107 protein-coding genes (2 of these 107 running past the window's edge) are annotated in these 115,343 nt (G+C 50.4%); 86 read left to right on the top strand and 21 right to left on the bottom strand.

Going from position 1 to position 115,343, the window contains the following annotated elements:
- The 9 genes from ACX1C1_RS03915 to ACX1C1_RS03875 all read left to right on the top strand — a co-directional run.
- Positions 1–295 carry the end of a baseplate J/gp47 family protein gene (locus ACX1C1_RS03915; protein ID WP_458955857.1) on the top strand. The gene continues 785 nt to the left of window position 1, outside the view, so 295 of the gene's 1,080 nt are visible here — the last part of the coding sequence; the start codon falls outside the window, past its left edge; the stop codon is at positions 293–295.
- 1 nt (position 296) lies between these two features.
- The gene (locus ACX1C1_RS03910; protein WP_458955856.1) at positions 297–1,892 is read left to right on the top strand and encodes a DUF4795 domain-containing protein; all 1,596 of its coding nucleotides are present in this window, start codon (positions 297–299) and stop codon (positions 1,890–1,892) included.
- A 1-nt stretch (position 1,893) separates the two neighbouring features.
- Positions 1,894–2,508, top strand: a complete 615-nt coding sequence (locus tag ACX1C1_RS03905; RefSeq protein WP_458955855.1) for a putative phage tail protein — start codon at positions 1,894–1,896, stop codon at positions 2,506–2,508.
- Position 2,509: 1 nt separating this feature from the next.
- Positions 2,510–3,442 (top strand): hypothetical protein, encoded by a 933-nt coding sequence (locus tag ACX1C1_RS03900; protein WP_458955854.1) that lies wholly within the window; start codon positions 2,510–2,512, stop codon positions 3,440–3,442.
- 9 nt (positions 3,443–3,451) lie between these two features.
- Positions 3,452–4,333, top strand: coding sequence for an NHL repeat-containing protein (locus ACX1C1_RS03895; RefSeq protein WP_458955853.1), 882 nt, complete (start codon positions 3,452–3,454; stop codon positions 4,331–4,333).
- A 61-nt stretch (positions 4,334–4,394) separates the two neighbouring features.
- Positions 4,395–5,333, top strand: a complete 939-nt coding sequence (locus tag ACX1C1_RS03890) for a hypothetical protein (protein WP_458955852.1) — start codon at positions 4,395–4,397, stop codon at positions 5,331–5,333.
- A gap of 55 nt (positions 5,334–5,388) precedes the next feature.
- On the top strand, positions 5,389–5,721 hold the full coding sequence (locus ACX1C1_RS03885) for a hypothetical protein (protein ID WP_458955851.1): 333 nt from the start codon (positions 5,389–5,391) through the stop codon (positions 5,719–5,721).
- A gap of 18 nt (positions 5,722–5,739) precedes the next feature.
- Positions 5,740–5,943: a holin gene (locus tag ACX1C1_RS03880; protein ID WP_458955850.1), complete on the top strand. Its 204-nt coding sequence runs from the start codon at positions 5,740–5,742 to the stop codon at positions 5,941–5,943.
- Positions 5,930–7,432 carry an N-acetylmuramoyl-L-alanine amidase gene (locus ACX1C1_RS03875; RefSeq protein ID WP_458955849.1) on the top strand — a complete coding sequence of 501 codons (1,503 nt, stop codon included), beginning with the start codon at positions 5,930–5,932 and terminating at the stop codon, positions 7,430–7,432. The genes ACX1C1_RS03880 and ACX1C1_RS03875 overlap by 14 nt, the downstream gene beginning before the upstream one ends.
- A 45-nt stretch (positions 7,433–7,477) precedes the next feature.
- Here the strand turns inward: ACX1C1_RS03875 and ACX1C1_RS03870 are convergent, their stop codons facing one another.
- Positions 7,478–7,870: a type II toxin-antitoxin system HicB family antitoxin gene (locus ACX1C1_RS03870; protein WP_458955848.1), complete on the bottom strand. Its 393-nt coding sequence runs from the start codon at positions 7,868–7,870 to the stop codon at positions 7,478–7,480.
- Between the two features lie 52 nt (positions 7,871–7,922).
- Complete coding sequence (locus ACX1C1_RS03865; RefSeq protein WP_458957590.1) at positions 7,923–8,117, bottom strand: type II toxin-antitoxin system HicA family toxin; 195 nt, start codon at positions 8,115–8,117, stop codon at positions 7,923–7,925.
- A gap of 127 nt (positions 8,118–8,244) precedes the next feature.
- On the opposite strand from ACX1C1_RS03865, the gene ACX1C1_RS03860 reads away from it, so the two are divergent.
- The 4 genes from ACX1C1_RS03860 to ACX1C1_RS03845 all read left to right on the top strand — a co-directional run bounded on the left by ACX1C1_RS03860 (position 8,245) and on the right by ACX1C1_RS03845 (position 14,939).
- The gene (locus ACX1C1_RS03860; RefSeq protein WP_458955847.1) at positions 8,245–8,499 is read left to right on the top strand and encodes a hypothetical protein; all 255 of its coding nucleotides are present in this window, start codon (positions 8,245–8,247) and stop codon (positions 8,497–8,499) included.
- Between the two features lie 368 nt (positions 8,500–8,867).
- A complete protein-coding gene (locus ACX1C1_RS03855) occupies positions 8,868–10,163 on the top strand; it encodes a hypothetical protein (RefSeq protein ID WP_458955846.1) in 1,296 nt (431 codons plus the stop codon).
- A 645-nt stretch (positions 10,164–10,808) separates the two neighbouring features.
- On the top strand, positions 10,809–13,613 hold the full coding sequence (gene ppc / locus ACX1C1_RS03850) for a phosphoenolpyruvate carboxylase (protein ID WP_458955845.1): 2,805 nt from the start codon (positions 10,809–10,811) through the stop codon (positions 13,611–13,613).
- Positions 13,614–13,853: 240 nt separating this feature from the next.
- Positions 13,854–14,939, top strand: a complete 1,086-nt coding sequence (locus tag ACX1C1_RS03845) for a S1C family serine protease (protein WP_458955844.1) — start codon at positions 13,854–13,856, stop codon at positions 14,937–14,939.
- 78 nt (positions 14,940–15,017) lie between these two features.
- On the opposite strand, the gene ACX1C1_RS03840 is transcribed toward ACX1C1_RS03845, so the two are convergent.
- Entirely contained in the window at positions 15,018–16,061 is a 1,044-nt protein-coding gene (locus tag ACX1C1_RS03840; protein WP_458955843.1) for a 2,3-butanediol dehydrogenase, read from the bottom strand.
- Positions 16,062–16,183: 122 nt separating this feature from the next.
- Between ACX1C1_RS03840 and ACX1C1_RS03835 the strand changes: the two genes are divergently transcribed.
- The 8 genes from ACX1C1_RS03835 to ACX1C1_RS03800 all read left to right on the top strand — a co-directional run bounded on the left by ACX1C1_RS03835 (position 16,184) and on the right by ACX1C1_RS03800 (position 26,015).
- Positions 16,184–17,092, top strand: a complete 909-nt coding sequence (locus ACX1C1_RS03835; protein WP_458955842.1) for a LysR family transcriptional regulator — start codon at positions 16,184–16,186, stop codon at positions 17,090–17,092.
- Positions 17,093–17,222: 130 nt separating this feature from the next.
- Entirely contained in the window at positions 17,223–17,834 is a 612-nt protein-coding gene (gene sigW / locus ACX1C1_RS03830; protein WP_458957589.1) for an RNA polymerase sigma factor SigW, read from the top strand.
- A gap of 136 nt (positions 17,835–17,970) precedes the next feature.
- Complete coding sequence (locus tag ACX1C1_RS03825) at positions 17,971–18,630, top strand: zf-HC2 domain-containing protein (protein ID WP_458955841.1); 660 nt, start codon at positions 17,971–17,973, stop codon at positions 18,628–18,630.
- A 128-nt stretch (positions 18,631–18,758) separates the two neighbouring features.
- Positions 18,759–19,595 (top strand): diadenylate cyclase CdaA, encoded by an 837-nt coding sequence (gene cdaA / locus ACX1C1_RS03820; protein WP_458955840.1) that lies wholly within the window; start codon positions 18,759–18,761, stop codon positions 19,593–19,595.
- A 3-nt stretch (positions 19,596–19,598) separates the two neighbouring features.
- Positions 19,599–21,059 carry a CdaR family protein gene (locus tag ACX1C1_RS03815; protein ID WP_458955839.1) on the top strand — a complete coding sequence of 487 codons (1,461 nt, stop codon included), beginning with the start codon at positions 19,599–19,601 and terminating at the stop codon, positions 21,057–21,059.
- A 63-nt stretch (positions 21,060–21,122) separates the two neighbouring features.
- The gene (glmM, locus tag ACX1C1_RS03810; protein WP_458955838.1) at positions 21,123–22,466 is read left to right on the top strand and encodes a phosphoglucosamine mutase; all 1,344 of its coding nucleotides are present in this window, start codon (positions 21,123–21,125) and stop codon (positions 22,464–22,466) included.
- 932 nt (positions 22,467–23,398) lie between these two features.
- Entirely contained in the window at positions 23,399–25,231 is a 1,833-nt protein-coding gene (gene glmS / locus ACX1C1_RS03805) for a glutamine--fructose-6-phosphate transaminase (isomerizing) (RefSeq protein ID WP_458955837.1), read from the top strand.
- 331 nt (positions 25,232–25,562) lie between these two features.
- Positions 25,563–26,015: a hypothetical protein gene (locus tag ACX1C1_RS03800; RefSeq protein WP_458955836.1), complete on the top strand. Its 453-nt coding sequence runs from the start codon at positions 25,563–25,565 to the stop codon at positions 26,013–26,015.
- A 391-nt stretch (positions 26,016–26,406) separates the two neighbouring features.
- Here ACX1C1_RS03800 and ACX1C1_RS03795 read toward each other — a convergent pair whose 3' ends face one another.
- Genes ACX1C1_RS03795 through ACX1C1_RS03785 form a run of 3 tightly spaced genes read right to left on the bottom strand, consistent with a single transcriptional unit; the run spans position 26,407 to position 28,113 of the window.
- The gene (locus tag ACX1C1_RS03795) at positions 26,407–27,405 is read right to left on the bottom strand and encodes an NAD(P)-dependent alcohol dehydrogenase (RefSeq protein WP_458955835.1); all 999 of its coding nucleotides are present in this window, start codon (positions 27,403–27,405) and stop codon (positions 26,407–26,409) included.
- A complete protein-coding gene (locus ACX1C1_RS03790) occupies positions 27,402–27,650 on the bottom strand; it encodes a helix-turn-helix transcriptional regulator (protein WP_458955834.1) in 249 nt (82 codons plus the stop codon). The genes ACX1C1_RS03795 and ACX1C1_RS03790 overlap by 4 nt, the downstream gene beginning before the upstream one ends.
- The gene (locus ACX1C1_RS03785; protein ID WP_458955833.1) at positions 27,643–28,113 is read right to left on the bottom strand and encodes a hypothetical protein; all 471 of its coding nucleotides are present in this window, start codon (positions 28,111–28,113) and stop codon (positions 27,643–27,645) included. Before ACX1C1_RS03785 ends, ACX1C1_RS03790 begins: the two co-directional genes overlap by 8 nt.
- A 263-nt stretch (positions 28,114–28,376) precedes the next feature.
- Between ACX1C1_RS03785 and ACX1C1_RS03780 the strand changes: the two genes are divergently transcribed.
- The 4 genes from ACX1C1_RS03780 to ACX1C1_RS03765 all read left to right on the top strand — a co-directional run bounded on the left by ACX1C1_RS03780 (position 28,377) and on the right by ACX1C1_RS03765 (position 30,407).
- Positions 28,377–28,829: an RrF2 family transcriptional regulator gene (locus tag ACX1C1_RS03780; RefSeq protein ID WP_458955832.1), complete on the top strand. Its 453-nt coding sequence runs from the start codon at positions 28,377–28,379 to the stop codon at positions 28,827–28,829.
- A 59-nt stretch (positions 28,830–28,888) separates the two neighbouring features.
- The gene (locus tag ACX1C1_RS03775; protein ID WP_458955831.1) at positions 28,889–29,536 is read left to right on the top strand and encodes an NAD(P)H-binding protein; all 648 of its coding nucleotides are present in this window, start codon (positions 28,889–28,891) and stop codon (positions 29,534–29,536) included.
- Positions 29,537–29,548: 12 nt separating this feature from the next.
- Positions 29,549–29,923, top strand: a complete 375-nt coding sequence (locus ACX1C1_RS03770) for a DoxX family protein (RefSeq protein ID WP_458955830.1) — start codon at positions 29,549–29,551, stop codon at positions 29,921–29,923.
- 160 nt (positions 29,924–30,083) lie between these two features.
- Entirely contained in the window at positions 30,084–30,407 is a 324-nt protein-coding gene (locus tag ACX1C1_RS03765; RefSeq protein ID WP_458955829.1) for an ArsR/SmtB family transcription factor, read from the top strand.
- Between the two features lie 3 nt (positions 30,408–30,410).
- On the opposite strand, the gene ACX1C1_RS03760 is transcribed toward ACX1C1_RS03765, so the two are convergent.
- A complete protein-coding gene (locus tag ACX1C1_RS03760; protein WP_458955828.1) occupies positions 30,411–31,139 on the bottom strand; it encodes a response regulator transcription factor in 729 nt (242 codons plus the stop codon).
- 188 nt (positions 31,140–31,327) lie between these two features.
- On the opposite strand from ACX1C1_RS03760, the gene ACX1C1_RS03755 reads away from it, so the two are divergent.
- From ACX1C1_RS03755 to ACX1C1_RS03670, 18 genes are all read left to right on the top strand, one after another.
- Positions 31,328–32,320, top strand: coding sequence for a PstS family phosphate ABC transporter substrate-binding protein (locus ACX1C1_RS03755; RefSeq protein WP_458955827.1), 993 nt, complete (start codon positions 31,328–31,330; stop codon positions 32,318–32,320).
- Between the two features lie 168 nt (positions 32,321–32,488).
- Positions 32,489–33,406 carry a phosphate ABC transporter permease subunit PstC gene (pstC, locus tag ACX1C1_RS03750; protein ID WP_458957588.1) on the top strand — a complete coding sequence of 306 codons (918 nt, stop codon included), beginning with the start codon at positions 32,489–32,491 and terminating at the stop codon, positions 33,404–33,406.
- A 2-nt stretch (positions 33,407–33,408) separates the two neighbouring features.
- Positions 33,409–34,296 (top strand): phosphate ABC transporter permease PstA, encoded by an 888-nt coding sequence (pstA, locus tag ACX1C1_RS03745; protein ID WP_458955826.1) that lies wholly within the window; start codon positions 33,409–33,411, stop codon positions 34,294–34,296.
- A gap of 12 nt (positions 34,297–34,308) precedes the next feature.
- Positions 34,309–35,064 carry a phosphate ABC transporter ATP-binding protein PstB gene (pstB, locus tag ACX1C1_RS03740; protein ID WP_458955825.1) on the top strand — a complete coding sequence of 252 codons (756 nt, stop codon included), beginning with the start codon at positions 34,309–34,311 and terminating at the stop codon, positions 35,062–35,064.
- A gap of 12 nt (positions 35,065–35,076) precedes the next feature.
- The gene (locus tag ACX1C1_RS03735) at positions 35,077–35,775 is read left to right on the top strand and encodes a response regulator transcription factor (RefSeq protein WP_458955824.1); all 699 of its coding nucleotides are present in this window, start codon (positions 35,077–35,079) and stop codon (positions 35,773–35,775) included.
- A 105-nt stretch (positions 35,776–35,880) separates the two neighbouring features.
- A complete protein-coding gene (locus ACX1C1_RS03730) occupies positions 35,881–36,183 on the top strand; it encodes an ArsR/SmtB family transcription factor (protein WP_458957587.1) in 303 nt (100 codons plus the stop codon).
- An 18-nt stretch (positions 36,184–36,201) separates the two neighbouring features.
- On the top strand, positions 36,202–37,599 hold the full coding sequence (locus tag ACX1C1_RS03725) for an arsenic transporter (protein ID WP_458955823.1): 1,398 nt from the start codon (positions 36,202–36,204) through the stop codon (positions 37,597–37,599).
- A 34-nt stretch (positions 37,600–37,633) separates the two neighbouring features.
- Positions 37,634–38,059 carry an arsenate reductase (thioredoxin) gene (arsC, locus tag ACX1C1_RS03720; RefSeq protein WP_458955822.1) on the top strand — a complete coding sequence of 142 codons (426 nt, stop codon included), beginning with the start codon at positions 37,634–37,636 and terminating at the stop codon, positions 38,057–38,059.
- Between the two features lie 65 nt (positions 38,060–38,124).
- Positions 38,125–38,583: an ArsI/CadI family heavy metal resistance metalloenzyme gene (locus ACX1C1_RS03715; RefSeq protein ID WP_458957586.1), complete on the top strand. Its 459-nt coding sequence runs from the start codon at positions 38,125–38,127 to the stop codon at positions 38,581–38,583.
- A 15-nt stretch (positions 38,584–38,598) separates the two neighbouring features.
- The gene (locus ACX1C1_RS03710; protein WP_458955821.1) at positions 38,599–39,030 is read left to right on the top strand and encodes a protein-tyrosine phosphatase family protein; all 432 of its coding nucleotides are present in this window, start codon (positions 38,599–38,601) and stop codon (positions 39,028–39,030) included.
- 102 nt (positions 39,031–39,132) lie between these two features.
- Entirely contained in the window at positions 39,133–39,573 is a 441-nt protein-coding gene (locus ACX1C1_RS03705; RefSeq protein WP_458955820.1) for a MarR family winged helix-turn-helix transcriptional regulator, read from the top strand.
- A gap of 144 nt (positions 39,574–39,717) precedes the next feature.
- Entirely contained in the window at positions 39,718–40,770 is a 1,053-nt protein-coding gene (locus ACX1C1_RS03700; protein WP_458955819.1) for a flavin-containing monooxygenase, read from the top strand.
- Positions 40,771–40,895: 125 nt separating this feature from the next.
- Positions 40,896–41,240 (top strand): ArsR/SmtB family transcription factor, encoded by a 345-nt coding sequence (locus ACX1C1_RS03695; protein ID WP_458957585.1) that lies wholly within the window; start codon positions 40,896–40,898, stop codon positions 41,238–41,240.
- An 88-nt stretch (positions 41,241–41,328) separates the two neighbouring features.
- Positions 41,329–42,759, top strand: coding sequence for an NAD(P)-binding domain-containing protein (locus ACX1C1_RS03690; protein WP_458955818.1), 1,431 nt, complete (start codon positions 41,329–41,331; stop codon positions 42,757–42,759).
- Positions 42,760–42,792: 33 nt separating this feature from the next.
- Positions 42,793–43,233, top strand: a complete 441-nt coding sequence (locus tag ACX1C1_RS03685) for a DeoR/GlpR family DNA-binding transcription regulator (RefSeq protein ID WP_458957584.1) — start codon at positions 42,793–42,795, stop codon at positions 43,231–43,233.
- A 271-nt stretch (positions 43,234–43,504) separates the two neighbouring features.
- Positions 43,505–44,866 carry an ethanolamine ammonia-lyase subunit EutB gene (locus ACX1C1_RS03680; protein ID WP_458955817.1) on the top strand — a complete coding sequence of 454 codons (1,362 nt, stop codon included), beginning with the start codon at positions 43,505–43,507 and terminating at the stop codon, positions 44,864–44,866.
- 41 nt (positions 44,867–44,907) lie between these two features.
- Positions 44,908–45,630 carry an ethanolamine ammonia-lyase subunit EutC gene (gene eutC / locus ACX1C1_RS03675; RefSeq protein ID WP_458955816.1) on the top strand — a complete coding sequence of 241 codons (723 nt, stop codon included), beginning with the start codon at positions 44,908–44,910 and terminating at the stop codon, positions 45,628–45,630.
- 173 nt (positions 45,631–45,803) lie between these two features.
- Positions 45,804–46,457, top strand: a complete 654-nt coding sequence (locus tag ACX1C1_RS03670) for a hypothetical protein (protein ID WP_458955815.1) — start codon at positions 45,804–45,806, stop codon at positions 46,455–46,457.
- Between the two features lie 114 nt (positions 46,458–46,571).
- Here ACX1C1_RS03670 and ACX1C1_RS03665 read toward each other — a convergent pair whose 3' ends face one another.
- The 4 genes from ACX1C1_RS03665 to ACX1C1_RS03650 all read right to left on the bottom strand — a co-directional run bounded on the left by ACX1C1_RS03665 (position 46,572) and on the right by ACX1C1_RS03650 (position 51,237).
- Positions 46,572–47,630, bottom strand: coding sequence for a Gfo/Idh/MocA family protein (locus tag ACX1C1_RS03665; protein ID WP_458955814.1), 1,059 nt, complete (start codon positions 47,628–47,630; stop codon positions 46,572–46,574).
- Positions 47,631–47,653: 23 nt separating this feature from the next.
- Positions 47,654–49,267, bottom strand: coding sequence for an extracellular solute-binding protein (locus tag ACX1C1_RS03660; protein WP_458957583.1), 1,614 nt, complete (start codon positions 49,265–49,267; stop codon positions 47,654–47,656).
- Positions 49,268–49,375: 108 nt separating this feature from the next.
- On the bottom strand, positions 49,376–50,287 hold the full coding sequence (locus tag ACX1C1_RS03655; protein WP_458955813.1) for a carbohydrate ABC transporter permease: 912 nt from the start codon (positions 50,285–50,287) through the stop codon (positions 49,376–49,378).
- 20 nt (positions 50,288–50,307) lie between these two features.
- The gene (locus ACX1C1_RS03650; RefSeq protein ID WP_458955812.1) at positions 50,308–51,237 is read right to left on the bottom strand and encodes an ABC transporter permease; all 930 of its coding nucleotides are present in this window, start codon (positions 51,235–51,237) and stop codon (positions 50,308–50,310) included.
- Positions 51,238–51,582: 345 nt separating this feature from the next.
- Between ACX1C1_RS03650 and ACX1C1_RS03645 the strand changes: the two genes are divergently transcribed.
- The 5 genes from ACX1C1_RS03645 (at position 51,583) to ACX1C1_RS03625 (ending at position 57,572) form a co-directional block, all read left to right on the top strand.
- On the top strand, positions 51,583–53,358 hold the full coding sequence (locus ACX1C1_RS03645) for a sensor histidine kinase (protein ID WP_458955811.1): 1,776 nt from the start codon (positions 51,583–51,585) through the stop codon (positions 53,356–53,358).
- Entirely contained in the window at positions 53,336–54,943 is a 1,608-nt protein-coding gene (locus ACX1C1_RS03640) for a response regulator transcription factor (protein ID WP_458955810.1), read from the top strand. Before ACX1C1_RS03645 ends, ACX1C1_RS03640 begins: the two co-directional genes overlap by 23 nt.
- 164 nt (positions 54,944–55,107) lie before the next feature.
- On the top strand, positions 55,108–55,779 hold the full coding sequence (locus ACX1C1_RS03635) for a FadR/GntR family transcriptional regulator (RefSeq protein WP_458955809.1): 672 nt from the start codon (positions 55,108–55,110) through the stop codon (positions 55,777–55,779).
- Between the two features lie 5 nt (positions 55,780–55,784).
- On the top strand, positions 55,785–56,933 hold the full coding sequence (gene dgoD, locus ACX1C1_RS03630) for a galactonate dehydratase (RefSeq protein ID WP_458955808.1): 1,149 nt from the start codon (positions 55,785–55,787) through the stop codon (positions 56,931–56,933).
- 174 nt (positions 56,934–57,107) lie between these two features.
- Positions 57,108–57,572: an HIT family protein gene (locus ACX1C1_RS03625; RefSeq protein ID WP_458955807.1), complete on the top strand. Its 465-nt coding sequence runs from the start codon at positions 57,108–57,110 to the stop codon at positions 57,570–57,572.
- Positions 57,573–57,742: 170 nt separating this feature from the next.
- Here ACX1C1_RS03625 and ACX1C1_RS03620 read toward each other — a convergent pair whose 3' ends face one another.
- The 3 genes from ACX1C1_RS03620 to ACX1C1_RS03610 form a co-directional block, all read right to left on the bottom strand.
- On the bottom strand, positions 57,743–59,554 hold the full coding sequence (locus tag ACX1C1_RS03620) for an FAD-dependent oxidoreductase (protein WP_458955806.1): 1,812 nt from the start codon (positions 59,552–59,554) through the stop codon (positions 57,743–57,745).
- A 110-nt stretch (positions 59,555–59,664) separates the two neighbouring features.
- A complete protein-coding gene (locus tag ACX1C1_RS03615) occupies positions 59,665–60,543 on the bottom strand; it encodes a carbohydrate ABC transporter permease (protein ID WP_458955805.1) in 879 nt (292 codons plus the stop codon).
- A 26-nt stretch (positions 60,544–60,569) separates the two neighbouring features.
- On the bottom strand, positions 60,570–61,514 hold the full coding sequence (locus ACX1C1_RS03610) for an ABC transporter permease (protein WP_458955804.1): 945 nt from the start codon (positions 61,512–61,514) through the stop codon (positions 60,570–60,572).
- 166 nt (positions 61,515–61,680) lie between these two features.
- Between ACX1C1_RS03610 and ACX1C1_RS03605 the strand changes: the two genes are divergently transcribed.
- The 8 genes from ACX1C1_RS03605 (at position 61,681) to ACX1C1_RS03570 (ending at position 74,704) form a co-directional block, all read left to right on the top strand.
- Positions 61,681–63,453, top strand: a complete 1,773-nt coding sequence (locus ACX1C1_RS03605; RefSeq protein WP_458955803.1) for a sensor histidine kinase — start codon at positions 61,681–61,683, stop codon at positions 63,451–63,453.
- Positions 63,428–65,038, top strand: a complete 1,611-nt coding sequence (locus tag ACX1C1_RS03600) for a response regulator transcription factor (RefSeq protein ID WP_458955802.1) — start codon at positions 63,428–63,430, stop codon at positions 65,036–65,038. The genes ACX1C1_RS03605 and ACX1C1_RS03600 overlap by 26 nt, the downstream gene beginning before the upstream one ends.
- Positions 65,039–65,170: 132 nt before the next feature.
- Entirely contained in the window at positions 65,171–66,895 is a 1,725-nt protein-coding gene (locus tag ACX1C1_RS03595) for a type 2 periplasmic-binding domain-containing protein (RefSeq protein ID WP_458955801.1), read from the top strand.
- 60 nt (positions 66,896–66,955) lie between these two features.
- Entirely contained in the window at positions 66,956–68,050 is a 1,095-nt protein-coding gene (locus ACX1C1_RS03590) for a hypothetical protein (RefSeq protein WP_458955800.1), read from the top strand.
- A gap of 70 nt (positions 68,051–68,120) precedes the next feature.
- Complete coding sequence (locus ACX1C1_RS03585; RefSeq protein ID WP_458955799.1) at positions 68,121–72,479, top strand: discoidin domain-containing protein; 4,359 nt, start codon at positions 68,121–68,123, stop codon at positions 72,477–72,479.
- A gap of 21 nt (positions 72,480–72,500) precedes the next feature.
- A complete protein-coding gene (locus tag ACX1C1_RS03580) occupies positions 72,501–73,535 on the top strand; it encodes an S-layer homology domain-containing protein (protein WP_458955798.1) in 1,035 nt (344 codons plus the stop codon).
- Between the two features lie 116 nt (positions 73,536–73,651).
- Complete coding sequence (locus ACX1C1_RS03575; RefSeq protein ID WP_458955797.1) at positions 73,652–74,032, top strand: VOC family protein; 381 nt, start codon at positions 73,652–73,654, stop codon at positions 74,030–74,032.
- A 12-nt stretch (positions 74,033–74,044) separates the two neighbouring features.
- Positions 74,045–74,704, top strand: a complete 660-nt coding sequence (locus tag ACX1C1_RS03570; protein ID WP_458955796.1) for an AlkZ-related protein — start codon at positions 74,045–74,047, stop codon at positions 74,702–74,704.
- A gap of 99 nt (positions 74,705–74,803) precedes the next feature.
- Here ACX1C1_RS03570 and ACX1C1_RS03565 read toward each other — a convergent pair whose 3' ends face one another.
- The 3 genes from ACX1C1_RS03565 to ACX1C1_RS03555 form a co-directional block, all read right to left on the bottom strand.
- Positions 74,804–75,298, bottom strand: a complete 495-nt coding sequence (locus ACX1C1_RS03565; protein ID WP_458955795.1) for a GNAT family N-acetyltransferase — start codon at positions 75,296–75,298, stop codon at positions 74,804–74,806.
- Positions 75,295–75,564, bottom strand: coding sequence for a hypothetical protein (locus ACX1C1_RS03560; protein ID WP_458955794.1), 270 nt, complete (start codon positions 75,562–75,564; stop codon positions 75,295–75,297). Before ACX1C1_RS03560 ends, ACX1C1_RS03565 begins: the two co-directional genes overlap by 4 nt.
- Positions 75,565–75,742: 178 nt before the next feature.
- Positions 75,743–76,558, bottom strand: a complete 816-nt coding sequence (locus tag ACX1C1_RS03555; RefSeq protein WP_458955793.1) for a helix-turn-helix domain-containing protein — start codon at positions 76,556–76,558, stop codon at positions 75,743–75,745.
- Positions 76,559–76,735: 177 nt separating this feature from the next.
- On the opposite strand from ACX1C1_RS03555, the gene ACX1C1_RS03550 reads away from it, so the two are divergent.
- A complete protein-coding gene (locus ACX1C1_RS03550; RefSeq protein WP_458955792.1) occupies positions 76,736–77,563 on the top strand; it encodes a phytanoyl-CoA dioxygenase family protein in 828 nt (275 codons plus the stop codon).
- A gap of 4 nt (positions 77,564–77,567) precedes the next feature.
- On the opposite strand, the gene ACX1C1_RS03545 is transcribed toward ACX1C1_RS03550, so the two are convergent.
- Positions 77,568–78,320 carry a helix-turn-helix domain-containing protein gene (locus ACX1C1_RS03545; RefSeq protein ID WP_458955791.1) on the bottom strand — a complete coding sequence of 251 codons (753 nt, stop codon included), beginning with the start codon at positions 78,318–78,320 and terminating at the stop codon, positions 77,568–77,570.
- Between the two features lie 128 nt (positions 78,321–78,448).
- Here ACX1C1_RS03545 and ACX1C1_RS03540 point away from each other — a divergent pair, with 128 nt between their 5' ends.
- The 14 genes from ACX1C1_RS03540 (at position 78,449) to ACX1C1_RS03475 (ending at position 98,903) form a co-directional block, all read left to right on the top strand.
- Entirely contained in the window at positions 78,449–79,378 is a 930-nt protein-coding gene (locus tag ACX1C1_RS03540; protein ID WP_458955790.1) for a nucleoside hydrolase, read from the top strand.
- A gap of 212 nt (positions 79,379–79,590) precedes the next feature.
- Entirely contained in the window at positions 79,591–80,403 is an 813-nt protein-coding gene (phnX, locus tag ACX1C1_RS03535) for a phosphonoacetaldehyde hydrolase (protein ID WP_458955789.1), read from the top strand.
- The gene (locus ACX1C1_RS03530; RefSeq protein ID WP_458955788.1) at positions 80,400–81,539 is read left to right on the top strand and encodes a phosphonoacetaldehyde reductase; all 1,140 of its coding nucleotides are present in this window, start codon (positions 80,400–80,402) and stop codon (positions 81,537–81,539) included. Before phnX ends, ACX1C1_RS03530 begins: the two co-directional genes overlap by 4 nt.
- Positions 81,540–81,583: 44 nt before the next feature.
- Entirely contained in the window at positions 81,584–82,642 is a 1,059-nt protein-coding gene (locus tag ACX1C1_RS03525; protein ID WP_458955787.1) for a PhnD/SsuA/transferrin family substrate-binding protein, read from the top strand.
- A gap of 64 nt (positions 82,643–82,706) precedes the next feature.
- Positions 82,707–83,495 (top strand): phosphonate ABC transporter ATP-binding protein, encoded by a 789-nt coding sequence (gene phnC, locus ACX1C1_RS03520; protein WP_458955786.1) that lies wholly within the window; start codon positions 82,707–82,709, stop codon positions 83,493–83,495.
- Complete coding sequence (locus tag ACX1C1_RS03515; RefSeq protein ID WP_458955785.1) at positions 83,485–84,270, top strand: PhnE/PtxC family ABC transporter permease; 786 nt, start codon at positions 83,485–83,487, stop codon at positions 84,268–84,270. The genes phnC and ACX1C1_RS03515 overlap by 11 nt, the downstream gene beginning before the upstream one ends.
- A gap of 1 nt (position 84,271) precedes the next feature.
- Positions 84,272–85,087, top strand: a complete 816-nt coding sequence (locus tag ACX1C1_RS03510; protein WP_458955784.1) for a PhnE/PtxC family ABC transporter permease — start codon at positions 84,272–84,274, stop codon at positions 85,085–85,087.
- A gap of 149 nt (positions 85,088–85,236) precedes the next feature.
- Positions 85,237–86,031 carry a DeoR/GlpR family DNA-binding transcription regulator gene (locus ACX1C1_RS03505; RefSeq protein WP_458955783.1) on the top strand — a complete coding sequence of 265 codons (795 nt, stop codon included), beginning with the start codon at positions 85,237–85,239 and terminating at the stop codon, positions 86,029–86,031.
- A gap of 371 nt (positions 86,032–86,402) precedes the next feature.
- Positions 86,403–89,357 carry a LamG-like jellyroll fold domain-containing protein gene (locus tag ACX1C1_RS03500; RefSeq protein ID WP_458955782.1) on the top strand — a complete coding sequence of 985 codons (2,955 nt, stop codon included), beginning with the start codon at positions 86,403–86,405 and terminating at the stop codon, positions 89,355–89,357.
- Positions 89,358–89,494: 137 nt separating this feature from the next.
- The gene (locus ACX1C1_RS03495) at positions 89,495–91,027 is read left to right on the top strand and encodes an S-layer homology domain-containing protein (protein WP_458955781.1); all 1,533 of its coding nucleotides are present in this window, start codon (positions 89,495–89,497) and stop codon (positions 91,025–91,027) included.
- Positions 91,028–91,080: 53 nt separating this feature from the next.
- Positions 91,081–92,802 carry a methyl-accepting chemotaxis protein gene (locus ACX1C1_RS03490; protein ID WP_458955780.1) on the top strand — a complete coding sequence of 574 codons (1,722 nt, stop codon included), beginning with the start codon at positions 91,081–91,083 and terminating at the stop codon, positions 92,800–92,802.
- A gap of 25 nt (positions 92,803–92,827) precedes the next feature.
- On the top strand, positions 92,828–93,952 hold the full coding sequence (gene phnW, locus ACX1C1_RS03485; protein ID WP_458955779.1) for a 2-aminoethylphosphonate--pyruvate transaminase: 1,125 nt from the start codon (positions 92,828–92,830) through the stop codon (positions 93,950–93,952).
- A 172-nt stretch (positions 93,953–94,124) separates the two neighbouring features.
- Complete coding sequence (locus ACX1C1_RS03480; protein ID WP_458955778.1) at positions 94,125–96,722, top strand: GH116 family glycosyl-hydrolase; 2,598 nt, start codon at positions 94,125–94,127, stop codon at positions 96,720–96,722.
- Positions 96,723–96,776: 54 nt separating this feature from the next.
- Positions 96,777–98,903, top strand: a complete 2,127-nt coding sequence (locus tag ACX1C1_RS03475; protein ID WP_458955777.1) for a GMC family oxidoreductase — start codon at positions 96,777–96,779, stop codon at positions 98,901–98,903.
- A 120-nt stretch (positions 98,904–99,023) separates the two neighbouring features.
- Here the strand turns inward: ACX1C1_RS03475 and ACX1C1_RS03470 are convergent, their stop codons facing one another.
- The gene (locus ACX1C1_RS03470; RefSeq protein ID WP_458955776.1) at positions 99,024–99,554 is read right to left on the bottom strand and encodes a hypothetical protein; all 531 of its coding nucleotides are present in this window, start codon (positions 99,552–99,554) and stop codon (positions 99,024–99,026) included.
- 153 nt (positions 99,555–99,707) lie between these two features.
- Here ACX1C1_RS03470 and ACX1C1_RS03465 point away from each other — a divergent pair, with 153 nt between their 5' ends.
- The 9 genes from ACX1C1_RS03465 (at position 99,708) to ACX1C1_RS03425 (ending at position 105,904) form a co-directional block, all read left to right on the top strand.
- Positions 99,708–101,015, top strand: a complete 1,308-nt coding sequence (locus ACX1C1_RS03465) for a phytoene desaturase family protein (protein ID WP_458955775.1) — start codon at positions 99,708–99,710, stop codon at positions 101,013–101,015.
- The gene (gene sigJ, locus ACX1C1_RS03460) at positions 100,993–101,868 is read left to right on the top strand and encodes an RNA polymerase sigma factor SigJ (RefSeq protein WP_458955774.1); all 876 of its coding nucleotides are present in this window, start codon (positions 100,993–100,995) and stop codon (positions 101,866–101,868) included. Before ACX1C1_RS03465 ends, sigJ begins: the two co-directional genes overlap by 23 nt.
- 32 nt (positions 101,869–101,900) lie before the next feature.
- Positions 101,901–103,046, top strand: coding sequence for a winged helix DNA-binding domain-containing protein (locus ACX1C1_RS03455; protein ID WP_458955773.1), 1,146 nt, complete (start codon positions 101,901–101,903; stop codon positions 103,044–103,046).
- Between the two features lie 235 nt (positions 103,047–103,281).
- Positions 103,282–103,515, top strand: coding sequence for an ABC transporter substrate-binding protein (locus ACX1C1_RS03450; protein ID WP_458957582.1), 234 nt, complete (start codon positions 103,282–103,284; stop codon positions 103,513–103,515).
- A gap of 87 nt (positions 103,516–103,602) precedes the next feature.
- Positions 103,603–103,896, top strand: a complete 294-nt coding sequence (locus ACX1C1_RS03445) for a hypothetical protein (protein ID WP_458955772.1) — start codon at positions 103,603–103,605, stop codon at positions 103,894–103,896.
- Between the two features lie 168 nt (positions 103,897–104,064).
- Positions 104,065–104,355, top strand: coding sequence for a hypothetical protein (locus ACX1C1_RS03440; protein ID WP_458955771.1), 291 nt, complete (start codon positions 104,065–104,067; stop codon positions 104,353–104,355).
- A gap of 198 nt (positions 104,356–104,553) precedes the next feature.
- Positions 104,554–104,832 (top strand): ArsR/SmtB family transcription factor, encoded by a 279-nt coding sequence (locus ACX1C1_RS03435; protein WP_458955770.1) that lies wholly within the window; start codon positions 104,554–104,556, stop codon positions 104,830–104,832.
- A gap of 66 nt (positions 104,833–104,898) precedes the next feature.
- On the top strand, positions 104,899–105,282 hold the full coding sequence (locus ACX1C1_RS03430; protein ID WP_458955769.1) for a VOC family protein: 384 nt from the start codon (positions 104,899–104,901) through the stop codon (positions 105,280–105,282).
- Positions 105,283–105,460: 178 nt separating this feature from the next.
- Positions 105,461–105,904 (top strand): cell wall hydrolase, encoded by a 444-nt coding sequence (locus ACX1C1_RS03425; protein WP_458955768.1) that lies wholly within the window; start codon positions 105,461–105,463, stop codon positions 105,902–105,904.
- A 282-nt stretch (positions 105,905–106,186) separates the two neighbouring features.
- On the opposite strand, the gene ACX1C1_RS03420 is transcribed toward ACX1C1_RS03425, so the two are convergent.
- Both ACX1C1_RS03420 and ACX1C1_RS03415 read right to left on the bottom strand, forming a co-directional pair.
- Positions 106,187–106,957: a nucleotidyltransferase gene (locus ACX1C1_RS03420; RefSeq protein WP_458955767.1), complete on the bottom strand. Its 771-nt coding sequence runs from the start codon at positions 106,955–106,957 to the stop codon at positions 106,187–106,189.
- A gap of 376 nt (positions 106,958–107,333) precedes the next feature.
- Entirely contained in the window at positions 107,334–107,558 is a 225-nt protein-coding gene (locus tag ACX1C1_RS03415; RefSeq protein WP_458955766.1) for a hypothetical protein, read from the bottom strand.
- Between the two features lie 229 nt (positions 107,559–107,787).
- On the opposite strand from ACX1C1_RS03415, the gene ACX1C1_RS03410 reads away from it, so the two are divergent.
- The 6 genes from ACX1C1_RS03410 to ACX1C1_RS03385 form a co-directional block, all read left to right on the top strand.
- Positions 107,788–108,537 (top strand): sensor domain-containing protein, encoded by a 750-nt coding sequence (locus tag ACX1C1_RS03410; RefSeq protein ID WP_458955765.1) that lies wholly within the window; start codon positions 107,788–107,790, stop codon positions 108,535–108,537.
- Positions 108,538–108,868: 331 nt separating this feature from the next.
- Entirely contained in the window at positions 108,869–109,852 is a 984-nt protein-coding gene (locus ACX1C1_RS03405; RefSeq protein WP_458955764.1) for an ABC transporter permease, read from the top strand.
- Positions 109,846–110,724: a carbohydrate ABC transporter permease gene (locus ACX1C1_RS03400; RefSeq protein WP_458955762.1), complete on the top strand. Its 879-nt coding sequence runs from the start codon at positions 109,846–109,848 to the stop codon at positions 110,722–110,724. The genes ACX1C1_RS03405 and ACX1C1_RS03400 overlap by 7 nt, the downstream gene beginning before the upstream one ends.
- A gap of 61 nt (positions 110,725–110,785) precedes the next feature.
- Positions 110,786–112,375 (top strand): extracellular solute-binding protein, encoded by a 1,590-nt coding sequence (locus ACX1C1_RS03395; RefSeq protein ID WP_458955761.1) that lies wholly within the window; start codon positions 110,786–110,788, stop codon positions 112,373–112,375.
- Between the two features lie 74 nt (positions 112,376–112,449).
- The gene (locus ACX1C1_RS03390) at positions 112,450–113,340 is read left to right on the top strand and encodes a glycoside hydrolase family protein (RefSeq protein ID WP_458955760.1); all 891 of its coding nucleotides are present in this window, start codon (positions 112,450–112,452) and stop codon (positions 113,338–113,340) included.
- Positions 113,341–113,382: 42 nt separating this feature from the next.
- A protein-coding gene (locus ACX1C1_RS03385) for an S-layer homology domain-containing protein (protein ID WP_458955759.1) crosses the window boundary here: on the top strand, positions 113,383–115,343 show its 5' portion. Its footprint extends 2,467 nt past the window's final position; 1,961 of the gene's 4,428 nt are visible here — the first part of the coding sequence; the start codon lies at positions 113,383–113,385; its stop codon lies off the right edge, out of view.

Below are 115,343 nucleotides of genomic sequence, written 5' to 3'. Positions count from 1 at the left end.
CGTGACGGTTCAAGCCGCATCGGCGGTAGAAATCGACGTCGTGGCGACCGTCGTGTTATCTCCGGGCACCTATCTGCAGGAGGTCACGGAAGAATTCGAATCTATCCTTGACGATTACCTAAAGGAGAACGCGCTGATAGCGGAATACGTCAGTATCGCCAGAATCGGCACGCTGCTGCTGGGGGTGAAAGGGGTGCTCGATTACAACGATATGACGCTGAACGGCAGCACATCGAACCTCGCGCTAGAGCCGGACGAAATGGCGGTCGCGGGGTCGTTGACACTGGAGGTATAAGATGGCCTATCCACAAGAGATTGACCAATTCGTTGATAAGTTGAACAAGAAGCCAAGCGGCATCTACGCGATTGAAGAGGCGGTAAGCCTGACGGCAGGAAAATATGAGGGATGGCTCGGGCACGACAATATCGTTCGGTCATCAATCAAGGTATTCACCGGTTCGCAGCTCACCGGCCGCGAGGCGACCAACTGGAACCTCTCTAGCTCCACGGATACGCCATGGAAGCTGTTTATTCGAATCTTCGACGCCGAGCCGATGCTTTATATCACCTATGAGTCGCCGGGAGATATGGTCGAGGCCGAGGATATCAATCGCGTACAGTCGGCAATCACGGCGACGCAAACCGAAGTCGAACGCAACAAAGAAGCTACCGATGCTGACCGCGAACAAATTGAACAGCTGAAAGTCGGTAAAGCGGATGTCGCCTATGTGGACACGCAGCTCCTCGCCAAAGCAGACAAGGCAAGCACCTACACGAAAGCTGAAACCGACAACCGTATTCAAGCCATCGTGTTGGCCGCGCCCCAGGCGCTGGACACGTTGCAGGAGATCGCGGCGGCGCTGGACAACGATCCGGACTTTGCCGAAACGATCACGACCCAGCTTGCCGGGAAAGTGGACAAAGAAGCAGGCAAAAGCCTGACGACGAACGATTACACGACGGCCGAGAAAACTAAGCTCGCAGGCATTGCGGCGGGCGCGAATGCCTATGTCCATCCTTCGGGTGACGGGAATCAGCATATCCCGGCCACGGGAACGAGTAATAGCGGCAGAGTGTTGAAAGCTGGGGCTACTGCGGGATCGGCTGCATGGGGCACAGTGAATGCCTCCGAGATCCAGGAAGATGCAAGTCACCGGTTTGTAACGGATGCGAACATGTCAGCTTGGAATGCGAAAGCCGAAACGACGTCGGCCACGTCCGCAAGCGCTGGATTGATGTCAGCAACCGACAAGGCTAAGCTTGACGGCATCGCAGGCGGCGCGAATGCTTATGTCCATCCTTCCGGTGACGGAAATCAGCATGTACCAGCGACCGGGACGGCGAACAATGGCAGAGTGCTGAAGGCCGGGGCATCGACGGGTTCGGCCGCCTGGTCTACGTTAACCTCTGCCGATGTTGGCCTTGGCAACGTGGAGAACTACAGCGTTGCCACGCAAGTGGAAGCCGAGGCGGGAACCGCCTCCAATAAGCTGATGACGCCGCAGCGGACGGCCCAAGCGATTGTTAGTCGCCTGGAGAGCATCGGCTGCGGGGATATGTTGAAATCGGTCTATGATCCGGACGATGATGGAAAAGTCACGGCTGCGGCGTCTGCCGATAGCGTCCCATGGTCCGGCGTGAGTGGCAAGCCCACAAGCTTCACGCCTGCGGCGCACCCGCATAGCGGCACAGATATTACGTCCGGCACCGTCCCGGCCGCTCGACTACCTGCCGCCAGCGCTGTGGCTGCTGGCATATCGCAGCTCAACAGCGCGACGAATAGCACGAGCACGACGCAAGCGGCCACGCCTGCGGCCGTGAAAGCTGCTTATGATCTCGCAGCGGGCAAGTTGTCTCCCGGCGTCACCTGGGGGCAGCTGAAGGGGGTATAGCATGTACGGTCAAAATTCGTTTGGCACCTCCGATTTCGGAACCGATACAGTCGGACATGACGGCGGCGAATCCAATAAACTGGATTTAAGCAAGTATCTGCCAGACTGGATGCGGTTCGGCAAAAACGTACTGAAACTCGTAGATATTTTTGCAAATCAGATAGGCGCGACCGGCGCATACATCGTCGATACGCGGAAGCAACGGGCCATTGACTCAGCGACTTGGGGGCTTATCGATTGGGAGAGAGATTTGGGGCTGCCGAGCGATAGCGCATTAGGCGACGATCGGCGGCGGGAGATCATAAAAGCCAAGTTGCTGGGAGCTGGAACGACAACGAAGCAAATGATTGTTCAGACTGCGGCGGCCTTCTCCGGAGGCGATGTGGAGGTCGTCGAACATTCGGCAGAAAACCGGTTCGAAGTCGTCTTTATCGGTGTGAAAGGCATTCCGCCGAACATGGCCGCTTTTATTCGGATGCTGGAGGATATCAAGCCCGCGCACTTGGCCTATAGCTTCCGTTATACGTACACCGTTTGGGGGGATTTGTTGCATATGACATGGGGCGAAGCAATGTCCAAAACATGGGGCGAACTACGCGTTTACGAGGAGGAATAACGTGCTTACAACACCGAATTTTGGGATGAAGAAGCCGGAATACACCGATGTCACAGACATCAACGACTTTAACGACAATTTTGATATTCTGGATGCTGCTGTTGGTGGCAAGGTGGACAAGGTAACCGGAAAGCAGCTGTCGACCGAGGACTACACGGCAGCAGAAAAATCCAAACTTGCCGGGATCGCGGCTGGAGCGCAGCCCAACGCCGTAACCAGTGTCGCAGGTAGGACTGGGGCGGTTGTTTTGGCGGCAGGAGATATAGCATCGGGCACGTTCGCAGCTGCAAGACTCCCAGCGGCAACAACCTCTGCACAAGGGGCTTTATCCCCAACAGATAAGACGCTGATAGATGGAGCGACGGCGAATGCCGCGGCTAACACTTTGGTCAGAAGAGACGCCAATGGGCGATATAAAGCTGGGGCGCCTTCGGCAAGCGACGATGTAGCTCGTAAGGCTGAGACGGATGCTTTAGCAACAACATTGTCCAGTATTTTGAATCCCGCCAGGGCCGAATACAGAAGCAATCTTGACAAGGCATGCCCAACATTTGAATGGACATCACCAGACTGGAATATGCAGACATACGACACGGATATTTTTCTTGATCCCGTGGATCGGACTAAAATTAATATTAATACATCGGGCCTTTACTTAATTAACGCATTGGTCACGATAGAGGAGAATGAGAACGGCCAACGTAACATTCAGGTGGTCAAGAATGCAGACAATGAGGCAATCGGGTATTTGACAGGTCATGGATCGGCGAACGCGACACGTCTTAATATTACTACTACCGCCTTTTTGAACGCAGGAGAGTATATTAGAATCAGAGTGTACCAAGATGACTTTCCGAATACCTTGAATATACTTGGGACGTCTTCAACAGGACCGGGTTCGAAATTCTCAATTGTTAAGCTATGCCCACCTTGAAGGGATGAAGTGTATGGGGCAAGGCTATACGCTCCTACGCAAATCACAAAGCTCAACGGTAAATATTTCATTGTAGACTGCTGGCATCATCGTGTGATTTGGTCAGAAGATATTTCACAGCCGATTAATGAATGGAAAACTGTTGATTTCGAATTTGCCGGTCCACATTCCATCGCAACTGACGGCGATCTGTATGTAGTCGACAATGCCGGATACGACGAGGTAATCGTGCTGGGCTCGAATTTGAAGTTTCGCCAGCGCTTTTCTTTCATCGGGATTCAAGAGCGTCCCCATAAAACGCTCTATGACGCCACAACGCAAGCATTCTATGTTATAGCGTCTCCATATGTCCTGTGCTTCAAAAAATCCGGTGGAGTTTTAGTTTTGGATTATCAGAAGCATATTCCCTGGATTGATTGGACGTATGTGAGAGCCATTTCCATTATTGATGGACTGATGTATTTTGTGTCCGGCCCAGGTAAGATAGTTGTGGCCAATTATGCCAATGAATCTTTCGCCATCGTGAATGAGTACCCTGTCCCGAATGAGTTGCAAGGAATGAATGACATCTACAAAGTTGGCAGTTACTTCTATCTCACCTCTACACAAAACAATCTAGGTGTTATCGCGCCCAAAATCGTTCGTATACAGAATCTGTTCAATCTTGCGAGTAGTAACTATGAAGACATATACAGCACAATTGGATTTACAGAACGTCCTTATTACATCAGCGTTTTTGATGGCAGGGTTTATATTACTGAAATTGGAGAGAACAACGGAATATTTTCTTTCCCAGTCTCGGACACATCATTGTTAAATGTTACTCATGACTTCAGTTTTTCAGGGATTACAACAGCTGATAGCGAACGAAAAAAGATGTTTCCGACGTAATGTGCCAGTGGTGCTCATCATGAATTTGGTATATAATTGGTAGATTGGAAGGGGGGGGATTTTGTCGGGGATTGCTAGGTGTTCTGGTCTTGTATTTGTAATTCTCTTATTGTTGTTAAACAGCAAGAGTTCAGACAATTTTTCGAATAGATTATACACACCAACATATATAACAAAGATAAATAGCACATATTTTATTGTCGATTGTTGGAATCATAGAATTATTTACAGTTCCGATTTAAATAAGGGCATACAGGAATGGAATACTCTTGACGATGACATTATCGAACCGCATTCTATAGCCAGTGACGGCGAATTATATCTTGCTGAAAATACAGGAGGTAGTCAACTTTTTGTTTATAAAGAGGACTCCACTGGCTTTGTGAGAACACAGGTAATTGAAAATGTTAATGGTAGGCCACATAAGACGGTCTATGATAATGCGACAGAAAAGTTTTACGTTCTTACTGCTGAGTCACAAGACATGTATATTTTGTCTAATGTCAATGGAGAGATGATATTGGATGAAGTGGTGGACTTGGAGTTTTTACAAGGAGGTTATACACGATCGTTCTCCATTATCGACAATAAAATGTACTTTGTCAGTGGCCCTCATAAAGTGATTGTAGCCGACTTTATTGATGGTAATATTTCGGTTGATACACAGTACGATGTTCCAGAGGAATATTGGGCAATGAATGGTATACACAAAATCGACGAGTATTTCTATATCTCGATTTATCCCGAAAATCTCATTCGTGTTAAAAATCTTAGTATGTTCGAAGAGGCTGAAAACGTTTACAACGAATTAACCCTCAAGGGCACCCCCTATTACTTTTCATCTTTTGATGGGCGTTTTTTTCTGACAGAGATCGATAGTAGCTCGGGGATAAAGGCGTTTAATGTTGAAAACGGGTCGATCGTTAATGTTGAAACAATTAACGATTCGGGTCCGCCGGATAAAGCTGTTATGTCCCGAAAAAGCGGGAAAATATCATGAAAAATTTTACGAGGCTCCGCATACGCGGGGCCTATTTTATTGGGGAGGGTGACTGATGACGCAGGAGCAGACGATTAACGACATTGCTATAAAGGTCGGGCGCCTCGAAGTCATGCAAGATGCAAGCACTAAAGCTATGGGGGATTTGGCTTCGAGTGTGAATAAGTTAGTGGACAAATTGGATAGGTCAGACGATGTTGCAAAGGATGCAGACCAGCGTTCGCGGTCAGCTCATAAACGTGTCGATGACTTGTCGGCAGAAATCAGATCAGAAATCAAGGAATTGAAAGATGATCGCAAGTGGCTATGGAGAACTGCTACGGCAGCTTTGGTAACCGGCGTGATTGGCGGGGCTGTAGCGATTATATGGCAAGTGATAAGCAAATAAATCGAGAGGGTGATTGCAATGACAAAGACATGGATGAAAGCTGCAACCGTAAGAGGGGTTAAAACAGCAGCGCAAACGGCAATTGCATCAATTGGAGCAACAACAGTATTTAGCCAGGTGGATTGGCGCATTGTCGGAGGTACGGTACTGCTCGCTACTATTACAAGCTTTTTGACGTCACTAGCAGGACTACCAGAGGTTACGTACGATGATCGCTCATAATCGTATCCGGATCGCATCCGGAAAAGTAGAAGAGGGGCCGCTGTCGTATCCACGTAGCGGCCCCAATAGTAAGGGCGAAGGATGGACGGACATTCGTGTCGTAGACGTGCCCGCCGCCACTGTCTTGCGCACGGAGCTGGTCACGGCTATGGGGAAAACGACGAGCCAGATCCTCGCGGATCTTGTTAAGCAGCACGGAGGAGACTGGATTTGCTTCAATGCAAGCTATTTCGCGGCGGATGGCCGGTTGCTCGGTCTGACGCACCGTAACGGAAAGGCGATCTTTCCAGACGTTGATGGAAAAACGGAGCAGCGGCCGCACCTATACCGCAAATCTGGTCGATTTGGGATTGGTCGTCAAAATAGTGCTGCTGGACTTGAATGGGCTGTTTGCGAGGTTCCGACACTCTCAGCAGGCGGTAAAGCTATCGATCCGCCTCGCGCTGCTGAGATGACACCGTCCGACGTTACCGGCACTAACCCACGTATGATTGCCGGGATCAAGGTAGACGGCACACTCGGGCTGATGATTGTCGACGGCCGTGGAACTTATGACAAAGGGCTGACGAGCAAAGAGGCGGGAATCGCGGCCGTACATTATAGCTATCCGGAGTCAGTCAACCTGGACGGCGGCGGAAGTGCGACGTTAGCGACCAACAACCGCCGATTGCTGGACTTGCTCGAAATTGACAAGGCCAACAAAAAGCGGTCTTATCACGTCGCCGACATGTCGGAGAACTACGTCGAACGTGTAACGCATCACGCGATTGCTATCCAGTTTGATCCGGACAAGCTCCTGCCGACATACATCGTAGATCATATCCCAACTAGCACGCCGAACAACCGCCGTCCCGGCCATAAGTTAACGCCGACGACGATCACGATACACAATACGGCGAACCCAACCAGTACAGCGCGCGGCGAGCGGAATTGGCTGATAAACCTAGATAACAATGTGACTGCGTCATATCATCTCGTTTTGGACGACAAGGAGACAATTGAGGTGTTGCCGCTCAACGAGTCGGCTTGGCACGCGGGCGACGGCAGCGGTGCAGCTAGTGGCAACAGGACGTCTATCGGGATCGAGATTTGCGAGAGCGGAGATTATGCCCGTACATTTTCCCGCGCGGTTGAGCTCGTGGCGAAGATGCTGAAGGAGCGCGGATGGGGTGTTGAACGCCTGCGCCGCCATTTTGATTGGAGCGGCAAGATTTGCCCGCGCCTCATGTACGACGGCGGCAGTTGGGCGGGGTGGAATATGTTTAAGGCTCGCGTCGCGGCCAAGCTGGTTCCGCAAGAGCCGGAGCAACCTACAAAACCAATCGACGATAAAACGGGCCATTGGGCAGAAGCTGCAATTCGTGAGGCAATTGATGACGGCGCGTTTGCTGGTTTCCCTGATGGATCGTTTCGTCCAGACGAGCCTTTGACGCGAGCGCAGTATGCTGTGATACGGTCACGCGAAAAACGGCAAGAGCAAAACAGATAGATTAATAAAAGCCCGCTATCCGATATTTCGGACGGCGGGCTTTTTTTATTTGGATTCTATTTCTGACAACTCATCGCGAAGTGCTTTTTGCAGAACTTGAGAGAAGTTAAGACCGGCAGCTTCGGCAGCCACATTTAAATCATGCGGGATAGTTAAGGTTTTCTTGTCGTATTTAATCTTCTGGTTTACCTGGCACATGACGACAATTGTTTTCTGATTATCTGCAAGCGATATCGTGTTTAAATCCGTAGCTTCGGGAATATCTTCGCTATCCTCTAATCGACTTTCAATTGTGAGTAATAGGACCTCGTTAGCCCTTCGCATTGCCTGCTCAATCGTATCTGCCTGTGACAAAGCTTCCTCTAGATCCGGAAACGTAATTTCAATGCACTGAGATGTAAAGGTCAACACGGCAGGAAACATGTAATCTTTTTTCAAATCAGAAAACCTCCGTTCAATTTATTTTATGTAAGTCGAGGAAGGGAAGGGGCTAGAATTTCAGCCCCGACTTCTTCTCGATATCCTTTAGGATATGTAGTGCGACATCCTTCACTGGGTGCGTTATCGTCACCTTAGCTTTTATGGTGGGGTGTTTGTATTGCCAGTGATCGCCCACCGTCTTCACCCAGTACCATCCATTCTCCCTTAAGATTTTAACGACTTCCCTTGAAGAATAGCTTCTCAGTTCCCCTCACCTCCTAATAATATTATAACACGTATTGATACGTGTTACAACATATAATACGAGGAAAGTTGATCGGATTTAAAAACATATGTTCTGTTTTGTGATAAAATCATCTTGAGGTGAAAACATGATATCTGACGATGCACGCAAAGTCCTTGCGGTCGCATATAACATGTACCGAGATCAATGGGCCAACTATACCCGCGATATGTCGGTGATCTGCAAAAGGGCTGGTCGGACTGAGCTTGTTGTACGCGCCGCGTTTAACGAGTTGGTGAAGACTGGTTACCTGGAGCACAAAGATGGGCTAACGTTGGTTATTTGGGCTTCTCCGCTACAACGTGAGGGGTACCGTAGGGAGCTTATTAAAAGAGATTATTAAAGCCCGCCGACCAGTGATGGTAAGCGGGCTTTGTCTCCTTTTAATAGTAGGTAAATCTTTAATGATCATTTGACAACAGTTGTCATATTCGGGCGACAGAAAAGAAAATCCCAAACGATTGGGAAAAAGAAGTGTTATACGTGTATAAAATGTGTATATAATTTCTGGTTTCTGTAGGATTGTATAGAATTCTTAGGACGACTCAGGGGCAACTAAAAAACCTCCTATCCCAGTCATATCAAGGGATCAGAGGTTTTTGTTAAGTGTAATTTAGGATTCTGTAGGATTGTTATGGCGTCCCAGGAGGGAATCAAATATTATTAAACTATAACATAATTTTTTCAAAGTTTAGGGGGCAGAATATCAAAATGGAGCAAGATATAAGTTTTAAAAGGTTTATTGATACATTTCTACATAATATCGAAGCATTAAGAGAATTTACTGTTCGTGCAGATGTTGGGATATCTACTTTTGAGCCAACTCCCGATTTAAGACTTAGCGAACTTGGTGCACATTCTTATCAGGTAATTAAAGATGTTCAGAGAAATGGAATAGCTGCATCTATTGAAAAGTATCAGGATGAACAAATTGAAGAAAAGGTAGATATCTTTAAGCAGTTTCTGGTAACAGAATTTGGCCTTGAATTGGCCGATAATGGCGATATTGTTGATAATAATGACAAATATGAGAAAATAAAAAGTATTTTGAATGGAATGAAAAGTATAGACAGAAAGCTAACGCAAAAATTGATTTTGAACCAGAGTTCATTAATTAATTTAGTAGTTTTTTTTGAGCTACTTATTGCAAATATCATAAAATACAGGTTGTTCAAGTACCCTGATGCAGCAAATTTAAAAGACAAGACATTGACAATTGATGAGATAAGAAGGTTGGGAAATTTCGAAAATGCAGAAGCTTATTTAATTGAGAATGAAGTAGAGGGGATTATAAGACAGAAGCATCAAGAATGGTTTGCATATTTCAAAAAAAATCTTAAGACAGTTAATTTTGACTTTATGACTAGATTTGAAGCTGAACTAAATGAAATAATTCAGAGGAGAAATTTGTTTGTTCATAATGAGGGAATCATCAACAATATTTACTTGTCAAATGTTAACAGCGCTTTGACGAATGGACTGAAAAAAGGCAAGTACTTAAAAATGAATAATAGTTACTTGAATCAAAGTATAAATGTAATAGAACATATAGGTTTACTAATATCTTTAGAGTTGTGGAGAGCGATGGAGAAAAAGTCTGAAGTGAGATGGGATTTCTGTAGTGGTTACGGATATGAGTTGTTAATGGAAGGAAGATGGGAGTTAGCAAATGATGTTTATAAATTTTTCTGTGATGAGAAAGAGAGCGGAAGCGAGAACAAGTCAATCGCTTTAATTAATTATTGGTTGACAATGAAGAAGCTAGGCAAATATTCTGAAATCAAATCCACTGCAGAACGAGCAGATTTTTCTGATAAAAGGGATAGATATCAATTATCCTATTATTCTATAATTGAGGATCGTAATAATTTCTATCATGTATTGCATAATCTCACTATTTCTAGAGATGTGAGGAAGGTAGAACTTCTAGAATGGCCGGTTCTTTACATATTTAGAGATGAGCCAGAGTTTCAGGATTTTGTTGCTAAATACGATGATGGTTTCTAAACAGTTACTTGGGGCAGATTTGGGGCATGTTTACATTTGAATATGATACTGACAGATAGTTAGGGATAGACCAAAATGCTGTTTCTTCATATTAAATATGGTTTTGAGCAGGGTGGATAAGATGTGAATGAGGCTATCCTCAGCCTTCCAAGCTAATAGCGTGGGTTCGATTCCCATCACCCGCTCCAGTATCTTAACCGACAACCTTCTGCGATGCAGAAGGTTTTTTTTGTGTTTCTAAAACGAAGTCCAGCTTTAGTCGGACTACGGCTCGATGATGCATGAACTATTGTGTGCGTAGCAAATATTACCTATGTCACCGTGGGCCGACCGGAGCGAGTATATAGACGATCGGAGGGCTAACTCGTGCAGGGGCGTGAAGTAACGCTTGTCGTTCAGCTCGTTAAAGAGACGCATTAAAGTGAAAAAGCAGCCGGAAATCCGCTTGCCATGCGGAGTTTCGGCTTGTTGGCATGGATTGATTGCTGCACGGGGCTTCAATGGCGTTGTGATTTGTAGTATGATAGTAGGAGTGATTACGCCATTAACTGAGAGTAACCTTACGATATTGGATTAGGCATGTGCGTGAAGAAGAGCGGATGCTTTCAAAGTGAGTTTGCTACACAGATTTGTAGGAGGAACGGTATGTCGGAACAATCTGTAACATCTACGTCGGCTAGTCGGACAAGCACGAACAACTTGCTCAGACGTGACGTGCGCTTCTTGGGTAACATTCTCGGCGAAGTGCTTGTGCACCAAGGCGGCCGCGAGCTGCTGGACATCGTTGAGCAAATTCGGGAGCAGAGCAAAGCGCTTCGCGCGGATTTCGTGCCGGAGCTGTTCGATCAATTTAAGACCCGAGTGTCGTCGCTTAACCCCGAGATTCGCCATCAGGTCATTCGCGCGTTTGCGATCTACTTCCAGCTCGTCAATATCGCGGAGCAGAATCACCGTATTAGACGTAAACGCGATTATGAAGTGTCTGCCGGCGAAGCCGTGCAACGCGGCTCCATCGAGAGCGCGATTCAGGATTTGAAAGAACGTAACATCGCGATTGAGGACGTACAGGACATCTTAAGCGGTATTTCCCTTGAGCTCGTGATGACGGCGCATCCAACGGAGGCGACTCGCAGAGCGGTACTGGATATCCACAAACGGATTGCCGAAGATGTGATGCAGCTCGACAATCCTACGCTTACGTTCCGCGAGCGCGAGAAGCTGAAGGAAAAGCTGATGAACGAAGTGCTGATCCTTTGGCAGACAGACGAGCTGCGTGACCGCAAGCCTACGGTTATCGACGAGGTTCGCAACGGCTTGTACTACTTCGACGAAACATTGTTCGAGGTGCTGCCAAGCGTTTACGAAGAGCTTGAGCGCTGCCTGACCAAATATTATCCGGAGGAGCACTGGCATGTGCCGGCTTACCTTCGTTTCGGTTCTTGGATCGGCGGCGACCGCGACGGCAACCCGTCCGTCAAAGCAAAGATAACCTGGGAGACGCTTCAGATGCATCGCCAGCTGGCGATCCGCAAGTACGAAGAGAAGCTCATCGGGCTTATGGACTTGTTAAGCTTCAGCACCAATCTGGTCACGGTATCGGATGAGCTGTTGGAGTCGATTCGCAAGGACCGCGAGCATGTGGAGCTCAAGAACGTGGATCTGTGGCGCAATATGAAGGAGCCGTACCGCGTCAAGCTTGGCTTCATGTTAGAGAAGCTTGCTAATACGCGTGACGAAGCGCTTAAAGGCACGCTCATGCGCTACAATCGTCCGGAGGAGCTGCGCGAGGATCTGCTCGTGATCGACCGCAGTCTGCGCAACCACTTCGCGGACTATGTAGCGGATACGGATCTGGCTACGCTGCTGCGTCAAGTAGAGCTGTTCGGCTTCCATCTGATGGCGCTGGATGTACGTCAGCACAGCCAAGAGCATGAGAACGCGATGTCCGAGGTATTGGCCAAGATGCATATCGCTTCGGATTACGCTTCGCTCTCCGAAGCCGAGAAGACGGAGCTCTTGCACAAGCTGCTTAACGATCCGCGTCCGTTGACGTCGGGTCATCTCGATTATTCGGAGTCGACGCGCGAATGTCTGGATGTCTACCATACGATCTACCGCGCTCAGCAAGAGTTCGGCGAGGGTTGTATTTCGAGCTATCTGATCAGTATGACGGAAGCGGCCAGCGATATGCTGGAAGTAATGGTCTTCGCGAAGGAAGTCGGTTTGTTCCGCAAGGAAGCCGACGGAACAGTGTGTTGCACATTACAATCCGTGCCGCTCTTCGAGACGATCGACGATCTTCACGCTGCTCCATCCATCATGAAGGAACTGTTCGAGATGCCGGTATACCGCAAAGCGGTAGAAGCTAGAGGCAATCTGCATGAGATCATGCTCGGTTACTCCGATAGCAACAAGGACGGCGGGGTCGTGACGGCGAACTGGGAGCTGCGCGTTGCGCTCAAAGATATTACAGCAGCAGGCAAAGCTTACGACGTGAAGCTGAAGTTCTTCCACGGCCGTGGAGGCGCACTTGGCCGCGGCGGCATGCCGCTTAACCGTAGTATCCTGGCGCAACCGCCTCATACCGTTGGCGGCGGCATCAAGATTACGGAGCAAGGCGAAGTGCTGTCATCGCGTTATTCGATGAAAGGTATCGCATACCGCAGCCTGGAGCAGGCGACTTGGGCTCTTGTGACGGCTGCACGTTTGGCGAAATACCCTCAGCAGGAATCGGCAGCGGAAGCTGAATGGGATACAATCGCCCGTTCTATCTCCGAAACCGCGTTGAATAAATATCAAGATCTGATCTTCCGCGATCCAGACTTCTTGACGTTCTTCAAGGAGTCGACGCCGCTTCCGGAAGTTGGAGAGCTTAATATCGGCTCCCGTCCATCTAAGCGTAAGAATAGCGACCGCTTTGAGGATCTGCGTGCGATCCCTTGGGTATTCGCTTGGACGCAAAGCCGCTACCTGCTGCCTGCATGGTATGCTGCTGGTACCGCGCTCCAAACGTATACCGGCGGAGATGCAGCTAAACTCGCGACGCTCAAGACGATGTACGAAGGATTCCCGTTCTTCCGCTCGTTGATCGACAACCTGCAGATGGCGCTTGCCAAGGCGGATCTTGTCATTGCCAAGGAATATGCAGGCATGATCAAGGACGACACCATTCGCGATCGTATCTTCACGCAGATCGAAGAAGAGTACAACTTGACTTCATCGTTGATTCTTCAGATTACGGGCCAAGACGAGATTCTCGACAATGTTCCGGTCATCCAAGAATCGATTCGACTGCGCAACCCTTACGTCGATCCGCTTAGCTACATGCAAGTGCAGCTGCTGTCGGAGCTTCGTGACCTGCGTACCAACGAAGAAGACGATCCGGAGCTGCTCCGTGAAGTCTTACTTACAATCAATGGCATTGCCGCGGGCCTTCGCAATACGGGCTAATACCCGGGGCGCATGTCTTGCTCATACGCAACACAACTACAGCCAATGGCGACAACATGTCGTTATTGGCTGTTTCTGTTGTCTAAGCGATCTTCTACCGAATGAAAGATATGAAAAATGATTTGATTTTAGGAAGCATTTAGGCTCAGTTAAGATTGATTTAAGGAACAACCCCCATGATAGAGTTATCAGATGAAACACAAACATAACAAGATAATCTGGCATGGGAGGATAATAGATATGAGAGAAACGCATGTAGATTCGACGGAGAGAGCAGATGTGGAATCCGAGACAGCAGGTGCGGTGATGAGCCGCACGGCTCCGAAGTTCGAAGCTTATTATAATGAAATCAAGCAATCCAAAAGTGCGAAAAAGAGAACCAAGATGAATCCAGCATTGCCGATGGTAGCCGCCTTTATGGCGGGAGCGATCCTGATTGGAGGGCTTGCGTATACGGCGGATACAAAAGATATGTTCACAGGTGGATTATTAGGCGGCCAAGCAAACACGGAGCAAGTTGATAACAGCTATGCTGGACAAGATTCGGGATTGTCGACGGCATCCTTCAACACAAGTGATGATATTGCTTCTGTGTACGAGAAGGCGAGCCCGGCGGTAGTGAAAATTGAAAACTATACGGAAGTACAGTCGCGCTCCAATATGATGGACGATCCGATGTTCCGGCAATTCTTCGGTGGCGGGATGTCTGGCAGAGGCGGCGGTTCGGGGCAGCAAGAGCAGTCCACGCCGAACACGAACGAAAGCAGCGAGCTTCAATTGTCGGGCTCGGGCACAGGTTTCTTCTTCGAAGAGGATGGTTACATCCTGACGAACGAACATGTGATTTCGGGTGCAAAGGAAGTAAAGGTGACGGTAGAGGGTTATGATGAACCGTTGGTTGCGCAGGTGCTGGGTTCGAGCTACGAGCTGGATCTTGCGGTACTGAAAGTGGAAAATCCTAATGGAGAAAGTTTCCCTGCTTTGGAGCTGGGAGATTCGGATGCAACAGATGTAGGCGACTGGGTGCTGGCCATCGGCAATCCTTACGGCTTTGACCATACCTTGACGACTGGGGTGCTGAGCGCCAAAGAACGCCCGATTACGATTGCAGATGAGCAAGGGGATCATGTGTATGAACATTTGCTGCAAACGGACGCTTCGATTAATCCAGGCAATTCTGGAGGACCGCTGCTGAATGAGCAAGGTCAGGTCATCGGCATCAATACGGCTGTCAACTCAGAGGCGCAAGGAATTGGTTTCGCGATACCGACAACTACGATTATGGAGGTACTCGAAGGGCTGAAGACGAATCGTTCATCCTTATAACACAATAAAATAAAACAGAGAAGCAACGGAACGTAATGACGATCCGTTGCTTCTTCTGTTTCCATATACAAATCGGAATTATGCTTGCGTGTTCACCAAGATTTTCGCTTGGGTTTTGTCGGTCATAAGCGCCTTAAAGCCTTCCTCGATGATATCGTCCAACACGATCTGCTTCGTCATGACGGGCTTAATGTCCATCTTGCCCCCCGCGATAAGCGCAATGACCTCTGGAAACACATTGCGATAGCCAAGTGTGGAGGTGAGATTGGCTTCTTTGCCTGTAAGCTGGAGCACGTCGATCTCGATAGGGCGATTGATGATGGAGATGATGACAACCTCGCCTTTCTTGCGGATTGCTGCTAGTGCATTGTTCACTGTTGCCGCTGCGCCTGCTGCTTCGAAAGCGACGGCAACTCCGCCAGTAGCTGCAAGAATCGTTTGAACCGCATTCTCCTCTGCCGCGTTAATAATGGTAGTTGCGCCAACCTCGGCTGCTTTGGCAAGCCGTTCTGGCGATACGTCGACTGCGATGATTTGTGCGGCACCGGCAGCTTTGGCGGAAATAATCGTCAATAATCCGATCGGGCCCACACCAAATACGGCGACATCGTCTCCAACCTTCATCTTGCTTTGTTTCACAGCATGGAAAGCGACAGCAGTTGGTTCAATCATCGCGCCTACTTCGAGCGAAACGGATTCTGGAAGCTTGTGCACCATAAAATCGTTGACCAGTATATATTCGGCGAATGCGCCTTCTCCGTTAAGTCCCAAGAATCCGAAGCTGTCACAAATGTTATAGTTGCCGAGCTTGCAAGAATGACATTTGCCGCAGCGGATGGATGGCTCAACGGCTACGCGTTCTCCTATCTCGATGTTGGTTACGCCTTCGCCAACTTCTTCGACGATTCCGGAGAACTCGTGGCCGAGTGCCAGAGGCGCCATTTGGCCCGTTACGGGATGAGGAACATCTACTTGTACGTTGTAGCCGTGATAAGCATGCAGGTCACTGCCGCAGATCCCAGCCCATGCTACTTTTATTTTGACCATACCGGGTTTCACAGACGGAACTTCACACTCTTCGATTCGGATATCTTCTTTGCCGTACCATACAGCAGCTTTCATGCTAAATCGCTCCTTTGTATCAGAGGAATGTTTAATATTGACCTTAAGAAGTGTAACAAAGGCGGTTGGATAAGTATAATAGATGTTAATTATATTAATATAAGTACGTCTAATGGGTGGTGTTGACGATTAACCTGGAGCAGCTGCAGCATCTTGTCGAAACGGCGCGCCATCAGTCCTTGTCACAAGCTGCTGTTACCTTACATATTTCTCAATCTGGCCTTAGTCAATCCATCGCATCCCTGGAGAAAGATTTGGGAGTTACATTATTTACGCGTTCGCGAATGGGGGCTATATTGACGCCTGAGGGGCGTACGATGGTGCACAAGGCCATGCAAATACTAACTCTCATGCAGGAAATGAAGGATGAGGCCAAGCTACAGGCGGAGCTTCTCAGTGGGAACATCTCGATAGCAAGCTTCCCTGGTACGGTACATGCGTTTATTCGGATCTCTGCCCAATTAAAGAGCGAATACCAGAATATTTTCATTAACATCCGTGAAGCAAGCTCCATGCAAATGATTAAGGAATTAGAGGACGGTCATATTGATGCCGCATTCGTCGTCATGACGGAGGAGCTGCTGGAGGAGCATGGTGTTCTAGTATTTAATCCCGTACGTACGGGCAGAATCGTGGTTTGTGTCGGGAAGGACACGCCTATGGCTCAACAAAATAGCATAACGCCCGAACAGTTGAAGGAAACTCCGCTCGTTCTATACGATGATGATCTCGTGCATTGGTTTGTACGCGACTTCGAACGGAAATACGGTGCGCTAGAAGTGTTGTTTACGACAAATAACAGCTTCTCGATTGCAATGGCCTTAAGCGAAGGTCACGGGATTACCGTTGGGCATGATCTATCGTTCTACGACCTGCCTCGTTTCCTCGGAGAAGATTTCGTGCCTGTGGAGCTTAAGGGGGTAGATACGGAGCCTGTCCAATTCGGCTGGCTGACCAGGAATAGAGTGCAGCCGCCGCTGCTTAAGGAGTTTATGGTTCGCTTCGAGAAGGAAATGAGCAATCGTTTTTGACGACATATTATAGAAGATTTGTTTCCGGTCACTCTTGCTTTTTTGGTTCCAGTCGATTACCATTTTTGAGAGAGTGTTGATTGTAGCGATGATGAGGCAGCAGCGTGCGGCCTCAATCCATTGGATACAAATGGCGGATGATCTGCCGGATTGGAAGTCTGGAGGAATAGACAAGGTGAATGTGCTGGAGAACCAGCTTGCAAGGTTGGCGCTCAAAGGCGACCAGCAAGCTTTCGAAGAGCTTGTGGACCTATATCAGGATAAGCTCTTCCATATGGCGTACCGGATGCTCAGTAACCGTCAAGAGGCGGAGGATGTCGTCCAGGAGACGTTCCTACGCGTGTACAAAAATTTGGACCGATTCGACGAATCGCTTAAGTTTTCGACCTGGATCTATCGTATTGCAACGAACTTGTGCATCGACCGCTTGCGCAAGCGCAAGCCTACATATTCTCTTGATGCAGAATCCAGCGAATATGAGGGACTCGACGGGTATTCCATGATTCCCGGCGACAACCGGACACCGGAGTCAGAGTTGATTCTGTCGGATACGCAGCGCATTATCCATCAGGCGATGGAAACACTGCCGCCCAAATACAAGTCCGTAATGATGTTAAGGTATATTCAGGATTTATCCCTGCAGGAAGTGGGGGATATTCTGGGCATGCCGGTGACGACGATCAAGACTCGGGTCCATCGTGGACGTGAGTTTCTTCGCAAGAAGCTTGAACATCGTTTATGAGGCGAGACAGTGGTGTTTTTTTGTACATTTGGTACGTCGAACTTTTCATTAAAAATTTTTTTGAAACATCCCTTGGTGCTGGAACGTATCCTATACCGAGAATATGCACATCAGCAAGTAGAAAGGAATGGCTGCTATGGAATGCAAAGTCGCCATCGTCAAGATTCACGATTATCTAGACGGCGAGCTGCCGCGGGAAGAGAAGGGCGCACTGCATGCGCATATGAGCGGTTGCCTGGATTGTCGCACTCGCTTCGAACAACTGGAGAAGACCGACGCTGCGGCATTCCTGGCCATGGAAGGGGCGGCTCCTTCCGTAACGGGGTATGATGCGACGGCATCTATGGCGCTTAAGAATCGCATCATGACATCATTACCCAAGGGCAAGGCGAAGGAACGGAACCGATTCGTGAGACTGATCTACCGTTATCCCGGTCTTACAGCGGCTGCATTGTTCCTCGTTGTGATGTTCGGCAGTATGTTCGCGAGCTGGGAACAGGATGCTAAGCTCATCGTATCTGGCGAGGATCTGCAAAGCGTCGTCATCAACGGCAATACCGTCATCGTTCCGGAAGGCGTTGCTTTAACCGGCAATCTCACCGTCGAGAACGGTACGCTGGAAGTACAAGGCTCAATAGACGGAGATGTCACCGTTATAGACGGCTCCATGGTATTGGCTTCAACCGGTCACATCGCCGGGCATAGCCGCACGATCGACCAAGCGCTCGATTGGTTCTGGTACAGAGTCATATCGACATTTAACAATACCGTCAACAGCACTGGAGCTACTCCTTAATTACGGCTTCCCTCCCGGAGGGAAGCTTTTTTTCTAAATTTAGAGGAATTCGTAATGCAAAACTAGAAAACCATACAGTTGAAGTGCGATAATACAGATATACGCATGCAGCAGTCAGGGGTGATCGCTTGAATTACTTTACGGATTCGACTTGGCAGGATTGGCTCAAGGATCTGATCGACGTTGGGATCGTGAGTTTCATTATATATAAATTGATATTGCTCGTACGCGGAACTCGTGCCGTGCAGTTGCTCAAGGGCATATTTGTCCTCATCGCAATATGGGCAGTCAGCACATGGCTGAATTTGTATACGCTCAAATGGATGATGAATCAGATGTTCACGCTTGGTATCGTGACGATCATCATACTATTCCAGCCGGAGCTGCGCCGTGCGCTTGAACAGCTCGGAAGAGGCAACCTGTTCTCGCGCTCCAACAGCCCGGAGAAGGCCGCGCTTAGCGAACAGATCGATGAAGTGATCCGTTCCGTACAGCATATGGCGAAGCGCAAGATTGGAGCGCTGATTGTATTTGAGCGGCAGACCGGTCTTAGCGAGATGGTGGAGTCGGGTATCGCGATGGAGTCGCGAATTACTTCGGAGCTGCTTATCAATATTTTTACGCCGAATACGCCGCTTCATGACGGAGCTGTCATCATAAGGGGCAATGTAATCAGCGCAGCGGCATGTTATTTGCCGTTGTCTGAGAACCCTTTTATCAGCAAGGAACTCGGGACGCGCCACCGTGCTGCAATTGGTGTTTCGGAGGTCAGCGACGCACTGGCCGTCGTCGTGTCGGAGGAGACAGGACAAGTGTCCTTGTCCCTTAACGGTATGATCGTAAGAGATATTAACGAAGAATCGTTGATCTCCAAGCTGTTTGAGGAGTTAAGTCCCAAGACGAACAGCCGGAGCAAGGATAACGGCATCGCCAAATCCTCGTTCTGGAAGCGGAAGGGGGAGTAAACGATGGACAAATGGTTAAGCCACCCGACAGCGCTGAAGATCATTTCCGTCCTTCTGGGTCTCATTCTGTTCGCCATGGTTCATGTAGATCCGGAGACGAATTCGCAGACGGCTACAACAAGCGTCGATACCAAGGTGATTGAAGCCGCTACGATTATTCCGACAGGGCTTGATCAATCCAGATATGTGATGACCGCGATGGAACCAACCGTAACGAGGCTCGTTGTCGAGGGAAGCATTAGCAAGCTGTTCGCGGCGTCGATTGACGATTATGTCGTGAACGTCGATCTGACGAACGCGACTCCGGGTACGCAAGAGCTGCCTTTGACGGTCAAGCTGCCTAGAGGCATCAAGGAAGTAGCATTGTCGCCTCGTGCCGTTACGGTTCAAATCGAAGAGATCGTTACCAAGTCCTTTGACGTCCAAGTCGTCACGCAAGGAGAGCCCGCGCAAGGATATATCATGGGGACGCCTGAGATTAAGATGGATGATGGCGCGGCTGTCGAGGTGACGCTGCCTAAGGACGATATGGAGAGGGTTGGCGTAGTAGCCGTAACGCTCGATGTTACAGGCGCGGATAAACTTGTCTCGAACAAAAAAGCAAAGGTCGTCGTATACGATACCGAAGGGGTCGAAATTACAGGCGCATTCGTAACACCGAGCACGGTGCATGCCGAAGTGCCGGTCACGCTGCCTTATAAGCAGGTACCGCTTCAGATTCGATACAGCGGCACGTTAGACGCTAATTTAAGCTTGGTCTCTGTGACCCCTGCGACAGATACTATTACCGTCTTCGCAGAACAGGACAAGCTGGATGCGATTCAGCTCTACGATGGAGTCGTCCTTGATCTCGCTAAGGTCAAGGAATCCGGCAAAATCAAAGTCAAGGCTGGACCCATCGATGGCATACAGTCGGTGTCTCCGGGCGAGGTCGAATTGGATGTTGTCGTAGAGAAAAAAACTACGCGTACGATCGATAATCTGAAGATATCGATTGTCGGGACCCCAGCCAAAATGACAGCAGCGCTGCGTACTCCGGAGGGCGGCAAAATGAGTCTGCAGCTCTCTGGTGCAGAAGGGGTGCTAGCGGCTGTGAAGGAGTCGGATATCGTCATTACGGCGAATATCGAAGGACTGGATCCCGGCTTACATACCGTCACGTTGGAGCTAGATCTGCCTCCGTATGTGGAGGCTGTACTCAGCTCGGATCAACCGCTGACGGCAACCGTTGAAATCATAGAAGAATTAGCTCCCCCAGTCAGTGGCGGTGGAGAAGATCTAGAAGTTGGCGGCACGCCTACCGACCCGCCGGACAACACTGAAGGAGAGAGCGGGAACAGCGGCAACGGCAATAGCACGGCCGACAACGAGGCAACAAACGCGGGAACCGCCCCAAGTACGGAACCCCGGAGGCTCGTTTTCAATGGAAACGGAGAATGGGGATCGCAGTTTGTAACCGCCTAGACGCATCTTGCGTATTCGTAACAAGAAAAGAACACTAACCGTACTTAAAGGAGAACTTCGAATATGGGGAAATATTTCGGAACCGACGGCGTTCGCGGCGTCGCAAACAAAGAATTAACGCCTGAGCTGGCTTACAAGATTGGTCGCTGCGGCGGTTATGTATTGACCAGAACAGCAACTGAACAACCAAAAGTTGTGATTGGTCTGGATACAAGAATTTCGGGCCCCATGCTGGAATCGGCCCTGATCGCCGGTCTATTGTCAATTGGAGCAAGTGTTGTAAGACTGGGCGTCGTGTCTACGCCTGCAGTCGCATACTTAACGAAGGAGCTTGGCGCCGATGCCGGCGTGATGATTTCCGCTTCGCATAATCCGGTGGAAGATAACGGCATTAAGTTTTTTGCGGGGGACGGCTTCAAGCTATCCGACGAGACAGAACTGGAGATCGAAGCGCTGATCGATGCCGAGCAAGATGAGCTGCCTCGTCCTGTAGGCGGCAACATTGGCACATTGTCCGTTGAGGAAGATGCGAAGAAGAAGTACCTCGATTATCTCAAGACGACAATCCGCGGCGGCTTCGGCGGGCTCAAGATCGTGCTGGATTGCGCCAACGGCTCCGCTTACGAGCTGGCTCCAGCCGTATTCCGCGAGCTTGGAGCAGATATTACGACAGTCGGTGCAGAGCCGGACGGTCGCAACATTAATGCAGGCGTCGGATCGACGCATCCGGAATATTTGCGCGAGAAGGTGCTCGAGCTAGGTGCAGATCTGGGTCTCAGCTTCGACGGCGATGCCGATAGACTAATCGCGATCGATGACAAGGGCGAAGAGGTCGATGGCGACTTCATTCTCTGCATCATCGGCGATCGTATGAAGCAGGAGGGCAAGCTGGCGCATGACACGGTCGTAACGACAGTGATGGCGAATATTGGTTTCTTTAAGGGTGCAGAGAAGATTGGTCTTAAGACGGCGCAGACTGCTGTTGGAGACCGTTACGTGATGGAGGAGATGCGCAAGGGCGGATATAATCTCGGCGGCGAGCAATCTGGTCATGTTATCTTCCTGGATTACATCACAACAGGCGACGGTATTCTCACTGCATTGCAACTGGTGGATACGCTCGCGGCATCCGGTAAGAAGCTGAGCGAACTGAAGGGTCTAATGCGCAAGTATCCGCAGAAGCTCGTTAACGTTCGTGTCGCAGACAAGAGCTTGTACAATGGCAATGAAGCCATTCTGGCAGCCGTCAAGCAGGTCGAAGACGAGCTAGGCGATAACGGCCGCGTATTGGTTCGTCCATCCGGTACGGAATCGCTGATTCGTGTCATGGCGGAAGGGCCGGATAAGGAGCAGGTCGAGGCGTATGTCGACCAAATCGCTAATGTGGTTAAACGTGAACTAGGCTAAATAATCCAAGCCAGGAGATGTGCAATCGCTTAAAGAAGGCAGCCCCGATTTTGATTGTGTTTTGGGGGCTGTCTTTTCTTAAATTCTAAGAATTTATAAGTTTCGCACCTTATCTGGACTTAGAATTCTCGGAATGAAACGCGCCCCGCCGCCAAAGGACGGCGTAGCCGTTTCACCTTGGTGCGATTGGACAAACTGGGTAAGCTCAGTTAGGCAGGGATAAGCACTACTTGCATATATTAGAGATAAGTAGCGTGAAATTGGGACAGATGGCTTAATGGAGCAGGATTTTGTTGAAAACGGTTTGTATACATTTTCAGAAAATGGTTGCGCGGGGAAGACAAAATGAATATGATAGGACATAGGCTTGGAACGCGCCGCGCCGCCTAATGGAAGGCGATAGCCGTTTCACCTTGATTCAAGAAGGAAAGAGAGGGTTGAGGTTACAACGTATCAAAAGCGCCAGAGCTTGCGTGATGAAGGATTCGGGCAGAGCCGCTTAGACAGGGCATGGGGCGAATCCCCATACGGGAAGCTGACGAGGTGAAGGTGTTCGAAATTTCGGCGGGGACCTTCCGGTATATTGCGGCCAACCGAAAGCCGATACGCAAAACGATTGGGCGACCAATCCGACAAACGTACGGCGGGCTGCTTTTAGAATGTTATTCATTCGCTCCCGAATGTCCTAGGATGCCACCTGCGGGGATGGCATAGGCAATGGGGTTGGTTTTGTCGCACTTATTTTATACAACCATACTAGTCGTTTCGAACTTATGCAGGTGCATGACCGGGGATTCTCCTTGGCATGGCGACCTTTGTTCGAATATGTAATGTAGAGACAATCAAAGACAACTTCATAAATTTGCCTGTGCCGCGCATGGGGAAATCCGTCTGGACGGGGGAAATATACCGTTAACGGAGGTTTATTAACTATGTGTGGAATTGTAGGATATATTGGTAATCGTGACTCGCAGGAGATATTGATCGAAGGACTTAAGAAGCTCGAATACAGGGGTTATGACTCGGCAGGTATCGCGGTTTTCACGGATAAAGGGCTGGAGATCAAGAAATCCAAAGGGCGTCTCGCGATCCTGGAGGATAAGCTGAAAGGCGATCCGCTGGAAGGTTCGGTTGGCATCGGACATACTCGCTGGGCGACACATGGCAAACCATCTGATGTCAATTCGCATCCACATACCGACAATTCCTTGAAATTCTCGGTTGTGCACAACGGGATTGTCGAAAACTATTTGGATCTGAAGGATGAGCTTTCGGCCAAAGGCCACGTATTCGTGTCGGAGACGGATACAGAGGTCATCTCGCATCTTGTCGCTGACGAATACGACGGCAACATTGTCGAAGCCGTCCAACGCGCGGTTACGCGGATGCGCGGCGCGTTCGCGTTAGGCGTATTAACGGAATACGAGCCAGAGCGACTGGTTGCGGTACGTTTTGCCAGCCCGCTTGTTATCGGTGTCGGCGAAGGTGAGAATTTCATCGGATCGGATATACCGGCAATCCTTGAGCATACGCGTAATGTGTATATTCTAAACGACGGCGAGATGGCTGTTCTGACACGCGATGGTGTCGAACTGATGACGACAGATGGAGAAAGTATTTCCAAGGAAATATTTCATGTCGATTGGGATTTGGTTACCGCGGAGAAAGCGGGATTCGATCACTTTATGCTGAAAGAAATTTACGAGCAGCCGAAGGCCTATCGCGACACGATGCTTGGCAGAATCGCAGATGACGGTAAGTCCGTCAATCTTAAGGAATTGTCGATGTCGGATGAATATATCCGCGCTATCCGCAAGGTGCACATCGTCGCATGCGGAACGGCTTACCACGCTGGTCTTGTCGGCAAATCGGTAATCGAGTCGCTCGCGCGCATCCCGGTAGAGAATGATGTCGCGTCAGAGTATCGTTACCGCTCGCCGATCATTACGCCAGACACGCTCGTTATCGTCGTGAGCCAGTCCGGTGAAACGGCTGACACGCTTGCTGCGCTTCGTGAAGCCCAAAGAAACGGCGCTCGCGTGTTGGCAATCACGAACGTTGTCGGAAGCTCCGTCGCACGCGAAGCTAACGACGTTATTACAACATGGGCGGGACCTGAGATCGCGGTCGCGTCGACCAAGGCGTATACGTCCCAGCTAATTGCCTTCTACCTGCTCGGACTGCATCTGGCGCGCGTGGTTGGTTCGCAAGAGCAGGCAACAATCGAAGAGATTATCACAGGCTTGCAAGCACTGCCTGAGCAAGTGGAGAGCATCCTTGAGCAAGCGCCGGTGCTCAAGCAAGTCGCCGAATCCATGGCGCATCATAAGAGCCTGTTCTTCATCGGCCGCGGTGTCGACTACGCTGTTGCCCAAGAAGGCTCGCTTAAGCTGAAGGAAATTTCGTATATTCACTCCGAGGCGTATGCGGCTGGCGAATTGAAGCATGGAACGCTCGCGCTCATTGAGGATGGCGTGCCGGTAATCGCGCTCGTCACACAAGAGGCGCTCTACGAGAAGACGCTGAGCAACATCAAGGAAGTGAAGGCGCGCGGCGCTCACGTATTGGCGGTTGCCAATAGCGGCTTCGAGGGCGAGGTCGCCAAGTCCGTCGACGAAATCTTCGCAATTCCGAAGACGCTGCCGATCTTGTCTCCAGCGCTTGCGGTCGTGCCGCTGCAACTGCTGTCGTATTACGCATCGCTCGCGCTAGGCCATGATGTTGATAAGCCAAGAAACTTGGCGAAGAGCGTGACGGTGGAGTAGGAGAGGTTGGATGGGGTTGATGTTTGTAGCTTTATAATAAAGATGGAAACTAATGAATAGAGTTGGAAACAAACAAATAAATAAATATGGAAACTGTTATAATAGCCTGCCGGGCAAACCGGCAGGCTATTTTTCGGTGCGCCCAGTATGGCATCATTTCTAGTGTGAAAGTCCCGTTGTCAGAAGAAAATAAGTGTTAGACTCAGAAAGTATTAGACTGCGCCCCTTAATTGAGATAATGGGAGTTTAGTTCCAGAAATTACCTCGTTTATCGATATAACTTTTCCTCTCATAAAGACGTCTACTTATACAGTCAGAGGGGGGTAAAGAGATGAAAAAATGGTTTTTTATAGTTTTGGCGGTCACGGTCGTCATTGTCGGCACATTTGCCTTCTTTAAAAATGGTGGTGAGGACAGAATCACTGCGGAACGCGAAATTCCGACACCTAAAGTAACGGTCGGCGGAAAAGAAATCTCGACAGTCTTGGGTTCGAGCGTGACCGATGCGATTTACGACACGGCGGGAGCCATTGATCTCGTGAAGAAACAAGAGCCGACCGCAGTCGTTCCAGGAGAGGAAATATCGGTCGCTTTCGACGTCGAACCTGGAACTTTGGTGCTACAAAGGCTCGACGCCGAAGGAAACTTGGTCTCGGAGGATAACCTGAAATTATTTAAACAAGTTCTCGTGCCGTCCGAAAAGGGAGTTTATATATACAACTTGAACGCTTGGTGGAAGCCAATCGGAAGCGCCGATTATTCATTTATAATTAAAGTGAACTAATGCAAGTGGCTGTTACACTATTGGAGAACGATAGCTCAACAGTAACTGGGAGCAAGCCTTGAGAAGGTGAGTGTTTATCGATACGGTGGCGAAGTGGAGTCTCTTCAGAATGAATTGAGTTTGACTCATCGAAGTGATAGACTGGAGATGCTTTCCGATATTACCTTCAATCATGAATCGCTTAGCGCGAACAATTATTGGAGGATTAGTAGTCATTATCATTTGTTTATCCGCTTATATATTTAAGCTTCAAAACGATATTAATTTAATTGAGGATTTTTTGAAGGTAAATACGCAAGAATTTAAAAAATTTATGGAACAATAAATAATCTACTAGAATTTTGTATTGAATTCATAACATTAAGTTGTAATCCCTATATTTCACGTCACTTTACGATAACCATAATAATTCGATATTTTCGCATACACTGATTACCACATTACCGCGTTTGCGACCTGTGTCTACGTAACGATGTGCTTCAGACATCTCCTCCAGAGGCCACGTTCGGTCAATGAGCACTTTGTATGTTCCGGCTACAGTCAAACCCGCAATCGTTTGTAGGTCCTCCGCATTTTCCGTGACGACTTTGGCGATTGTCTTGCGGCTGTCTGTCAGATTCGTCCACGCCATCTTCGCAAAATCGGGCAAGCCCCCGGCAATTTGGATGAACCGCCCGTTTTCCTTGAGAACCAATTTGCAGTCTGTGAAGCCGTAACACCCGATTGTCTCCATCACAACATCGTATCGGAGTGCACTGTGTCTGAAATCCTCTATCGTATAATCCACCACATGTTCTGCACCAAGTGATTTCACAAGCTCCACATTGGCCGTACTGCACACCCCTGTCACCTCTGCACCCATGCTTCTCGCCAACTGCACAGCCGCATTGCCAACACTGCCTGACGCACCGATGATCAGCACCTTTTCTCCCGCCGTCACCTTGCCTTGTCTAAGGAAATGCAAGGCGGTCCCCCCGCCGAACGGGATTGCAGCTGCTTCTTCGAAGGAAATCGCATCTGGCTTCAAGGCAATCGGTCCGGACGCCTTGATCGTCTTGTATTCGGCATAACATCTCATGCCAGCGCCATGAATGCCGAACACAGCGTCACCAATCTTGAAGGTGGTCACCTCACGCCCCACTTGCTCAATCACTCCTGCAAACTCAACGCCCAGAATCGGATTTCGCGGTGTACGAAATCCGAACACGAGCGGGGCAAGGATACCGAAACCGGTCGGCATCCTCTTGGCGCGAATCCTCACGTCTGCGGAAGTGACGGTCGTGGCATGGATGCGAACAAGCACTTCGTCATCCATGGGGATCGGTTTGGTGACCTCTTGCAGATGCAGCACTTCGGGTGATCCGAATCTTTCATAAACGACTGCTTTCATCGTGTTTTCCTCCTTGTATCGTCGTCTGTTCCCGTGAACTCGCAGACGAACACATCCTCAAGCTTCTCGCCGAACGCATGGGCAATCCGGAACGCAAGCTCCAGCGAGGGGAAGTACTTGCCGTTCTCTACAGCGACAATGGTCTGTCTCGTAACACCCGTTCTCCTCGCCAGCTCGAGCTGTGTCATCTCGTGATGGTGAAAACGCAATCGGCGTATATGGTTCGTAATCGCGATGTTATCCATTTCGGATCCCTCTTCTGTACAGTATTAATTTCCACAACCCCTCAACCATTGCCCCTGCAAGAAAGGACAGGAACACAATATTCAACATGACAGCAGACGGCATATCCAGGACGAGAGTAACGAGAGCTATGATAAATCCTGCATTGACCACAATAAACCCGTTTTTTGTTGCAATCAGCATAATTCGTCTGTCCATCTCGTCTAATACATCCGTCGAATCGTCTTCTTCTTTCCGTCCTTGTATCATAATCGCGTTCAGAATGCGAAGCGCAATCAGGATGATGATGTACACGACGATGCCGATTCCAATGAACACCAGTATAACACCCGCCCACCAGGCGAGGTTGGACTCCAGATCAGCCCCTCGCTCCCGGACCTGGGCATAACCGTATAGGACATAAGCAATAAGAATAATCAGGCTTGCGAGTAATGAGGCAGCTGTCTTTTTCTCCTGATCAAACATGGGGATCATCTCCGTTTCTTGTGTTAAATTTTTCATACATAGAGTATGATATTTTTAACCATGTGTAAAGTATTTTATACAAATTAGGACGTAGTTAACAGTTTTGGTCTAGGACTTTATTTTCTCATCCTTGGCTGCCGCCGTTTCAATTAAGGCGTAAAAATAAAAATAAACGGGTCCGCCCCCCTTGCATATCGTGTGAAATAGAGCTTATAATGTGCTTACTGAAGTTGCAATTGATTATGGATTGGAGGGCTAAAATAATGAGTACCGCGTCACGTGGCGTTCACATTGGTCCCCCTCGATTTAAAATAGCCGTTCACTCTGTTGTATGGTTAGCCAAAAGCGGCAGCATGCTTAGCAGTGCGATGATAGCGAGTCAGGTCGATTCACACGCAACCTTTATGCGAAGAGTGATGCAGTCATTAAACAATGCTGGGATCGTTGAATCAAAAGGCGGGCGGGAAGGCGGATATTTCTTAAAGAAATCTGCTATTGAGATTACGTTAGGCGACATCTACGAAGCGATTAGCATCGTTCCCCCTGAAGCAAATGTTGATGTGGATTGTGGCGAAGCGGGCCAACAGTTAGATGTTGAGCTTGAAAAGATTCTCCATGAAGCCGAGTTACAGACCATCGAGTATCTGCGAAATTACACGATTGCTCAGGTTATGGATCGTGTTCAGTACTTCAAAGAAGATGAAGTTGCAGAATGATATGCAACTTTTTATTGCAATAAATTGTGCTTATTGTAAGCACATAAAAGGGAGGCCCAATGAATATAACTTTATTCGGTGCAAGTGGAGCGATTGGCAAGATCGTATTGGAACATGCGCTAAGAGAAAAATCAATTAGAGTAAATGCATTCGTTAGAAGAGTGGATACTCTTAAAGTATCACATCCAAATTTGAAGATTTTTGTTGGAGAGCTAACTAATCAGGTTCTTGTTCAACAAGCCATTGAGCAATCCGATGTTGTCATTAGTACGCTGGGACCGGCGTTAGACACTTCGCGCAGAAGAAAAGGTACGCCAATAGCAGATGGGCATGAGACCATTATTTATGCCATGCAAGAGCTCAATAAAAAAAGATTCATCACGTTGGCGACGCCCACTGTAAAGTCGGATGCAGATAAATCACAGTTTAGTACCGTTATCCCTGGGATTATGGCAAAGCTTCTTTTTCCTAATGGCTATTTCGAAATGAAAAAAGTCGAGAAGCTCGTGAAGGAATCCAGCTTGGATTGGACAGTCGTCCGAATTATTAATCCGAACGTCAAGCAAAGGAACCAAGAGTATGATTTTTCGTTTGGCGATAAACCCGCAAAAATGGGCGTATCACGCGAAAATGTAGGCAAGTTCATGTTTCAGGTGGCAAAGGAAAATTTATATAGTCACAAAATGCCAATTATTTTCAATCGATAAGGAGAGGTAAAGATGACAGTTTTTTCGATTATTTTGCAAAGCTTGTTAGTACTCATGTTTTTAATGGCAGGTATGGGAAAGATCTCGGGTTCCAACATGCATGTGGAAGGTTTTAAAAAATGGGGCTACCCTCAATGGTTCCGTATTGTTACAGGATTGGTTGAACTTGCTGGTGCGGCCGTATTAATCGTTGGTTACTGGGAAGCAAGCTGGGCAGCTCTTGGCGCGATAATACTCGGCATTACAAGCATCGGTGGGATCTTGACGCACATGCGTGTTAAAGACTCCTTCAAGGATACCTTTATGATTCTGTTGCTTGCGATTATCAGCATTGTCTTGTTTGCCATTAACGCATCCGATCTTTCGGATTTCCCAGGGTTCAACTAATAGGGAGCGAGGGGGCTTATTTGGAATGGTCAGCTCAGGACAGCGCTCCACGACGCGCCAATCGCGCCTCGACCATTTCAGTCGCCTCGGAGTTAGATTTTTTTGCATTGTTATATTATAATTTAATTATATATGAATGTAATGATGCGGAGGTTAGACGATGCATACTTTAGATAACATGGCAGACACATTTAAACTTCTGTCGGACAAAACAAGGCTGGCCATTATGGGGTTGTTGAACGAAAGAGACCTTTGTGTTTGCAACATTGTTGATATATTACAAATGTCTCAGCCAGGAGTAAGTCAACACTTACGAAAGATGAAAGCAGGCGGGCTTTTGAATGAATACCGAAAAGGCAAATGGATTTATTACTCCCTGAATATAGACGACAAACCCTACGTTAAAAATGTATTGGCAAGTGTTCCTTCTCAAGCGGATAAGATCGAGTGGCTGGATAAACAGCTTGCAATGGAATGTGATTAAGGTCTAACCGATGCATGGTGGTGACATGCACCAGTTGGTGCATGTTAGCCGATAACCGCTTCCCCGAATAGACTCAAGCTGTATCTCCGTTTGAAACGATGCAAGCCGCCTGCGCAATGCACTGATATGAACATCCACTGTTCGGAGCCCACCTTTGTATGCCCCCCCCCACACCGTACGCAATAACTCCTCTCGACTGATGGCAACACTTGGATGTTTGGCCAGAGTGATAAGCAACTCAAACTCCTTTCGTCGGAGTGGGATTTTGGTTCCTTTTATTTCCACGATAAATGGGGTAGAGGTGAGGATCATTTGATTGCCATGGAGAAGCTTCAAGTGATTTCGTTTTTGGTTGTAACTGGAGGATCTTCGTAAGATGGTTGAGATTCGTGCTCGAAACTCCTGCATGCCGAACGGCTTCAATATATAGTCATCCGCCCCGGCTTCCAGACTTTCCACAATGTCATTTTCCCGATTAGAAGAAGCTAATACCATTACAGGTGTCCGGATGTTCAGGTAACGTATGCAGTTGAGGAAGGAAATTCCAGCGTTTTTCCCCGCCATATCCATGCCCACAATTAGCAGCTCAAAGGTTATCCATTTTAATATTTTGTTAGCCTCATCGAAGGTAGTCGCAATGTACAGGTCGTAGGTTTTTTCCTTGTGCAGGAGTGATTCAATTAATGACGTTACAGCAGGATCATCCTCAATCAAAAGCACCTTTACGAGCATGTGGACACCTACCTTCCAAAAACTATTTCATATCATCATATAACCATGTTATTATATGTATTGCAAGATGATTTTGATGCAGAAGAAAAAGTTTACATAGCGAAAACAAACCACTAACACTCTCCTAATACTAAAATCTTACGATCATATCGCAACATAATTATATGATGATATGGGGAGTGGGAAACGTGTTTAAAAGAGCATTAATGGTGGGTATGCTGGCAGTTGTCGTTGCAATGGTGGCAGCCTGCGGTCAATCTAACAACATGACGGGGAACAACAACGCTACAACAGGGCAACAGTCTACTGCTGCTGTTAGTGAAACAGCAAAAACCAATGAGGCGCTAAGCGGTCAAATTGAGATTGATGGCTCCAGTACGGTATTTCCGTTGATGGAAGCAGTTGCGGAAGAATTCAGCAAAGAAAATAAAGATGTACGAGTACCGGTAGGTGTTTCTGGAACAGGCGGCGGATTTAAGCGCTTCTGTGCAGGCGAGACAGATATCAGCAATGCTTCCAGACCGATCAAGGCTGAAGAAGCTGAATTGTGTAAAGCTGCAGGTGTTGAATATATTGAATTGAAAGCGACTTACGATGGTTTAGCGGTAATTATTAATCCGCAGAACACTTGGGTAGATCAATTTACCCTTGAAGAGCTAAACGCGATTTTCATGCCGGAGAGCACCGTTGTGAACTGGTCTGATGTTCGTGCAGATTGGCCAAAGGAGAAAATCGAAATTTTCTCCCCGGGCGCTGATTCGGGTACGTTTGACTATTTCACTGAAGTGATCAATGGAAAGGCGCAATTAAGCCGAAATGACAATCAAGTATCTTTCAGCGAGGATGACAATGTGCTCGTTCAAGGTATAGCCGGAAGCAAGAATGGTATCGGGTATTTCGGATTGGCTTATTACGAGGAGAACAAGGATAAGGTGAAGGATGTTGCGATTGTCAACAAAGAAGGAGTTGCAGTGCTGCCTTCACAAGAGACGGTCATGAATCAGAGCTACAATCCGCTTGGTAGACCACTATTTATCTACGTGAAAAAGAGCTCTTATGAACGCCCGGAGGTAGCGGCTTTTACGAAGTATTTTATGGACAATACGAACGAGCTTTCGGCAGAGGTGGGCTACATCCCATTGCCGGAAGACATGCTTGCGGAAGAAAAGGCGAAATTATAGACGTCAAGGCAGGTTGTGCAAACTCAAATGTCTTTGGCTCGCGCCGGATGGCCCCCACATGATGGGGGCCTTTCAATCGATTGAATTCTATTTCATCCAAGTGATATGAAGGAGCGTAGAAATTTGAATACTGAACCATACGATCATAGTCCGCAAGGAAATATATCTATGGATACATCTCCTTTCCGAAACTATCGTAAGCATCCTGCAAACTGGCTCATGCCGAAGCTGTTACTACTATGTGCTTTGGTTTCCATATTAACGACTGTTGGTATTGTGTATACCTTATTGTCAGAAACCATTCGTTTCTTCAGTACGGTTTCCATAGTGGAATTTTTCACTTCAACCAAGTGGGCGCCCTTGATCGAACCGAAAGCATACGGTGTGCTTCCGCTTCTTGGCGGCACATTAATGATCACAATTATTGCTTGCCTGGTCGCCATGCCCATTGGTTTGGCCAGCGCGATATACCTTAGCGAATATGCGCCGAATCGGGTTCGGAAAATAGTAAAGCCCATTCTTGAAGTGTTAGCCGGTGTACCGACGATCGTTTACGGCTACTTTGCATTGAGCTTCGTGACCCCAATGATTCAATGGGTTTTCCGAGCGTTTTTTGGGCATGATGTTTCCATTTTCAATGCTTTAAGTGCCGGTATTGTTGTTGGCATTATGATTATCCCAATGATTGCTTCATTAAGTGAAGATGCTATGCTTTCTGTTCCAAGATCATTGAGAGACGGGGCATACGCGCTAGGAGCAACCCGGCTTGAGGTTGCACTGAAAATTATCGTTCCTGCGGCTTTGTCCGGGATTGTGTCCTCCTTTGTATTAGCGTTCTCCAGAGCGATAGGTGAGACGATGATTGTAACGGTTGCTGCAGGATCAACACCGAAACTAACCGGAAATCCTTTGGAAAGCATCCAAACGATGACTGCATATATCGTACAAGTTAGTTTAGGCGACACCCCGCACGGCTCTATTGAATATGGATCGATATTCGCTGTTGGACTTACATTGTTTGGGATCACGCTTATCCTAAACTTGCTTGCGCAGTATGTAGCGCGGCGTTTCAGGGAGGAGTATTAGAGATGGTGTTTGAGGATGACAACCGAGCATTTAATCGGGCTAGAAGACGAACGGACCTTTATCTGCATCTTGTGTTTATTGGCTGTACGTCTATTGGCATCTTATGCTTAACCGCATTAATCGTTGATTTGTTGGTGGATGGATTAGGTGCGATAGCACCGCATTTTTTTACGAGCTACCCCTCGAGAAGACCTGCTGAAGCCGGCATTTTATCAGCCCTTGTAGGAACAGGGTATATGGTAGCTATTATGGCGCCGGTATCCTTAATAATTGGTGTAGGTGCCGCGATATACCTGGAAGAGTATGCACCCAAAAATCGGATAACCAGGATGGTTCAGGTGAACATCAGCACCTTGGCGGGAGTGCCTTCCATTGTATATGGCATGCTCGGGCTAACTTTATTTGTAAGGGCTGGAGGATTTGAAGTATTGGCAATGGGGCGAAGTATTTTGGCCGGAGCGCTGACTATGTCCCTATTGGTATTACCGATTATTATCGTATCTGCGCAAGAAGCGATTCGTGCTGTTCCCCGTTCAAGGCGTGATGCTTCATACGCTTTGGGTGCCAACAAATGGCAGACTGTCCAGAAAGCAGTATTGCCTTCGGCGATCCCAGGCATCTTAACAGGAGTCATTCTGGCATTGTCTAGAGCAATTGGTGAAACGGCGCCATTAATCATGATTGGAGCCTTAACGTTTGTAGCCTTCTTACCAGATAATCCTATGGATCAATTCACAGTCATGCCAATTCAAATTTACAATTGGGTATCCAGACCGCAAGTAGAATTTCACGAGTTAGCTGCTGCTGGAATCCTGGTATTAATGGTGTTACTCGTTCTTATGAATCTGTCTGCAGTGCTTATCCGCAACAAATACCAGAAGAAAAGTTAACGGAGGAAACACATGAAACGAATGGTTGAAGTCGAAAAGTTGGATCTATATTATAGTGAAGTGCATGCATTAAAGCAGGTAAGCCTGGCTGTTAAGGAACGATCGATTACGGCATTCATAGGTCCGTCTGGCTGCGGTAAATCGACCCTGCTTCGAACGTTTAATCGGATGAATGACATGACACCTGGCGTGAAAATTAGTGGTTCTGTGTCGATATCAGGTGTAGATATTTATTCCGGACTGGTAGACGTAGAGACTCTTCGAAAAAAAGTCGGCATGGTATTCCAGCAACCAAATCCTTTTCCTAAAAGCATTTACGATAACATCACATACGGACCTAAAATTCATGGTATACGCAAAAAAAGTGAATTGGATGATATCGTAGAGAAAAGCTTACGGGGTGCCGCCCTATGGGAGGAAGTAAAGGACTCGTTGAAACGCTCCGCATTCTCACTCTCCGGAGGACAGCAGCAACGTTTATGTATTGCTAGGGCATTAGCGGTTAATCCCGATATTTTGCTTATGGATGAAGCAACGTCGGCTCTCGATCCGATCTCCACATTAAAGATTGAAGAGTTGGTACAGGAGCTTAAGCAGCAATATACCATTATTATGGTTACTCATAACATGCATCAAGCAGCCAGAGTTTCGGATGACACTGCATTTTTCCTGAACGGTGAAATTGTTGAGTTCGATGAAACCAAAGAGTTATTCTCTAGCCCGCATGATGCCAGGACAGAGGATTATATCTCTGGGCGTTATGGTTAGGTGAGTTAGAAGATGTCCTATCGCATTCTTCTGTTTCATGAAGATCCTACACTGGCTAATGTTCTCAGCTATCAGCTGAAGAAATCGGGACATACCGTGCAATGGTCATCCGAAACGGAGACATTGCATGCATGGGCTGAGGACAAATCTTTCGACATGGTCATTGTTGATGTTGATCAACATGGTGTGACGAAATCGAAGGCAGTTTCTCTGTTGATGACATTAAAGAAGGATACACCTATCATCATCCTTACAGATCGTCACGAAGACTCCGACATTGCCCTTGGCTTCATTCTAGGTGCCCAAGATGTCATTAGAAAGCCATTCGGATACGGTGAGTTAGTCTCTCGAATACACGCAATCATGAGGCGTGTGCATGAGAATACGCTTCTACAGATTACGACGAGGTCGCAAGAAAAAGCATATCAATTTGGTTTCTTTAAGCTATATCCTCAGCGGTTAGAGTTGTATTTTCATGAACACGTAATCAAGTTAAAGCAATCGGAATATAAGCTCATACATCATTTTATGTCGTTTCCTGAACAAGTCATTACGAAACAATCACTAAGTGAAGTACTGTACGGTGAGGTCAAAGTGAACTCGGGCGTTGTTCAAGTAATTGCTTCAGTTCGTAAAAAGCTCCGGATTGCAGCAACACATGTTCAGATCGAGACCATTCGAAATGATGGATATCGGCTTTCCCTAAAGTAAATGTCTTATTCATATAATCCTTTACTTATATAATTATATGTGTATAATAAAAAATGAGTTAGACATACAACCAGGATAGGAGGGAATGGAATCGTGCATACGTACATGGAATTAGCCGATGATATGAAATTACTGTCTGATAAGACGCGTCTCATGATATTGGCGATATTGAATGAAAAGGAAATGTGTGTATGTGATATCGTATCCGTACTTGAAACTACTCAACCCAACGTAAGTCAGCATTTGCGCAAACTTAAGGCTGGTAATCTAGTTAGCGAAAAACGTAAAGGCCAATGGATATACTATTCCATTAGCAGCGATAATAAGCCGTATGTACGAGACATCTTAAATACGCTTCCTTCAATGAAACATAAAGTCATGGAATTACAAAGTAGCGACAGTTGTTAGGATAGGCAGGGAGGAATTATGGTAGTTATTGCATCGGTTTTATTCATTGTGACCTTAGTTTTCGTGATTTGGCAACCGAAAGGTCTAAATATCGGTTGGTCAGCATCAGCAGGAGCCATACTTGCCTTGATAAGTGGAGTTGTCACATTCTCTGATGTCTGGGATGTCACACAAATCGTATGGAATGCAACATTGGCATTTGTAGCGATCATACTGATTTCATTAATTTTGGATGAGATCGGATTTTTTGAATGGTCAGCCCTTCATATGGCGCGGTTCGCTGGAGGGAATGGGCGCCTAATGTATGTGTATGTTATTCTTTTAGGCGCAGCTGTTGCTGCATTCTTTGCTAATGACGGCGCGGCACTCATTTTGACTCCAATCGTTCTCGCCATGGTGCGAGCATTAAAATTTGATGACCGGTTAATCCTGCCCTATATTATGGCCAGTGGATTCATCTCGGACACCGCTTCACTTCCACTCATTGTGAGTAATCTTGTAAACATTGTATCGGCGGACTTTTTCTCTATTTCATTTGTCGAGTATGCAAGCCGTATGATTGTCCCAACGTTGTTCTCGATTATGGCAAGTTTGCTCGTCTTGTACTTTTATTTCCGCAAGAATATCCCGACGAGCTATGATCTGAAGCAATTGAAGGAACCGAAAGAGGCCATTAAAGATCTCCGTTTATTCAAGATTTCATGGATTGTTTTGGCTATCCTGTTAGTCGCTTATTTGATGAGTGAATTCATTCAGGTTCCGGTTTCCGTCATTGCGGGAGCAGCGGCAATTATTTTCTTGTTCTTGGCAAGACGAAGTCAAGCCATTCAGACATGGAAGCTGGTTAAAGGGGCTCCTTGGGCCGTTGTCGTATTTTCGATCGGGATGTATGTCGTCGTGTATGGACTACGTAATGTTGGATTAACCGACGAGCTCGGGAAGGTATTCCAGTGGGTAAGTGAACAAGGATTGTTTATCTCCACCGTAGGTACCGGATTTATTGCGGCTATTCTTTCATCCATTATGAACAACATGCCGACCGTTATGATTGATGCCTTGGCGATCAAAGAAACGGCTACTACAGGCATCATTAGAGAATCATTAATTTATGCCAATGTCATTGGTTCCGATCTGGGTCCCAAAATAACGCCGATTGGTTCATTAGCAACTCTGCTGTGGCTGCACGTATTAGCCCAAAAAGGAGTTAAAATCGGTTGGGGGTACTACTTTAAGGTTGGCATTATATTAACAATCCCAACGTTGCTTATTACGTTAATTGGATTGTATCTATGGCTGCTCGTGATTGACTCCGTTTCAATAAACATCTGGATCATCATAGCCGTAATTGCAGTAATAGCAGGAGTTGCATTATTTATCTTTAACAAGCTTCAGTCCAGAAAACAAAGCAAACACTAAGAAGTTAATTAATATTAGAGGAGCAGTGATACCAATGGAAAAAAAACCACTTGTTTATTTCTTATGTACCGGGAACTCTTGCCGCAGCCAGATTGCTGACGGATTTCTAAAAGCTCTTGGCGGTGATAAATACGAAGTGAAAAGCGCGGGTCTTGAAGCGCACGGTTTGAATCCCAGAGCGATTGCTACGATGCAAGAAGCGGGTATTGATATAACAAACCACACATCCGATGTAATTGATCCAGAGATCCTTAACCGGGCTGATTATGTTATCACACTTTGCGGACATGCAGATGAACATTGTCCGGTTATTATGAATAAAAATGTCGTCAAATGGCATTGGGGATTTGATGATCCGGCCAAAGCAACGGGTACGGAAGAAGAAATAACAGAAAAATTCCGTGAAGTTCGAGATTCCATCAAGAGTAGAATTGTCGAGTTCGTAGAAACAGGAAAATAACACTGAGACGGACGCACTTTCATCCATGAATGTGCGTTTTCCTTTGAAAGGAAGTTAAAATGGCTATTCGTAGAATGCATGTTGCACTGAACTGTTCTGACCTCAAAACGTCGATTGTATTTTATCAGAGTTTTTTTGGAGTAGAACCTACGAAGGTTAAAGACAACTATGCGAAGTTTGAACTTGATGAACCTGCTCTGCATTTTTCATTGAATGTGCGGCCTTTTGAAAAAACAGGCGTTCTTAATCACCTCGGATTTCAGGTAGCTAGTACCGAGGATGTGTTAGCAATGGGTGAGCGTCTCCGCCAGTCGAATCTTCTTACAATTGATGAAATGAATACGACTTGCTGTTATGCTGTTCAGGATAAGGTTTGGGTTTATGATCCAGACGGGAACGCCTGGGAAATTTTCTGTACGAAAGAAGATTCCGAATTTGAGTCCGCGGGGGAAGCAAGGGATCTCTCGCTTTGTTGCGCGCCTCCATCGCCAATTGCTGTAGAATTTAAGACATTTAAACGATAAAGGGAGATTGATTATATGCAAAAGAATTATCATAATCTCATTGAGGATAAAATCTTTTTTGGCGGCGCCGCAGATGTTGAAGATATGTTCGTCAATGAGGGGATCGAGGTCGTCGTTGACTTGCGTGGAGAAGCAACCGAATGCGCATATCCAAATAAGAACTTAGAATGGATCCAAGTTCCCCTAGGAGACAATGCAGAGGAACCGCAAGATCAACTTTTTAAGCAGGCTGTTAGCCATGTAGTAAAAGCATACAATGAGGGTAGAAAAGTTGGTTTTCATTGTGGCGGCGGAAGCGGCCGAACAGGGGCTGTAGCTGTCGGGACACTTATTGAGCTCGGGAAAAGCTCTACCATTGATGAAGCGGAGAAACTTGCCAGATCAATTCGATCTAAAATCAACGTAAAACCTATTCAACGTGAAGCTCTCGAAAAGTTATATGGTTAATTGTAATGATGCAGACGAGTCGTATGAACGTCTGCTTTCTCTTTTTAATTTAATTTGCAAAATGCAAATAAATAGTGTATAAATGACTAAGAGGTGAACGCTATGGAATATAGCCCAAGAGATTTATTACAGCTAACGTCTCGTAGTTTTGGACTTCTTAATAAGAATTGTTGCAGCATAGGAAACTTTGACTTGTCAATAATTCAAAGCCATATCTTATACGAGATTAATCGTCAACACCAGCCATCCATTCAAGAGATTGCAGATAATCTAGGGATGGATATTACGACCTTTAGTCGTCAAATTCAATCAATGGTTAAAAAGAAACTTGTGATTAAAACACCTTCTCCTGAAGATCGAAGAGTATATATACTGTCTTTAACTACTGAAGGTAAGTTTGTTGCAACTACAATCGATCAAATGATGAATGATTACTTAAATGAAGTATTCTCTTTTATGAATGATTTCGAAAAGGAGACCGTATTACGCTCTTTGAAATTATTGAATGACAGTATGAAGAAATCAACAATGTGTTGCACTTAAGCAAGGTAATAATAAAATTGCTTTGCTAAAACTGAAAGTTGCATTTTGCAAATATAAATGATCAATCCCAAACCTATTTTGATTAGATAAATTCAATATTTGCAAAATGCAAATAAATTTGAACGGGAAAGGATAGGAATATCTATGCATATTTACGATTCGATTGTGATCGGCGGGGGACAGGCTGGACTGGTGGCAGGATACCATCTAAAGAGAAAGGGTCTTTCATTTCTTATTTTAGAATCAGAGCCCAAAGCCCTGGGTTCTTGGCCAAAGTATTACGACAGTCTAAAATTATTTTCTCCTGCTCGATTCTCATCGCTGCCTGGGTTGAAATTCCGTAGCACAACATATCCAAAGAGGGATGAGGTCATAGATTATTTAAAACAATATCAACAACACTTTCATTTACCGGTTCAAACTAACGAAAACATCATTAGCGTTATGCGAGAAAATGGCATATTCACTCTTTATTCTACAATAGGCAGTACTTTTAGAACAAAGACAATTATTAATGCGACAGGTAACTTTCATCGCCCTTATACTCCAGAGATTAGTGGTCATGAATCGTTTTTAGGGAACTGTTTACATTCTTCGGAATATCGGAATCCCGATTCTTTTAAGAATCAGCGGATCATCGTTGTTGGCCGTGGGAATTCTGCTGTTCAAATCGCAGTTGAACTATCTGAGGTCAGCACCGTAAGTTTGGCTGTACTTAAACCCGTACAATTTACAAAGCAAAAAGTCGGAGGAGTGGATGTGCATTTTTGGTTGCGTATGATAGGGCTGGATACGTTTCCTTTTTGGAGATTTGGACTTAATGCGCCAAATCCATCGGCTGTCATGGATTTAGATCAGTATAAAATGAAGCTGGATGCCGGTAATCCTGCTCAGAAAAAGATGTTTACTTCTTTTTATTCTGATGGCGTTATTTGGCCGGATGGGGCGAGGGAAAAGATAGACAGCATTATCTTTGCAACAGGATATAAGCCTAATATGCCTCATTTTCAAGCGTTAGGCGCTACCCATGCTGGTGGAGATGCCATTCATCAAGCAGGAGTCAGTGAAGTGGTTCCAGGCCTGTTTTTTGTAGGATTATATGGTCAACGATCCTTTGCTTCTGCAACAATGCGCGGTGTAGGGCCTGATGCTAAATATGTCGTTAACAAACTTGTGAAGTACTTAAAGAAGAAGTAAAATCATTAAATCAAAATAAATTGATTTATTGTTGACTTTGCGGAAGAAAGTTGATATCATGGGACCGTAAATCAAGAAATGTTGATTAAACATAAGCTGACAGGGATTGGAGGAAGGCGACCTTGATTAAAGAACTTCAGGTACTGGGACAAAATGAAGCGAAAGTGGATTTCGCAAAGTATGAAGCGAAATTTAAGGCACTTGCTGATCAGAAAAGGCTTCAGATTATGTATGAGCTCACGCAACGAGGAAATACATGCGTATGTGATCTGACAGAAATCGTCGATATGCCCCAATCCAAATTATCATACCATTTGAAGATATTACTGGATGCTGGATTACTGCGTCGAGAAACAAAAGGGACTTGGAGCTATTACGAGTTGAACACAACGGAAGTAAATAATCTGCTGTCTCCGGAGCTTTGTTGTATTTTTCGTATGAATGAGGTGAAATCAAACGATTGCTGTTAAGCGATTGTATGGATTTTAAATCAAAAAAAATTGATTATACAAAGTCTCTTGATAACAACTACTAAATAACCATTTGGAGGTCATACCCATGAGTCAATGTTGTTCAAGTCCAAGTCCAATTCAGTTATCGATGAAGGCTTCAAAGCATGCTGCAACTTCAGTAAAACATGATCTACCTGTTGCAATTATAGGTGGAGGTCCCGTCGGATTAGCTGCTGCCGCTCACCTTGTCTCTAAAGGAGAGTCCTTTATTCTCTTCGAGGCAGCTTCAAACATAGCAGGAAATGTTAACCAGTGGGAGCATGTACGCGTGTTTTCCCCATGGCAATTTAATATGGATAAGGCGGCTAAACAGCTGCTGGAAGCTTCAGAATGGAAGGTCCCTGATGAACAGGCATTCCCAACGGGAAGAGAGCTTATCGATGAGTATTTAGCTCCATTGTCTCAGCTTCCAGTCATTAAGCCATTTGTCCATTACAACGCTAAAGTTATTGCGGTAACTCGCAAAGGCTTAAGTAAAGTAAAAACTGCGGGACGCGATGATTTGCCATTCGTTCTTCATGTTCAACAAGACAATAGAACTTACAAATATGAGGCTAAAGCCGTTATTGATGCTTCCGGAACTTGGTCTAGTCCTAACCCTGCTATGTCTGATGGGGTATGGACTATAGAGGAGCAGTCCGTGAATAGCCAGATTTCATATGGAATTCCGGATGTGCTTGGTAAGAACAAAACAAGATTTGCAGGAAAGCATGTCCTTGTAGTTGGCAGCGGTCACTCAGCCATTAATGCCTTGCTTGACCTTGAACGTCTTCAAGAGCAAGCTCCACAAACCTCCATTTCCTGGGTCATTCGAAAAACAAATGTGGCAGATGTTTATGGCGGTCAGGTAAGTGATGCACTTCGCGAACGCGGTGTTCTTGGAGTTCGATTGCAACAGCTGGTCGAGTCAGGAAAACTCTCCGTACACTCATCATACCTAATTGATCAATTTGAGCATGATGGAGCCCGCATTAATGTAGTGGGGTCTGTGAACGGCGAGAGGGTGAGGATCGATGGAATAGATGAAATTATCAGTAACACGGGATCGCGTCCGGACTTGTCTTTTCTTAGGGAAGTGCGGATCGATATTGATTCCGATATCGAGAGCGTAGGTGCACTCGCTCCGCTGATTGATCCCAACGTTCATAGCTGCGGAAACGTAAGGCCTCATGGTGAAAAAGAATTGCGTCAACCAGAAAAGAATTTCTATATTGTTGGCTCAAAGAGCTATGGCCGCGCACCTACCTTTTTAATGGCAACCGGATATGAGCAAGTCAGATCCATCGTGGCGGCGATTACAGGAGACTGGGAAGCAGCTGAAAATGTGGAGTTAGATCTTCCAGAGACTGGCGTATGTAGTGTTAATAAATCAGTACAATTTAGTAATGGTCTTTCAGAAGTTCGGCCGGATGATAATCAAACTGATGGTAGCTGTTCGACAACACCTAATGCAAGTAAAACTTCATGTTGCGGATAATGCTTTCTAGAAGGCCAAAAGGAGGTAGCCGATATTCGCCGGTGTCGAGACTGGCGGTTATTACGGCTATCTCTTTGCTGGGCGATTCCATGCTTTATATCACTCTTCCTATCCATTGGAGGAGAGATGAACGCTTCCCAGAAGACAGCGGGAGGAGCGCTCGCCGAGCAGATGCTCAGCCAGCTTAAAGTAGATAAGGCTTTTATTTCGCCGGACGGCATATCCATCGTTGATGGCGTGACGGATTACGACGTGCAGGAAGCGAACATTTCACGGCTTATAATGAAACGAGCCGATGAAGTTATTTTGTTGGCGGACCATTCCAAATTCGGCATAGTAACGTTTTCCCGTATTTGTAGTTTGGAAGATGTGTCACTCGTTATAACAGATAGGCAATGCCCGGAAGATTGGAAACAGCTGCTAGGCGATCAAGATGTTCAATTACTACTCGCGGAGGAGGATGAATTCCAATGATCGTCGATTCCCATTTCCATCTAGAAGAAGGTCCGTATTCGATCGATTGGCCACGGCGTACCCATTACGCTTAGCTCCGATTCGCATTTCCCCGACGACATCGGCATGATGCTGGATCAAGCCGCAGCACTTGCGCTCAGAACAGGCTATGAGGAAGTCGTGTACTTCGAAGGGCGGGAACGAAGGTACTTGAGGCTGGAGGATTAGACATCCATGACAGCGAATCAGACATTCGATCCGTCCATATAAATCATGGAGAGGGGGAGAGACTTTGAAGCTGACAGCAGCCGTGCGTGGGAGAAGTTATCAATTCCGTGACCTTAAGGAGGTCATGGCTAAGGCGAATGAGGAGAAGTCGGGAGATAGCTTAGCAGGACTGTCCGCGGAGGATGCTACCGAGCGGGTTGCCGCCAAAATGGTTCTATCGGAGCTCCGATTATGTGATATTCGCGAGTCGCCATTGCTCCCTGGAGAGATAGACGAAGTGTCACGCATCATTGAATCCGACCTTAATGAAGAGATGTATGCACAGATTAAGAATTGGACCGTAGCTGAATTAAGGGAGCAGCTGCTGCGAATGGATGGCGGCAGCAATTCTCTTGTTTGTGTGGGCCAAGGGCTGACAAGTGAAATGATCGCCGCTTGCGCCAAGCTGATGAGCAACCTGGATCTGATCCAAGCAGCTGCTCGAATTGAAGTGGTTACGACCTGCAACTATTCGATGGGGCAGCGAGGTGTCCTTGCCGGTCGTGCCCAACCGAATCACCCCTCTGACCATTTGTATGGCATCCGTGCTTCGCTGTACGAGGCACTTTCCTATGGCATCGGAGATGCTGTAATCGGGATTAATCCGGTAATTGATACTGCCGACAGCGTGTATCATATTCTCGCAATGACGAAGGATGTGATGACTCGCTGGGATGTGCCAACGCAGAACTGCGTGTTAGCTCACATCACCACGCAGATGCGGGCGATCCGGATGGGAGCTCCCGCCGATATGGTATTTCAAAGCTTAGCAGGTACGGAGCTTGGCAATAAGTCCTTTGGTATTGATAAGGCGCTGCTGGACGAAGCCGACGAGTTAATTCAGACGGAGGGAACCGCCACAGGGCCGAACCGTTGGTACTTTGAAACGGGGCAAGGCTCAGAGCTGTCCTCCGAGGCCCATCATGGTATCGATCAGGTGACGCTGGAGGCACGCTGCTATGGGCTGGCCCGGCATTACAAACCATTTATGGTGAACACGGTTGTAGGCTTTATCGGTCCCGAATATTTGTATGACAGTAAGCAGGTCATCCGTGCCGGGCTTGAGGATCACTTCATGGGCAAGCTTCATGGTCTGCCTATGGGGGTTGATGTGTGCTATACGAACCATATGAAGGTTGACCAGAATGACATGGACAATCTGGCCGTGCTGCTGGCGGCAGCGGGTGTCAACTTTATTATCGGTGTACCTATGGCAGACGATTGCATGCTGAATTACCAGTCCACGAGCTACCATGATATTGCGACATTGAGGGAAACCATCGGGCTTCGTCCTGCTCCTCCATTCGAACGTTGGCTTGAAAGAATGGAGCTGATGAAGAACGGCAGGCTGACTGCCAGAGCAGGAGATCCGAAAATCTTTATGTAGGCAAGCAGAACAAGAGCGAAGGTATGGAGAGGGGGATTCGGATGAAGGATATCAGCGCTTCTTCTGGGCTGGATGCATGGAATGAGCTGAGAATCACAACGGGGGCACGCATCGATGTTGGCCGGTCTGGCACAAGGCCGATTACGAGCGACATGCTGAAGTTGCGTCTTGATCATGCGGCTGCTGTAGATGCCGTGTATAGCGAAGTTCCTCGCCGCCTAATCGAAGAGATGGGGCTTGTCTTCGCGGAGACACAGGCTGTAGACAAAGTTCAGTATTTGAAGCGACCTGATCTTGGCAGGAAACTCACGGCTGAATCCGCCGAGGTGCTGCAAACACGTTGCGTCCATGCACCGCAGGTGCAGATCGTTGTGTCGGACGGACTTAGTGCAGCAGCGATCGAAGCCAATCTGAAGGTTGTATATTCTTCTTTGTTAGATGCCCTGAAACGCCTCAAGATGGAGGCCGGTACACCTGTATTCGTGAAATACGGACGAGTGGGCAGCATGGATCATATCGGTGATCTCTTACAGCCAGAGGTATTAGTCCTGCTGATTGGAGAACGACCCGGCCTTCTATCCGCCAACTCGATGAGTGCCTATATGTGCTACAGGCCTTGCTCCGGGAAGATGGATTGCAATCGTAACGTGATCTCTAATATTCATGAGAGCGGCACACCGCCTGCTGAAGCGGGGGCCATGATCGGGACATGGCTAAGGGCTATGCTGGATCAAAGGCGGAGCGGTACTGAACTTGTTTTCTAATGTACAAAGCGACTAACTAAGGCAAGCAGCCTTCTGTTGGTCGCTTTTTTGATTGTTATCGGAGTGCGAGTTCATCATGTGGACGCCGCTTAATCAAAATGCCAAGGAGGGTATGAATCTTACCGATTTGCTGGGATAATGTTAGGTAGTTGCGATCAGCGAAGGAGAACAATATGAGATTATTTCAGATGAAAGCGGAAACGAACGGACGCAATCGGATGGACGACTTTCTTGAACATAACTATGTGTGCGCGGGTCCGGCGGACATCGGAGATGTGGAGCTTTGCGAGGAGGCTGAGCTTCACAGCAGGCTGACGCATGTCGCTCGGGACGAGCGGCAACTAGCCGAAATGTACACGGAGATGCGGCTATTCGTTCATGTCATCCAGGATGGTGATTATGTCGTGATCATGGACAACGACAACGTGCATCTCGGCGATATCGGCGATTACTATTATGTAGAAGCTTTCGATTCCAACGAAGAGGGCAGCTGTCATCGTAGAGGCGTAACTTGGTTAATGACGGTGCCCGCAGCGGGGATTAGCAATGAAATACGAGCGTTGCTGAATGAAGGGGAAAGCCTATCCTTCTTTGGCCGTCCCATATCGCAAGCTGAGATTAGGCTGGAACTGGGAGCGGATTATGCGACTGGCGGCGGAGCCGAAGCAAGCTCCGAACAGGCCTATAGCTCACCTCTTCCGGATGCAGGCATGATTGCCGAAGCGCTCTCCATCTTGCATGCCGCGATGCGAAGCGACGATCCGGAGCGCAGAGAACGCGCCGCAATAGCAGTGCTTGATTACGCCAAAGGGAGAAACTTGCCGTAAAGTAAGAACGTTTGGCAAGCTGTACGCAAGACGAACCCGCGCCCTACAGGACGCGGGTCTCTTCGTGCACGCCAGTATGGGCGTCACCCGAGTGCGGGAAAAGTCATCTGAACTTTACAGCCGCGGCAACGAGACGGAACGTTTCTCCTCGCTGGAACGTATGACGGCGTCCAAAACCTCCTGGTTGCGGTAGCCGTCCATAAAGTCCGGCAGGCCGTCCGGAGCTTGCCCGTCCAGCAGAGCAAGGAAGTCTCCATACTGGGATACCTTGCACCGTGCGGGAACCTCGATCTCCGACTTGGCGAGCTGTCCTGGCGCTTCCTCGCGAATCCAAACGACATGGTCCGGGCTTAACGTAGACGCATGAAGCGTGCCTAGATCGCCATAGATGGACACTTCGTGCTGATTACCCGATCCGATCGCGTTGCGCGATGATTGGAAGACGCCGACGGCGTCTCCGGTCATTCGCGCCAGGAAGCTCACGAAGTCGTCGACCTCGACCTTGACCATCTCTCCCGTAACGGGATCCGGACGCTCGGGAACGAAGGTGCGCATCTGCGCGGACAGCTCTTCGAACTCGCCGAACAGGAAACGCGCCAGATCGATCATGTGTGAGCCGAGGTCGCCGAGCGTCCCCGTGCCGGTGATGTTCTTGTTAAAGCGCCAAATATACGGCGTATCATTAGCTAACGAGCCCCAGCCCTGCAGGTACTGGATGGAGAAGCTGCGGACCTTGCCCAGCCGCCCTTCGCGAACGAGCTCCCGCGCGTAACGGAATGCCGGCGTATACCGGTAACTGAAGCCGACCATGCCGGGAACCGGCGTCCGTTGGTACTGTGGCAGAAGCTCGAGCGCCTCCTCGAAGATCCGGGTAAAGGGTTTCTCGACGAGATAAGGTTTGCCAGTCGCCAGACAAGCGCGAAGGATGGCTGCATGGACGTTATTTGGCGTCACGGCTACGACCGCATCGACTTCCGGGTCCTCGATTAGTTCCGCGAAGTCCGCATACCGCTTGCCGGACGCGATACCAAGCTTCTCCCCTCGCTCAGTCAAGGCCAGAGGATTCACGTCGCTTAACGCCACGATCCTGTAGCGGCCCTCCTCCGTCATCCAACGGATATGGGAATGAGCCATGCCGCCTAGCCCAATTAGCCCGATTCGATATGTGTACATGGCATTATTCCCCTCTCCGCGCATTATTGCACGTTCTTGTATCTATCAAAAGCGTCTGTATAGATTTGGATCAGCTTCTGCAAGCCCATGTCGTTCAGCTTCTTGACATAAGAATCCCATTCTTGCTCAATGCCGCCTTGCGTAATCCACTTGGCGCGGGTGCTCCTGATATAGCTTTCGATATCGGTCGTCAGCGTAGGCAGCTCTGCGTATTCTTCGATGGTATACATGACGTCCGGGAAAGGCTCCGTTACGTACTCTTTGCTCAGAGCGTCGAGCTGCAGCTTCAGGCCGTCGCCGGTGGCGGGGTCGAGCTTAATACTTTTCTCGAATTCGGGGCTGACGTATTTTGGACCGAAGTCGCGCAGGGAGCTATCCCAGTACCAGGCGTCCGCGCTTGTGCCATCCGGCGGATCCATGAGCGTATACGTGCCGTCACCGTACTTTTCGATCGAGGTGCCGATGGCGCCCCAGAAGTTCTGTATGCTGGCTTCCCCTGTGTAGAATTGATCCGCCCAGCGTGCGGATACCTCTGGATACTTGTTGGCAGTCGTAATCAGCATCTCGTTGCGTCTGAAGCTGAGCCCATTGGGATCGCCGATCTGATATTTATTCCCGTCAGGTCCGCTCATGGGCACGATCGTCTCGTATTGGTCGCTCCACTGGCCGAATACGGCGTCCGGTGTCCATTGGTAGGTGAAGCCGATCAAAGGGGCGTCCGGGTTCTGGCGCTTGGCCGTCAGCATCGTATTGTCCTGTGTGAACGTTTCTTTGTCGATCAGCCCTTCGGAGAACAACTTATTAGCCCAGGTAATGCCGGCCTTGTACTCGTCGGACGTCGGGATGTAGTCTAGCTTGCCGTCCTTGACAACCATGTGGTTACCGCGGATATCGGTAATGCCGAACGGCGAGAGCAGGTTGAAGTCGATGTCCTTGGAATCGCTGTACGGAATTTCGTCCGCCTTGCCGTTGCCGTTGGGGTCCTGCTCCTTGAACGCCTTCAGCACGGTGTACAGCTCGTCGAGCGTCTCCGGCGTTTTCAAGCTCAATTTGTCCAACCACGTTTTGTTGATGACTGGCTGCACGGAGGAGTAAGGCCGCGATGGAAGCCGTGCGGGCAACGAATAGATTTTGCCGTCCGGGAAGGTGCTCAGCTTCTTCATATCCGGCATTTCGTCCATCGCCGCTTTGAGATTAGGCATATACTGATCGATGTAGTCGTCAAGCGGGCGGAACAGATTGAGGTTGTTCACGATATCCGAGTCGCCGAACGCCATGTTGCCGATGATGATGTCTGGCATTTTGCCGCTAGCCAGCATGACGGACTTTTGCGTCTCCCAGTCGCTATTGGAGATGACCTGCCAATTGATCTTGACGTTGGAGTTTTTCTCGAGCTCCTGCAGCCAGGTATTCTTGGTGAACGTGTCGCCCATGTTGCCCCAGCGTATTGTCAGCGCGTTCAGAGTGATCGGCTTGTCGACGATCGGCATGCCTTCTTCGTTAAGGCCTTTGCCGGACTCGCTTGCCGTATTGTTCCCCGTGTCGTTAGACGGGGCGTTGCCCGGATCCGCATCGTTGCTGCAGCCCGCCAGAACGGCGGTGCCGAGTACAGTCATCAAAGCCAGGCTGGTTATCATTTGTTTTGCCTTTGCCATGTCAATCTCCCCTTTAGAATCAAATAATTGCAAGTTTTCGGGCATTCCCTGCTGTTCATTCGTGATGGGAAGCGGACTTTTTGAACTTCCTTAACTCTTGACGGCGCCGATCATCACCCCCTTGTTGAAGTGCTTCTGCACGAAGGGGTAGAGGCACATGATGGGCAGCGTCGCGACGATAATGACAGAGTATCGAAGCAGATTGGCGAGGCGCAGGGCGATCTGTGCCGCTTCACCCGTACCAAGCGCCGTCTGCATCTCGTTGGTGACGAGTATGTCCCGCAAGACCAGCTGGAGCGGATGAAGATCCTTATTCTGCAAATAGATCAGAGCGTTGAAATAAGAGTTCCAATGACCGACCGCGAACCACAACGCAAGCACCGCAATGATGGCTTTGGATAGCGGCAGCACCATCAGCGCGAAGAAGCGCAGATTGCCGCAGCCGTCGATCTGTGCGGCTTCCCACAGCTCTTCTGGAATACCCGTCCGGAAGAAGGTACGCGCTACGATGATGTCGAAGACGGCGACCGAGAACGGGAGCACCATAACTAGGAACGTATCGTACAAATGAAAGTCGCGAATGGTGAGAAAAGTAGGCACCAGTCCGCCGTTAAAAAACATCGTGAAGATAAAGAAGAACGTCAGTGGCTTAAGTCCGGCCAAATCCTTTCTCGATAAGGCATAAGCCGCCGACAAATTAACGGCAAGTCCGATCAATGTTCCCGCAACTGTATAGAAGATCGTATTCCGATATCCGATCCATATGTTGGCGTGGTTGAACAGCTCCTTATAGCCGTCTAGCGTAAAGCCCTGAGGCCAGAGCCACACTTTGCCGTTGCCGACGGCGGATGGATCGCTGAAGGACGCGATGACGATAAAGTATAGCGGATATAACATAATGATAAGCACAATGATGGCCCAAATATATAGTAATGTTTCCAGGAGCCTGTCGTTATCGCGTTTTTGTATGCCAGGCTGGATGCGGCCTGTTGCATGGTCCATGGCTGTTCGTCCTCCTTCCCTCACCAGAGGCTATTCTCCGAATATTTTTTGGCTACCTGATTAACCACAATAAGCAGCACGAAGTTAATGAGCGTATTAAACAAGTTGATCGCCGCAGAGAAGCTGAACTGTGAGCTGAGCAGGCCGATCTTGTACACGTACGTCGAGATGACCTCGCTGCCGGAAATGTTGAGGTTATTCTGGAGCAGATACGCCTTCTCGAAGCCGACGCCGAGCAGACCGCCGACTCTCAGAATGAGGAGTGTAACAATCGTCGGGATGAGCATCGGGATGTCGATATACCAAATCTTCTGCCAACGGGTCGCGCCGTCCACCGTTGCGGCTTCGTACAGGCTGGGAGTGACCGCCGACAACGCCGCAATGTAGATGATGCTGTCCCACCCGGTATGCTGCCAGACGTCTGACCATACATAAATGCTGCTGAACAGGCTGGCGGACCCCATCACGTTAGGCGCTTCGGCGCCGAACAATCGATAGAGATTGCCCATCAAGCCGTTGCCGGGCGACAGCAGAATCATCATGAGGCCGACGATAACGATGGTGGAGATGAAATGCGGCATGTAGGTGATCGTCTGGAACACCCGCTTGAACCTGTTCGCCCGCAGTTGGTTCACGAGAATCGCGAACGCGATCGGAATCGGGAACATTGCGAAGCTGTACAGGCTGATCAACAAGGTGTTTTTGATCGTGATCGAGAATTGATAGGACTGGAAGAACTTCTCGAAGTATTTGAGTCCCACCCAAGGACTATCCATAATGCCTAATGCTGGTTTAAAGTCCTTGAACGCGATAATGACGCCGTACATCGGCTTATAGGTAAAGCAGAGCAGAAGCGTCACGGCCGGAAGCAAGAGCAAGTAGAGCCCCCAGTTTCTGCCGATTCGGAGCGCTTGCCGACGGACAAGGCCTTTGAATGAATGGTTGATCAAGCTGTCGAACCTCCTCTTGCCGCATAATGTGTATGCTCAGAATGAAACGAGCTGCCTTGCATCCGACGACGTTTTCCCTTGTCTTGGTCCTAAGTATACGTAAACGGAGTGATGCGATTTGGACGATTTGGCGTTGTGATCTGGACCTATGAGGGGGACGGGCGTCTCCTGGCAGCTTGGTTAGGCAAGGGACAAGGCTTAATCCAGACTTTTTGCTAGCACTTTCCGGACATTCGGGGGCGGCGGGCACAAGGCCGGTATGCAATTTCCGTTGCCGGTATTATAATCATCTGACAAAGCCCATTCATTAGAGCGGCGAGGGAAAGGCGAGGGGAGCGGGGGCAAGTGGCCAAACGGGCGGAGAATAAGCTTTATCCCATTAAGCACTACGTCAGGATCATTATGATCATCTCGATATCGGCTCTTATCCTGGACTTCATCATCAGCTTCGCGTCGATCTCGATCGTCAAGCAGCAATCCGCTCGTGATTTGCGGGACAGTGCGTATTTGTACATTAATAGGATCAACGGGGATTTCTCTTACATTAGCCAATTCATGGGTTGGACGCTCGCGAACGACGATAATGTGAAGCTCATGGGCTCGCACGGGCTGAACGATTCGGAGTTTATCAAGGCCAATGACATGTTATACCGCCGATTCGTCGAGCTGCAGAAAAGCTACGATCGAAGCTACAACTTCTTTCTGTTTCTCGGACAGCAGGACGTCATGATCAACGTCGCGCCAATGGGTTTGACATACAAGGAGTATCAGGAACTGAAGGAACAGATCGGCGCGTACAAGGACACCGGCCAGATCTACGATCCGTTCTATTCCCGCTGGTCGACAGTCCGTCTGGACGGATCCTTTTATATCATTAATGTTTTCCTTTACCACGGTAATTACATGATCTGCCTGATCGCTGCGGATGATCTGATCGGACCGTTGCGGCAGATCAATCTGGGGGAGAACGGGTATGCCTCTCTGTGGACAGAGGATGGGAGCCTTGTGACGACCCCGATCTCGAATAACGGGAAGCAGGCCGACGCCTCGCAGGATCGGCACGCCTGGCTTAAGGTATTCCAGACAAAAACGACCGTCAAAGGGGAATTTGATAACGCGTCGTTCTACGTCAAACTGGATATTCAATTCGGCGCCTTCGAGAAAATCATGATCGCTCAGCTGCTCATTATGCTTCTAGCCGTCATCGTGGCTTGCAGTTTGAGCTTCATCATGCTGTACTTCCGCAACAAGGTGCTCCAGCCGATCAAGAACTTCTCGTACAACCTGGCCTTCTGGACCGAGGACGGTGAGCCAATCGATATCGAGGGAAGCAATATCGCGGAGCTTGAGAAGGCGAACAAACAATTCGCTCAGCTGGTTCGGCAGATTAAGACGTATAAGATCGACATCTATGAACGGGAAATCGAGAAGCAGCGCATTCAGCTGGATTATATGAAGCTTCAGATCAAGCCGCATTTCTTCCTGAACTGCTTGACATCGATCCATAGCATGGCGCAGATGGACATGACCGAAGAAATCCAGAAGATGGCGATGTCCACGTCGATCTACTTCCGGTACATCTTCCAGAACGGCCAGGACTTCGTTCAGATGGAGGACGAAATCGAGCATGTGCGCATCTATCTCGACATTCAGAAGCACCGCTACCGCGACGCCTTTCTCTATCAGATCGAGGGGGCGGAGCAGATGCGGTATACGCCGATTCCGCCGCTCGTCCTGCAATCCTTCATTGAAAATGCGATCAAATACGCGGTCTCGCGAGACAACGATTCCCTTATTACGCTGAACGTCGGCCGCCGCCGAATCGGCGGCGAACCCGTGACCGTCATCCGGATCGCGGATACCGGCCCCGGCTTCCCGCCGCAAGTGCTGGAGAAGCTGCGGCAAGGCATGCCGCTGGATCAAGCGAACGGCACGCAGATCGGCATCATGAACACGCTCCAGCGTCTGGAGACCCTATACGGCGGTCGAGCGGTCGTCCGCTTCCACAACCGCGCCGGCGGCGGAGCCGGCGTCACGCTTTACCTGCCGGAGCTCCCAGGGCTACCGGTTCATCCATCCGAGACAGGAGGAGAGCAGCATGCAGGCCTTGTTGGTAGATGATGATTATTTCGTCGTGACGGCTCTTGAGAAGAAGATCGATTGGGCTTCGCTTGGCATCGATACGGTACATACCGCGCACAATGTCGCACAGGCTCGCGACATTCTGCAGCGGCATCCCATCCACATCCTCATCTCCGATATCGAGATGCCGCAAGGGAGCGGGCTCGAGCTCTTGGCCTGGATTCGCGAGGAGGGTTACAACGTGCAGGCGATCCTCCTGACCAACTATGCCGATTTCAACTATGCGCAGAAGGCGATCGAGCTGCGGAGCTTCGAATATTTTCTGAAGCCGATCCAATTCGATAAGCTGATGCTGATCATACGGAAGGCGATCGAACGGGTCGAGGAGCAGAGGCGCGAGGAGGAGGCCATTCGGGAGGGGCGCTACTGGAAACGAAATCAAGCCAGGATGCTGGAGCACTTCTGGCGCAAGCTGATTAGCGACAGCGTTTCCGCTCCTCTTAAACCAGAGGACGTCGCCCGCACCGCCTCCGAACAGAATCTGTCTTACGGCATGGGCGATCGCGTACAGACGCTTATGTTTAATATGTATCACGCTGCCGGAGGGATGGGGCTGGAGGAAAAAAGCCTGTTCGATTTCGCGCTGCTTAACGTTTTATTTGAGCTATACCGGCACGAGAGCTTTACGGTGGAGACGGCGCTGGAATACAGCGCGCATAATTGGATCGTTGTACTGAAGTGGAACGGGCAGCCGAACCAGCGGAAGCTCGAGGAGCTTTGCGTCTCGTTCATCGAGCAGGCGAATCGTTCGCTGAAGTGCGATGCCTGCTGCATCATCGGCCAGTCGTCCAAGTTTGAAGAGGTTTCTAACAGTTTGAGGCAATTGCTGCAAGGGAATGCGAGAATCGCCAAACGGCGCAATGTCATCTATTACGCGGATCGAAGCTCGGGAAAGGCCGAAGAAGCGTTTGCGCCGCCAGATCTATCCAGGCTCGAGGGGCTGCTGGAGCAGAGCTTGCCGGACGACTTTGTGAGGGAAGCGTCCGCGTACCTGCTACGTCTCTCGGATCAAGGAGGCCTCTCCGTCCCGACTCTGGGCTTGTTCCGGCTGGACATGATGCAGCTCGTATACGCGTTCCTTAAGTCCAGGGGCATTCAAGCCCATCAATTGTACAAAGGCGGGAAGAGCGAGCGGCTGATGGCCGATTCCATGAATTCGATCGAGGATATGGAGGCTTACCTCCAATATCTCGTCACGACGGCGATGTCGTATCGAGACTTCGCCGAGCAGCCCACGACGGTGGCTGAGGAGATCAAACAATACGTGAACAAGCATTACGGCGAGGATTTAACCCGCCTCAGCTTGGCTGAAATTTTTTACCTGCATCCCGATTATTTGGCCAGGATTTTCAAGAAGGAGACCGGAATCTCGCTTGGCAACTACGTGATCGGAGCCCGAATTGCGGCCGCCAAAGGGCTGCTGCGGACGACTCCGTTGTCGGTGTTCGCCGTGGGCAAGAAGGTTGGATACTCGAACTATTCTTACTTCGCCAAGGTGTTCAAGCAAGAGGTAGGCATGTCGCCGAATGAGTATAAGCAGAGCGGGATGGAGATCAAGGAGTGAACGACAGCGGCCACTTTCCGCTTGCACCAAGCGCCATTTTGTCCAGTCGGCTTTGCTTAGCAGCCGGATTTTGGGTTGTTTTTCTTTGACAAAACCCAATAAAGATATTATCTTAATTACATAAAGATCATATCTTTAATAGGGAGTAGGATGGCGAGGCACAGATGAAGAAGCTGGCTCACGAAGAGATCATGGAGCACATACAAGAGCGAATCCGTTCCGGAGAATGGAAGCCCGGGGAACGTCTGCCGACGATGCAGGAATTGGCGTTGCAATACAAGCTCAGCATTACGGCCGTGCGCGAAGCGCTGCGTCTGCTGGAGAGTCGCCGGATTGTCAGCATCGAGCACGGCAGAGGGATTTTTGCCTGCATCGATCCTGGACTTCTCGAAGATCCCGCGGCTCCGATTAAAGGGATGGAGAACCGCTCGCTGCTCGAGCTGCTAGAAGCGCGTCTTGCAATCGAACCTGAGCTGGCGGCGCATTGCGCCAAACGTTCGTCTGGAGCCAAGGCGCGAGTCATCCGCGAACTGGCGGATCTGATGGAAGAACAGATGAAGCGGGGGGAGGATCACTTCGCCACAGATGTTCAATATCATCAAGAGATCGCGGAAGGCGCCGACAACCAATTGCTTGCCCGGATGTTGTCGGTCGTAGCGGACCTGTCAGCTCAAGGTAGGCGGGAGACGGACAAGCTGCCTCACATGCGGGACAAAGCCGCGAGCTATCACCGGCTAATCGCAATCGCCATACAGGAGCGAGACGCGGAACAAGCGCGGACTCTCATGAGAGCCCATATTCAAGATATGATTCATGCCATTCAATCGAGAGGATGAGAAGCTTGAAAATCACGAGTCTGGAGTTATTCATCGTTCCGCCGCGATGGTTGTTTCTGAAGATCGATACGGATGAAGGGATTGTCGGTTGGGGAGAACCGATCGTGGAAGGCAGAGCTCTCGCGGTGAAAGCGGCGGTCGAAGAATTGAGCGAGTATCTGATCGGCAAGGATCCTCTCGCCATCGAAGATCACTGGCAAGCGATGTACAGAGGGGGCTTCTATCGAGGCGGTCCTGTGCTGATGAGCGCCATTGCGGGGATCGATCAAGCGCTGTGGGATATCAAGGGGAAATTCCACCAAGCGCCGATCTATCAGTTGATGGGAGGAGCCTGCCGCGAGCGTATGAAGGTGTACTCATGGATCGGCGGAGATCGTCCTTCCGATGTCGGCCAAGCCGCCTTGCGCGCGCAGTCGCAAGGCTTCACTGCCGTTAAGATGAACGCGACGGAGGAATTGCAATATATCGATTCTTATATCAAGATCGATCAGGTTTTGGAGAGAGTAGCCGCGGTTAGGGAAGCGGTTGGTCCTTATCTGGGAGTCGGGATCGATTTCCATGGCCGTGTTCATAAGCCAATGGCGAAGATTCTGGCGAAGGAGCTGGAGGTATTCCGTCCGATGTTCCTCGAAGAGCCGGTGCTGGCAGAGAACAACGAGGCGCTCCGGGATATTGCGGCCGTGACGCATATCCCGATTGCGACCGGCGAGCGGATGTTCTCGCGTTGGGACTTTAAGAAGCTGCTCGCGGACGGTTATGTCGACATTATCCAACCGGACTTGTCGCATGCAGGAGGTATTACGGAATGCAAGAAAATCGCAAGTATGGCGGAAGCTTACGACGTCGCACTTGCGCCGCATTGTCCGCTCGGACCAATCGCACTGGCTGCTTGCTTGCAAGTGGACGCGACTTGCCATAACGCCGTGATTCAGGAGCAGAGCTTGGGAATACATTATAACGAAGGCAATGATTTGCTGGATTATATCGTCGATTCGTCCGTATTCGAGTATGTGGACGGCTTCGTCTCGATCCCGGGCGGCCCGGGTCTTGGCATCGAAATCAACGAGGCGCATGTGCGGAAAATGGCAGAGGTCGGACATGATTGGAAAAATCCGATCTGGCGCCATCAAGATGGCAGCGTGGCGGAATGGTAGGATCATATTCTCGGAACGAAACGGCTCCGTCCCCAGAGGGACGACGGAGCCGTTTTGCATGTTCTTGCGACGTTACCGGGCTTGGTTCTAGCGATAGCAATGGGAAATTTATTCAATAAGTAGTACTCTTAAGGATAAGATCATGAAAGAACTTCAACAAAAGGGGAGAACTCCATGCAATGTTTAGGTTGTAGTCTAGCTAACAAACATGAACCTGTATATGTGGTATTGGAAGATGAGTATATCTGTTGCTTTTTGGACCATAATCCGTTTAATGAAGGACATACTTTAATACTTCCGAAGAAGCACTATTATGACGTTGAAGAGTTGGATGATGCAACGGCAAGGTCAGTCATGAAAGCATCAATGATGCTTTCGAAAGTGATTAAGAAACTGTATAATCCCGACGGCATTACAGTAAGTCAAAACGGTGGAATTTTTAATGAATTAAGCCATTATCATATGCATGTTGTACCTAGATACATAAACCAATCATTTGCCGCTTTTTATTCTGAGTATGATACAGGCCATACTGAAAAGGCAGAGAAATTAAAAGAAACGCAAGCGAAGTTAGTGGAGGCTATCGATAGAGTAAATGAAGGTAGAGTCAGGTATGGAAACATAGATGGAGCGGTCTAGGGACATCCAACAGGTTCCCGAAATCAAAGGTTGGGGGAGAAAACGTAAAGTTTTCCGTCCAGCCTTTTTCTGTGTTTGATTTTGCAGAGTTGCGGCGAGGCAATAAGAAACGAAAATAATCTGCCGCCGGACTCTTCCCCCTGTTTCTTGAGAATCCTAGTTTACGAATATTAGCAGCACCTAATTTCGAATACACGCGCGTGATCCAATCCGTTGGTCTCGATGTTGTCGATCCGGAGTCTGCAAACGCCAGCGAGGTCGACGGGAAACGTGAGCTGTCGCTTATAGTTGTCCTTGACGTGTGCCACTTCAATGCCGAGATCAGGATTATCATTGCAGTAGGCGATCACGCGGAATGCCTTCAGCGTCTCCGGCTGCGCTCCCCATACTTGCTGGCGGTACAGGTGGTTCTCATAGGTTAACGTCAGTCTGCGATGCATGCCCGTATCGAGCACGACCATTACTTCGTGGAGCGATACCGGCGTTTCCCACTCCAGTTCGATCCAAGGCGAACGATCCTCCGGACGGGACATCCAGCGATGGGCTCCGGGCTCCGTCAGACCGGGCTTGACCCCGCGCGGGCCGTGCATGGAGCGGGTGTAACCGTCCAGCACCTGCGTGGCCTCGCCGCCCGGCTGCTCTGTGGAAGCACGAACGGTCGCGCCGCTGGCCGCATTGGACGCGGCCTTCACGCCGGGCAGGAACGCATCCTGTTTGATGAGCGTCTGCTGGGTTGCCCGAAGGAAGTCGGGATTCGCCAGCGCTTCGCTGACTGACAGCCCTTTGCAGATCGCAAGCGCCGCGAACGTACCCGCGCCTTGTCCCATTACCCCGCAGGTAGCCATCACGCGCGTGCTGGAGAAGGCGATATGCGTCGCGGAGATGTTGCGTCCCGCGAACATCAGATTATCCACGTTGGCGCTGGCCAAGGCACGAGCCGGGATGCCGTAGACATAATTCGTCACGGGCTGGCTGCAGGGCTCCATCTCCCGGGCTTCAATTCCTTGAGGAGGATGCATATCCATCGGCCAGCCGCCGTATGCCAGCACATCCTCAAAGTCGACGGCTTCCTCCAGATCCGACTGCGTCAGCAGATGCCTGCCGACGAACCTGCGAGATTCCCGCTTGCCGGGCAAGAAGCCGAACCAGTCGAGCGCCCAGTTGGACGATGCCGGATGATGGCCGCTGTTCTTAATGTGATCCCAGACACCGAGCATAATGGCGAGCAGCTCGTCGCGGATTCTCTCGTTGTCTGCGATGGTATCCATCATGCCGCCGAACTCCACCCACCAGTAGCCGTACTCCCAGGAGTCGTGATTGCGAAATTTCAAATCTTCTTCGGTGTATCGCTTCGCCCAAGGGGGAGGAATATAGGCCATCGGCTTTCCCATGTCCCTAGCGGTGAACAACAGCGAGGAGCCGAGCCGATAGGCATCGCCTTCCTCTGTGGCATGCGATTCGCCGTATTGCCGTTTCCCTTCGCGGCCCGTAGTGAACCACGCGCCTGCTTCTTTGCCAAGACGACCGTCTCCCGTACAATCGATGAAGATGCCCGCGAATATATCAAAGATATGCTCCGTGCTTTCCCTGACCGCTCGGACCGATACGATCCGATTCGCATCCATCTGCGCGCCCGTAACCGTGGTATTAAGCATTAAGCTCAGATTCGACTCCGTTTTGCAGATTTCGTACAGAATCAGATCGAACATGGACGCGCTGCGCTGCGGATTGCGTATCGCGTTCTCCAGAAGAATCTCTTCGATAATACCGCCTTCCCTGGCCTCAGTCGCAAGCTCCGAACCCCGCTTGGAATGAGCCGCTCCGACAATGTGCATCCGAATCTCCGAAGAAGCGTTCCCTCCAAGTACGGAGCGATCCTGGCACAGAATGACCTTCGCGCCGTTCCGGGCAGCCGCGACAGCGGCAGCGACGCCGGAGATACCGCCTCCTGCAACCAAAATATCCACATGCAATCGTTCCACTCTTATCGCTCCTTTTTTCGTCCACGGACGAAGGAGCGCCAGGATAAGTGCCAGCCCGCCGCTCCCACGCTTCTAATCGTTTCTAATCGCTAATAATCGCTTAAATAGCGTTACTCTTTAACGGCCCCAAGCACGATCCCCTTCACGAAGAAGCGCTGGAGCAGCGGATACACCGCGAGAATCGGCAGCATGGCGATGAAAATTTGCGCCGCTTTGACGCTTCGATTGGACATCATCTCCAGATCCTCAGGCGTTATGCCCGTCTTGCTGAAGTCCTGCACGACGACGATCGTCTGCAGCAGCGTGGCGAGTGGCCATTGCTCCTGCGAGCGCAAGTACAGCATGCCGTCGAACCAACTGTTCCAGTGGCCGACCATCGTGAACAGCGAGATCGTCGCGATAGCGGGCAACGAGATAGGTAAGTAGACGGAGAATAGAATGCGGAAAGAGGTCGCCCCGTCCACGATGGCTGCTTCGTCCAGCTCCTTCGGCAGCGCGCGGAAGAAGTTCATCATCAGAATCATATTCCACACGTTGACGAGGCCCGGCAAGATGAGCACCCAGAACGAATTGATGAGCCCCACCTTCTCGACGAGCAAGTAATGGGGAACAAGCCCTGCATCGAAGATCATGATAAACAGGAAGAACCAGACGTACATCGCGCGGACTTTGAATTCGGTGCTGTTCCGGGACAAGGAGAAGGCGGCCATGATCGTGACTAGCATCCCGAGCGCGGTGCCGGTCAAGGCACGAAGCACCGACGTCCATATCGCGCCGCTGAAGTTGTCGTTCTCGAACGTTTTGGCATAGCTGTCGAAGTTGAAGTCGATTGGGAAGAAGGTGACCAAGTTGGCTTCAGCCGCGGACTTGCCGCTTAGGGACACGGCGAAGATGTGGAGCATAGGCAGAATGCACAAGATGGAAATGAAGAGCAGCAGCGCCAGATTGATGTAATAAAACACTTTATACGATGGGTCCTTGTGATACATGCAGGTCTACCTCCGTCGATGGAATATTAGAAAATGCGGTAATTGGCCCATTTGTAAGCCACATAGTAGCCGCCGCTGATGAGAATGAAGCCGACCAGAGACTTGAACAAGCCGACGGTGGTGGAGAGACTGTATTGGCCGTCCTGGAAGGAACGGAACACAAATGTGTCGATAATGTCGCCTTTGCCCAGTACGAGCGGATTGATCAGGTTGTAGATTTGGTCGAAGTTGGCACTTAACATGCTGCCGAGCGACAACGTGAATACGACGACCATAATCGGGAGCAGCGACGGCAATGTAATATTAATCGTCTGCTGCAGCCGGCCCGCGCCGTCGATCTCCGCGGCTTCGTACAGGTCAGGGTTGATGCCGGATAACGCTGCCAGGAACACGATGGCCGAGAAGCCGAATTCCTTCCACAAATCGCTCACGATGACCGTCGTACGGAACCAGTTGCCGTCTCCGAGGAACATAATCGGTTCGATGTGAAGCGCCGTCAGCAGCCGGTTTACGATACCGTCGAGCGACAGCAGGTCGAGCAGAATGCCGCCAAGAATAACCCAAGACATAAAGTGGGGCAAGTAGACCATCGTTTGAATCGACTTCTTGAGTCCCATGTTGCGAACCTCGTTCAGCAGCAGGGCGAATAAGACGGGTACGACTAAGCCGAATAAGATTTTTAGCACGGAGATGATCAAGGTGTTCCAGATCACCTGAACCGTGCCGTTCAACGTGAACATCAACTTGAAGTTGTCCCAGCCGATCCAAGGCGAACGTTCGATGCCGAGCCAGGGCTTAAAATCTTGAAACGCCATGATGATTCCAGGCATGGGGGCGTATTTGAATACAAGCGCGATCAAGACGGCGGGGAGGAGAAGGAGATGCAGCCTCCAGGTTTTGCGGAAAGGGATTTTTTGGAGTCTCGCGGTTGACGCTCTCCGAGTTGATGCTATAATGTCGTTATTCTTCATTGGGCTTCCTCCTGAGAGTGGTGGTAGGGATGGCGGACGCTCCCCCGCAACCTCGCCGTGCATGGTCGAATGCAGACCGGTTGTTGGGAAAATTGTATGGCATCCGCGAAACGATGTATAGAACACATCCTAAAGGTGGCTGTCAAAATATTAAGGGGGACCTCTCGTGAAACGGAGCAGGCCGATCTTCATCAAGATGACTGGCGTCATACTTATTCTGCTAATTCCGGCTGTTATTCTGTACACCTACTTCAGCACGACCAGCGTCCAAGTGATCGACAAGCAGATGAAAACATACAAGGAGAGCCAGCTGCTCTTCCTCAAGAGCCAGATCGAATCCAACGTCGAACGGCTGTCGTTGTCCTCCAACGTGCTCGCGCGGGATTCGTCCATTCTGGATTTGCAGATCAGTGTGCTCACCAAAGATTATTACAACATGATCGAATATCAGTCGCTGGTCAAAGACAAGCTGTATCTCCAGAGCTTCTCCAGCCACTGGTCGAACGAGCTGTCCGTTTATTTGCCGGTTAACGAAAGCCGGATATCCACGAGATTAAACGCGCCGTACGATCCCTCGCTGCTGGAACGTTCGGAGAACGGCGTATGGCGCTTCCAGAGCGAGAGCGGCGATGCGGTGCCTTATTACCAGCTGCTCATCTGGGATCCGTACCTGTCCAAGGGCGATCCAAACACTGTAAATGCAGTGTTCGAGGTACGATTCCCGATCGACAATGTAAGGGAGATGCTGGGTCACTATAGCGTGGAGAACCCCGGCGAGAGCTTTCTGCTGACGTCCTCGGGCGAAGCCTTCTCCGATTCGGTCGAGGAGGACGAGGTGAATGCCGAGTTGGGCGCAAGGCTGCTCCAAGGCGAGCTGGACGACATCGGCAACGCGAATATGGAGGTCGATGGACAGCGCAACTATGTGAGCTACGCCTATGTGCCGCAGCTTGACGCGTGGCTTGTCGATTACGTGCCGCTGGCGCTGTTCCACGCGCCGGTCATCGACAGCCGCAATCTGTTCTATATCAGCATGCTGGTGCTGATCGGCCTCGGACTCGCCGCGTCGTACTTGCTTTACCTGCATGTGCAGAAACCGCTGTCCGCGCTGATTCGCGGCCTTAAGCAATTTGAGATCGGGGATTATGGCTTCCGCATCAGCCAGCGGTTCCACAACGAATTCGACTATATGATGCACCGGTTCAACGATATGGGACGGGAGATCCAGCATTTGGTCCAGAACGTGTATGAAGAGCAGAACCGCTCGCGCCTCGCGACGCTTAAGCAGCTGCAGTCGCAGATCAATCCTCATTTTCTGTACAACTGCCTGTCCTTCATCGCGGCAAGCGCCAAAGCGGGGCATACGGGAGTGATCAAGGAAATGGCGTATCATCTGGGCGGTTATTACCGGTATACGACTAGAGTCGAGAATCAGCGGGCGACGCTGAAGGAAGAGATCGATTTGGTGCGGCATTATCTGCAGATATATACATACAGGCTCGAAAGAATCCGGTTTGAGATCCACGTGCCGGAAGACATGTTGCATGAACCCGTCATGCGGCTCATCGTGCAGCCGGCGGTGGAGAACGCGATCATGCATGGCGTAGAGCCGACGCTTGGGCAGGGACTGGTTCTAATAACGGGACAGAGCTGCGATGGATGGAATATCGTGACCGTGGAGGACAGCGGGAACGGCATGTCCGATTCGGAAATGAAGGCGCTTGCGGCAAAGCTTGAGCTCCCGATGGAGGATACGTCGGGCTGCGGCATATGGAATGTGCATCAACGGCTCAAGCATCGGTACGGTCCGGGGGCGGGTGTGACACTCGAGCGTTCCGGAACGCTCACGGGCTTGTGCGTAACCTTGAAGTGGCGAAGCGAAGAATGGATAGCGGAGAAGAGGAGCGTGGGTTATGAGTCGGCTGTTGTTGGTGGATGACGAACCGATGATCGTGGGCAGTATGGTGGCGAACGACTGGGCGAGCATCGGAATCGAAGCGGTATACAAAGCGGGCTCTGGTATGGAGGCGATCGCCGTTCTGGAATCGGCTCCGATCGATATCGTCGTAACGGATATCCGGATGCCGGGCATGGACGGTCTGCAGCTGTGCAAGCATGTGCAGGAGCATTATCCCCGGACCAAGTGCATTCTGCTGTCGGGATACGGCGAATTCGAATACGCCAGGAAGGCGATCACGTACGGGACGGCCAACTATTTGCTCAAGCCGGTGAAGGACGAGGAGCTGATGGAGGAAGTGTCCCGTATCAAAGAGGTATTGGAGCGGGAGTGGGAAGCGATGGACGCCTTCGAGAAGGCGCGCCATACGCTTCGCAACCATCTGCCCGCGCTGCGGACCAACTTGCTGAACGATCTGCTGTCGGGGATGCGGCTGCCGAGCGCGCTGCTGACCGAGCGGATGAACGATTATATGCTGAACTTCCGCATCGGAGAACGGACAAGTATGCTGTTGGTGCGAATCGACGAATCTGAGCGTGCGATCGGCGATCCGATGCTGCACGAATACGCCGTACGCAATATCGCTGGCGAGCTGCTCGAACGGGAATTTGACGTATGGATGAGCAAGGATGCCAATGGATACTTGTGTTTCCTGCTGCAGGACAACAGGGAAGCCCTCGAAGCGGATGCGGGCAAGCGGGCGGAGCTTGCGGCTGCGGAGCTTGTCGACAAGGTAAGGAGTTATCTTCGGGGAGCCGTGACCGTGCTGGTCGGCGAACCGCGCGTATTCCCGCTTGAGCTCGTCGATCAATACCGCAAGGCGCTTAACGAGTTCCGCAAAATTCCGCGAAGCGAGCAGGGCGCCGTCATGCTTGAAGGAGAGTCGCGCCAGCAATCCCGATCGCTGGACTCGCTGTACGCCCCGCCTGGCTTCCAGCAGCTGTTCGAAGCTGGACGATGGGCCGACGCCCGCGCGAAGATGGCCAGCCTCGAGACGGAGATTCGCGAGAAGAAGCTGGACACGGAAGAGCATGTGAACGAAGTCGTATATGCGCTAATGAACGCTTTTCTATATACGGCACACCTGCAAGGCAAAACGGTCATGGAGCTGACCGGCTTCGAGGCGGACATCGCGACGGAGCCGGGCGTGTTCACGCGACTGGATACTGTCATGGAATGGGCGGACTTGGCGCTGCGGAGTTTGGAGTCTGCCAATGTCCGGGAATTCAAGGATAACAAGAGCGCGCTCATCGCCAAGATCCATCGGTTCATCGAGGGACGGATTGCGGACGACGTCTCGCTGCAGGCGATTGCGGACCATGTCGACTTGCATCCGGCGTACTTGTCCTCGCTATACAAGCAAGAGACCAAGGAGAACATCAGCGACTTTATTATGCGTTATCGAATGGAGAAGGCAAGCGTGCTGCTTCGCACGACGGATATACGAATCTACGAGCTGTCCGGCCAGCTGGGCTTCCAGAACCCTCCCTATTTCAGCAAGCTGTTCAAATATTATTACGGCGTGACCCCTCAGATGTACCGCGACCGCAACGGAAGCAGCACTTGATAATCGAGCTTAACAGATCTTAACAATTTGCTATACGATCTTAAAACTTTATCTCTTACCCGGCTGAAAGCGCTGTAATAAGATTAGGTTGCATCTCACTACAGCAGAATCAAGGGAGGTTCAAGTAACAAGATGGCAAAAAAATCAGTGCTGCTTACGCTGGCAGCAGTCATGTTGATCACGATGCTTGCGGCTTGCTCGTCAGGCTCGAACGACGGAAAGAACGGAAATCAAGCGACAAACAAACCGGACGGAGGCGCGGAAGCGACCCAAGCACCGACCGAAGCGGCAGATTCGAACGCGGATGCAATCCGGAACGGCACGTACAAGTTCGATCCGCCAGTCACAATCACGACGGTCAAGGCGACAGACGGTACCTTCAAGTTCAAGAACGGAGAGAATCTCGACAACAACGTTCATACGAAGTGGGCGCTGGATGAGCTGGGCATTCAGCTCAAGAACCTTTGGGAATCGCCTGGCGACCAATTCGCCACTAAGGTACGCCTGATGCTGACATCCAAGGAATCGCTGCCGGACGTGCTGATGACGGAGGATATGGCGCTCATTAACGAGCTGATCCAGTCCGGACATTACCGCGACATTACGGCCGACTTCGAAACATACGCATCCGACGGGATGAAGGAGCTCTATAGCTCGCATCCGCTCATGTGGAGCCAAGTGACGCACGAGGGCAAGAAGATGGCGTTGCCGAACTTCGCGCATGCCGGCAACGACAACGGTGTACTGTGGATTCGTCAGGATTGGCTCGACGAGCTGGGACTGAAGGCGCCTGCTACGTTCGAGGAGCTGGAGACGGTGCTGCAGGCGTTCGTGGACAAGAAACCAGGCGGCGTAAACAACATCATTCCGCTGGGACTCAGCTTAGGCGCTGGCGGCAACAACCCGAACCCGTTCGCAGGCTGGCTGGGCGAGAGCACGTGGGTGTTCGGACCGTATGGCACGATTCCGTATCAATGGCTGGAGAAGGACGGTCAGCTCGTTCATGGCTCCACGTTGCCTGAGATGAAGGACGGACTTGCCAAGCTGAACGAGTGGTATGACAAAGGATTTATTTCGCAGGAAGCTGGACTGCATGACGAGAACAAGCTGGCCGAGCTGATCGGGCAAGGCCGGGTGGGAATGGTCGTCGCGCCTTATTGGCTGCCGAACTGGCCGATTCCGGATCTGAAGAAAAACGTAGAAGGCGCGGATATGCTGCCTTACCCGCTGCCGACGCTTGATGGCAAGTCCGCTATGCGCGACACGACATTCTTGCGCGGAGGATTGCTGGTAAAAGAAGATTTTGACCATGTAGACGCGTTGTTCCTGTACTTGAACCGAATCTTCGGCCGTGTATCTCATGAGGCTGGAAGCGAGTTCGAGAACGGTTGGGCGAAGGATTACGATTACACGATCAAAGCGGACGGCAGCGTATCGGTCGCCGAGGAAGATATTCCGGGCGGCAAGGTCGGCGTAGCCAAATACGTACTTATCGATCTTAAAAATCCTTTCTACAACCTAGAGATGCTTGCCAATATCAGCAGAGGCATCGAACCGAAGACATCGGCTGAGAAACGCGCCGCAATGTCGAATCCAAGCACGCTGAAGGCCGCGGAAATCGTGGACGACGGCTGGAAGAACGGCGATGCCGTCGCTCAGGAATTCACGGGAGCGCCGACTCCGGCGATGCAGTCGAAGAGCGGCATCCTGGTCAAGCTGGAAGGCGATACGTTTATTAGCATGATCTACGGCAAGAAGGCGATCGATGATTTCGATAACTTCGTCAAAGAATGGAAGAGCATCGGCGGCGAAGATATTACCAAAGAAGCGAACGAATGGTATCAGAAGACCAAGTAACGGGCGAGCCCGCCGCGGCAAGCGGCGGGCTTTTCTTCAAGTCTGCGGGGGGATAGGGCGATGACTGGACGCAAGAAGACGATATCGACAATATCCGTTGTTGTGCTGGCAGCGGCCGTTCTTCTTGCGGCAGCCTTCTGGGTTAAGTCGCCCCTTGCCGCGCCTGCGGAGGATGTGATTGTAGCAGAAATTAATGGTGATGCGATATCATCCGCCGAGCTGGCTCACTTCGCCAAGCTGCATCGGGCTTCGGTCATCGAAGCTTATCTTTCGGAGAGCGGCGCCGCCCTGGACGATGGTTTCTGGAAGCGTGACGTCAGAGGAACAACGCCGATGAAGTCGCTTCGGGACCAAGCATTCCGCGAGGCGCTTCTCATGAAGATAGAGCTGCAGCTGGCACGCGAGCTTGGTTTGGTAAACGACGTATCCTTTGCTTCGCTCTTGGTAGAGATGGAGAAGGAGAACGTACGCCGAGAGGCTGCCGTCTCGAAGGGCGAACCGATCTACGGACCGGCAAGCTTTGATGCAAGCTCCTTTATCGATTTCTACCGCGGCAAGCTGGCTGCTTCAGTCAAGGAGGTGTGGGCGGAGCGCTCACTAAAGCTGGGCGAGCAGGAGCTGAAGACGTTCTACGAGGGAATCAAGACGTCGCTTATGCCGATGGAAGGCAGCTTGACCTACGAAACGATAGCCGTTGCCTATCGGCATGATGGCGAAGAATCGGAGACGCTTCGAGCGTATGCATTACGAGTCGCAGAGACGATTCGGGAGCAGCTGGCGGCCGGCGAACACACGGTGGAGGATAAACAGCTTCCTACCGGCTTGTCCGTTATTCATTCAGGCGAATTGGAGTTGAACGAGGAGACCGCATCAAGGCTGTACAGATCCGAGAATGCGCTGTACGAAGCGTTGCGGGCAAGCACGGCGGACCAGCCGGTGCCTTCCGTCGTTGACGATCGTGCCGCGGGCCGTTATATCGTTGCCCACGTAACGGGCTTGCAGCCCGACGAGCCTCCCGTCTACGAAGAGGTGCGGGATATCGTCCGAAAGCTTTATGTGGAACGGGAGTATGAGGAGTACGTTCAAGCCCAGGCGGATGCGGCGATCGTCCTTCTGCTGCCGGAATACGACCAAGACATTGCGGGCGTACAATAATTTTTTATCGATATGAAAGCGTTTACTTACAAGACTTCTATTTCGTTCATAAACCGAGGAGGATATGTTTATGTGGAGAAGCAACAAGCTGAGATGGCTGAATCTGCTGCTTGTCGTCGTTCTAATCGCGGCGATCGGAATTCCTGCCTGGAGCGCGGAGCCGGTTGCGGCGGATGGCGCGGGGATCACCTATTACGTGGATTCGGCGGACGGAGATGACGGTGCGGCGGGCACCAGCGAAGGCGCTGCCTGGCAATCGCTCAACAAGGTGAACGCCACCGTATTCCAGCCGGGAGATACCATTCTGTTCAAGGCGGGCGGAGCTTGGCAGGGAACTCTGTACCCTAAGGGTTCAGGCGCGGAAGGAAGTCCCATTAGCATCGACAAATACGGCGAAGGACCCAAGCCGCTTATCGCGGGCAACGGCGCGGACGCAGCGGTCTACTTCTACAGCCAGGAATATTGGGAAGTCCGCAATCTGGAAATAACCAATAGCGCGGTGGTACCGGGCGAGCGAAGAGGGGTACATGTGGCGGGCAACAGCGGCGGCTGGAACAATCCGAGAGTATATCGCCATTTTGTGTTCGAATACTTGGACATTCATAGCGTGAAGGGCAGTCTGGCTCTGGATTACGCCCACAACGGCGGCATTATCGTCTGGGATCCCAGCTGGAATTACGTCGTAACGGACGTCACGATTCGGAACAATCGTATCTACTCGATGGACAGCGTGGGTGTATATTTAAACGGGGGCAGCAGACCGTACTCCTTCAATAATACGGTATCGGACAACGTTATCTACGATATCGGCGGCGACGGAGCGTTCGTGTTGAACACGACGAATGGCCTCATCGAGCGCAACGTCGTGTACGATACACACAAACGTTCGACGAGCTACCACGTACCGCTCTGGGTGTTCGAATCCAAGGATTCCATCATCCAGAACAATGAAGTGTTCAACACGTATCCGGGCGGGGACGCGATGGCGTACGACTCGGATTACAGAAGCGAAGGAACCATTATCCAGTACAACTACAGCCATAATAACGCGGGAGGTATGTCGCTCGCGGTTAACGATGGCACAGGGGCCACGAACTACAACCGCAACACCATTATTCGATACAATATCAGCCAGAACGATCTGGGCGCCGTGTTCAACTTCAGCGGCACGCCGGACAACACCCACATTTACAACAACACGGTCTACATTCCGCCGAGCTCGAGCACCAAGGTCGTCGACACGCTCAATTGGGGCGGCTGGGCTCGCAATACGACATACACCAACAACCTGATCGTCAACCTGGGCTCCGGCGGCTATAACTTCGGATCCAGCACGAACAATGTATTCGACAACAACTTGTTCTATGGCAACCATCCGGCAAGCGTCTTGAACATGGACGCGAACAAAGTCGTCGGCGATCCGCTGCTGGCGGCGCCGGGTACGGGAAGAATCGGCAGGGAGACGCTTGCCGGCTATCAACTGCTGCAAGGATCGCCTGCGATCGGCGCGGGCACATTCATCGAAGGCAACGGAGGATTTGATTTCTACGGCAACCCGGTTCCAGCTGCGGGCAATCCGAATATCGGCGCGTATGAAGGCGCTGGCGTGCCTGCGGGAGAAGTGCCGCCGGGAGCGGAAATCGTGAATCTACTTGCCAACCCTGGTTTCGAAGAAGAAACGTTCGGCGGCTGGGGCAATACGTTCGGCGAGGCTGCGATCACGGACGAAGACGCACGAAGCGGCGAGCAAGCGGCCATTCTCACGAACGCGGTTTCCGGTGTCGAGCAGACCATTACCGTGAAGCCTAACACCATCTACAAATTATCGGGATACGCAAAAGGTCTGAATGGCGGAGCTGCGGTCTTCGGCATCAAGAACTACGGCAATCCGTCCAAGGACGCCCACGTTAGCGGAACGGCGTTCTCGGGCAAAGAGCTGGCGTTCACGACGGGTGCTGCCAATACGACCGCCGTTATCTATCTCTATAAGCAGAGCGGAACGGGCAGCGTCGTCTTCGATGATATGCTGCTTTACGAATACGGAACGGTGTCCCCTCCGGCGCCGCCGCCGGTGCTTCCGCCGGAGCCGCTGCCGGGCAAGCAGGATCTCTCGCGTATCGCTACGCTGACAGCCAGCTCGAACAACCCTCTCTATCCGCCGGCGCTAGCCATTGATGGTTCGCTGGACGGAAGCAGCAGGTGGATTACGCTTGCCGGCAGCACGGCGCCTCACTGGCTGGAGCTTAGCTGGGAGGAGAGCTACGACATCGACCGTGTCCGTCTCTGGAGCGGTGCTGGAGCCGGATCTGAAAATTGGCAAATTCGTGATTACGAGGTGCAATATTGGGAGGACGGCGAGTGGAAGGTTGCAGCATCGGTGATAGGCAACACGAAGGATGGCCGAATCGGCGCATACAACGACTTGGTTTTCCCTATTGTTCATACCGACAAGATCCGGATTTGGGTAACCAAAGGGACGGCGACAACACAATCGAGCGATAACGGCGCGCGCATATTCGAAATTCAGGTATGGGAGCATGAACCAAATCCTGTGGAACCCGAAACAGCACCGATCTATGTCATCGGCGTACAGGTAAGCGGCGAGAATCGCAGATCGATGCTGAGCGAGGGCGAAACGCTGCAGATGACGACGGATGTCAAGCCGCTGAACGCGGATGATCGCACCGTGACTTGGCGCGTAGCGGGGATGGACGGAGCGGCGACGTCTCTCGCCACCATCGGAGCGGACGGCATGCTGACGGCGTTGTCGCAAGGCTCGGTCAAAGTAATCGCTGAGGCGAACGACGGATCGGGCATCTGGGGCGAGGCCGCCATTGACATAACGGCGCCGCCTGCTGCACCTAATATTGCTCCGCTGGCTGATGTGACGGCAAGCTCGAGCCACGAGAATGGCAGCTTCCCGCCAACGCTTGCGGTTAATGGAATCAAATACGCCTCCGCAGACCGCTGGGTCACAGGAGCCACTGGCCCTCATTGGATGGAGCTTCAGTGGGATGCGGATTATGAGGTAAGCGGTGCTCGGCTATGGAGCGGGCAAGCCGACGGCAGAGGTATGCAGCTCGCTGATTTTGAGCTTCAGGCATGGGACGGCTCGGTCTGGCAGACGGTCAGTTCGGTTACGGCTAATGACAAAGACAATTATTATGGACAATACACGGCACTGACCTTCGCGCCTATTGCGACGAACCGCTTGCGGTTGATGATCACGAAAGGCAACCCGGTATTCGATGATCGGGCAAGGTTGTTCGAGATCGAGATCTACGGGGTTCCGGCAACAAATGAGGCGGAAGTGCTGCCAGCAGTCCAGCTTAACGGCCCGAGCGAGGCTTATGCAGGCCAGGCTGTAGATCTGTCCCTATCCGTGACGGAAAGCACTTATGCGTATTCGGCTATTCAAGCCATTGTATCCTATAATCCGGAAGCGCTGACGTTCGAAACGGTCGAAGCCCAGGATGGCTTGCTGGAGCTTGCGGGTTCGGCAATCACGACGAGCCGATCCGGTCTGGAGGTGCTTGGCACGGCGATCAAGCCTGAGGAAGGTTTGATCAATCTATTGCTCGGCGCGCCTGGCGGCGCGATTACCGCCGGAGGCGAGCTGTTCCAGCTGCATGGCAAGGCTGCGGATGATGCCGTTGTTGGCTTGACGAATGTGTCGCTTGCCAAGTTCGAGATTATCGATGAGGATCAGGCGCTGCATGCGATCGCGGTGGATTCGGCAAGGGCGTACATTCTTGTATTCGCAGCAGATCGAACGGCTTTAGGCAACGCGATCGAAGCTGCGTACGACTTGCACGAGGATGCGGTTGAAGGTTCGGCGGCCGGACAATATCCGAGCGGATCGCGAGCGGTGTTGCTTCAAGTGATCGAAGCAGCGGAAGCTGTCTACGAGCAAGCAGGAGCATCGCAATCTGCCGTGAACGAAGCACTGACGTCGTTGTCGGCTGCAGTCCAAACCTTTAACGCATCGGTTAATGTTCCGGTTTCCTTGAATAAGGATGAGCTGCGTGATGTATTGGATGAAGCTGAGGCTTTAGCGGCAAATTCGACAGAAGGCACGAAGGTAGGCCAGTATCCGCAAGCATTCGCGGACGCGTTGGATACGGCAATCGAAGCTGCAGAAGCTGCATACGAGAACGGTCAATCCCAGCAGGCATTGAATGACGCAGTGGATCAGCTGGAGGACGCAATCGAAGACTTCCGTGGCAGTCGGATTACGCTTGTACAGGGTCAATCGGACATTACGCTCCAAACCTTGTCGATCGCGGCGAGTTACTTCGGCAAAACTTCGTCCCATGAAGGCTGGGGAGGGATGGCTGCAGCGGACGTGATGAATCAAGGTGAAATTACAATCCAGTCGCTGGCGGCTATTGCTCGTATGATTTTATCCGATTGGTATTATGGACGTTAAGAAATGGGGGCGGCGAGAATAGTGAGAAAAGGGCTTGTCGTATTCATCGTCGCAATCCTGTTCCTTGGGTTTGTCGGCGTGCCTGGTATGCGGGTGTCGGCTTCAGAAACGGACGGCTTCGGGCTGTCCGTTTCCGAAGAAGCAGGCGGAGCGATCAAGGTAACCGTTTCGTTGAAGAATGCCAAGGATCTGTACGCGTATGATCTTGTGGTCAAGTTCGATAACGTTCGTATGGGCTTTGAGGACGCGAAGCTTCTGGCGCAAGGCTTTACGGTCAAGCCGTTGCTGTCCCGCGGCGAGCTGAGGCTGGCGTTTACCAGTATCGGCGCGGCCGCTGGGCGGAATGGGAGTCTTGAGCTTGCGGTGATTACGTTCAAGCGCATCAGGGGCGGCGATGCCGACATCGAGCTGGCATCGGCAAAGCTGGTGGATTCCGCGCTGAAGCTGAGGGAGCTGACACCGGGGATGAGTGCGACGGCGAAATCAGGGGCAGTTGTGAAGCTGCCTTCGGATATCGCCGGCCACTGGTCGGAATCAGCGGTTCGAGAGGCAATGGAGCTTGGGTTTGTGACGGGCTTCCCGGACGGGACGTTCAGACCCGACGCACCCGTGACGCGTCAAGAAGCGACCGTGCTGCTGGTCAAAGCATTGCTCGCGAAACCAAGCGGTAGCCTGCAGGCTGACTTCCGCGATAAAGTCGATATTCCGCAATGGGCGATGCCTTACGTTGGCGAAGCTGTCCGCTCCAAGTGGGTAGGCGGCTACGAGGACGGCACGTTCCGCGGCGGCAAGACGATCGCGAGGCAAGAGCTTGCCGCGATCATTGCTCGGACGATGGATGAGTCGGTGGTCGGCGCTGGTGACTTAGCGCCATTGACCGGCTTCGCGGATCGGGACCGCTTGGCGCCATGGGCCGTTAAGCCGATGGCGTTGACAGTCGGGCTCGGCATTATGCGAGGGCAGAACGGCGGCCTGCTTCATCCGATGGCGACGACGACCCGCGCAGAAGCCGTGACCATGATCGTGCGATTGCTTCAGTCCGATGTGCAGCAATAACATGATTATTTTTCCTATTAACCTATCGGGAATAAGGGTAAAATAAGGAAGAATAACAAAATCCGAAAGCTATCGGACTCTGCAAGATTCCGGTGGCGCGGAAGGAGCGCATGGGTATGGGCATTCGTTTGGATATGATCGGCATTGTAACAAAGGATATGAAGAAGGCGCTGGCATTCTATCGGCTGCTGGGGCTGTCGATTCCGGAAGGCTCGGACGATGCGATGCATGTCGAGGCGGAGGGTCAAGACGGGGTTCGCTTGGCCTTCGACAAACAAGAGATGATCGCCGACATTTATGGCGGCTGGGAGGAACCGGCAGGCCATCGCATTGAGCTGGCTTTCCTATGCGAGAGCGTGTCCGCGGTGGACGAGTTGTACGGCACCATTATCGGGAGCGGCTTCGAAGGCCATCGCGAGCCATGGGATGCGGTGTGGGGACAGCGTTACGCAATCGTTCGCGATCCCGACGGCAATCTCATCAGCTTGTTCGCATAGCGGGAGGCAGCTATGGAGATTACGACTTACGACCAATTCGTGGAGCTTGTGGAACGGTATGGGATCTTTCCTTTCGCGGCGCTCGTGCCGGAGCACCCGGCATTGACGATCGTTACCGAAGAAGGCGCTTGGCACACCGAGCAGGAGACGGACCCGTGGCTGTGGCGTATCCGGATCGCGGGGGAGGGCAAGGCGGCGTACGGTAAATTTTTTGGCTCGAAAGCGGCGTTCATCCAGAGCGGGCTGTTCCCCGCGGTGAAGACGCTCATGACGGGCGGTCAGACGGTGGACGAACGTTATGAGTCAGGCTCCTTATCGCGAGCGGCATTCCGAATTTATGGCGTCATCCGCGAGATGGGCAACGTCGATTCGCGCAGCTTGCGGAAGGAAGCGGGCTTCGGAGCCCAAGAAGACAAGAAGGAATACGACAAAGGGTTGAACGAGCTCCAGAGCGGCGGATATATCGTCATCACCGGTTCGGATAAGCGGGACGAAGGCGGCTGGAGCAGCATGTGTTACGAAACGTCGGAGACTTGGCTGCAAGCTGTGCTGGGAGATAGCGAGAGCCTCTCCTTGGAGGAAGCGAAGCGGCAGGTCAAGGAAGCGTTGGAACCGGCTTGCTCCGAGAAGGCGTATGCTTTTTTCGCCAAGAAGCTGGGATTAAACGGCTGACAATCAGGCAAGTGGGCGAGGACAAAGCGGGATGCCGCGGAGTCTTCGCTTTCTTTTCGTTGTGGGGATGGAATGGGAGGGGGCACAAGGTTTGCGACGTTAATGTTTAATAGTCTTATCAAAACAGTATGAATCTTTGTCATAGCCATTTTGCTCATAGAAAGTATGGGCATCTGTTCTTTTCATCCCAGAACATAGGATAATGCTGGCTATTTCGCTGTCTTTCGCAAAATTTTCAATATGATGCAGCAGTTCAGAGCCTACCCTATGACGCCGAAAATCATTATGAACAGCAAGGCCGGTTATATGCAGATAACCATTCGCAGATCCTACAGCAAATGCATGTACGGTTGATATGAAACCAACTACATGATTCTCATTTATCGCTACACACGTTTTGTAATTGCCGGCTTTATATACTCCTAGTTCTTCTCTATATGTCTTTCCAATAACAGGATTACCTAAGAAATCCTCGGCTTCTAGAACAAGCTGGGATATAAAATCTAATGTCTCCTCTGGGGTAAAACGATCGCTTCGAAATTGTATCAGCTTACTCCTAACACTAGGGAGCCAGATTATATTTCGATCGTTCATTTAGCGAAATCCTGAGGAGAAAGAGATTTTAAAAGTTCGGAAGTCGTCATTCCAAGCCCTTGTTTGTACTGTTCTCGACTTTCATTGATCATATTTTTTAATTCTGGATTCGCCAATACATCAGCATTGATTGATTGCTGATCTTCTTCTTGAAGAACAAGTGTGAACCTCCCTTTTCCAGGAATAAAAAACTGGCACACTGAATTATCCCGATTCATGTCGGAGATATAATTCATCAGTTCTTCAGAAGAACGGAGCTTTTGCATTCTCCTCACCACCTTTACGGATATTCTTAATTATACCATAATGATTGACTGCTATTCATTAAACTATGCTGCCCGTTAGAATGAAGGGGCGCAGTCTTATACTGTGTTTTCTCAGTCTACAACCTTATTTCCGAGTCTATTACCTTATTTTCTTTGAACAGTATGAAAGGAATGGTAGTCATTTCGCTAGAGGTCCTTTCCGATATGCCTTAGGGGAGACGGAGTAACGCTGCTTGAACATTTTGGAGAAGTGAAATTCATCGTAAAAGCTTAATGCGGAGGCAATTTCCTTGATGGATAAATTCGTCGTTTCCAACGATGCTTTGGCGGAAGCCAGCTTTAGCTCGAGCATGTACCTGGCAGGAGAACGCCCCGTCATGGCCCGGAACCGCGAGAAGAAGGCCGTCCGGGACAATCCGCTTTCGGCTATAAAGCTGTCAAGCTCGTAAGGCTTGTCAATATTCTTATGCATACGGAATAACACGGAATCCAGCTCTGGATAACGAGACGAACGGGTATCGGATCTTTCGCGAGCAAAGAGTAGGAGCAACGCTTGGACGGAGTGATGTGCAGAGTAGGCATAGCCGACCGGTTGGACGATGAGATTGTCAATCATTTGCTCGCAGAGCTTGACGGCATCGGGAATTCTGGCACTTGTCATGACTTGACCGCTCGGGAGGTCGAGTGAGCGTACCAAGTCCATTCGATCGAAATCTATGAAGTAGAACTTCCAGTCTCCGTTCAAACATCGGTACGAGCAAGGGATGCCGGTGTCTACGAAAAAAAACGTGCCGGCATGCAGAAACGCAGGTTCCCCCGCCATGGTCAGGCTGCCGGTTCCTTCGATCGTCACGAACAGCCCCGGGACAGAGAAGCCGCCCGGTTTATCGACTTGATAGGCGTTATTGGCATGCACTTTCCAAATCGTATGAAATTTGCAAGCAGGAAGCTCATCAGATGGCTTCAATTCGTACGGAATGTCCATTACAGGCATAACGGAAGGGAACCTCCTTCATCATATTGAGGTCAATCATACATCGTTTATCCCATAAAGTATAGAAAATAGACGATAAGTCTGTACGAATTTACATGTTCCTATCACGCTCATCCATGGTTCGATAATGCCGGAATCTTTATACTTTAGCTATTACAGATAAAGGAGCGATGCGGCATGATGGTCAAAGTCGGCAGCAGGGAGCTTGAATTGGGAGGACCCCATCTCTCGGAATTGAGGAGCTCTAACGAGTTGCTTCACGATATTGACGCCTTGAGAGAAAGAATGCAGGAGGACGGTTATCTCTTGCTTAGAGGCTTCCATGATCGAGAGCAGGTTCTGAAGGCGCGCCAAAGTATTCTGGAGAAGATGAACCGCATGGGCAAGCTGGAAAGGGATACTTTGCTGGAAGACGGAGTCATGGCAGATGGAAGTAAAACGGTATTCTTCGGAGGGACGAACGAGGATTTGCCTAAGCTGCTGAACGTGTTGAACGGCGATCATATCATGGGTCTCTTCGATGAACTGCTGGGCGAACAATCGCTGACTTATCATTACAAATGGCTGCGCGCAGTCGGGAAAGGCGATTACACCGGAGCACATTACGATATTGTCTACATGGGAAGAGGCACCCATAACCTATATACCGTATGGTCTCCGCTCGGGGATATTGATTACGCGATGGGGGGACTCGCGATATGTCTCGATTCCCATCATTTCGAGGAGCTTAAACGTTCGTATGGATCCAAGGATTCGGACCGGGATGCTGGTATAGGGCACTATACGGATGATCCGCTCGTAGTGACCGAGAAATTCGGGGGCAAGTGGGCAACGACAGAATATCAAGCAGGCGATATCCTCATCTTCGGCATGTTCCTCATGCATTGCTCCTTGGAAAACACAACAAATCAATACAGATTAAGCGTCGATACAAGATACCAGTCTGCGTTCGAGAAGGTAGACGAACGTTGGAGCGGGAAAAAACCGCGAGGACATCATCTCTAACATATTATGGCGAATGAACCCGGTACTGCCCGGGTGTCTGGCCAAGCTCGCGCTTGAACAAGTTGCAGAATTGCGCGTCGGTGGAGAAACCGCATTCCATGGCAATCGCAGCGACGGTCAGGTCGGAGTGGCGAAGCAAGGTAGCTGCATAGTCGAGACGCATACGCAAAATATATTGAACCGGCGAATAGCCGGTTTTTTGTTTGAATAAGTGGCGATAACGATCGTAGCTGTAGCCGGCTGTCGCGGCGAGCGAAGCGAAGTCGATTCGTTGCGTGAAGTGTTCGCGCATAAAGCCGATTGTGTACTGAAATCGATCTCCATCGGCCCTCGGCAAAGTCTGCGCAGCGTGCCGGCGCTCCAGCCGCAGAACGAGTCGCTTGGCAATCAGCTCCAGCATATCGTCGTAGCGCGGCTGCTGCTCACGCAGCTCGAGGAGCATCGACTCCAGCTCAGGCATAATGGAGTCGCCGGTATTGTCGGCGAAGACGCCTTCTTCCAGCGGAGCAGTCAATAGAGACGAAGGAAAGCCGACGCAGATGACGTCCGTAGCGGAACTTCTGTGTTCGTCATGGATGGTCGACGGCCGGATGATGGCGTAATCGCCGGAACGGTAGCTCCACTCTCGGTCTCCGACGCGGGTTGTTCCTTCCCCGTAGCCATAATATACAAGTTCGTAGCAGCGATGGCTGTGCGGCGCAATGGCCTCTGATTTGGTGCGAGTAGCACGAAATAAGAACTCTATTGCTTGGTTCATAGGGTCACCTGCAATCATTAGGATAGCCAAATCATATAACAAAATGACCAGTTTGTCATAACGAATATGATACGGGTTTGGTAGGATGGGGGAAGTGATAATCTCGCAATTATAGGAGGAGGAAGAGTATGGCTGCTTATGGCTTCCAAGTATCTGAGGATTGGCGGGTGCGCCGGCTGGAGCATCCCGGGAGAAAGGTCCGGATTGTGATGGATACAGATACGTTTAACGAGATCGATGACCAATTTGCGGTTGTGTATGCGCTGGCATCACCAGAACGAATCGAGGTGGAGGCGTTCTACGCGGCGCCGTTTCATAACGATCTATCGAGCGGGCCAGCAGACGGGATGGAGAAAAGCTATCACGAGCTGCAGCGAATTCTTGGCATAGCGGGAAGGACGGACATTCCAATCTACAGAGGCTCGGAGGCGTATTTGCCTGCGGCGGAGCAATACGTCGAGAGCGATGCGGCGCGTAATCTGGTCGAACGGGCGATGGCATCAAGTCCTGAGGATCCGTTGTACGTACTGGCGATTGGCGCAATTACCAACGTCGCTTCAGCGATATTAATGGAACCTCGTATTATCGAACGTATCGTCGTCGTATGGCTCGGAGGCCATTCGCTGCATTGGCCAGATACGCGGGAGTTCAACCTGCGGCAGGACATTCATGCTGCTCGGGTCGTATTGGACTCCGGCGTGCCGCTCGTCCTTGTTCCATGCATGGGCGTTGCGTCCAATCTCCGCACTTCGCTCTCTGAGCTGCGGGATTATGTACGGGACCATGGCGCTGTAGGCTGCTATCTGTATGAAACATACCTTGGCTGTGCTGATGATCATTACGCCTATACGCGTGTGATATGGGATATATCCGTTGTCGCATGGCTCATCAATCCGGATTGGTGTCCGAGTGTGCTGACGTCGAGCCCGCGCCTGTCGGATGATGCCTGTTGGATACACGATCCGACGCGGCATCTAATTCGCTGCGCATGGCACATTGATCGCGACCTCGTGTTTAGAGACTTGTTCGGCAAGCTGGCATCACGAGTGCCAGAGTAGAGCTATTCGTTATCCAAAGCCTTTTCTCACAAATGGGTGGGAAAGGGCTTTTTGCTGTTTTGTTTTGTTAAATGAGTGTAAAAAGACGCATAATAATGCAATATAATTGTTAAAAATACGTAAAATAACGCAAAAACTATTGAAGTGGATGAGAAGGCGTTCTATAATCAAAATTGTCAAAGAAACGATGACTAACGAAATGAGGGGACATAATGAGCAACAACAGACGTATTAAAGCGGTCATATTCGATTGGGCGGGTACGGTTGTAGATTATGGATGCTTTGCTCCCATGCAAGCTTTCCTGAACGCATTTGAACAAGCAGGTGTGCCAATAACAAATCGGGAAGCGAGACAACCGATGGGGATGCTGAAATGGGATCACATTCAATGCATTCTCCAAATGGATAGAGTGAAGAAGGCATGGACGGAACGTTACGGCGCGGAGCCAGGTTCTTCGGATGTCGACCGGCTGTATGTCCAATTCGAAATCACGCTTATGGAGTCACTGAAGCAATATACGGACCCTATTCCCGGAGCGCTGGAAGCAATTGAAAAGCTGCGCGATGCTGGATTGCGTATTGGTTCGACCACCGGTTACACGAAAGGGATGATGGAGGTCATCGTTCATGAGGCGAAGCGCAAAGGGTACTCGCCGGATTGTATGGTCGCTTCTGACGAGGTGAAGGCCGGTAGACCTTACCCTTATATGATCTTCCAGAACATGAGTGAGCTAGGTGTCTTTCCTCCGGAAGCCATCGTAAAGGTTGGGGATACGGTCTCCGACATCCATGAAGGAAGAAACGCGGGTGTATGGACGATCGGCATCATTATGGGAAGCAGTGAACTGGGTCTGACATTGGAGGAAGTCCAAGCGATGCATCCCGACGAACTGCAGGCAAGAAAGGATGAAGTCAGACGTTCCTTTGAGCAAGCGGGCGCAGATTACATCATTGATTCGATCTCGCAGCTGCCAGAAGAGATTGCAGCGCTGGAGAGCAACAGACTTGCCAGGGGGATTTCATGAACTCCTTTTACAACCCTGTAGCGATTTACTTCGGCAGTGACTCCGTTCAGGCTTGCGCGGAGCAAATACGCCTGCAACGTTCGGTAGTCGACCGGGTTTTGATTCTTTCTAGAGGCGGCGGCGTTGAACGTACGGAGCTGCTGGAGCCATTAATGGATGCTATCGCTGGGAAACAATCGAAAGTGCTCGAGGTCACGCTTTATAATCCAGACATTACGGATATCTATTCGCTGCTCAAGAGCGTAGAAGACTTTGACTTTCAGCTGATCATCGCAATCGGCGGCGGCAGTGTCATGGACGTGGCGAAGGCCCTCTCGGCTCTGCAGCATGCGGCAATCGACAGCCCGGCGGACGTGCGGGATTACATTACGAATGAAATGTATGCGAACAAACCGGCGCTCGCACCTTGGATCGGCATCCCGACCACATCCGGGACGGGCTCCGAGGTGACATGCTGGGCGACGGTGTGGGATGCGGAACGCGGCAGCAAATATTCGGTCTCCGACAAAAGGCTGTTCGCGGATGCGGCGCTTATTCTCCCGGATCTGACCGTGACGATGCCGCTGCGATTGAGCGTGGCCACCGCGCTAGACGCAATGTGCCATGCAACGGAAGCGTACTGGTCGGTACATTCTAATCCGATCTCCCGCGCATATGCGCTGCAGGCGATTGAACGAATCCGCGAGGCGCTGCCACGGCTCAAGGAGGATCCGAACAATCTGGATAACAGGGAACAACTATCGCTAGGCAGCGTACTGGCAGGTCTAGCCTTTAGTAATACAAAGACGACGGCGTGCCACTCCATCTCTTATCCGCTTACGTTGCTTCATGGCATCGATCATGGCATTGCAGCCAGCTTGTCGCTTGCCGCGGTGCTGAAACATAATTATTCGACCTTGATCGAACCGGATAAGCTGCTCCGGGCTTTCGGCGCGAAGGACGCAGATGGCGTTCGCACATTCTTGCAGTCGGTGTACGCCACCTTCGGCCTATCCGATTCCCTCAAAGATTATGGAGTAGCGGAACAGGATATTGAAACGATTGTTGCCCATGCTTACACCAAAGGCCGGATGGACAACAATCCAGCCGCCATTACGCCAGAAGAACTAAATTTAATGTTGGTTTCATTGCTATAACACATAGTGTTAACAAATCCCGATTATGATGGAGGAGTATTCAAATGAAAAAGGCATTAACGCTCGTTCTTACTTTGGTTCTCGTAGGTTTGCTAGCTGCATGCGGCGGTAACGAAGCGGCGAATGGGGAGGGCGGCGGCTCTGGTTCCAAGGGCACGATCAAGATGGTCTGGTATCCCAACGAATCCGGTGCCGAGCTAAAAGACGCGCGCGACGAGTTTTCTCGTTTGATTGAAGAAGCGACAGGCAAGAAGGTTGAGCACCAAACGACGACGGATTATATCATCGCGATCGAAGCGATGGCTAACGGCAATGCGGATATCGGCTATATGGGCGCGCAAGGTTACGTGGAAGCCAACGCGAAGAGCGACAAAGTACAGCCGCTGTTCGTACAGAGCGGCGAGTCCGGCACGCTGGACGACGCTGTATACTATAGCTGGCTTGCAGTTAAGAAGGGCGAAGAGGATGCCTATAAGAGCGGCAGCGAATTCTCGCTCGACACCATCCAGGGCAAAAAGTTCTCGTTCGTATCCAACTCGTCGACTTCGGGCTTCAAGGTGCCTTCCGCAGGTATCGTGAAACACTTTAGCGCCATGGACAAGTTCAAAGCGATTACGGCGGAAGATCTGCTGCAAGGCGGCAACGACAAAGTGTTTACTGAAGTGTTGTTCGGGGGATCCCACCAAGGCTCCGCAGTCAACCTGTTGACTGGCAAGTCCGATGTTGCTGCGTTCTGCGACACTTGTGTAGCTAACTATGTGGAATTGGCATCTGGCGAAGAGAACAAGCCGGGCGCAGTGTATAAGGTAAAAGAAGGTGCAGAAGAGCCGTTTAATACGCTTACTGGCCAAGAATTCGTCCTTATCTCCGTTACACCCGTATTGAATCAGCCGTTCGCGATCAACACAGACACGCTGAGTGCTGACGACCAGAAAAAGCTGCTGGAGCTGTTCACATCCGTTGCAGTAACAAACAATGAAAAGATTTTCTTGCCTAAGGATGCAGAAGGTACGGCTATCTTCAAGAAAAAATCGGGCGAAGAAAAATTTGTAGCCGTAGAAGATGTGTTCTTTGATCCGGTAAGAGAATTATCGGGCAACTAATGAAAGGTAACTGCAGCATAGAGGACGTCAACTGGCGGATCTGAATAGGAAATGAGGAGTTAACATGGCGACGCTGCTCGAATTCAAGCATGTATCCAAACAATACGGCTCGGAGACGCGCGCGTTGTCGGACGTTAACTTCGCTGTAAAGGAAGGGGAGTTCGTTTCAATCATCGGTCCTTCGGGAGCGGGGAAATCGACTCTCCTTCGCTGCATTAATCGTATGATTGATGCCAGCAGCGGAGAAATCGTCTTTGACAACGCAAGCGTATTGGAATTGAACAAAAATGAGCTCAAAAGGCTGAGAACCCGGATCGGTATGATCTTTCAGCATTACAACCTCGTCAACAGGCTCAGCGTAATCGAGAACGTGCTGCATGGCAGGTTAGGCTACAAGTCGATGTTGGCAGGCGTGCTTGGTATGTACTCCAAAGAGGAAAAGGCCCAGGCTTATCGTCTCCTTCAGGTGTTGGGACTGCAAGAGCAAATATATAAGCGCTGCGATCAACTAAGCGGCGGGCAAAAGCAAAGAGTAGGCATCGCCAGAGCTCTTGTGCAAGATCCCAAAATGCTGCTCTGCGACGAACCGATCGCTTCACTCGATCCCAATTCGTCCAAGGTCATCATGGAGCATTTGCGCGATATTTGCACCAAAATGGGAATCACGGTCGTCGTCAACCTGCATCAGGTCGATGTGGCTATGAAGTATTCGGATCGTATCATCGGGGTCAATAAGGGAACCGTAGTCTATGACGGCACACCTGCAGGATTGACCAAAGAAAAGCTGCGTGCGGTATATGGCGCCGAATACGATAAGCTGACGGAGGAGGAAGGCGGTCGCCATGTTGGGTAGTTTCTTTCTTCGTAAACGGCTGAACACGGCGATTTTCTGCGCGATCGTGCTCGGACTTACCATGATCGCGATCATTATTACAGAGTATGATGTGGTGAAAGGATTTACCTCCATCCCCAAGGCGGCGGAATGGGCGGTAAGCAATTTTGTCCCGAACGAGAAGTCGATGGAGAAGATTCCCGATATTATCGATAAATTGATTGAGACGTTATTGGTATCGATAGCGGCAACTAGCACGGCTGCGGTTTTTGCACTGATCTTCGCCGTATTGGGCTCTCAGAAGGCGGGAATCGGTGGACCGTTCAGCATCATTAGCCGCTGGATTGCCACGGTGTTTCGTAATATCGACGTTGCGGCATGGTCGATGATCCTGCTCTTTTCCTTCGGACAGAACGTGCTCACGGGATATTTGGCACTATTCTTCTGCTCCTTCGGCTTTCTGACTCGCGCGTTCATGGAGTCGATCGACGAAATGAGCTTGAGCTCCGTAGAAGCGCTTCGGGCAACCGGAGCGGGTTATTTCCATATCGTTGCCCATTCGATCATTCCGTCGAGTCTGCCGCAACTGATCAGTTGGGTGTTGTTCACGATCGAAACCAATATACGGCAAGCGACCCTAATTGGAATATTAACGGGGACCGGAATCGGCTTCTTGTTTAACCTATATTACAAAAGCTTGAACTATGCGACAGCCTCCTTGGTCGTTATTGCGATCGTCATAGCCATTATGATCATCGAATCGGTCTCAAATTACGTCAGGAGAGTGATCATGTAAGATGTTAGCCAACACCAACATACCGGCAAAACCGTTCAATAAATCGTCGTTCGTGATCCGAATGACCCTGTTGATGCTTGCTGCGCTTACGCTCTTCGGCTTGCTGACGTTCGACTACAAGGATTTGGTTCTGTCAGAGGCGATCAGCAAGACGGGGGATACGCTAGGCACGATGCTGCTTGAGCCGCACGCCAAACATTTTACATTCGTCGAAGCTTTGCAACAAGTTGTCATCACGATCGGACTGGCGTTCCTGACGACGTTATTCGGAGCGGTGATTGCATTGTTTCTGTCACTGCTCACGGCGCGCAATCTATCCCGTCCGGGCGTCTCTCTCGTAATCAGAAGCATTGTTGCTTTTATTCGCGCTGTGCCAACCGTGTTGTGGGTACTCATCTTTGCGGTCGCTGCGGGGCTTGGAAGCGTCGCAGCCGTCATCGGGATGACATTCCATTCGATCAGTTATCTGGTCAAAGCTTACTCCGAGTCCTTCGAGGAGCTTGATGAAGGCGTCATTGAAGCGTTGCGTGCCGGAGGAGCGGGCTGGTGGCAGATTGTTTTTCAGGCAGTCTTGCCATCTTCGATTTCGTATATCATTTCATGGACGTTCGTCCGGTTCGAAATTAATTTCGCGGTAGCGGTCGCCATGGGCGCTGCGGCGGGAGCAGGCGGTATTGGCTTCGATATGTTTATGGCGAGCAATTTCTATTTTGATATCCGGGAAATCGGCTTTATCACGTATATGATCCTGGCATTCGCGATCCTGCTTGAGTTGCTGGCAAGATGGATGAAGAAGAAGCTGGCAGTTAACGCCTAAAGGTTCAAAGATACAATCGCTAATGAATGAGGGCGGTTGTATTTTTGCGTGCGTTCATAACGGCAAAAAGAAGCAAATAGTTGTAAATAATAAGCGAAATGGTTGAGAAGCACGCAGCGGGCCTGTATACTAAGGGGAGAAAAAAGGAAATGATAGCGGGAGCGAGGGATAACGTGCTGCAGGAAGAACGTTATAAGAAGATCCAAGATATTCTGAAGCAGAATGATTCCGTTAAGGTGACGGAGCTCGTTAGTGTGCTTCATGTTTCGATTGATACGGTCAGACGCGATTTGGAGAATATGGAGGCCAAGAAGCTGCTGAAGCGTGTACACGGAGGCGCTATTCTGCCTGAGGAGCGAGGCGATCAGAATATTTTCTCCTATCGCGAGAGCAAGAACAAGGAGAAGAAGATCGAGCTTGCTCAGCTCGTGTGCGAGCATGTTTCGGAGGGTCAAGCGATTGCGCTGAATGCAGGTACGACGAACCTGGAAATCGCCAAGAAGCTCGCCGAACGGTTCGAGAGGCTGACCATTATCTCGAACGGACTGCGGATTATTGAGCAATTTGCGAGCAAACCGGGGTTTACGGTCATTGTGCCCGGCGGCGTGTTGGACCAGCAAGAGTATGCCCTATATGGCAAGAAATGCGAAGAGGATATCGCAGGTTATAATATCGACCTGGCCTTTATTTCGATCAATGCCATCTCGGTAACCAAAGGGTTAACGGATTTCCGTATTCATGAGATTGATATTATTAAGGCGATCATGAACAGTGCGAGAGGGACGATCGTCGCGGCCGACTCAAGCAAATTCGAGAAGGTATCCTACCTCAACGTGTGCTCCCTGGATCACGTAGATATGATCATAACGGACTCCACGATCAACGAGGATATCGTGAAGAAATATAAGCATTCCGGGATTAAGGTTATATACCCGGGGATCTAGTAGACCCCGGTTTGATGTACGAGGGAAGGAAAGATAGCGCATTCGGCGCCGTTTATAGACGGTGTCGGATGCGTTTTTTTTAAATTCTAAGAATTTATAAGTTTTTGCATCTTATCTGAACTTAGAATTCTCGGAATGAAACGCGCTGCGCCGCCAAAGACGGCGATAGCCGTTTCACCTTGGCTTGTTTGTTAAGAAATTCTTGTGAAATCACTTCATAAATTCATCATAAATCCGCCAATAATCCGCGATTATCCATACATAATATTAAGATACTGCAAAAACACGCAATGTATATTGCTTGTAATTGCTGTTTTATATATACTCTGTTTGGGACATACCCCAAAACCCAAAAGGAGTGAATCAAAATCATGATGCACAAAAAAGCTCTGGCGGCATGGATGCTGGTGATTGCAATCATCGTGCAATGCTTCGGACTGGCTTCAGCCACATCAGCGGAAATCGTCTCTCCGCAAGGGCTAGTATTTAACTCGGCGAAACAAAATTCGGTTGCTTTGAACGAGATACTGGAACAGGTTCCGACTACTTTCGAGATGCGTGCAAAGTTTGTGGCAAATCCTGGTGTACGCCAAGTATTGTTCGGTAATTACCGTGCATCGGCAAGTACGCAATTCAGTATTGAGCTTAAAGCAGACAATCAGCTCAGATACTACGAGATTTCGAATGGCGGCAAGATCATCGATAAATCGACGACGGGTCTGGCCATTACAACCGGGCAATGGACGCATCTAGCGGTCATCCGTGATGTCGCCAACAAAAAAATCCAAATCATACAGGACGGTAACGCCGTCGCTGCTTTCGAAAATGTAGATTTGCCGGAGCTAGTCGTCATGGAGAGCCTCCACAGTATCGGTACCGATACGAGAAACGGCTATCATGTTAGAGCGGAAATCGCGGAAGTAAGGCTATGGAGCGACGTGCGAACGGTTGACGAGCTTCGCGATCACGCGGATGCCAATATACTAGGGAACGAAGAGGGACTGATGCACGCATGGAAGCTCGACTCTACTTCGCTCAGCGGGATTATGAATGTTATTAAAGATAAGGCTGGCAGAATCGACGCAACTCCTAGAGGATTCGAACGTCAATATGCCAGTGAATTCCAAGGTGCAGGAACAAGCTTTGCCGACGGGCTGCAAATTGCAACCAAGGATCATGTCGCGAAAGCTCCACGCACAGTTGAGGCTTGGGTAAACGTTCCTGCGAATACGCCGAGCAGTCAGCGGGTCGGTGTCATTATGGGCAATTATTATGATTCCTCCTACAGCGACGTTTCGCGATTCAGCTTCGAAATTTTCAATAACGGGGCTCCGCGACTTTACTGGGTGAACAACAAGAACTACACATTGAACTATGTGGCCAATAACGTCAATGTTAATGCGGGCGACTGGGTGCATATCGCCATGGTGCTTGACGAGACCAACAAAACGGGAACAACTTATATTAACGGCGAGAAGGTTCACGAAGCAGCGATCGACATTCCAGAATTCCCCACAGATACGACCGCGCGCGAGATGAAGATCGGGTCCGATTTCAGAGGAACCATGATGTCGTTCAAAGGCGAAATTGCGGATCTTCGGGTCTGGTCAACAGCCCGGACGGCTGAAGAAATCCAAGCACATTACAACGAGTCGTTGCAAGGTACGGAGGAAGGTCTCTTAGGGAACTGGAAGCTGGATGGAGCAGAAAACGGCATATATCCAGACGCATCTTCATACGAGAACAACGCGTTGCCATACGACGAAGTCACGTCTAACTGGTTAGCCCCCGACTTCGCGGAAGGCGATTATACGATCGCTGTCATTCCTGATACACAATACATGGCTAGACTGCATCCTGAAGAAATGAAAAACTACATGTCGTGGATGAAGGATCATGCCGACGACATGAACATCAAGTTAGCCATCAGTGTAGGCGATATCGTGGATACGCCTTCGAGCACGACGGAGTGGGCCGCGGCCGCAAGCGCTTATGCCGAGCTGGATGGAGTAATCCCGTACGTGCTGCTTCCGGGCAACCACGACGTCATTCTGAACAATGCGCAATTGACACGCAATTATACGAATTACAACGCTTATTTCCCTTATAGCAAATATTCGCAGGAGCCGACCTTCGGAGGAGCCTTTGCCGAAGGCAAGATGGAGAACACGTATCATTATTTCGACATCGGCGGTGTGGAATACATGGTTCTGGCGATCGAATTCGCTCCTAACGACGCTGTGCTAGCATGGGCGAACGAAGTGGTGGCAGCCAATCCCGACAAAAAGGTCATTATGGCGACGCACACCTATGTCTACCACAACGGCGAACACATCAGCACCGATCACCATCACTATCCGAGCTCTTACATTAGCGACGCTAACAATGGCGACGATATGTGGAACGAATTTGTCAGCAAACACGACAATATTGTACTCGTCTTGTCCGGTCATATTGGACATCCGGATCTTGTAGTCAAGACGGACTTAGGCGACCATGGCAATATCGTGCAGCAGGTTCTGGCGGATGCGCAATATATGGATCCGCGCGATCTGGGCATGGTGATGCTGATGACGTTCAAGGAAGGCAGCAACGACGTTGACGTGAACTGGTATTCGGTCAAGAACGATCAACTGTATCGGAACAAGAATCAGTTTACGATGGAGATGAACCTGTACGCGGACGGAGAACCAAACCCCGAGCCTGAGCAGGGAGAGATCAAGCTGTCGGTGACAGATCAGAGCGTGATGAAAGGAACTGAATTTGTAGTGCCTGTCACAATCGAGAATGGCTCCGAGCTTGTCGGAATCGAAGGCGTGCTGAACTATGATGCCGATCTGCTCGAGTTTGAGGACTTCGCGTTCACCGCGCTTGGCGAGAGCGGTGCTACGAATACGGAGAACGCTGGAATCATTAGCTTTGCAGGTATATCCGGCGCCTCATTAGGCACGAACGAGAAGACGGTTATTGCTAATGTGACGTTTAGAGCCAAGTCAGACTTAACTGTAGATGGAGCGGCGACGATTTCGTTCTCTAATGTTCAAGGCGTCACGACAGACGATGCCGGTCACTCGTCTTACACTGAGGTAGAGACAGACAGTGCTGTCATTACGGTGGTTAGCCGCACCACGGGCGATCTCGACGGCGATAATCGTGTCGACTTGCTCGATGCAAGAGCCATTCTGAAGCTGATTGTATCAGGTGGAGGCAGTGCGGCTGAACGTGCGGCGGCAGATGTGAATGGAGACGGCGAGGTTAATACACAGGACGTGCTTGCTTTGCTTCAGATGATTGCGGACAAGCTGGCTGTACAAGGTAACGCTTGATAACAAAACATTGAGCGTATCAAGGATAGAGCTCGGCGGCTCCTAGTTATGGAACGGATCCACCGCGCCTGAACGGCGTATGGGGATCCGTTTCTTTCTATTTGCTGCATATACAAATGTATAAGGAGAGAATTGCGATGTTCAGACGTAGTTGGAAGCTGACTAGCTGCTTGTTGATTTTATCCTTGCTGGTTCCATTCGTTGTATGGGCAGATGGGCAAGGAAATGGACCGGAGCTGCAAGTGAAAACGACTGCGACAGCCCAAGGTCAAACGATGGTAGATCTTGTGATGAACCGACCTAAAGGGCTGAAGACGTTCGAATTTACCCTTCAATATGACCGTGCCGCGCTCGAAATTACCGATCGCGACGTGGTCAAAGGCGCAGATGTAGCAGGATGGATGTTCGAGTACAGTATTAATTCCGGGAACGGTACGGTCCGAATTGCCGCGGTTCATCTAGACGGATTTAAGTCGGATAACCAAGCCGCTATCGCCCGGCTTACATTCAGGCTCAAAGGATCATCGACAGGGAAGGCATTCGGCATTACGGATCTGAAAGGTTTTATGGATCTGAACAAAGCCGCTGATATGTCGAGTAGAATCGAAGCCGATGCTGTCGCAAGCGTCGATGGCAATGTCATTCAGGATATCCGGATAGATGACGGACATGCGGATCGCACAACAATCAAGATTATGGCCCCGCTTTCTTCCGACATGATTAAGCTTGATCTGGAGCAATCTGCGATGAAGAAATTTGCGGAAAGCCACAAATCGCTTGCCGTACAGACGCCAATTGGAAGCCTGGAAATGGATCCCGCTATTGTTGGCCAGTTGGCGCAAAGCCGCGTCGAAATAAGAGTAGAGAAGGTCGAAGGTTCGGAGCATAAGCCGGTCAGGAAGGTAACCATTCTTGCGGACGGCAAAGAAGTGGAGAGCTTCGAGGGTAAATTAAAGATTTCGATTCCTTATGACAAGGCAGCCCAAAAAGAGTATGAATCAATCATTGCGTACCGAATGGTGGATGGACAAAAAATTATTCTTCCTCAAGCCGCATTATTCGATGGCCAGGTCATCATGATTGCAGGCGAAGCCGGTACATTCGAGATTGGTTACGCGGAGAAAAGGTTCTCGGATACGGCTGGTCATTGGTCGCAATCGAATATCGAGTTCGTGGCGGCGAGAGAATTGTTCATCGGCGTCGGCAACGAGCGGTTTGCTCCGGAACAAACGGTGACGAGAGGGATGTTCGTTACGGTGCTCGGCAGAGTGTTAGGTACTCCACAAGTAGATGGGGCAAACGTATTCCATGATGTGAGCACTGATTCCTATTATGCGCCTTATGTCGCTTACGCCAGTCAACACGGCATCGTGAATGGCGTTGGTGGGGGCAATTTTGCACCGGATCGTGAGATGACCAGGGAAGAGATGGCGGCATTACTCACAAGGTTCATGGACCATGCAAGTATCGAGTCCAATGCAGGTAGCACGGGCCGAGTGTTCGAAGATCAGGAAAGCTTCTCCGCGTGGGCGTCTGATGCAATTCGGGAGCTGCGGGAATCGGGAATCGTCGAAGGCAAACCGGGCAATTTCTTTGATCCTCAAGGTATCGTCAAGAGAGCGGAAGCTGCTAAGATGATTCGTTCGTTCATTGAAATGGCGGTTCGATAAGCCTTTTGAGTTGAATGAATGGAGTAAACGCAATCGACGAGGAGACAAGGTTTATGCGCATTTCGGTAGGGAAGAAGCTGTGGATCGGATTTGGAGTTGTACTGCTCTTGTTATTCGCCTTAGGATACTCCTCTGCTACACGGATGGGATATATGAAAGAAAGAGTGGATGCGATCACGGAAGGTTGGCTTCCGGCCGTAGAGATATTAAATGAAATGAACTACGAGGCGGAGCATACATTGACCATGACGTACCGCCATAAAGACGAAGGGGACAAGGTCAAGAGGGAAACGATTGAGCTCGGCATAAAGCAGCTGCACAACAGTTTCGAAAAAAATCTGAAGGCATATGCCGAAGCCTTAACGACTGCCGAGGAGCAGGATGTTGTTGTTCAACTGCAGTCGACTTGGAGCTCGTTTAAAGAAGCGAACCTGCTTACGTTAACGAAAAGCAGCAATCGCGAAATGGTTGAAACATTAGCATTACTATCCGATGGAATAGTGAAATTCAACGCGATGCAGGTCATCTTTAACGAGCTGAAGCTGTTAAATAGTGAAGGCGCGATTGCCGCCGCCAACGAGGTGGAGCAAGCAAACCGGAGCGGGACGATCACGATTTATGCAACCATGGCAATGAGTCTGCTTGTCGTACTTGCGATCATCATCATTTTTCATTATGAAATCGTAGTGGTTCTGAGGCGAGTTACTGCCCATATCGTGCAAGTGGCTTCTGGCGATCTCACCGTTAAACCGCTGCTAAGGCGGAGGAAAGACGAGCTTGGGGAGTTGGCTGAAGCTGCAGAGCATATGGTGGAGAACTTGCGGCTAACGATCCAAGTAACGGCGGATACTTCATCTCGAATTTCAGTCATGTCCGACGAGCTGACTGCATCGGCAAATTCAACTGCGGAGAGGTCGCATCAAGTAGTCACGTTGGTACAAGAAGTGTCAGATCGCTCCGAAGAACAATTGGCGGGAATGGAGGAGGGCTCCAGGTCGATGGAGGTCATAGCCTTGGGAATCGAACGAGTGGCTACGTCTTCAACCTCGGTATCCGCGCAAACACAATCGACTTCTCACCATGCAGAGCGAGGTCATGCTTCTATTCATGCTCTCGTTGGGAAGATGGGAGCTATCCAAACTTCATTAACGGAGCTAGAAACGATAATGAAAAATCTCAGTGCTCGCTCCGAGCGCATTGGGGACATCTTGACACTCATTACCGACGTTGCAACGAAGACGAGACTGATTGCGCTTAACGCCTCGATAGAAGCGGCGCGTGCGGGAGAAAGCGGCAGGGGGTTCGCCGTTGTGGCGAACGAAGTCCAAAGACTTGCCACCGAGTCAGCGGTTTCGGTCCAGCGGATCACGGACTTGATTCGAGTCACGCAGCAGGATACCATCCAAGCGGTCCACGCAATGGACAATGTAACGGAGGAATTCGCTTCTGGCAACTTGGCAGCTGGGGAAACCAGGGACATGTTCTCCGCCATTCTAGAAGAAATTAAAACGATAAATAACGAGGCAATGGAAGTGTCGGATACATCGGAATTAATGGCGGCATCCACTGAACAAATATCAGCAACACTGCTTCTGACGGCTTCCAATGCGGGCGAAGCCAGCAAAAATGCAAAAAGCGTCGTGCAAGCTTCGGAATTGCAATCGGCTTCGATGATCGGGATATCCGATTCTGCAGAGCAGTTGTCCCAGCTTGCGATAAATCGAGACAAACGATATCCACATTCCGATTATAGAGGGCTGTCATCCACGACTTGAGACTAGAGCAAAGGGAGATCAAACCATGACAACAAACCATACAAACGTTACACCCGAAAATCCATACTTGCTGCTAACGCCGGGACCGTTAACGACTACAGCCACAGTTAAAGAGGCTATGCTCCGTGATTGGTGCACGTGGGACTCCGAATATAACGGCCTTGTGCAGCATATACGAAGCCGCTTAGCTCAACTTGCGAGCCAAGTGGATCCTGATTCCTATACGGTGGTACCTATGCAAGGCAGCGGCACATTCAGCGTCGAAGCAGTGGTAGGCTCGATTCTATCTCCAAGCGACAAGTTAGCTGTTCTGGTCAACGGCGCTTATGGGCAACGCATTGCGCAAATCGCCCAAGTTCTACGTGTGCCCGCGCTAGTTGTGGATCTGGGAGAGACGACACCAGTTAGCGCACACAAGCTGGAGGAGACGCTCGATGCCCATCCGGACGTCACGCATGTAGCGGTTGTCCATTGTGAGACAACTACGGGGATGTTAAATCCGATCGCGGAGGTAACGCTTGCGGCCAAACGCCGCGGCTTGATTACCATTGTCGATGCGATGAGCAGCTTCGGCGGCATTCCGCTTGATATGGCGGAGCTATCGATCGATTACTTAATCAGCAGCAGCAATAAATGTATTCAAGGAGTCCCCGGCTTTGGTTTCGTAATCGCGAAGAAGCAAGAGCTGGAAGTCTGCAAAGGACAAGCTCGTTCGTTGTCGCTCGACTTGTACGATCAATGGGAAACGATGGAGAAGCATGGAGGCAAGTGGCGCTTCACCTCTCCGACGCATGTAGTACGCGCATTCGATCAAGCGCTGAGTGAGCTGGAGGAAGAGGGAGGGCCGGAAGCCAGACATAGGAGGTATGCCAACAATCAGCGCATTCTGGTTGCTGGCATGGAGAGTCTCGGGTTTCGTGCGCTGCTGCCGCAAGAGCTGCAATCGCCTATTATTACCGCGTTCCATTATCCTGATCAGGCATCCGAGTTTCAGTTCACGGCTTTCTACGAAAGCCTCAAACAAGCTGGCTTCGTCATATATCCAGGCAAAATATCTGCGGTGGACACGTTCCGAATTGGAAATATTGGCGAAGTAAAGGCGGAGGACATTCACCGGCTTATCGCTGCGGTGGGCCAGGTCGTTCAATAATTGTTGCAGAGGCTCCCGGATTCTCGGGAGCTTCTTTTGTTTATGGTTCAAGGATGCGGCTCGACCTCGAATATTTCTCGTCAAATTTCCAAGCTTACCGTGTTAAAATGGAGAAGTAACTCGTCGGATTTTTTTCTCGACGATATCATGCCAAGGATTGGAGAAACCTACTATGAGATCCATGTACGAGGGACCCCATACGAGAGAAATTAGTTTTCCTCTTGGGGGGATTGGTTCCGGGAGTATCGGATTAGCAGGCAATGGCAGATTGGTTGATTGGGAGATCTTCAATCGACCTAACAAAAGAAGCTTTAATGGCTTCAGTCACTTCGCGGTAAAGGCGGAACGAGACGGTGATGTGATCGATGCTCGAGTGCTGAACGGAGACCTGCAATCGCCCTATGTTGGTCAGCCGATTCGCGGGGGACCGCTGCATAGCGGATTCGGCTTCGGTCCGGACAGTCAGACGTTGGCCGGCATGCCGCATTTCAGCGAAGTGACGTTCAAGGGACAATTCCCGATCGCCGAGCTGAAGTTCGAGGAACCGGCTTTTCCTGGTGATGTTCGGTTGACGGCTTTCAATCCGTTTATTCCGTTGCAAGAAGACGATTCGAGTCTACCTGTCGCGTTATTCGAGTGGGAGCTCAAGAACACAGAGACAAGCCCGATTACGTATACAGTCTGTTTATCCGCTGGCAACCCCTACTCGACGGAGAAGGTCGACTATAGATATAACCAGATTGAGAATGAGAGCTTCCTGCCTGTGCATGCGATTCAGCTAGGCTCGAATCAGTATGCAAGCGAACATGTTCATAACGGTAATATTACGATTGCCACTGACGCTGAGCAGGTTAGCTACCAGGAGTATTGGTATCGGGGAGGATGGTGCGACAATATCGAAATGTTCTGGCATGACTTCACACAGCCTGGAGCATTATCGAATCGACGGTACTCGGAAGACGAACGACCAGCGTCTAATAGAGACACGGCGTCTCTGGCAGCGAGATTCGAGTTGTTGCCCGGCTGCAGGAAAACCGTGCGCTTCGCAATTGGCTGGTATTATCCCAACGTGGAGAATCATTGGAACCCCAATCCATCGGGACCTAATGGATGGCGGAATTACTATGCGTCATTATTTAACGACTCTAAGGAATGTGCTGCATATGCATTGCGAAATTGGAAGCGCTTTTATTCTGAAACTAAACAATATAAGGATGCGCTGTTCTCTTCGACCGTCCCGGAGGTGGTCATTGAAGCCGCGTCTGCTAACTTATCTGTATTGAAATCAGCGACGGTGCTGCGGCTTGAGGGTGGATTCTTTTATGGCTTCGAAGGCTGTATTGAGGACATTGGTTGTTGCGAAGGCTCCTGCACGCATGTGTGGAACTATGCCTATGCGCTCCCGTTCTTGTTCCCGCGACTTGAACGCAGCATGAGAAATCTGGATTATACGTACAACCAACGGGATGACGGCAGAATGTCGTTCAGACTCATGCTGCCTGTAGGCAGAGAGAGAATGGATTATCGAGCTTGCGCAGACGGTCAATTCGGCGGCGTAATAAAAGCCTATCGAGATTGGAAAATCTCGGGGGACACCGTGTGGCTGCAATCCATCTGGCCGGCAATCAAAGCTTCAATCAATTACGCATGGGCAGGGACGAACGAAGACCGGTGGGATCCAGAGCAGTCAGGCGTACTGACCGGCCGACAGCATCATACGTTAGATACCGAGCTGTTCGGTCCGAATGCGTGGCTAACAGGCTTCTACCTTGCAGCGCTTAAGGCCGGAGCGGAGATGGCCTCTGTTCTCGGTGAGTCGGAAACGGCAGACGTATATAACCATATCTATTCGAAAGGCAAGAAGTGGGTCGACACACATCTGTTCAACGGCGACTATTATGCTCAGCGCATCGACCTGTCGGATCACTCGCTTATTAGCCGCTTCGGAGATGAAGCTCTTCACTTTTATTGGAATGAAGAGCTTGGCCAAATCAAGTATCAGATCGCTGATGGGTGCGGCATTGACCAAGTGGCGGCTCAATGGCATGCGAATCTGTGCGGACTTGGCGAAATTTTCGATCGAGACCAGACGCGAACAGCGTTGCGATCTTTATATACTCACAACTTCAAATCAAGCCTCAGGCATGAAGCGAACACGTGGCGGATATTTGCTCTAAATAACGAAGGCGGGCTGCAAATTTGTACATGGCCTACCCCCGGCAGCAGGCCAGCCATTCCGCTAACGTATAGCTCGGAGACGATGACAGGCTTTGAGTATCAAGCAGCTTCGCATATGATCCAGGAAGGGCTTGTCGACGAAGGAATCGAGATCGTGGAAGCCATACGGAACAGGTATGATGGCGAGAAGCGCAACCCTTGGAACGAGATGGAGTGCGGGAGCAACTATGCGAGATCCATGGCAAGCTATTCGTTGCTTCATGCATTCAGCGGATTTCAATATGACATGGTGACCGGCATGATCGGCTTCAGACCGGTACGAACGGAGAAGGGTATATTTCGTATCGTATGGTCGTTGGCTGGAGGCTGGGGGGTCTATGAGCAGACTGCGAATCAGGTTTGTGTACAACTACTAGGCGGTGAACTGGAGCTTCGTATGCTCCAAATTGATGAAGTGTTAGTCAGCGCGACAACCGCTGTACAAATCGGTGATACGCCGGTGGAGTTCTCCCTTCTAACAAGCGGGATTCAATTCGAGCGCCGCATTCTGCTGGATATGGATCATCCGTTAATGATTACATTCGAACGATGATAGAGGATTGTATAGGATAAGGATTACCAACAATTAGAAGGCGGTGCAACAGCCATGCCAACACAACATTCGAACGAATGGTTATCAGGGCATCATGCGACATTGAAAGCGGTTGCGGATCAGCTCATTCCCGGAGACGCATGGCCTTCAGCATCCGAGACTGGAGTGATAGGCTACCTGGAGCGGCGATTCCGTGAGGATGACGATACATGGACAAAGCTTATCGAGCCCGGACTTCACGCTTTGGATAGGCTGGCCATGACGCTGCACAGCAGACCGTTCGTCTCGCTGGATGCAACTGCACAAGAAGCATTGCTGCGAACGATCGAGCAGGATCATGTAACCGATTGGCCTGGATCGGCTAACGAATGGTTCCGCGCCATGCTAACGAACGTCGTCGAAGGTTATTACGGCAGCCCAGAAGCTGGTGGGAACGAGGGTGCCAAGTCTTGGGAGATGCTCGGATTCAGACCGGGAACCATCCATGATGAACCCCCGGTTAGCGAGACGGAGCTAAAGACCATTCGTTTCGATCAGCTGCGTGATCGCTACGATGCAATTATAATCGGCGCAGGCGCGGGTGGCTCCGTCGCGGCGGCTGTATTGGCGGAGGCAGGCATGCATGTGCTCGTCGTCGAGCGGGGGAGCTGGCTGCAATACGATCAAGTGGGCAGAGACCACCTTCGCAATCACCGATTAAGCAGATATGGCAACAATACGGGACCTGCTGCAGCCGGCCATCCTCGTAAACTCATTACGGTGAACGGAATCGAGAAGATTATTTCTTCGCATGAAGGAGATTATCATAATAATGCAATGACTGTCGGAGGAGGAACGCGGGTATATGGAGCGCAAGCTTGGCGCTTCCATCCCGAGGATTTCCGAATGGCGAGTCGATACGGGGTGCCTGAGGGAAGCTCGCTGGTCGATTGGCCGATTACCTACGAAGAGCTTGAGCCTTATTACACACGCGCAGAGTGGGAGGTCGGCGTAGCTGGAGACGACGCGGCACATACCGGATATGTCGGACGTCGGCAAGGGTATCCGATGCCGCCGTTCCCGTATACGACAGAAGCGAAGCGATTAGCGGATGCCGCGGCAAAGCTTGGATGGGAGACGGGACCGGTGCCGCTGCTGATTAACACGGTCGAGCGCGACGGCAGGCCGGCATGCGGACGTTGCGGCCAATGCGTCGGCTTCGCTTGCCCGACCAACAGCAAGAATGGCGGGCACAATACGATGCTCGTGCGCGCGCTTGCCACAGGCAATTGCGATCTTCTCTGCGATACGATTGCAGAACAGGTCATCGTCGAGAACGGTAAACACGCCACCGGTGTCCGACTGGCGCATGGCAGGGATGGCGCGATTACCCGTAAGGAAGTACAAGCAAGCCACATCGTCGTCGCCGCTGGCGCCATCGAGAGCGCACGTTTGTTGCTGAATTCCGCGACGGATCGTGAGCCGGACGGCATTGGCAACAATAGCGGGCATGTCGGGCGGCATCTACAGGGCCATGTCTACGTCGGCGCGCACGGCTTGTTCGATGAGCCTATGCAGGACGGTCTTGGTCCGGGCGTGAGCATCTCGACGCTTCGGTTCGCACACGGGAACGGAGATATCATTGGCGGCGGATTGCTTGCTAACGAGTTTACGAAGCTGCCGCTCATTCATTGGTTGGGTTCGCTCTCGCCAGATGCGGCAAGGTGGGGGATGGCCGGCAAGCACGCAATGCGCGAAGGCTATCAGAATACGGTCCATGTCCAAGGACCGATTCAGGAGATTCCGGTTCCCGACGCGAGAGTGAGGGTGTCGCGGTCGCTCAAGGACCGTTACGGATTGCCGGTCGCCAAGCTATCCGGCGGCGTGCATCCGGAATCGATACGAGCGGGCATCATGCTGGCGGAGCAAGCGGAGCTTTGGCTGACAACAGCCGGAGCCAGACAAGTATGGGGATCGCGTCCCGGCATTGGACTGACAGCCGGACAGCACCAAGCAGGCACGCTTCGCATGGGTAACGATCCTTCCCATTCTGTTACAGATCCGACCGGTCGCGTCCACGGCTACGACAATCTGTGGGTGGCGGATGGCTCCGTGCATGTGACCAATGGCGGCGTCAATCCCGTGCTGACGATCATGGCACTCGCATTCCGTACGGCGGCGCACCTTGTGAAGGAAGCCTAACGATGGAAAGCGGTGTGCATGATTCCTTAATGCAAAGAAAAAAGCATCCAAACAACCCGCGGGCTGTTTGGATGCTTCTTTTGGGTCATGGGGCATTCGCGAATTCGCGACAGCGCCTGATCAAGCCGAGAAGAAGCGGATCAGTCCGATCGCGGCGAATACGAGCAGCGAGATGCCCGCGCCGATACCTGTCACGGCGCTGCGTGCGACCTGCAGCTTAGGTGCGATGATCGACGCAACGACAGCGACGGCAACAAGCAAAGCAGCCAGCACATACAGGCCGTTATCGTCGAATACCGGCGCCAGAGCGACGAAGTGAACGCCAACTACGAAGGCGACCATAGGTGCGACGTAATCTCCCAGCTTCTTTCGGATAAGAACAAAAGCCGCCGCGCCCGCAATAATGAACTCGGCATAGAAGGCGATCAGATAAGTACGGAATGAATCCACCTCGTTAAGCGCAGAGGCTTCGTCCCAATTGTTAATGCTCAAGTAGACGCCGAGCAGGCAGACGAGCATGGCGACGCCGGAGGCAAGACCGAGGTAAAGCCGCCAAGACGGGCGAGGTCTCTCTTGCGCCCAGCCAAACCAGGCAAAGCTGAACATCCCAAAGACGGATGCGTACATGGCGTAATCCCGAATGTAGTCCATATGAGTCCTCCTGGGTAGTCAATATTTCCTTAACTATATCACTTCATCTACTAGTAGGATATGGAAAAATGGAAGTTGAAATATTTATTTTGGAACGGTGTCACATTCAGGTTATCACGCCCGTCATACTGTCAAACTGAAGGGAAGGGTTGGATGACCATGATGAGATACGATGTGGCAATTATAGGCGGAGGCATGGCGGGATTAACGGCGGCGGCGCTCGCGGCAAAGGCGGGCAAACGGGTCGTGGTGATCGAGAAGCAGAGCAGGCTGGGAGGGAGAGCCATTACGAACAAGAAGGACGGCGTCTACTTTAACCTTGGCGGACACGCGATATACAAGGGCGCTGCGTACGATACCTTCCGGGAGCTTGGTTGCAGCCTCAAGGGAGGACAGCCGTCCATCGCGGCGCATGGCATATGGAACGGCAAGCTTGGCGTGCTGCCGACAGGCGTTGGCTCGCTGCTATCCTCCCCCTTATTGACCTGGAAAGGCAAGGTGGAGTTCGTCGGATGGCTCGCGAAGTTCTCCAGGCTGGACACGCACAGATATGACGGGATCAGTCTAAGAGAGTGGATTGAGGGGCAGATTCAGGATCCTATGGTGCGGCATGTTTTTTATTCGCTGCTTCGAACGTCAAGTTACGTGATGGCTCCGGATCTGCAGGCGGCGGGACCGGTATTGAGATCACTTGCGAACGCGCTCAAAGGTGTTTTGTACGTTGACGAGGGCTGGGGCGCGGTCGTTGCCGATCTGAGGGATGCTGCGGGTCGCTACGGAGCAGCGTTTATGACGGGAAAAGCGGCCGTCAGCGTTATGCATCAACATGGAGCCGTCAGCGGCATTTTATTAGATGATGGATCGGTTATTGAAGCCCAGCATGTTGTTATTGCCGCTTCTCCTGCCGTTTCCTGCAAGTTAGTCCCTGGCGCCGAGCAAACCTCGCTTAAGCGATGGAAGGATCAAGCCATTGAAGTGACCGCGGCCTCTTTAGACGTTGCGCTGCGCAGGTTGCCGCGACCCAAGCATCAGCTCGTGTACGGCATCGATACTCCCGTGTTCATGAGCAACCAATCGCGCGCCGCTAAGTTAAGTGACGATGGGTCGCAGGTTGTTTGCTTAATGAAATATCAGGGAAGCGAGAGTGATCCGGAGCGGGATCTGTCAGAGCTCGAGAGCGCGCTTGACCTAGCGCAGCCGGGCTGGCGCGCGGAGGTCGTCGCGAAACAATATTTGCCGAAAATTACAGTGTGTCACGATTTCCTGCATGTTCGTGATCGCGTTAATCCGGGACCTCATGTACCGGAAATTGATGGGCTGTACGTGGCAGGGGATTGGGTTTCGCATGGTGAATTATTGGTAGATGCTGCCACAGAGAGTGCCAGAAGAGCTGTCCAACATCTGCTTGCGGCGGATGCACAAGAAAGGAATGTCAACCATGGACATCGAGTCACTGTATAGAGAGTATCGGACCGAGCTGTTCGCCATGTCGTACCGCATGCTCGGAAGCGTCATGGACGCGGAGGATATCGTGCAAGAGACGTTTATCGCTCGCGGCAAAGTGTCGGAAGCCGAGCCTATCCGCAACGAACGTGCCTTTTTGTACAAAATAGCAACTAATCGTTGCTTGGATTTGCTTCGTTCTTCGGCAAAAAAACGTGAGCTATACGTCGGCCCTTGGCTGCCAGAGCCCCTGTTCGGGAGCGAACGGTCGTGGAACGATCCCGCATCCACGTACGAGCAGCGTGAAACCATTTCTACGGCTTATCTGATGCTGCTGCAGCAGCTTAGCGCAACGGAGCGGGCGATCTTCCTGCTGCGCGAGCTTTATCAATACTCATACGACGAGATTGCGGAGATGGTCGGGAAAAGCACCTCGAATTGCCGGCAAATCTTCCACCGGGCTGAGCGAAGTATCCATGATGGGAAGTCCGAACAACCGTCGGTATCGGTCGCGGATGCTACCATTAAAGCCTTTGTTCAATCGATTATGCAGAACGACATGACGAGGATGCTGGAGCTCGTTAGCGACAATGTTGTTTTCCTGTCGGATGGCGGCGGCAAGGTCAAGGCGGCTCACATTCCGGTCAGAGGTCTCCATACCGTCATCTCAGTTCTTCGCAATTTGCTTGCCATATACGAAGGCCAGTTCCAATTCGAATTCACGACGCTTAACGGACAACCCGGGCTGCGATTCGATTTCGCCAACGGGACGACGTATCTGTACACCTTTGGCTTCAATAACGGAGTCATAGATCATATTTATTGTCAGGCTAACCCGGATAAGCTGCAGCATATGCCGTCTCGGCATTAAGCGTAATGATAATTAACAAGGGAGCTGGTCACATGAAAGCGGTGAAAAAGGTGCGAACCCACGAGGAAGCTAACGCTAATGATCCTGATGATATCCTTACCAATCGTGAATTGAATCGTGCGCTGCTGGCAAGGCAAATGCTGCTTAGCCGTGTGAGGCTCCCGGTCGCGGATGTTATCGAGAACCTTGTTGGCATGCAGGCGCAAGCGCCAAACGCACCATATTTGGGCTTATGGTCGCGAATAGAAGCTTTTCGGCATGAGGAACTGTCCCAGTTGCTGCGAGAGAGACAGGTTGTGCGCATGGCGCTCATGCGTTCGACGTTACACCTGGTCTCCGCACAGGATGCTCTGTTGCTGCGCCCCTTGCTGCAGCCCGTAATGGACCGCAGCTTGAAGGGGGCCTTCGGCAAGCAACTCCAAGCAATAGATCAGGAAGCGCTTGCTGCAGCCGGAAGGGCATGGGTCGAGAAGGAGCCGATGACATCGAGCGAATTGGGTTTGCGACTGAGCGAGCAATGGCCCGGGCTCAGTCCGGAGGCTGCAGCAGCGGTAGTTCGGAACAGAATCCCGCTTGTTCAGCTGCCGCCTCGGGGCATATGGGGAGAAAGCGGCCAGGCTGTACATACGTCAGTTGAAGTATGGCTTGGTCGGGCTCTCTCTGCGCCGCTTGAGCCGGAATGGATTATTCGGAGATATTTGGCGGCATTTGGTCCGGCTACGGTCAAGGATATGCAGGTATGGTCGGGACTTACTCGGATCCATGAGCATCTCGCATGGCTTCGGCAGCATTTGATCACGTTCAGAAACGAAAAAGGCGAGGTATTATTTGATCTGCCGGATGCGCCTCGGCCTGCTGCGGATACGCCCTCCTCGCCACGATTTCTTGGCGAGTTTGACAATATGCTTCTGTCTTACGTGGACCGCAACCGGATTATGGATGAAGCGTACCGTAAACGTGTGTTTACAGCGAACGGTATCATTCGTGCAACCATTCTCATCGATGGTTTCGTTGCTGGGACCTGGAAGATCTCAACCGAGCGTGAGCGGTCTGTTTTGTATATGGAGCCTTTTCGAGCACTCACCGGGCAAGAGCAAGAAGCTTTGTCTGTGGAGGCGGCCCATTTGCTTCAATTTGTATCTCCGGCTGCGGCCGCCCGCGATATTGTTTATCTTTAATAGAAAATTGCATTTGCTTAGCAACGCGCATTTGGATCCGGTTTGGCAGTCCCTGCGGGTGACTTGAACGAGATTTCATTGCTGCAGCGGGATTGGACTTAACGAATGCCTCGACCCTTGACAGAACATGTCCTGATCTGCTCGGCGGCATCGAGGATATCGCCTACCCGGCGAATTGGGAGAGCGTGACGGCGCTTGATCCGGATCTTATTTTGTTCTCGAGCGATTCGCTGTTATCTCCTCCGAGGTGATCGCGGATTATGCGGGCGACGTGTTGTTTGTGTTAACGGACGAAACGGATGAAACAACGGCGGCAACGGATAAATTGTTCAGCAGCACGATCTGGGGGACGATTAACGCCGTTAAGAATAAACAAGTGTATATCATGAACAGCTCTTGGAACTTCGACGATCCGATTACGAGAGATCGATTGCTAGATGAGCTTGTAAAGGTTATGACGAACCAGTAAGTGGAACACGCTATTCCTGAGTGCAGACCAAAGGCAGCCCGAGGGCTGCTTTTGGTTTGAATAGATGCCTACTGGAGGTGATTGAAAGTGGATCTATCCTTGCCGCACAATGAACATCTAACCTTGTGGTCCTACGCTCACATTCGAATTATCAGACTGGCCAAACAATCGTTGTTGCCAGGCGCGCAAAGCGTAGGCATTTCTTTTCCAACTAGCGGATTTTTCTGCGTAAGCAGCGGCGGCGCGCGGATGTTGCTCAATAATCGAATTTTTTCTCCTGCCCGCATGAGTATTTACCACGTGCCGCCCCTTAGTCGAATGGAGCTCAGCGCCGGTGGAGACGGCCTTGATTATTATATTCTCCACTATAAACGGAGATGACCCGGGATCTGCCGCCCGACTTGATGGACAAGATGCGGACTTGCAATCCGTTTGCATCGGAGTACCATTTTGTTCCTGCACAACCGGGTATGCTGTACGTGCTGCTCGAACAAATGAACGAGCTATGGCAGCGCATTTACAGGGCGTACGTTCCACGGGCATCTGGGCTTGCCGATGAATGAAAATGTGACCCGCGATATCGATCCGGCGATCGACTGGCTAACGGTATCGAACGAACTTATTCCTCAATATGCAGGAGACCATATCTTCATGGCGATTAATAAGAAGAGCGAAGCCTACGATTTTGCCAGCGATCCGATCTGGGGTTCACTGGATGCCGTGAAGCAGAACCGATTGTACGAAATCGACGGTTATAGCTTCTACTTCTCTGATCCGATCTCCGTAATGGGACAAATCGAGGATATTGCGGATCAACTAGAAGAACAGTCAGCAGAATAAGTCATTAGCGCGGGCCAAAAGGCGGAGCGGGGAGAACTAACCCTGCTTCGCTTTTTAGCGTTGTTGCGCAGGTTAGGAGCAGATCACAAAACGATTATAACTGCAAGCTTGGACATTACGTGATAGGTCAATCATCATTACGCAACTAAAGAGTTGCGTATATTGACATGCAATCCATGAGTTGCGTATAATCGGGATATGAATGAGGACAAGGATGCCATATTCCAAGCGATTGGCGATGCGACTCGGCGACTGATGCTGGATGAGTTGGCTGAGCGCAAAGAACTGACTTTGTACGAGCTTACGGCGCGTCTTATCATGAAGCACCAGATCGCGATTTCGCGGCAAGCAATAGCTAAGCATCTTGCCGCATTAGAGCATGCGGGGCTTGTGAGGACGGAGAAAAAGGGGAAGTTTCGAGTCATTCAATTCAACAATGACCCCCTTAAAGATTTGTTGAAAGGATGGTTAGATTAACGTAAGGCAGATTAGATAGGTAAGGTTAGAGGACGAGAATTGCTCAATATAAGGAGGATCATTTTTATGAAGATCATAGTGACTAGTTTGTTCGTACAGGATCAGGACAAAGCGTTGACGTTTTATACCGATATACTTGGCTTTGTGAAGAAACACGATATTCCGGTCGGAGCTCACAGGTGGATCACGGTTGTTTCTCCCGAAGCTCAAGACGGAATCGAATTGTTGCTGGAACCGGATGAGCATCCTGCGGCAAAGGAATATATGAAGAAGCTGGTCGCGGACGGTATACCGGCTACGATGTTCGGAGTCGAAGATATTCATGCCGAGCATAAACGATTGGTCGAGCAAGGCGTGCGATTTACCATCGAGCCGACTACAATGGGCGATCTTACTTTAGCTATCTTTGACGATACTTGCGGAAATCTCATTCAAATCGTGCAACGGTAGTATCCGGGGCAAAATGAATAAGCAGACTGCGGAGGGAGCAGGGAAGGCGTTTCGGTGCCTCCTTGCGCCCTTTTTTTATAGAAAGTATTTCGCAATCTCCGTAGTTCGAATCGTCCGAGGGTAACACTTCCGCTGCAGCCCTAATATGATAAGTTTAGAAATCTAAAGAGGTGAGCCAATGGCAGTCGTAAAAGCCAGGAAACAGGACATTGATATGTTGGCAAGGTTGCTCCGTGCAGAGGCTGAAACCGAAGGCGAAATGGGCATGCTTCTAGTTGGAAATGTAGGCATTAATCGAATAAGAGCAAATTGCTCCGATTTTAAAGAACTCCGAACGATTCCTCAAATGATTAACCAAGCGCATGCGTTCGAAGCATTGCAGCATGGGTTGTACTACCAGAACGCGCGAGAGAGGGAACGCCGTTTGGCGCAACGATCTGTGAACGGGGAAAGACATTGGCCAGGCAAATTTTCGCTTTGGTATTTCCGCCCCGGATCGTTCGACAATCCCGGACCTTGTCCGCCGACCTGGTACAATCAGCCATTCGCGGGGAGATGGAAGAAACACTGCTTCTACGAGCCGACCGCACAGGAATGCGAAAATGTATATAACACGTTATAACGTAATACGCAAAAAAGTGCCGAGTGCCGTGACGACAATCACGGCTTTCTTTGTTTGTACTCCCAGAAAAGCCAATAAGTATCTGAAGAAAATAAAGTTCTAGACTGCCGCTATTCAATGCTATCATATCCCGTTAGAATACTCTTATGTTTTAATTTAATTAGAGTCGCTGCTTATAGTTGTGAGGCTTGCCGAACACCTAATGCAGTGACGTCCCGACGGGCTTAGGGGGCTGGATGTGGTCACTCGCTTCTCAGAGTGACCCGAAGCGTCAATATGGTGTTAGTCGAAGGAAGTTCTGGAAGCAGCCATTGCATTTAACGCGTTCTCAAAATAGCTATATACTTCATCTGCAATCCCCATAAACTCTTCAACAAGTACATTATTACTATCCAAGTAACAAGCATACAGATAATCAACTAAAGCGGGGGCAATCTCACAATGGTTTAATATGGAATTCTTCATCATAATAATGTCATCTTGCCATACACCTGTATCTTCTAAAACCAAAGAGTATAATGCGCGAATTAATCTTTTAGAGTAACCTTTAATATATCTATTCTTCATTGTGTTATCACTAGCATCAGAAAGTAAACGATGTATACGATCTACTTCCTTCTTGGTCTCTGTATTTAAGCCTAAAATGAACGCTGGAGAAATAATTATCGGTGGTACTTTTTCACCAACGTCATGACCATATATGCAAACACAAATTATCTTTACCCAAAAGCCCCAATCATTTGGTTTACTTAATACATCGTCAATCGAGCAAATTGTCGTATCAATCTTAGTTAATAAGGGGTATTCCTTCAACATCTTGTCTTTAATATTTGACAATCTTTCGTAATCAATATCTTTGGGATTTACACATACAATAGTAAAGTCTGCATCTGACTTAAAAGGTATAGCAGTTCCTTTTGGAATCGAGCCACACATATAAATGCTATGAATCTTACCTTTAAATTCTGCAAGTATATTATCTATATACTTATCAACAAAATCCTTGTATTCACTTTGTATTAAAATTCTTTTTATAACTTTTTCTAATATCATATAGACTCCTCCCAAAATAAAAAACGCCCCAAAGCCAAATGCTCTGGGACGATATTAATCGCGGTACCACCCAGGTTGCTGTATTTTCACACAGCCACCTTAATTGACTATAACGGGTCAAACCGATGGGTATTAGCCATACTCTGGAACAGGCATTTTCAATCAGTACTCTAGGGTTTTCTCAGTCATGAAACCCTTTCCTGTAAAGAGTTTAAAGATTTACTTTTGTCCCATCATTGATTTACAGATATTGGATAGATATTACTCTTTCCCGTCACCTTAGTCAAGAACTTTCTCAAGATAACTACCCGTGAGCTTAATGAAGCATTGTCAGTCTAAAACTTAATTTTTCTACGAATAACCTACAGGATGTAGATTATTGCGTCACCGATTGAAACCATTCGTTGACTTCTTTCGTTACTTGCTCGCCGCCGTTTGCGTTCCAGCTGGCAACGAACTCGTCGAAGGCGTCTGCCGGCAGCTTGCCATAGATGATTTTGTTGAAGGTCTCCAGCTCGGATTGACGGAGCAGATTCCACTTCTCGATCATCGTTGTATGTTTTTTGCGCGGAGTACGCTTAATGAGCGGTTTCGATGCCAAGCGGGTGCCATGGCTTCGTTGTGGATAGACTGTCCACCCAGTGGTTTCGTCATCAACGATCAACGATGATCATTTGCATCTGTAAGTTCTCCTTCTTGGCAGGCACCTGAACGTAACTGGGCCTTACTGGACTTAGGTCCGGCTTCGATTCCATCCGAGAGAAGGAGGTTAACCCTCATGCGAACAGGCTACAATTAGAGCAACAAATCAAGAAAGTGTGGTTATGTTCATGAGGAAACCAAGCGCTTTGCTGGCATGGAGAATGTTGATTCTATCGCTTCCAAAGGGAATTGCGGCATTCGTTATCGTAGTTGCTGGATTGTCCGTAAGCCTCCCGCTATCTATATTTCTGCTCGGCGTGCCATTGCTCGCCGCGACATTGGTTCTATCCCGTACGATGATGGTAGACGAAACAAAAACGGTGATCTCGTGGCTCCAAGGAAAGGAGTATCCGGTCGAAACGGCTCACGCGGGTACAGATGCGGGGCAAAGACAGGGCTGGCGGTCCTGGCTGGTATCCGTCATGAAAGATGGGAGATCATACCGAGGTATTCTGTTCGGGTTGCTGCAGCTGCCAATTGGCGTCGCGGCCTTCACCTTTGCCATCGTGCTGCCCGTTACCGTGCTTGCGGTGCTTCTCTCGCCTGCAGCTTATGAGGTGAGTATGCGATTGTTCGAATTCGATTTATTTGCGCATTCATGGTGGCTGGACAAATTGCTGAACCTGGACTTGACGTCGGCCCAGCGCTCTTGGATCGCTGGCGGAGTTGGTTTGGTATTCGCGCTGCTGCTCCCCATGTTGTTTAGAGGTCTCGGCCGTTTGTACGGGGCTTGGATTCTTAGCATCGCAGGTCCTGAGCCTAAGCCCAAAGCTATGCCACAGGCTCCATATGACGGCAGTAAATATCCATTTGGCACAGATATTGCGGATGGCGGAACGTTCCAGACGGCGGGTCATCATGCTGCGCCTCTCGCTTAATCAATTCTAGGCATAAGCAGCTTACCTGGAGACCGAATTGCACAATGGTGTCATTCGGTCTCTATTTGTTTAGTTGTCTACGGTGTTCGACTCTCAAGACCGGGCAAATACGGGATTATACCCCGTATTTGCTCGGTTTTTTGTGTCATAGGGCAGGTGATGAACCAAATAGCTTATCGTTATCCATTCTGCCGAATCAGCGAAAATCGCTCAAAAAAGCGCTTTCTCCGCTAGCCCGATATCGGATGGGCATGTGATTATACAGGGGAGCAGCGAAGGCGGTGAGTGAAACCGCTTTCGGACATACGAGACATAAAGGAGTGGAACAAACTTGAAATCACTGGCAAGTCAAAACATGCAGAAATATGCACACGCTGGCGATTCCAGTATCCGTCAACGGCCAAAGAGAAAGCGCTTCCTCGATGTGATGAGGCGTTACGGTGCGCTTTATCTCTTGTTTATCCCGGTCATCGCTTATTATGCGATCTTTCATTATGCGCCGATGGCAGGGGTCGTAATCGCATTCAAAAACTACAACTTCCTGGACGGTGTCTTTGGCAGTCCTTGGGCGGGGATGGCGCACTTCAAACGATTTATCGATAACGGAGATTTCTGGATCGTGTTCAGCAATACGTTAGTGCTCGCCTTCTACCGAATCTTGTTCGGTTTCCCGGCGCCGATCCTATTCGCGGTCTTGCTTCATGAAATGCGGTTCGTCAAATGGAGGCGCATATTCCAAACCGTATCGTATTTGCCCCACTTTGTGTCATGGGTCGTCGTGTACGGGCTTATGTACAACTTTTTCTCGGAAAGCGGCTTCGTGAATGCCATTATGAAATCGGCAACAGGCGAGACGCTGCCGTTCTTATCCTCTACCGAATATTTCCGCAGCATGTTCGTCGGAAGCGCGATGTGGAAGGAGATGGGCTGGAGCGCGATTATCTTCTTAGCGGCGCTGACCCGGGTAGATCCGAATTTATATGAAGCCGCTTCGATTGATGGCGCTAACCGTTGGCAGCGGCTGTGGCATATTACGCTTCCGGGCATTCGCAGCGTCATCAGCATCATGTTTATTCTAAGTCTCGGCGGACTGCTCAGCGTCAGCTTCGAGCAAATTCTAGTCATGATCAATCCACAAGTATCCTCGGTCGCGGAAGTGCTCGATTACTACATTTACCGAGTGGGTCTGCTGAATACGAATAACTTTAGTTATGCGACTGCAGTCGGTTTGTTCCGTTCTGTAATCGCGGTGGCGCTTGTGCTGCTGGCGAATTATTTGGCCAAAAAAATGGATGAGGAGGGCGGCATATGGTAAGTCCAACATCGAGCCCGAAGATGGGCAAAGCCTCTCTAGTCGATTATGTAATCTGGTTTGTGTTGGTGTTGTTTAGCCTATCTACATTATTCCCGTTCCTGAACGTCCTGTTCGTCTCGTTCGCCAATATGAAAGATATCGTGGCAAGCGGCGGCGTACTGCTGTTCCCGAAATCGATTCACTTGGACAGTTACAAGTACGTGCTCCAATATTCAGGCCTGCTGAATGCTTACGGCGTCACCATCTTTATCACCGTTGTTGGCACCTTAATTAACTTAGTGATGACGGCGCTGGGCGCCTATGTGCTCTCGAATCGCGATCTGCCCGGCAGAAACGCGATGATGACGATGGTGTTGATCGCGATGTTATTCAGCGGAGGGCTGATCCCTACCTATTTGGTTGTACGTTCCCTCCATCTCGTGGATACCGTCTGGGCGCTCATGCTTCCCTCCGCAATCAGCGCGTGGCTGCTGATACTGATGCGCAATTTCTTCCAGGGCATCCCGTCCGAGCTGCGGGAATCGGCCCGCATCGATGGTTGCTCGGAGCTCGGTATACTGGTACGCATCATTCTGCCGCTGTCTCTGCCGATATTTGCAACGCTTGCGCTGTTCTATGGCGTGGGTCACTGGAACGAGTACATTAACGTCGTGATCTATATTAACGATCCCGACCTCTCCACGCTTCAGTTGATTTTGCGCAAAATGTACAGCTTCGCCATCGATCAATTGGACGGCGACAGCCTGCCTCCACCTGTGGAGACCGTACGCGCCGCTACAATTATGATGTCAACGTTGCCGATCGTCATGGTCTATCCGTTCTTGCAGCGATTCTTCGTGCAAGGCGTCATGGTCGGCTCTGTAAAGGGTTAATCACTGTGGTTGTGAGCCATTTGGCTTATAATAGATAACATAAACAGAAAGGGAGATCACAATGAAATCGAATACACAATCCCGTTTGAATGCGGTTGGCGCATCCCTGCTGACCGTCGCGTTGCTGGCTGGCTGCAGCGGAGGCAACTCGAATGAACCGGCAGAGACGAATGCAGGCAAACCGGCGGATGGGGAAACAAAGAAAGCACCAACGACCATCTCGATCATTCAGCCGGATCTCGGCCGAGTCTGGAAGTCAGATAATCCGGGTACGAAGGAGCTTGAGACGCGTACGAATGTGAAGCTTGATGTCTCGATGCATCCTAATAATGATTTCACTAGCAAATTCAATGTACTCGCAGCTTCAGGCGATATTCCTGACATTAGCCGTCTTAGCGCGTTTGATTACCAGAACTTCGCGGACCAAGGTCTGTTCCTGGATCTGACTGAGTATCTGGACGAATATGGTCCTAATCTGAAGAAGGCCATTCCCGCAGAGCTGTGGGATCTGACCAAATATAAAGGCAAACAATTCGTCATTCCGTATGAGAACACGGCAGGCAAGGAAGTGCCGGTTGTGCGTATGGACTGGCTGGAGACGTTGGGACTTAAGATGCCTGCGAATCTGGACGAATTCGAGGCAATGCTCAAGGCGTTTACGTTCGACGATCCGGATAAGAACGGCAATAACGATACGTACGGCATGGGCGTAACCAATACGTACAGCGAATCCTTTATGCCTATCTTCGGTGCCTTCGGAATCGCGCCTGGCTTTATCGGCGGCAGCACGCCGATGCCAAGCTACCAGAAGGACAATCAAGTCGTGCCTGTAGCGGTATCTCCCGAATACAAAGAAGCGATCACATATATCAAGCGGTTATGGGACGCGAAGGTTATCGATCCGGAAATCTTTACGATCAAAGCGGATCAGGCGCAGCAGAAGGCCGCGCAAGGCAAGATCGGCTACTTTAACGCCTGGTGGTCCATCGCGCCGCAGCAGCTCGTGATGCAGTTGAAGATGAACGAGATCGTACCGGAAGCAAAGTGGGAGCCGATTCAACCTGCTCTGACTGGTCCAGATGGCAAAAGCGGCATGTTCTCATTCGGTAACATTGGCGCTTCTGTAGCGATTTCTGCCAAGTCCAAAAATCCGGAGGAAGCTATTAAGTTCCTCGATTATTTGGCAACGGAAGAAGGCTGGGAGCTAGCAAGATTCGGTATCAAGGATACGCATTATACATCCGCTACCGCTCCAAGAACGGAAGAAGGTCAGAAGGCATATGACGAGAAGTGGCTGGATCCGCTAAGCCAGATCGTTTCGAGGGTGGATCTCGTTAACAATGTTAATAATGCGAGCGAGGATCCGATCCAAATCGAAAACAATCGCTTCATTAACGCCGCTGCAAGCTACACGTTATATCAAGATATCTTCTACGGCATTCCGCTTACGGATGAATACAAGACGTATGGCGCCGATGTTGCCAAATACGAAGAAGAAATGATTATTAAGTTCATTACCGGCGTAGAATCGCTGGATAAGTGGGACGCATACGTTGAGAGCTGGAAGAAGAAGGGCGGCCAAACGGTGTTTGATTCCGCGATCAAGAAGTACAACGAGCTTAAAGGAACGCAGCTGGAATCCGGCATTTAATATACGAGTCAGCGAGGGAAGGGGACCGGAGACGGTCCTCGACCTTTGCCATGCCATCAGAAGGGAGGAAACGAATGAAGTTACATGCAGTGACCTCCCCGATCCTGCTCCAAGGCGATGACAAGAGAGCCTATCGCGATCCTTGCGCCGTCTATCATGACGGTATCTGGTATCTGTACTTCACGCTGGTGGAGACGGAGCCGGACGGAGGGGTGTATCTCTACGCGGCGGCGAGTGAAAGCATGGATCTCAAGCAGTGGAGCGAGCCCCGCCTATTGACGCGGAGGGATCAGGGATTGAACTTTTCGAGTCCAGGCAATGTTGTGTACCACGGAGGTAAGTGGCGGATGTGCCTCCAAACCTATCCGCGACCGAATGGAGAAAAGTACGGTAACGCAGACTGCAGGCTATGGACGATGGAGAGCGCGGATTTACGCCATTGGTCGGAGCCCGAACTGCTTCTAGTCAAAGGGCGAGAGACGGACGTTGGCGAGATGGGTCGTATGATCGATCCGTATTGGGTGGAGAATGTCGGCAGCCCCGGCGAATGGTATTGCTTCTACAAGCAGAATGGCGTCAGCTTCTCGCGCTCGTACGATTTGAAGGAATGGACATACGGCGGCAGCCGGGAGGCGGGAGAGAATGTATGCGTGATCCGTCATGAAGGGGAATATGTCATGTTCCATTCGCCGGAGAACGGCATCGGCGTCATGCGTTCCACCGATCTATCGGAGTGGCGGGAGGACGAATGGCTTATAACGCTCGGGCAGAAGGATTGGGAGTGGGCAAAAGGCAGGATCACGGCCGGCTTCGTCATCGATTTGCGTCATGTAGAAGACATAGAGGCATTCGTGATGTTTTTCCATGGCAGCGGACCCCAGGACGAAAGCGTATTATTCGATACGCACGCCTCGATTGGGATAGCCTGGAGCAAGGATTTGCTTAACTGGGAATGGCCGAAGTAATCCGGGCCATGCCCGGACGATAATAGAGGAGGGTTTGACGGGATGAGACGAATGTCGATCATTTGGTTTATGGTTGTGACATTAGTTTTGCAAGCGCTTCCGGTTTATGCGGACGAGGGGACAATTGACGTACAAGCTGCGGGTGTGATAACGATCGAAGGCGAGCATTACAGCAGCGTGAATCAGACGCCGGTAGCGAAGGCGGAGCGGGACGCGCTGAGGGGAAGCAGCACAGAGCTTAGCGGCAACGACTTTTTATTCTTCAAAAGCCCATCCAATACGCCGATTCCAGCGGGCGGTTACGTAGCGGACTTTGAAGTGAACGCTCCGGTCCCAGGTACATATGGACTGGTCATTGTGGCATCGCCGATTGCGGCGGGACATGTCTCTCCGTATCAAATCAAAATTAACGACGGCGACTATGCGAGTGTCAATTCTTCGAGCGCGACGAAGATCGGAGAACTGCAGACGCCAACGAACCTGTTCCACCGTTACAGGCTGAATCCCATTACGCTCCAAGAAGGCGCTAATACGATCTCCTTCCGAGCGATGGATGGACGATCCTTAGACGGACGTGTGTACTTCTTCCTCGACAAGCTGGAGCTGACCAAGCTTCCATGGGGATTAACGGGCATTCGCGGCAATGCGCCGAACAATCTGTTCGAAGAGGATGACGACATTCGGCTTACGATCGGCTTCACCGATTCCGCGAGCAGTGGTCATACCGTGTCGTACAGCGTGTATGATTACGACGGCAATGTCGCTCTGCAAGACGAACTCGTCTTGACGGACAATGTCGCGGATGTTGAGCTGACTTTGCCGCAGCTTGAACGAGGACATTATACGATAATGGCCGGGGATGATCAGAATAATAGCTCGATCAGCGAATATTTTTCGGTGGTAATGAACAGCTCCGAACGCCGTTCCGGCATGACGCATCCGTTCGCGATCGATGTGGCAGGCGGCTCCTTGTTCCCGAGTGCCGACGCTCCGAACTATGCCAGAGCCGTAAGGCTGACAGGCGTGGATTACGTGCGTGAGCGGATGCACTGGAATTCGATTAGCAGCGCTCAAGACACCTATGATTTCTCCAAATATGATCCCTATGCCGAAGCTTACGAAGACGAAGGGATTCGAGTGCTGGGGCTTAATCACATCGCACCGCCTTGGGCGAAGGATACCGGCAAAAACTTGCCGAGAAGCCTGATGGATGCGTACAACTTGGCTAAGACCACCGCACAGCACTATGGTGCGCAAGCAGACTGGGAGTTCTGGAACGAGCCGGACATCCAGTATACAGCGGAGAGCGAAACGGCAGACCAATATGCAGCTTTCCTGAAAGCGACGACGATCGCAGCCAGGGACGGGGGCACTGGCACGCAGGTCGCTTTGGGCGGTATCGCCTATCCGCCTGGTGGTTACGTGGAGCTACTCGTGCAGAATGACATCGAGGACTATATCGATATTTATAATTACCATGGACATCGCAATGACAATGAAACGACGAAGCTGATGGATATGCCGTCAACCTTTGCTACGAATACGGAGTTTATACAGGATTATGAGTTATCCGGCAAGCCCGTCTATGTCACGGAAGCGGGAATCTCGCTGAAATTCCATGACAGCTCACAGATTCTGACCGCGGAGCAGCTGCGAGCTCAAGCTCGATATTTGGCAACCTCCACGATCAGGTCTATAGCTACGGGGGTAGACAAACATTTTTGGTTTGTGTTCCCTTATTATCTGGAGACCGGCATGTCGTGGGGAAGTTTTTCCTCCAGGGCAACGCCATATGCCGTTATTAATGCCCAAGCTGCAATGACGCATGCGCTAGGGGAAGCTATCTATTTGGGCGGGCTGAGCGGTATGCCCGAAGGCGTCGTAAGTCATGTGTTCCGTGATGGAGAGGATAGCATTGCAGCCATCTGGAGCGAGAACGGCGTACCCGTGACAATATCCGCTCCGGTTGGAGAAGCGTTAATGACAGATATTATGGGACGAGA

It is taken from the genome of Paenibacillus sp. strain BS8-2 (genome assembly GCF_054483835.1).
Note: the sequence above shows the minus strand (reverse complement) of the source record. Positions and strands in the feature narration are given on the sequence as shown.

Bases quoted from the DNA above. Each gene is read 5' to 3' on its own strand.
- ACX1C1_RS03785 (WP_458955833.1), bottom strand. From the start codon at position 28,113: ATGTTTGATCAGGAGAAAAAGACAGCTGCCTCATTACTCGCAAGCCTG.
- glmM (WP_458955838.1), top strand. From the start codon at position 21,123: ATGGGGAAATATTTCGGAACCGACGGCGTTCGCGGCGTCGCAAACAAA.
- ACX1C1_RS03545 (WP_458955791.1), bottom strand. From the start codon at position 78,320: ATGAACCAAGCAATAGAGTTCTTATTTCGTGCTACTCGCACCAAATCA.
- ACX1C1_RS03875 (WP_458955849.1), top strand. From the start codon at position 5,930: ATGATCGCTCATAATCGTATCCGGATCGCATCCGGAAAAGTAGAAGAG.
- eutC (WP_458955816.1), top strand. From the start codon at position 44,908: ATGAAGGATATCAGCGCTTCTTCTGGGCTGGATGCATGGAATGAGCTG.
- sigW (WP_458957589.1), top strand. From the start codon at position 17,223: ATGGCGGATGATCTGCCGGATTGGAAGTCTGGAGGAATAGACAAGGTG.
- ACX1C1_RS03845 (WP_458955844.1), top strand. From the start codon at position 13,854: ATGAGAGAAACGCATGTAGATTCGACGGAGAGAGCAGATGTGGAATCC.
- ACX1C1_RS03425 (WP_458955768.1), top strand. From the start codon at position 105,461: ATGGCAGTCGTAAAAGCCAGGAAACAGGACATTGATATGTTGGCAAGG.
- ACX1C1_RS03700 (WP_458955819.1), top strand. From the start codon at position 39,718: ATGCATATTTACGATTCGATTGTGATCGGCGGGGGACAGGCTGGACTG.
- ACX1C1_RS03390 (WP_458955760.1), top strand. From the start codon at position 112,450: ATGAAGTTACATGCAGTGACCTCCCCGATCCTGCTCCAAGGCGATGAC.
- ACX1C1_RS03670 (WP_458955815.1), top strand. From the start codon at position 45,804: ATGAGATTATTTCAGATGAAAGCGGAAACGAACGGACGCAATCGGATG.
- arsC (WP_458955822.1), top strand. From the start codon at position 37,634: ATGGAAAAAAAACCACTTGTTTATTTCTTATGTACCGGGAACTCTTGC.
- phnW (WP_458955779.1), top strand. From the start codon at position 92,828: ATGACAACAAACCATACAAACGTTACACCCGAAAATCCATACTTGCTG.
- ppc (WP_458955845.1), top strand. From the start codon at position 10,809: ATGTCGGAACAATCTGTAACATCTACGTCGGCTAGTCGGACAAGCACG.
- ACX1C1_RS03430 (WP_458955769.1), top strand. From the start codon at position 104,899: ATGAAGATCATAGTGACTAGTTTGTTCGTACAGGATCAGGACAAAGCG.
- ACX1C1_RS03615 (WP_458955805.1), bottom strand. From the start codon at position 60,543: ATGTATCACAAGGACCCATCGTATAAAGTGTTTTATTACATCAATCTG.
- ACX1C1_RS03770 (WP_458955830.1), top strand. From the start codon at position 29,549: ATGACAGTTTTTTCGATTATTTTGCAAAGCTTGTTAGTACTCATGTTT.
- ACX1C1_RS03590 (WP_458955800.1), top strand. From the start codon at position 66,956: ATGACTGGACGCAAGAAGACGATATCGACAATATCCGTTGTTGTGCTG.
- ACX1C1_RS03510 (WP_458955784.1), top strand. From the start codon at position 84,272: ATGTTAGCCAACACCAACATACCGGCAAAACCGTTCAATAAATCGTCG.
- ACX1C1_RS03505 (WP_458955783.1), top strand. From the start codon at position 85,237: ATGATAGCGGGAGCGAGGGATAACGTGCTGCAGGAAGAACGTTATAAG.
- ACX1C1_RS03570 (WP_458955796.1), top strand. From the start codon at position 74,045: ATGGAGATTACGACTTACGACCAATTCGTGGAGCTTGTGGAACGGTAT.
- ACX1C1_RS03470 (WP_458955776.1), bottom strand. From the start codon at position 99,554: ATGGACTACATTCGGGATTACGCCATGTACGCATCCGTCTTTGGGATG.
- glmS (WP_458955837.1), top strand. From the start codon at position 23,399: ATGTGTGGAATTGTAGGATATATTGGTAATCGTGACTCGCAGGAGATA.
- ACX1C1_RS03555 (WP_458955793.1), bottom strand. From the start codon at position 76,558: ATGCCTGTAATGGACATTCCGTACGAATTGAAGCCATCTGATGAGCTT.
- pstC (WP_458957588.1), top strand. From the start codon at position 32,489: ATGGATACATCTCCTTTCCGAAACTATCGTAAGCATCCTGCAAACTGG.
- ACX1C1_RS03855 (WP_458955846.1), top strand. From the start codon at position 8,868: ATGGAGCAAGATATAAGTTTTAAAAGGTTTATTGATACATTTCTACAT.
- sigJ (WP_458955774.1), top strand. From the start codon at position 100,993: ATGGACATCGAGTCACTGTATAGAGAGTATCGGACCGAGCTGTTCGCC.
- pstB (WP_458955825.1), top strand. From the start codon at position 34,309: ATGAAACGAATGGTTGAAGTCGAAAAGTTGGATCTATATTATAGTGAA.
- ACX1C1_RS03665 (WP_458955814.1), bottom strand. From the start codon at position 47,630: ATGTACACATATCGAATCGGGCTAATTGGGCTAGGCGGCATGGCTCAT.
- phnX (WP_458955789.1), top strand. From the start codon at position 79,591: ATGAGCAACAACAGACGTATTAAAGCGGTCATATTCGATTGGGCGGGT.
- ACX1C1_RS03690 (WP_458955818.1), top strand. From the start codon at position 41,329: ATGAGTCAATGTTGTTCAAGTCCAAGTCCAATTCAGTTATCGATGAAG.
- ACX1C1_RS03465 (WP_458955775.1), top strand. From the start codon at position 99,708: ATGACCATGATGAGATACGATGTGGCAATTATAGGCGGAGGCATGGCG.
- ACX1C1_RS03575 (WP_458955797.1), top strand. From the start codon at position 73,652: ATGGGCATTCGTTTGGATATGATCGGCATTGTAACAAAGGATATGAAG.
- ACX1C1_RS03625 (WP_458955807.1), top strand. From the start codon at position 57,108: ATGCAATGTTTAGGTTGTAGTCTAGCTAACAAACATGAACCTGTATAT.
- ACX1C1_RS03515 (WP_458955785.1), top strand. From the start codon at position 83,485: ATGTTGGGTAGTTTCTTTCTTCGTAAACGGCTGAACACGGCGATTTTC.
- ACX1C1_RS03455 (WP_458955773.1), top strand. From the start codon at position 101,901: ATGAAAGCGGTGAAAAAGGTGCGAACCCACGAGGAAGCTAACGCTAAT.
- ACX1C1_RS03525 (WP_458955787.1), top strand. From the start codon at position 81,584: ATGAAAAAGGCATTAACGCTCGTTCTTACTTTGGTTCTCGTAGGTTTG.
- ACX1C1_RS03780 (WP_458955832.1), top strand. From the start codon at position 28,377: ATGAGTACCGCGTCACGTGGCGTTCACATTGGTCCCCCTCGATTTAAA.
- ACX1C1_RS03565 (WP_458955795.1), bottom strand. From the start codon at position 75,298: ATGAACGATCGAAATATAATCTGGCTCCCTAGTGTTAGGAGTAAGCTG.
- ACX1C1_RS03760 (WP_458955828.1), bottom strand. From the start codon at position 31,139: ATGCTCGTAAAGGTGCTTTTGATTGAGGATGATCCTGCTGTAACGTCA.
- ACX1C1_RS03395 (WP_458955761.1), top strand. From the start codon at position 110,786: ATGAAATCGAATACACAATCCCGTTTGAATGCGGTTGGCGCATCCCTG.
- ACX1C1_RS03910 (WP_458955856.1), top strand. From the start codon at position 297: ATGGCCTATCCACAAGAGATTGACCAATTCGTTGATAAGTTGAACAAG.
- ACX1C1_RS03495 (WP_458955781.1), top strand. From the start codon at position 89,495: ATGTTCAGACGTAGTTGGAAGCTGACTAGCTGCTTGTTGATTTTATCC.
- ACX1C1_RS03825 (WP_458955841.1), top strand. From the start codon at position 17,971: ATGGAATGCAAAGTCGCCATCGTCAAGATTCACGATTATCTAGACGGC.
- phnC (WP_458955786.1), top strand. From the start codon at position 82,707: ATGGCGACGCTGCTCGAATTCAAGCATGTATCCAAACAATACGGCTCG.
- ACX1C1_RS03905 (WP_458955855.1), top strand. From the start codon at position 1,894: ATGTACGGTCAAAATTCGTTTGGCACCTCCGATTTCGGAACCGATACA.
- ACX1C1_RS03725 (WP_458955823.1), top strand. From the start codon at position 36,202: ATGGTAGTTATTGCATCGGTTTTATTCATTGTGACCTTAGTTTTCGTG.
- ACX1C1_RS03595 (WP_458955801.1), top strand. From the start codon at position 65,171: ATGGCAAAAAAATCAGTGCTGCTTACGCTGGCAGCAGTCATGTTGATC.
- ACX1C1_RS03710 (WP_458955821.1), top strand. From the start codon at position 38,599: ATGCAAAAGAATTATCATAATCTCATTGAGGATAAAATCTTTTTTGGC.
- ACX1C1_RS03410 (WP_458955765.1), top strand. From the start codon at position 107,788: ATGAGGAAACCAAGCGCTTTGCTGGCATGGAGAATGTTGATTCTATCG.
- ACX1C1_RS03600 (WP_458955802.1), top strand. From the start codon at position 63,428: ATGAGTCGGCTGTTGTTGGTGGATGACGAACCGATGATCGTGGGCAGT.
- ACX1C1_RS03435 (WP_458955770.1), top strand. From the start codon at position 104,554: ATGAATGAGGACAAGGATGCCATATTCCAAGCGATTGGCGATGCGACT.
- ACX1C1_RS03585 (WP_458955799.1), top strand. From the start codon at position 68,121: ATGTGGAGAAGCAACAAGCTGAGATGGCTGAATCTGCTGCTTGTCGTC.
- ACX1C1_RS03475 (WP_458955777.1), top strand. From the start codon at position 96,777: ATGCCAACACAACATTCGAACGAATGGTTATCAGGGCATCATGCGACA.
- ACX1C1_RS03610 (WP_458955804.1), bottom strand. From the start codon at position 61,514: ATGAAGAATAACGACATTATAGCATCAACTCGGAGAGCGTCAACCGCG.
- ACX1C1_RS03480 (WP_458955778.1), top strand. From the start codon at position 94,125: ATGAGATCCATGTACGAGGGACCCCATACGAGAGAAATTAGTTTTCCT.
- ACX1C1_RS03550 (WP_458955792.1), top strand. From the start codon at position 76,736: ATGATGGTCAAAGTCGGCAGCAGGGAGCTTGAATTGGGAGGACCCCAT.
- ACX1C1_RS03660 (WP_458957583.1), bottom strand. From the start codon at position 49,267: ATGATAACCAGCCTGGCTTTGATGACTGTACTCGGCACCGCCGTTCTG.
- ACX1C1_RS03790 (WP_458955834.1), bottom strand. From the start codon at position 27,650: ATGGATAACATCGCGATTACGAACCATATACGCCGATTGCGTTTTCAC.
- ACX1C1_RS03530 (WP_458955788.1), top strand. From the start codon at position 80,400: ATGAACTCCTTTTACAACCCTGTAGCGATTTACTTCGGCAGTGACTCC.
- ACX1C1_RS03400 (WP_458955762.1), top strand. From the start codon at position 109,846: ATGGTAAGTCCAACATCGAGCCCGAAGATGGGCAAAGCCTCTCTAGTC.
- ACX1C1_RS03655 (WP_458955813.1), bottom strand. From the start codon at position 50,287: ATGGACCATGCAACAGGCCGCATCCAGCCTGGCATACAAAAACGCGAT.
- ACX1C1_RS03815 (WP_458955839.1), top strand. From the start codon at position 19,599: ATGGACAAATGGTTAAGCCACCCGACAGCGCTGAAGATCATTTCCGTC.
- ACX1C1_RS03735 (WP_458955824.1), top strand. From the start codon at position 35,077: ATGTCCTATCGCATTCTTCTGTTTCATGAAGATCCTACACTGGCTAAT.
- ACX1C1_RS03885 (WP_458955851.1), top strand. From the start codon at position 5,389: ATGACGCAGGAGCAGACGATTAACGACATTGCTATAAAGGTCGGGCGC.
- ACX1C1_RS03500 (WP_458955782.1), top strand. From the start codon at position 86,403: ATGATGCACAAAAAAGCTCTGGCGGCATGGATGCTGGTGATTGCAATC.
- ACX1C1_RS03795 (WP_458955835.1), bottom strand. From the start codon at position 27,405: ATGAAAGCAGTCGTTTATGAAAGATTCGGATCACCCGAAGTGCTGCAT.
- ACX1C1_RS03640 (WP_458955810.1), top strand. From the start codon at position 53,336: ATGCAGGCCTTGTTGGTAGATGATGATTATTTCGTCGTGACGGCTCTT.
- ACX1C1_RS03635 (WP_458955809.1), top strand. From the start codon at position 55,108: ATGAAGAAGCTGGCTCACGAAGAGATCATGGAGCACATACAAGAGCGA.
- ACX1C1_RS03490 (WP_458955780.1), top strand. From the start codon at position 91,081: ATGCGCATTTCGGTAGGGAAGAAGCTGTGGATCGGATTTGGAGTTGTA.
- ACX1C1_RS03540 (WP_458955790.1), top strand. From the start codon at position 78,449: ATGGCTGCTTATGGCTTCCAAGTATCTGAGGATTGGCGGGTGCGCCGG.
- ACX1C1_RS03560 (WP_458955794.1), bottom strand. From the start codon at position 75,564: ATGCAAAAGCTCCGTTCTTCTGAAGAACTGATGAATTATATCTCCGAC.
- ACX1C1_RS03840 (WP_458955843.1), bottom strand. From the start codon at position 16,061: ATGAAAGCTGCTGTATGGTACGGCAAAGAAGATATCCGAATCGAAGAG.
- pstA (WP_458955826.1), top strand. From the start codon at position 33,409: ATGGTGTTTGAGGATGACAACCGAGCATTTAATCGGGCTAGAAGACGA.
- ACX1C1_RS03705 (WP_458955820.1), top strand. From the start codon at position 39,133: ATGGAATATAGCCCAAGAGATTTATTACAGCTAACGTCTCGTAGTTTT.
- ACX1C1_RS03420 (WP_458955767.1), bottom strand. From the start codon at position 106,957: ATGATATTAGAAAAAGTTATAAAAAGAATTTTAATACAAAGTGAATAC.
- ACX1C1_RS03800 (WP_458955836.1), top strand. From the start codon at position 25,563: ATGAAAAAATGGTTTTTTATAGTTTTGGCGGTCACGGTCGTCATTGTC.
- ACX1C1_RS03860 (WP_458955847.1), top strand. From the start codon at position 8,245: ATGATATCTGACGATGCACGCAAAGTCCTTGCGGTCGCATATAACATG.
- ACX1C1_RS03880 (WP_458955850.1), top strand. From the start codon at position 5,740: ATGACAAAGACATGGATGAAAGCTGCAACCGTAAGAGGGGTTAAAACA.
- ACX1C1_RS03765 (WP_458955829.1), top strand. From the start codon at position 30,084: ATGCATACTTTAGATAACATGGCAGACACATTTAAACTTCTGTCGGAC.
- ACX1C1_RS03730 (WP_458957587.1), top strand. From the start codon at position 35,881: ATGGAATTAGCCGATGATATGAAATTACTGTCTGATAAGACGCGTCTC.
- ACX1C1_RS03775 (WP_458955831.1), top strand. From the start codon at position 28,889: ATGAATATAACTTTATTCGGTGCAAGTGGAGCGATTGGCAAGATCGTA.